At 33.9% G+C, this 86568-nt stretch carries 78 protein-coding genes, 1 tRNA gene and 1 pseudogene; 29 read left to right on the forward strand and 51 right to left on the reverse strand.

The window, feature by feature from the left end:
• Window positions 1-90: 90 nt before the first annotated feature.
• A complete protein-coding gene (locus FNW38_RS09065; RefSeq protein WP_143388836.1) occupies window positions 91-738 on the reverse strand; it encodes an HAD family hydrolase in 648 nt (215 codons plus the stop codon).
• Between the two features lie 715 nt (window positions 739-1453).
• On the opposite strand from FNW38_RS09065, the gene ltrA reads away from it, so the two are divergent.
• Complete coding sequence (ltrA, locus tag FNW38_RS09075; RefSeq protein WP_144064951.1) at window positions 1454-2749, forward strand: group II intron reverse transcriptase/maturase; 1296 nt, start codon at window positions 1454-1456, stop codon at window positions 2747-2749.
• 194 nt (window positions 2750-2943) lie between these two features.
• On the opposite strand, the gene FNW38_RS09080 is transcribed toward ltrA, so the two are convergent.
• The 17 genes from FNW38_RS09080 to truA all read right to left on the reverse strand — a co-directional run bounded on the left by FNW38_RS09080 (window position 2944) and on the right by truA (window position 20653).
• Window positions 2944-3507, reverse strand: a complete 564-nt coding sequence (locus tag FNW38_RS09080) for a GNAT family N-acetyltransferase (RefSeq protein WP_143388839.1) — start codon at window positions 3505-3507, stop codon at window positions 2944-2946.
• 152 nt (window positions 3508-3659) lie between these two features.
• Window positions 3660-4040, reverse strand: a complete 381-nt coding sequence (locus FNW38_RS09085) for a tyrosine-type recombinase/integrase (RefSeq protein WP_317129735.1) — start codon at window positions 4038-4040, stop codon at window positions 3660-3662.
• A gap of 391 nt (window positions 4041-4431) precedes the next feature.
• A complete protein-coding gene (locus tag FNW38_RS09090; RefSeq protein ID WP_143388841.1) occupies window positions 4432-5238 on the reverse strand; it encodes an SDR family NAD(P)-dependent oxidoreductase in 807 nt (268 codons plus the stop codon).
• The gene (locus tag FNW38_RS09095; protein ID WP_143388842.1) at window positions 5231-6220 is read right to left on the reverse strand and encodes an NAD-dependent epimerase/dehydratase family protein; all 990 of its coding nucleotides are present in this window, start codon (window positions 6218-6220) and stop codon (window positions 5231-5233) included. Before FNW38_RS09095 ends, FNW38_RS09090 begins: the two co-directional genes overlap by 8 nt.
• Window positions 6217-6906 (reverse strand): CPBP family intramembrane glutamic endopeptidase, encoded by a 690-nt coding sequence (locus tag FNW38_RS09100; RefSeq protein ID WP_185963119.1) that lies wholly within the window; start codon window positions 6904-6906, stop codon window positions 6217-6219. The genes FNW38_RS09095 and FNW38_RS09100 overlap by 4 nt, the downstream gene beginning before the upstream one ends.
• Window positions 6907-6916: 10 nt before the next feature.
• On the reverse strand, window positions 6917-7438 hold the full coding sequence (locus FNW38_RS09105) for a DUF6134 family protein (RefSeq protein ID WP_144064953.1): 522 nt from the start codon (window positions 7436-7438) through the stop codon (window positions 6917-6919).
• Between the two features lie 1381 nt (window positions 7439-8819).
• The gene (locus FNW38_RS09110) at window positions 8820-9308 is read right to left on the reverse strand and encodes a hypothetical protein (protein WP_143388845.1); all 489 of its coding nucleotides are present in this window, start codon (window positions 9306-9308) and stop codon (window positions 8820-8822) included.
• A 370-nt stretch (window positions 9309-9678) separates the two neighbouring features.
• The gene (locus tag FNW38_RS09115; protein ID WP_143388846.1) at window positions 9679-10512 is read right to left on the reverse strand and encodes an SDR family NAD(P)-dependent oxidoreductase; all 834 of its coding nucleotides are present in this window, start codon (window positions 10510-10512) and stop codon (window positions 9679-9681) included.
• Window positions 10502-11494 (reverse strand): NAD-dependent epimerase/dehydratase family protein, encoded by a 993-nt coding sequence (locus tag FNW38_RS09120; protein WP_143388847.1) that lies wholly within the window; start codon window positions 11492-11494, stop codon window positions 10502-10504. The genes FNW38_RS09115 and FNW38_RS09120 overlap by 11 nt, the downstream gene beginning before the upstream one ends.
• Complete coding sequence (locus FNW38_RS09125) at window positions 11491-12180, reverse strand: CPBP family intramembrane glutamic endopeptidase (protein WP_144064954.1); 690 nt, start codon at window positions 12178-12180, stop codon at window positions 11491-11493. Before FNW38_RS09125 ends, FNW38_RS09120 begins: the two co-directional genes overlap by 4 nt.
• 10 nt (window positions 12181-12190) lie before the next feature.
• On the reverse strand, window positions 12191-12886 hold the full coding sequence (locus FNW38_RS09130) for a DUF6134 family protein (RefSeq protein WP_143388850.1): 696 nt from the start codon (window positions 12884-12886) through the stop codon (window positions 12191-12193).
• A gap of 111 nt (window positions 12887-12997) precedes the next feature.
• Window positions 12998-13357, reverse strand: a complete 360-nt coding sequence (locus FNW38_RS09135) for a hypothetical protein (protein ID WP_144064955.1) — start codon at window positions 13355-13357, stop codon at window positions 12998-13000.
• Between the two features lie 110 nt (window positions 13358-13467).
• Window positions 13468-14571: a helix-turn-helix domain-containing protein gene (locus FNW38_RS09140; protein WP_144064956.1), complete on the reverse strand. Its 1104-nt coding sequence runs from the start codon at window positions 14569-14571 to the stop codon at window positions 13468-13470.
• Window positions 14572-14852: 281 nt separating this feature from the next.
• Complete coding sequence (locus tag FNW38_RS09145; RefSeq protein WP_144064957.1) at window positions 14853-15692, reverse strand: hypothetical protein; 840 nt, start codon at window positions 15690-15692, stop codon at window positions 14853-14855.
• Between the two features lie 303 nt (window positions 15693-15995).
• Window positions 15996-17384, reverse strand: coding sequence for a dihydrolipoyl dehydrogenase (lpdA, locus tag FNW38_RS09150; RefSeq protein ID WP_143388854.1), 1389 nt, complete (start codon window positions 17382-17384; stop codon window positions 15996-15998).
• A gap of 715 nt (window positions 17385-18099) precedes the next feature.
• A complete protein-coding gene (locus tag FNW38_RS09155; RefSeq protein WP_143388041.1) occupies window positions 18100-19854 on the reverse strand; it encodes an ABC transporter ATP-binding protein in 1755 nt (584 codons plus the stop codon).
• A 64-nt stretch (window positions 19855-19918) separates the two neighbouring features.
• A complete protein-coding gene (gene truA, locus FNW38_RS09160; protein ID WP_143388042.1) occupies window positions 19919-20653 on the reverse strand; it encodes a tRNA pseudouridine(38-40) synthase TruA in 735 nt (244 codons plus the stop codon).
• Between the two features lie 530 nt (window positions 20654-21183).
• On the opposite strand from truA, the gene FNW38_RS09165 reads away from it, so the two are divergent.
• Window positions 21184-21681 (forward strand): metallophosphoesterase family protein, encoded by a 498-nt coding sequence (locus FNW38_RS09165; protein WP_143388043.1) that lies wholly within the window; start codon window positions 21184-21186, stop codon window positions 21679-21681.
• Between the two features lie 3 nt (window positions 21682-21684).
• On the opposite strand, the gene FNW38_RS09170 is transcribed toward FNW38_RS09165, so the two are convergent.
• The 3 genes from FNW38_RS09170 to FNW38_RS09180 all read right to left on the reverse strand — a co-directional run bounded on the left by FNW38_RS09170 (window position 21685) and on the right by FNW38_RS09180 (window position 24622).
• Window positions 21685-23379 (reverse strand): tetratricopeptide repeat-containing sensor histidine kinase, encoded by a 1695-nt coding sequence (locus tag FNW38_RS09170; RefSeq protein ID WP_144064958.1) that lies wholly within the window; start codon window positions 23377-23379, stop codon window positions 21685-21687.
• Between the two features lie 24 nt (window positions 23380-23403).
• The gene (locus tag FNW38_RS09175) at window positions 23404-24066 is read right to left on the reverse strand and encodes a response regulator (protein ID WP_144064959.1); all 663 of its coding nucleotides are present in this window, start codon (window positions 24064-24066) and stop codon (window positions 23404-23406) included.
• Between the two features lie 142 nt (window positions 24067-24208).
• A complete protein-coding gene (locus tag FNW38_RS09180; RefSeq protein ID WP_143388046.1) occupies window positions 24209-24622 on the reverse strand; it encodes a DUF4293 domain-containing protein in 414 nt (137 codons plus the stop codon).
• A 181-nt stretch (window positions 24623-24803) separates the two neighbouring features.
• Between FNW38_RS09180 and rho the strand changes: the two genes are divergently transcribed.
• The gene (gene rho, locus FNW38_RS09185; protein WP_143388047.1) at window positions 24804-26576 is read left to right on the forward strand and encodes a transcription termination factor Rho; all 1773 of its coding nucleotides are present in this window, start codon (window positions 24804-24806) and stop codon (window positions 26574-26576) included.
• A 137-nt stretch (window positions 26577-26713) separates the two neighbouring features.
• On the opposite strand, the gene FNW38_RS09190 is transcribed toward rho, so the two are convergent.
• The 3 genes from FNW38_RS09190 to FNW38_RS09200 form a co-directional block, all read right to left on the reverse strand.
• Window positions 26714-27943 (reverse strand): RsmB/NOP family class I SAM-dependent RNA methyltransferase, encoded by a 1230-nt coding sequence (locus FNW38_RS09190; protein WP_143388048.1) that lies wholly within the window; start codon window positions 27941-27943, stop codon window positions 26714-26716.
• A gap of 141 nt (window positions 27944-28084) precedes the next feature.
• Window positions 28085-30046: a KUP/HAK/KT family potassium transporter gene (locus tag FNW38_RS09195; RefSeq protein ID WP_143388049.1), complete on the reverse strand. Its 1962-nt coding sequence runs from the start codon at window positions 30044-30046 to the stop codon at window positions 28085-28087.
• Window positions 30047-30170: 124 nt separating this feature from the next.
• Complete coding sequence (locus FNW38_RS09200; protein WP_143388050.1) at window positions 30171-31496, reverse strand: hypothetical protein; 1326 nt, start codon at window positions 31494-31496, stop codon at window positions 30171-30173.
• Between the two features lie 114 nt (window positions 31497-31610).
• On the opposite strand from FNW38_RS09200, the gene FNW38_RS09205 reads away from it, so the two are divergent.
• Entirely contained in the window at window positions 31611-32675 is a 1065-nt protein-coding gene (locus FNW38_RS09205) for a WD40/YVTN/BNR-like repeat-containing protein (protein WP_144064960.1), read from the forward strand.
• Window positions 32676-32740: 65 nt separating this feature from the next.
• Here the strand turns inward: FNW38_RS09205 and FNW38_RS09210 are convergent, their stop codons facing one another.
• The 4 genes from FNW38_RS09210 to FNW38_RS09225 form a co-directional block, all read right to left on the reverse strand.
• Window positions 32741-33199: a sensor of ECF-type sigma factor gene (locus FNW38_RS09210; protein WP_143388052.1), complete on the reverse strand. Its 459-nt coding sequence runs from the start codon at window positions 33197-33199 to the stop codon at window positions 32741-32743.
• Between the two features lie 44 nt (window positions 33200-33243).
• Window positions 33244-33657 (reverse strand): hypothetical protein, encoded by a 414-nt coding sequence (locus FNW38_RS09215; RefSeq protein WP_143388053.1) that lies wholly within the window; start codon window positions 33655-33657, stop codon window positions 33244-33246.
• A gap of 33 nt (window positions 33658-33690) precedes the next feature.
• Window positions 33691-34233 carry an RNA polymerase sigma factor gene (locus FNW38_RS09220; RefSeq protein ID WP_143388054.1) on the reverse strand — a complete coding sequence of 181 codons (543 nt, stop codon included), beginning with the start codon at window positions 34231-34233 and terminating at the stop codon, window positions 33691-33693.
• Between the two features lie 64 nt (window positions 34234-34297).
• Window positions 34298-35488 (reverse strand): SRPBCC family protein, encoded by a 1191-nt coding sequence (locus FNW38_RS09225; RefSeq protein WP_143388055.1) that lies wholly within the window; start codon window positions 35486-35488, stop codon window positions 34298-34300.
• A 292-nt stretch (window positions 35489-35780) separates the two neighbouring features.
• On the opposite strand from FNW38_RS09225, the gene FNW38_RS09230 reads away from it, so the two are divergent.
• Complete coding sequence (locus FNW38_RS09230) at window positions 35781-37817, forward strand: dipeptidyl-peptidase 3 family protein (RefSeq protein WP_143388056.1); 2037 nt, start codon at window positions 35781-35783, stop codon at window positions 37815-37817.
• 91 nt (window positions 37818-37908) lie between these two features.
• Here FNW38_RS09230 and FNW38_RS09235 read toward each other — a convergent pair whose 3' ends face one another.
• Window positions 37909-38097: a hypothetical protein gene (locus tag FNW38_RS09235; RefSeq protein WP_143388057.1), complete on the reverse strand. Its 189-nt coding sequence runs from the start codon at window positions 38095-38097 to the stop codon at window positions 37909-37911.
• A gap of 81 nt (window positions 38098-38178) precedes the next feature.
• Here FNW38_RS09235 and FNW38_RS09240 point away from each other — a divergent pair, with 81 nt between their 5' ends.
• Complete coding sequence (locus FNW38_RS09240) at window positions 38179-38568, forward strand: pyrophosphohydrolase domain-containing protein (protein ID WP_143388058.1); 390 nt, start codon at window positions 38179-38181, stop codon at window positions 38566-38568.
• Between the two features lie 663 nt (window positions 38569-39231).
• Here the strand turns inward: FNW38_RS09240 and FNW38_RS09245 are convergent.
• Complete coding sequence (locus FNW38_RS09245) at window positions 39232-40299, reverse strand: branched-chain amino acid aminotransferase (protein ID WP_143388059.1); 1068 nt, start codon at window positions 40297-40299, stop codon at window positions 39232-39234.
• A 307-nt stretch (window positions 40300-40606) separates the two neighbouring features.
• Here FNW38_RS09245 and mnmD point away from each other — a divergent pair, with 307 nt between their 5' ends.
• Together mnmD and FNW38_RS09255 are read left to right on the forward strand one after the other, a co-directional pair.
• Complete coding sequence (gene mnmD / locus FNW38_RS09250; RefSeq protein ID WP_143388060.1) at window positions 40607-41269, forward strand: tRNA (5-methylaminomethyl-2-thiouridine)(34)-methyltransferase MnmD; 663 nt, start codon at window positions 40607-40609, stop codon at window positions 41267-41269.
• Window positions 41270-41416: 147 nt separating this feature from the next.
• Window positions 41417-41614 carry a hypothetical protein gene (locus FNW38_RS09255; RefSeq protein ID WP_143388061.1) on the forward strand — a complete coding sequence of 66 codons (198 nt, stop codon included), beginning with the start codon at window positions 41417-41419 and terminating at the stop codon, window positions 41612-41614.
• Window positions 41615-41651: 37 nt separating this feature from the next.
• Here FNW38_RS09255 and FNW38_RS09260 read toward each other — a convergent pair whose 3' ends face one another.
• Complete coding sequence (locus tag FNW38_RS09260) at window positions 41652-42593, reverse strand: LysR substrate-binding domain-containing protein (protein WP_143388062.1); 942 nt, start codon at window positions 42591-42593, stop codon at window positions 41652-41654.
• A gap of 280 nt (window positions 42594-42873) precedes the next feature.
• Here FNW38_RS09260 and can point away from each other — a divergent pair, with 280 nt between their 5' ends.
• Window positions 42874-43509 carry a carbonate dehydratase gene (gene can, locus FNW38_RS09265; protein WP_143388063.1) on the forward strand — a complete coding sequence of 212 codons (636 nt, stop codon included), beginning with the start codon at window positions 42874-42876 and terminating at the stop codon, window positions 43507-43509.
• Window positions 43510-43535: 26 nt separating this feature from the next.
• Here the strand turns inward: can and FNW38_RS09270 are convergent, their stop codons facing one another.
• On the reverse strand, window positions 43536-44738 hold the full coding sequence (locus tag FNW38_RS09270) for an LETM1-related biofilm-associated protein (RefSeq protein WP_144064961.1): 1203 nt from the start codon (window positions 44736-44738) through the stop codon (window positions 43536-43538).
• A gap of 113 nt (window positions 44739-44851) precedes the next feature.
• On the reverse strand, window positions 44852-45379 hold the full coding sequence (locus tag FNW38_RS09275) for a superoxide dismutase family protein (protein ID WP_143388065.1): 528 nt from the start codon (window positions 45377-45379) through the stop codon (window positions 44852-44854).
• 241 nt (window positions 45380-45620) lie between these two features.
• Between FNW38_RS09275 and FNW38_RS09280 the strand changes: the two genes are divergently transcribed.
• The 3 genes from FNW38_RS09280 to FNW38_RS09290 all read left to right on the forward strand — a co-directional run bounded on the left by FNW38_RS09280 (window position 45621) and on the right by FNW38_RS09290 (window position 47089).
• Window positions 45621-45938 carry a YihY/virulence factor BrkB family protein gene (locus FNW38_RS09280; RefSeq protein WP_235890184.1) on the forward strand — a complete coding sequence of 106 codons (318 nt, stop codon included), beginning with the start codon at window positions 45621-45623 and terminating at the stop codon, window positions 45936-45938.
• A 125-nt stretch (window positions 45939-46063) separates the two neighbouring features.
• Entirely contained in the window at window positions 46064-46492 is a 429-nt protein-coding gene (locus FNW38_RS09285; protein WP_143388066.1) for an META domain-containing protein, read from the forward strand.
• Between the two features lie 72 nt (window positions 46493-46564).
• A complete protein-coding gene (locus FNW38_RS09290) occupies window positions 46565-47089 on the forward strand; it encodes a DUF4251 domain-containing protein (RefSeq protein WP_185963120.1) in 525 nt (174 codons plus the stop codon).
• Window positions 47090-47175: 86 nt separating this feature from the next.
• Here the strand turns inward: FNW38_RS09290 and FNW38_RS09295 are convergent, their stop codons facing one another.
• From FNW38_RS09295 to FNW38_RS09320, 6 genes are all read right to left on the reverse strand, one after another.
• Window positions 47176-48966 carry an acyl-CoA dehydrogenase family protein gene (locus FNW38_RS09295; RefSeq protein WP_144064962.1) on the reverse strand — a complete coding sequence of 597 codons (1791 nt, stop codon included), beginning with the start codon at window positions 48964-48966 and terminating at the stop codon, window positions 47176-47178.
• Between the two features lie 182 nt (window positions 48967-49148).
• Entirely contained in the window at window positions 49149-50330 is a 1182-nt protein-coding gene (locus FNW38_RS09300; RefSeq protein WP_144064963.1) for an acetyl-CoA C-acyltransferase, read from the reverse strand.
• 52 nt (window positions 50331-50382) lie between these two features.
• Complete coding sequence (locus FNW38_RS09305; protein ID WP_143388070.1) at window positions 50383-50739, reverse strand: four helix bundle protein; 357 nt, start codon at window positions 50737-50739, stop codon at window positions 50383-50385.
• Between the two features lie 93 nt (window positions 50740-50832).
• Complete coding sequence (locus FNW38_RS09310) at window positions 50833-53223, reverse strand: 3-hydroxyacyl-CoA dehydrogenase/enoyl-CoA hydratase family protein (RefSeq protein ID WP_143388071.1); 2391 nt, start codon at window positions 53221-53223, stop codon at window positions 50833-50835.
• Between the two features lie 368 nt (window positions 53224-53591).
• Window positions 53592-54104: a MarR family winged helix-turn-helix transcriptional regulator gene (locus tag FNW38_RS09315; RefSeq protein WP_235890183.1), complete on the reverse strand. Its 513-nt coding sequence runs from the start codon at window positions 54102-54104 to the stop codon at window positions 53592-53594.
• Window positions 54105-54238: 134 nt separating this feature from the next.
• Window positions 54239-54625: a hypothetical protein gene (locus FNW38_RS09320; RefSeq protein ID WP_143388072.1), complete on the reverse strand. Its 387-nt coding sequence runs from the start codon at window positions 54623-54625 to the stop codon at window positions 54239-54241.
• A 356-nt stretch (window positions 54626-54981) separates the two neighbouring features.
• Here FNW38_RS09320 and FNW38_RS09325 point away from each other — a divergent pair, with 356 nt between their 5' ends.
• A complete protein-coding gene (locus FNW38_RS09325; protein WP_143388073.1) occupies window positions 54982-56316 on the forward strand; it encodes an ATP-binding protein in 1335 nt (444 codons plus the stop codon).
• Between the two features lie 99 nt (window positions 56317-56415).
• Here the strand turns inward: FNW38_RS09325 and FNW38_RS09330 are convergent, their stop codons facing one another.
• From FNW38_RS09330 to FNW38_RS09365, 8 genes and pseudogenes are all read right to left on the reverse strand, one after another.
• Window positions 56416-57468, reverse strand: a complete 1053-nt coding sequence (locus FNW38_RS09330; RefSeq protein WP_143388074.1) for a proline iminopeptidase-family hydrolase — start codon at window positions 57466-57468, stop codon at window positions 56416-56418.
• 24 nt (window positions 57469-57492) lie between these two features.
• Window positions 57493-59268 (reverse strand): AMP-dependent synthetase/ligase, encoded by a 1776-nt coding sequence (locus FNW38_RS09335; RefSeq protein ID WP_143388075.1) that lies wholly within the window; start codon window positions 59266-59268, stop codon window positions 57493-57495.
• A gap of 110 nt (window positions 59269-59378) precedes the next feature.
• Window positions 59379-59831: a hypothetical protein gene (locus tag FNW38_RS09340; RefSeq protein ID WP_143388076.1), complete on the reverse strand. Its 453-nt coding sequence runs from the start codon at window positions 59829-59831 to the stop codon at window positions 59379-59381.
• Between the two features lie 130 nt (window positions 59832-59961).
• Complete coding sequence (locus FNW38_RS09345; RefSeq protein WP_143388077.1) at window positions 59962-60723, reverse strand: LuxR C-terminal-related transcriptional regulator; 762 nt, start codon at window positions 60721-60723, stop codon at window positions 59962-59964.
• Window positions 60724-61081: 358 nt separating this feature from the next.
• Window positions 61082-61222: pseudogene (locus tag FNW38_RS09350) on the reverse strand (phosphoribosylformylglycinamidine synthase subunit PurQ); the annotation flags it as partial.
• An 8-nt stretch (window positions 61223-61230) separates the two neighbouring features.
• The gene (locus tag FNW38_RS09355; protein ID WP_143388079.1) at window positions 61231-62232 is read right to left on the reverse strand and encodes a virulence RhuM family protein; all 1002 of its coding nucleotides are present in this window, start codon (window positions 62230-62232) and stop codon (window positions 61231-61233) included.
• Window positions 62233-62447: 215 nt separating this feature from the next.
• On the reverse strand, window positions 62448-66101 hold the full coding sequence (gene purL, locus FNW38_RS09360) for a phosphoribosylformylglycinamidine synthase (protein ID WP_143388080.1): 3654 nt from the start codon (window positions 66099-66101) through the stop codon (window positions 62448-62450).
• A gap of 343 nt (window positions 66102-66444) precedes the next feature.
• The gene (locus tag FNW38_RS09365) at window positions 66445-67971 is read right to left on the reverse strand and encodes a hypothetical protein (protein WP_143388081.1); all 1527 of its coding nucleotides are present in this window, start codon (window positions 67969-67971) and stop codon (window positions 66445-66447) included.
• A 307-nt stretch (window positions 67972-68278) separates the two neighbouring features.
• Here FNW38_RS09365 and FNW38_RS09370 point away from each other — a divergent pair, with 307 nt between their 5' ends.
• The 6 genes from FNW38_RS09370 to FNW38_RS09395 all read left to right on the forward strand — a co-directional run bounded on the left by FNW38_RS09370 (window position 68279) and on the right by FNW38_RS09395 (window position 73464).
• The gene (locus FNW38_RS09370) at window positions 68279-68716 is read left to right on the forward strand and encodes a PaaI family thioesterase (RefSeq protein WP_143388082.1); all 438 of its coding nucleotides are present in this window, start codon (window positions 68279-68281) and stop codon (window positions 68714-68716) included.
• Window positions 68716-69783, forward strand: coding sequence for a chorismate-binding protein (locus FNW38_RS09375; RefSeq protein ID WP_143388083.1), 1068 nt, complete (start codon window positions 68716-68718; stop codon window positions 69781-69783). The genes FNW38_RS09370 and FNW38_RS09375 overlap by 1 nt, the downstream gene beginning before the upstream one ends.
• A gap of 68 nt (window positions 69784-69851) precedes the next feature.
• A complete protein-coding gene (bshB1, locus tag FNW38_RS09380; protein WP_143388084.1) occupies window positions 69852-70568 on the forward strand; it encodes a bacillithiol biosynthesis deacetylase BshB1 in 717 nt (238 codons plus the stop codon).
• A 75-nt stretch (window positions 70569-70643) separates the two neighbouring features.
• Window positions 70644-70717 (forward strand) — tRNA-His (locus FNW38_RS09385).
• Window positions 70718-71132: 415 nt separating this feature from the next.
• The gene (locus FNW38_RS09390; RefSeq protein ID WP_143388085.1) at window positions 71133-72329 is read left to right on the forward strand and encodes a PAS domain-containing sensor histidine kinase; all 1197 of its coding nucleotides are present in this window, start codon (window positions 71133-71135) and stop codon (window positions 72327-72329) included.
• A 277-nt stretch (window positions 72330-72606) separates the two neighbouring features.
• A complete protein-coding gene (locus tag FNW38_RS09395; protein WP_144065022.1) occupies window positions 72607-73464 on the forward strand; it encodes a sulfurtransferase in 858 nt (285 codons plus the stop codon).
• 235 nt (window positions 73465-73699) lie between these two features.
• Here the strand turns inward: FNW38_RS09395 and FNW38_RS09400 are convergent, their stop codons facing one another.
• The 4 genes from FNW38_RS09400 to FNW38_RS09415 form a co-directional block, all read right to left on the reverse strand.
• Window positions 73700-74713, reverse strand: coding sequence for a M28 family peptidase (locus FNW38_RS09400; RefSeq protein ID WP_143388087.1), 1014 nt, complete (start codon window positions 74711-74713; stop codon window positions 73700-73702).
• A gap of 5 nt (window positions 74714-74718) precedes the next feature.
• On the reverse strand, window positions 74719-75768 hold the full coding sequence (locus tag FNW38_RS09405; protein WP_144065023.1) for a DUF3667 domain-containing protein: 1050 nt from the start codon (window positions 75766-75768) through the stop codon (window positions 74719-74721).
• Between the two features lie 33 nt (window positions 75769-75801).
• Window positions 75802-76575, reverse strand: coding sequence for a dienelactone hydrolase family protein (locus FNW38_RS09410; RefSeq protein WP_144065024.1), 774 nt, complete (start codon window positions 76573-76575; stop codon window positions 75802-75804).
• Between the two features lie 108 nt (window positions 76576-76683).
• The gene (locus FNW38_RS09415; RefSeq protein WP_143388090.1) at window positions 76684-77136 is read right to left on the reverse strand and encodes an Lrp/AsnC family transcriptional regulator; all 453 of its coding nucleotides are present in this window, start codon (window positions 77134-77136) and stop codon (window positions 76684-76686) included.
• Between the two features lie 233 nt (window positions 77137-77369).
• On the opposite strand from FNW38_RS09415, the gene rocD reads away from it, so the two are divergent.
• From rocD to moaA, 10 genes are all read left to right on the forward strand, one after another.
• Entirely contained in the window at window positions 77370-78620 is a 1251-nt protein-coding gene (gene rocD, locus FNW38_RS09420) for an ornithine--oxo-acid transaminase (protein WP_143388091.1), read from the forward strand.
• Window positions 78607-79593: an arginase gene (locus FNW38_RS09425; RefSeq protein ID WP_235890182.1), complete on the forward strand. Its 987-nt coding sequence runs from the start codon at window positions 78607-78609 to the stop codon at window positions 79591-79593. Before rocD ends, FNW38_RS09425 begins: the two co-directional genes overlap by 14 nt.
• 230 nt (window positions 79594-79823) lie before the next feature.
• A complete protein-coding gene (locus FNW38_RS09430; RefSeq protein WP_143388092.1) occupies window positions 79824-80996 on the forward strand; it encodes a molybdopterin molybdotransferase MoeA in 1173 nt (390 codons plus the stop codon).
• Between the two features lie 161 nt (window positions 80997-81157).
• Window positions 81158-81721 carry a molybdenum cofactor guanylyltransferase gene (locus FNW38_RS09435; RefSeq protein WP_143388093.1) on the forward strand — a complete coding sequence of 188 codons (564 nt, stop codon included), beginning with the start codon at window positions 81158-81160 and terminating at the stop codon, window positions 81719-81721.
• 5 nt (window positions 81722-81726) lie between these two features.
• Window positions 81727-82524 (forward strand): uroporphyrinogen-III C-methyltransferase, encoded by a 798-nt coding sequence (gene cobA / locus FNW38_RS09440; protein WP_143388094.1) that lies wholly within the window; start codon window positions 81727-81729, stop codon window positions 82522-82524.
• Window positions 82521-82757 (forward strand): MoaD/ThiS family protein, encoded by a 237-nt coding sequence (locus FNW38_RS09445; RefSeq protein WP_143388095.1) that lies wholly within the window; start codon window positions 82521-82523, stop codon window positions 82755-82757. Before cobA ends, FNW38_RS09445 begins: the two co-directional genes overlap by 4 nt.
• A 22-nt stretch (window positions 82758-82779) precedes the next feature.
• On the forward strand, window positions 82780-83859 hold the full coding sequence (gene moeB, locus FNW38_RS09450; protein ID WP_143388096.1) for a HesA/MoeB/ThiF family protein: 1080 nt from the start codon (window positions 82780-82782) through the stop codon (window positions 83857-83859).
• A 187-nt stretch (window positions 83860-84046) separates the two neighbouring features.
• Entirely contained in the window at window positions 84047-84484 is a 438-nt protein-coding gene (locus FNW38_RS09455; protein WP_143388097.1) for a molybdenum cofactor biosynthesis protein MoaE, read from the forward strand.
• On the forward strand, window positions 84485-85399 hold the full coding sequence (gene moaCB, locus FNW38_RS09460) for a bifunctional molybdenum cofactor biosynthesis protein MoaC/MoaB (protein WP_143388098.1): 915 nt from the start codon (window positions 84485-84487) through the stop codon (window positions 85397-85399).
• On the forward strand, window positions 85386-86393 hold the full coding sequence (gene moaA / locus FNW38_RS09465) for a GTP 3',8-cyclase MoaA (RefSeq protein ID WP_143388099.1): 1008 nt from the start codon (window positions 85386-85388) through the stop codon (window positions 86391-86393). The genes moaCB and moaA overlap by 14 nt, the downstream gene beginning before the upstream one ends.
• The last annotated feature ends 175 nt before the right edge of the window (window positions 86394-86568 follow it).

Raw genomic sequence — 86568 nt, forward strand, 5'->3', positions numbered from 1 at the left:
CCGTATACGAGACCCGTACGTACGGTGGTGTGAGAGGCGCACTCCGTTAGTTTCTGGCGGAGCCGTCTACTCGATTAGCTGTTGTTCTTGTTATTTATTTTGATTTAATAAACTTGTCAATTCTTCGAAACTATAAAAAATTATTGCGCCTTCATCTTTCAATTCTTTCTCATTGTTTTCGTTTGCAAATCCATAAACTTTAAATCCTCCTTTTTTTGCTGAAATTACACCAGCTTTACTGTCTTCAATCACAACACATTCGTTTGTTGTAAATCCCATTTCTCTTGAAGCAAATAGAAATATTTCTGGTTCAGGCTTCCAACTATTAATTTGGTATGAACTGAATATTTTATTTTCAAATTTTTCAATCAAACCTGTTGTTGTTAAATTAAAATTGATTTTTTCTACTGGTCCACTTGAAGCAACACAATAAGAAACGGATAAACTATCAATAAATTCTTTTACACCTTTAATTGGTTTTAAGTTAGTTTTAAACGCTTCGAAAGTTAGTTTTCTATATTCGCTCTCAAAATTGTCAGGCAATTTTTTATTGGTCAAATTCTCAATGTATTGAAAACTATCTTTTAGACTTCTACCATTAAAATTTTTAATTGCATCTTCAATAGTCATTTCCAGACCGAATTCTTTTGCCATTGAAAGTAATATTTGATTTCCAATTATTTCACTATCAACCAAAACTCCGTCACAATCAAAAATTATGCATTTAATGTCTTTCATAGTCTTCTTTAATTCACTGCGTTTTTTTAGAATAACAGCTAACGTTCCCGCGCTATTGCGATGGTGGGAGATTAATAATTATTTATTTTTCCGTTTTGCCGATTTTCAGCAAATACAAACTGTAATTTAAATTCAAGACTATTGCCCCACTATTGCAAAGCGTGTGTGTGTGCCCTGCATGAGCAGGACACACTCTGTAAGCTCGATTAAAAAATTGAAAAATACAAATTTCGGATTATAAATCAAACTTACGGAGTGTTATTTTTCCAGAGGGTGTAAGTCCCTTATGAGCGGATTGAAACCCCGAATCATTAGTACGTCGCAAGGTGGTTTACCGTGAGGTATGCACTGAAGGAAGCGAACCGACAAAGTCCGGTACTGACGAACAGAAACGGCATAAGAGGCTGTTATGCGAGGATAAGCAAGCACACCATTGCAACGTCCGAAGATTACCAAAATCGTATTTCAGTAGATGCCGCAGGGATTGGACAAAGGAAAAAGCTCTTACCAGGGGAGGTCTCTTAGATTACGTGTTAATCACAAAGAGAAGTCAGCAGAAGTCATAGTACTTGGGGCAACGAGCCACGCTAAAAGGCATGGAGGTCTCACAATCAAGGAAGGACAGAACGCAAAATGGTTCTTAATTTTCAACGGAATCCGCCACGGCAGATAGCCTTGAAAAACGAGAACAGGTTTAAACGATTAAAAGAACAAAATGATTGAGAGAGTAGTACATCCTTATAATCTACAAAAAGCTTTAGAACAAGTGATTTCCAACAAGGGAAGCGCAGGAGTTGATGGTATAAAAACCACCCAACTCAAGATGCTATTTCCAGATATGAAACCACAATTGCTCGAAGCCGTAAGGCAAGGAAACTATTTGCCTCAACCCATTTTAGGTGTGGAGATTACTAAAGGAAACGGTAAAACCCGACTTTTGGGAATTCCCACCACCACTGACCGAGTCCTGCAACAAGCCGTATCGCAAGTAATTGCGCCACTATTTGAACCCATTTTTAGGGCCAATAGTTACGGATTTAGACCTAGCAAAAACGCTCGACAAGCTGTGGGGCAAGCCAAGGAATACATTCATCAAGGGTTGAATCACATTGTAGATATCGACCTAAAGAACTTCTTTGACGAAGTTGACCATTGTTTATTGCTGAATTTGGTGTACCAAAAAGTGAAATGTAAAACTACTCTTCGCTTGATACGAAAATGGTTGCGAGTCCCGATGCAAACTAACGGTAAGTTACAAAAGAGACGTAAAGGTGTTCCACAAGGTTCTCCTTTAAGTCCGTTGCTGTCTAATATCTTACTCCATGAATTGGATAAAGAAATGACCAGACGTAAACTGAAATTTGTACGCTATGCCGATGATTTTAGTATCTATTGCAAATCACAGAACCAAGCCAAGGCTACGGCAGTAGTGATTGCCAAATTCTTGAAAACGAAGCTCAAACTCACTATCAACACAGAGAAAAGCGGGATTAGACGTCCTGTTCACTTCACTTTGTTAGGATTTGGATTTGTACCCACGTATCAAAAAGGGAGCAAAAACCAATACCAGTTGGTTGTGGCAGAAAAGGCATGGAAAAAGCTAAAAGAAAGACTTAAGAGTATTAGCCGCAAAACCGCACCAGTCAAGCTAGAAGAGCGTCTTGCCAAGATAAAAGAAGTGCAACGAGGATGGTTAAACTATTTTCGGGGAACGAGTATTGCGGGCAAATTGCGAGCTATAGACGGCTGGCTAAGAAATCGACTTCGTTATTGTATTTGGCATGACTGGAAAAAGCCCGAAAGGAAGAGGAAGAATCTCATACGATTGGGAGTTGACCAAGATCACGCCTATGCATTTAGTCGAACTCGCAAAGGCGGTTGGGCAATTGCACAAAGTCCTATTTTGAATACAACCATTACTTTGAAACGCCTAAAACAAAGAGGTTATCAGTCCTTAACTGATGTTTATATCGAATTGAACCCATCTTTTTGCGAACCGCCGTATACGTGACCCGTACGTACGGTGGTGCGAGAGGCGCAGTCCGTCAGTTTCTGGCGGACCCGTCTACTCGATTGTAGGGCGTAACAATATGCGCAAACAATTTCCGTTTCTATTTGAATTCTGCTTTTCGCTTCCGTTTAGACAAAGATTGGCTTGAGTATTTTTTGCTTTACGATTTCTGTCTTATGTACGTTTTGTGACAATCAATTTTTCCATTCTTCTTTTAGAATACTATAAACGTAAGTTCCTTCACTTTCTCCATAAGATTGAATGTTGTAATTTCTCAAAAATCCCTCTTTAATGGCTCCAATTTTTTCTATTGCCTTTTGTGATTTTAGGTTTTTTATATCGATCTTAAATTCTACTCTTCTTAAATTTAGAGTGTTAAAACAATAATCTAAGAGAAGTTCTTTACAAATTGCATTTATACCTGTTCCTTGAAACTTTTCACCAATCCAAGTCCATCCTATTTCTAATCTCTTATTCTGAAAACTAAGATTTCCAAACATTGTCAATCCTATTGGACTATTATCTTCCTTTCTAATAATTATTAGAGGGTAAAGTTCTTTTTCTTTTTTTGAATTTAGACAGAACTTAAAATAATCCATTAAATCATTTCTGTTTTTTACTCTTGCTCCAAATTCGCCTAATTCTTTATTATAGCTTATAGATTCTATTTTGTCGATATCATTAATGGATAAAGGGCGTAATAAAATTGACTCGTTTTCAAGAATCAATTCAGTTGAAAAAAAAAATTCTAAGTTCATTTTTGTAATTGTATATATCGGTCTTGATTTTGCGAAGTTATGCCCTACAACTTGTTTATACCAGCCACAAAGTGGCTACAATCCACCCAAATTAGGTTGGCTTTGTGCCATAAAATGGCTTTTTGTTGTTTTGTAAATTTATAAAAAAAACATTACAAATCATCAAATGGACTTTTAATTTGTTGAATGTTTTTTGTGCTTACGTGAGTGTAAATTTCGGTGGTTTTACTACTGTTATGCCCTAGGAGTTCTTGTATATATCTTAAATCGGTTCCGTTTTCTAGTAGATGGGTGGCATAACTGTGCCGCAACCAGTGTAAACTTACTGGCTTGCTTATTTTTGATTTTGTTAATGCTTGTTTAAGTACATTAGATAAGCTTCGTTCGTCATATTTTGTATTCTCTATTTGACCTTCAAATAACCATGTTTTGGGTTTAAGCATAGTATAATAATCACGAAGCATTTCTAATATTTTAGGCACCAAAGGATAAAATAGGACACACAGATAACACGGATTGAACGGATTTTGCACAGATTTAAATAACAGTTTGATTCACCAAGTAAAAAAATCCGTGTAAATCGGTATAATCTGTACAATCTGTGGGCTAATATTTATGCTTTATAAATGTACAAACGACGAAAATTGTATTCGAAATGATTTTAGTCCGCATTACGGATAGTCATATATTATTATTGCGTGAAGGATGGCAGTGAAAATCCTCCCGATTTTTCTTCGGGAGATTACTTCACCTAGTCGTTATTTTTAATAGGTGTTCAGTGAACTTCGTTTGCAACGTACAGCCTGACCTTGTTGCTGAAAAAACAGTGTGTTTTATACAATAGTACTGCAACGAGGGCACGCCCGTAAAAAAAATCGTATTGTAAAATAACGAGACAAATTTTGCTTGAATGTTGTTCGGTTGCTATTCTATTGCTGAAACAGATTTGAACTTTTTCATATGATGATTGGAGATCATTTCATTGATGATTGGAGGCAACAACTTGTCTGCCAGCAAAAATAATTTGTTGATTCGTCCGGGTATAATAATTTCTTTTCGGTTTAATAAACCTTTAATGGCTATTGGCGCGACGTCTTCCGGGTCCATTATTGACATGCGCATCAGCCAGTTATTTGATTTATTGGTCGCCATAACAGATGCATTTGTGTTCATACCGCCAGGGCAAATTACACTTACATTTATACCATCAGATCTCAATTCCCTACGCAGGCTTTTTGAAAAGAAATAGATATACGATTTGGTGGCTCCATACACTTGTTTTTTTGCCAGAAAAAAGAAACTGCACAGGCTGCCTACATTTAAAATATGGGAAGGTTTATTACTCTTTAACATGTCAAGAAACAGGCTGGTGAGCAGGGTAGTGGCGATCACATTTAATTTTAGCTGCTTTTGATAAAAAGAGACACTTCCTTCGCTGAATAACATGGTGCTTCCTATTCCTACATTATTGATGAGCATATTTACGGAGAGCCGAAGTTGCTCTACTTCTTTAAATACCCAAATGCAATTCTCTTCAATTGTAAGGTCTTTTTCAAGAGCTATTACATCAACTTTGTATTTTTGTTTTATGAATTCGGCCAGCGCATAAAGTTTAGAGTCGGGTAGTGCCACAAGGATTAGATTCATTTTTCTATTGGCACACTCTATTGCCAATGCTTTTCCAAATCCTTCACTGGCTCCCGTTATCAAAGTATAAAAATGGTTATGCATGGGATTGATTTTTTAAAAATTGGATTGTTTCTTGAAGCCCTTCTCTTAAAGGAGTAATTTGATATCCCAATTGACGGATTGCTTTCTCACTGCTAAAAATTTTGTTGCAGAAAATTTGTCGGATGCCTTTTTCTGTCACATAAGGTTCTTTATTGGTTGTTTTGTACTGTATCCATTGTAGCGCAGCCCATGTTTTTATAAAAAATTCATGTGTCTCTATAAGTCTGGCTTTTGTTCCCGAAAGAGAACGAACGGTTTGAAAAAAATCCAAAAAAGATATATTTTCTCCCCCCAGTATATATTTTTCTCCTCCTGTCCCATTAGCCATCGCAAGAATATGACCATTGACTACATCGTCAATATAACAGTAATTGGCTGTCAGGCTGCCTGGTTTGGGAATGAAAGTGAGATTCCCTTTGATGAATTTTTTTATTACCGTGTTTACACTGATAGGATGGGTTTCAATACCGGGACCAAATACTTTTGAAGGGGACACAATGACCGTAAACAATCCTTTATGGGCATAATCAGCAACGAGGTTTTCGGCCAGGAATTTTGTGATATCATAGTCATTATCAAACGAAGTAATACGTGAATTATCTTCGCACATAGGCTCTTTCAAGGATGGTCCTATTACACTGCAACTACTGGTGAATACAAATTTTTTAACGCCCGTTTCAAGGGATTTTTCCAGCATATTACGAGTTCCTTCTACGTTTATTTCATGAAAAAGGCTGGGGTCTTTATCAAATATTTTTACCAGAGCAGCCGTATGATATACTTGTTCGCATTCCTTAATAGCAGCTGTAATGGATTGTTTGTCAGTAATGTCACCAGTAAAGGCTCGAATGTTTTTATGCATAGGAACATGGACTGAATCAGGGTTTCTGACCAATACATTTATGTCGTTTCCACGTTCGGCCAGGGTAAGTGCAAGTTGATGTCCAACAAATCCTGTTGCGCCTGTTATTAAAATTTTCATAGTCTTGCTATTTTAGAGGGATATAAATAAGACCGATAAATAGTAAGTTCGTAAACCAATGAAACACCAATATGAAGAATGATAGCTGGCCATGCGGCATTAAATAGGATACTTAAAAAACAAACCAATATTCCAAAAGGGATGCAAGCTAACATCTCTTTTTTGCTGTTAAAAATGTGTAGTAATACATAAAGAAAAACATTTCCCGTAACAGCTGCATTTATTCCTACCCAACCGATACTATCAAAAAGTAAAAAACCTCTAAACCATAATTCATAAACAAACAGGAATAAAACCCGGACGATGAAATAACTGATAAAAAAAGGGGAAGATAAATGAACAGTGCTTTTAAAGGGCTCTTGTGTTTTTTGGGAAGCATATTTACTTTGTTTGAATACAATGGTTAGGATTAGTATAAAAATTAAAATGTATAAGAAAACAAAAGAGCGATCCAAGATTTCATTACCGATTAAAACTTTCCAAATGGAATGTTTCAACAGTACGATAGGAATAATCCCGATCCAAATTATTCCCATGATGTGAAAGCCGATAAGATTCCTTGGATTTGACGTGAAGATCTCTTCATCATTAATTAATCTTTGGCTATTGTTAATTTTACTTATCCAACTGAATAAAAAAAACGTAACATAACAAAAGAGATATACCATAATGGTTGTTGTTTGCATGGGAATTTTTTTAAGGTTCATGAATTATTTCAATTGAATAAAACGAATTGTTGATCTTTATTTTGGTGCAAATTCCACCTTCGTAATAAAAGCTATTACTGTTACCATCCGGAAGCTTGATTTTATATCCGCCATCATGCGTTTTCGTTACTTTGGTAAAGCATTGTTGTTTGTCACAATACACTAATTGTGTATCTATTGGTTCTAAAAAATACATGCTTAACAGGTTTGTACCAATAAAGGGGAAGCTTAGTTTTTCCTTTTCACCATTTTCCATTACTTCGTATTTATCCGTTACAAAGCTTGTTTGTTTATCCAGTTTTATTATGCCGTTGGTTTTTCGGAATTGGGAAGAATGAATAAGTTTTCCATTTTCAAAAGTTGATGATTCTTTTACCGATACAGTAATCAAAAAAAAGAGATGGGTTTTTATTTCAGAAATCAATAGTAGGTTTGATTTATTGCCAACAATTTTTTTTTCAAGTTGCAACCTGCCAATATCATTTCCACCCCGTATTATTTTATAATTCAATTGTAGATTTTGAGCTTTTGATACTATTGAAACAAGGAACAAAAGACTTAACATAAAAATCGAAAAATTCCTACGGATATGGGTTTTTAAAAATTCGTTTATTTGTAAAATTTTCTTTACCCAAGTTTGGTTGTGGTATTTTTTTAATAAAATATAAATCAGAAACGGTATCATGACTGCTATTTTAAGTTGATGAATGATGTCTAACCTTTCAGCAAGACTAAAGAAGGTAACAATCGTTACAAATTTCATTCACTACAGGTACTTATGGTCCTACAGCAATACATATTCCCAAAGCATTCACTATATGATTGGGATGATGATAACATTTAACTTGGGACAAATTCAAACTTTATAATTCATTTTATCTTGTTATTATCAAGGACAACTATTGATGCACTTTTGAAGCTATCTTTATAGAGTCCTGTGCATGCATATTTGTACGGAATATCAAGATAAATTCAAAGAGCAGCAATAGTTAAATTATTTTATTGTTTTAATCGGATTTAATTTAATTCTAAAATTTCACTACTCATATGGCATTTGGTTATGCTTCCTTTTTTTTAGTAGCCGATGGTCGTCTACTATTTTGTCAGTTGGAATTGTCAAAAGCGGTTTGTCTGAATTAGTATTACTTTTGCTTGTCCATCTCCGCTATGTGTTTTTAAACGAGTATTTGCCCTGTTATAAGGACCATTAGTTTTGCTAATCAATCCGTTTTTTGAATAAGAAAGGACAAAAAATACACGTCTTAAACTATACTGCTAATTTACAAAAAAATAAATTTAAAAAACTCAAATAAAAATATTTTTAATTGTTAAAGCATTGTTTATTAATGTCTTATGATTTGTTTTCGAGTGAATGTTAATACTGATAAAATCATTATTGTCCGATATAAATTTGGTATAGTCCCTACGGACAATTTATGGGTTTATAATTATTTTACTACCAATATATAACCCCTACGGGGTATGCTCCGTTAGGAGCTAAATGTTGGTAGAAAAATAATTGGGCCCCACCGTATGAAAATGTCCCGTAGAGACTATACTTGTTGAGATGTAACATCATTTACAGTTTATTACCGGACAACAATGTAACAAAACGCCAAAAATCAGTACTCATCAAAAATCCGTTTTGCCTCATTTTTTGGAATAAGACAAAAACGGATTTAGTATTTCAATTCATAATCAGCGCCCATCCTCAATAACTATCGGGTTGATCCCATTATTATTATTATTATTATTATTATTATTATTTAGGATTGAAGTTTAAAGGCTGAAAACGGGTCTATTGAATTTTAAATATTGATTCAATAGTAAAGTCTTCATTTTGTAATTATTTTATTGTACGTAGCAGTTCGTTTTGTTAGCTAACCAAGTTTTTAATTTTTACTAAATGTTAATAAGTCTGTTCTGCCATTGACACCGATAACATCTCTTAATTTAATATAACTTTGAGATTTATCAATGACTTCCCATTCATTTATTGTTTCTACAAAATTTATTGGGGACGTTAAAGTAATATCGAATTTTAAATCTGATAAATTCTCGATATAACCATTAGTGTCTGTAATTGACCAGGTTCCGTTATAAGTATTTGTTCCGTCAGTGGCAGTTAACATGTTATTTGCTTCAAAACTAAAATTTAATCCGTTGAAATTAATTGTTTCATTGAAATCAGTGTCCCAATAAAAAGTTATTTTCAGAGTTCCATCAGTAACAACAATAGTAACATTATTTTTGTTGTCTATTGGAGTTATACCATTTAAATGATTACCGGTCTCTAAATCATCTAAACTGGGAGCGCAAGCAGGAGTAATTAAAATAATGATCAATACCGGCTTTAAGCTGAATTGTCTTAGTGTTTTCATAGTAAATAAATTAAATGATTAAATTTTAACATATTTCCATATAAATAGCGCACAATACAATCAAATTTACGAATTAATATTAATTTATTTGTTAAAATATTAATATTTTTTTAATAGGATTGATGTTTTTTTATTTGATTAAAAAGCATAAAAAAATCCGACTTGCTTTCACAAATCGGATTTTATAATAATGTAAAGACGCACTGCAGTGCGTCTCTACGTCCTATGTTTTCAATGTTAGTTTTAATCCCAACAGCCGAAAGCAAGATCTCCGCTTCCAGAACTATGTTAAGTAATGTTAAGAGTTAAAGTGGTACTTCTTTGCTTAAATTATTTTCAATATAACCCCTTGTGTTGTTAGAGCATTTCTTTATGTGTAAAGTGAGTCGTTTGTTGTTTGATTTACAGTGTTGTATGACTTAAATTTATTGATATGATTATTGGCGATCATTTTAATGATGAAGGAAGGCAACAGCTTATCGAGTATCAAAAATAGTTTGTTCATACGTCCGGGAATAATAATTTCTTTTCGGTTTAATAACCCTTTAATGGCTATTGGTGCAACCTCTTCCGGATTCATTATTGATTGACGTGCCAGCCAGTTATTAGACTTATTGGTCATTATTATTGTTGCATTTGTGTTCATGCCACCAGGGCAAATTACACTTACATTTATACCATCGGAACTCAATTCCTCACGCAGGCTTTTTGAAAAGGAATAGATATAGGATTTAGTGGCGCCATACACTTGTTTTTTTGCCAGATAAAAGAAACTGCTAAGACTACCTACATTTAAAATATGGGAAGGTTTATTCGTTTTCAACATATCAAGAAACAGGCTGGTGAGTAGCGTAGTTACTATCACATTTAATTTTACTTGTTTTTGATAAAAACTGATACAGCCTTCGCTAAAAAACATGGTACTGCTTATCCCTACATTATTGATGAGCATATTAACAGAGAGCCGAAGGTTCTCTACTTCTTTAAATACCAAAAAACAATTCTCTTCAATAGCAAGATCTTTTTCTATTGCCACTACATCAACATTGTATTTTTGTTTTAATGAGTCTGCAAAAGAATGAAGTTTAGATTCAGGTAGTGCCACAAGAATTAAGTTCATTTTTCTTGATGCACATTCAATTGCCAATGCCTTTCCGAATCCTTCGCTGGCACCGGTTATTAGGGTATATAAATTAGTATACATGACTTTGATTTTTTAAAAAATGAATAGTTTGGTTTAATGCTTCTCCAAGTGGGGTTATTTTGTATCCTAATTCTTGGATTGCTTTATCACTGGAGAAGACATAGTTATTGAAAATATAGTCTATTGACTTTGCTGTAAAAAGGGGAGGGTTTCCTATGATTTTATAATTCAATAATTGTAAAAGAGCTAATGCTTTAAATATATTTTTTGAAAGATGGATTATATGTCCATTACAGGAAGATATAGCTCTAATTTGATTAAAAAATTCTTGGTATGAAATATTTACTCCACCTAGAATATATTTCTCCCCACTTTTCCCTTTCTCCATAGCCAGCAAGTGACCATTTATTATATCATCTATAAAGGCAAAACTGACTTGGTATGTGCCTGGTGAAGGAATGAGCGTAATTTTCTTTTTTAAGAACATATTTATCACAGCATTGGCGGTAAGCGAATGCGAAATATTTCCAGGACCATAAATTTTTGAGGGACTCACAATAACTGCATTCATCCCTTCTGCAACGTGCTGAAATATGATATCTTCACTCAATTTTTTTGTTACATCATACGCATTAGTAAGCGTAGTAGTTTGAGAGTTTTCTTCGTTCAGAGGATTGTTAAGTGATGGTCCAATCACACCACAGGTGCTGGTAAAAACTGTTTTTTCTATACCTGTTTGTAAGATTGCATGAATGACATTACGAGTTCCTTCAACATTTGTATTATGGAAATCAGGATAGTTTTTTATAGACAGACCTACTTTTGCTGCCGTATGATATACCTGTTGACATCCTTTCATGGCAACCACTAAGCTGTCTTTATCTAAAATGTCACCTTTAAAAAGGGTAATATTTGGATGTTGTAATACTCTTTTTGCTGAATCTGAACGGACAATTGCATGAACTTTATTTCCCCTGTTTGCAAGTGTGTGCGCAAGATTATTACCTACATACCCCGTTGCGCCTGTTATTAAAATTTTCATGATTTTGCTATTTTAAAGTTGTTTAAATTAAATCGGTACATACTAAGTTCATAAACTGATGAAAAACCGATATGAAGAATAATGGCTGGCCACGCCGCATCAAATAAGATGCTTAAAAAACAAACCAATATTCCAAAAGGAAAGCAAGCCCACATTTCTTTTTTGCTGTTAAAAATGTGTACTGAAACATAAAGGAAGATATTTACCAAAACGGCTAATGGGGTTCCAACCCAACTTATACAATCAAAAAGTAAAAATCCCCTGAACCATAATTCATAAACAAACAGAAATAAAGCCCTGATTATGAAATAAGAAATAAAAAAGTCAGGAGATAAATGAGTACGATTTTCAGATGATCCCTGTTTTTTTTCATAGGCGGATTTACTTTGTTTGAATGCAATGGTTACCATTACCATAAAAATCAGAAGGTACAGAAAGACTAAAAGAAGATCAGGTGTTTTATTGCCTGTCAATACCTCCAAAATGGAATGTTTTAACAAAATTACAGGAACAAGCCCAAGCACAATTATCCCTATAATATGGAAACCAATAAGGTTGCCGGGTCTTGACGTGAATGCACCATTATCATTGATTAATCGGTTGCTGTTGTAGGTTTTACCTATCCAACTAAGGACAAAAAACAGAACATAACTAAAAAGATAGATCGTATTGTTTGTTGTTTGCATGACGACTGTTTTAAGGGTTAATAATTATTTCTGCTGAATAGAATGTATGGTCAATCTTAACGTTAGTGCAGATGCCCTCTTTGTAATAAAAGCAGTTGCTATTGCCATTAGGGAACTTCATCTTGTATCCTCCATCGGCTGTTTTTGTTATTTTGACAAAGCACTGTTGCTTGTCACAATACACAGAATTTGAAGTTATGGGCTCCTGAAAATACAGACTCAGTAAATTTGTATTGATAGTAGGAAATGCAAGTTTTACCTTTTCTCCATTTTCCAATACTTCATATCTATCAATAACAAGCTTTGTTTGTTTGTCCAGTTTTGTAGTACCGTTGGTTTTTCTGAACTGTGAGGAATAAATCAGTTTTCCATTTTCAAAAGTGGAAGACTCTCTTGCGAACATTGTGATTGGTAAAATGGCTTTGGTTTTTATTTCAGAAACCAATAACAGCTCTGATTTATTCCCGGCACAGTTTTTTTCAAGTCGCAACCAGCCAATATCAGTTCCATTACGTATTATTTTGTAATTTAGTTGCGAGTTTTGGGCTATTGCCAATATTGGAATAAATGCTATAAATCTTATGAGAAGATATATTAAAAGTCTATAAATAAAGGCATTTAAGAACTTACCTACTTTTAAATATACCTTTTTTCCACTTTGACTGAAGTACTTTTTTAATAAAGTATAAATAATAAAAAGTATCATGATTACTATTTTTAAGTTTTGAATGATTAATTACAGGAATTGAACATAACAAAACGATTTTAAAAAAAGAAAAGGGAGAATTAAAATTGCTGCCCTTAGGTAGTTATAAGTTTAATTTGGAATCGTAAATTCTCCAAAGCCAAAATCACTCATTACTATAGCTCCAACTGCAATAACAGCAACTAAACCAATGGATAATATAAGGCCTACGGTTTTCAATGTCGAAAATTCCTTTGCTTGGATTTCTTTGATTTTAGAGATAGGAACGTTTACTTCATGATTGTTAATCATAAAAGTGACTGTGCTGTCATTTGTAGTCATTAGTTGTGCCTTGGTAAATTTCATGTCTTGTCTTATTTTGTAATTTTTGCCTACAATTAATGGCGTTTCTTTCAAATCTATTGCTTTATAGGTATAGCAACTTTGGAATAAGAAAGAAATAATGACGAAGTAAACAATGGAATTTTTCATGATTTCTAGACTTTTAAATTCAGTCTCAAAATTATGACAACAGAATAAAGGAACTATCCAAGATTATCCAACGTATAGGAATTAGGACAAGTTGGATAATCTTGGACAGTTTATTGCTCTCTAAATTCAGAAGGAGTAACGTGGGTAAATTTCTTGAAAGCGGTATAAAACGTGGACTTAGAGTTAAATCCACATTCTAGTCCAATAGCGACTATGGTATAAGCGGAGTAGTTTGGTTTTGTGAGGTATTTTTTTGCTTTTTCGACTCTCAAATAATTGATGTAATCCGAAAAATTATATCCGCTTTCTTGATTGATTAAGTGAGATAATTTGCTCGTACTTATTTTCATTTCGGAAGCCAATTTTTCTAAACTAAATGTGGGATCACGAAATCTTTTGTTTTTTTCGATATAGGTTCTAATCTGTTGAAATTTATTTTCTTCTAAATGGTGGCTGTTTGGAATGTTAATTTTATATTTCTCTTCGAAGGCAATTGCTTTTCTTAATTCAATTCGTTCAATCATTAAAGAATAATTGTAAAATCCTTGATAACTGATCCAATATAATAAAGAAGTGCTGCTCAAACGCAAAGGATAATAAATAAAAACTTGTGGATTTAAAGTTTTGTCTAAATTTAATAAAATGGCACAAACCCACATGAGTATAACTATACTTCCAAAAAACATAAAATTTTTAAGCCATTTTAAATTATCAAAAGCTAGAATAGGTTGGTATAATTCAGAATAGTTAAAAAGTATTAAAATGGCTTTGATAAAAAGAAATATGGAGTACAGCGCATTTACAATTTCTTCTATTTGCACATATCCTGCAATAAATAAATTATTTTTTTCAGTATAGAAATACGGGATAAATGCAATTCGTATTACTACTTCCAAAATAAATAAGGTAAAGGAAATATAAACAAAGGAAACCAACTTTTTTTCAATCTTAAGGTAATGGATTAAAAAAAAATAAAAAGAGGGGAAGATAAGAACGTACCATGGGATTTGTAATCTTTGAATAAAAAATGGGGCATCCATAAAAACAGTTTCCAACAAACAAGCTTGGAGGTTATTCAGCATTAAAAAGGCAACCACAAAATTGAGGTAAATAATAGTTTTATCTTTTCTGTTTTTTGAGCACTGTGTGGCAATTATAAAAGTAATTCCAAGCAATACCCCTGAGATCATTAAAAAATCGAATAGGTGTTTCATCTTTACCCTTTTTGATATTAATAGACTCTATACGTTGTTTTGGGGGTGTTGTTCTTTTCTGAAATTTTCTTTACATTATAAATTTCCTAAATTAGGATTTCATCTTTCGGTTTGTTAAATTGAAACCTAACGTAAATTTAATTTATTTTTCTAAGAAAAACACTTTTTATTATGAGTTATACTCTTTTGCAACAGGTTAAATATGTTTTTATATAGAATAAAATCAGGGAATTAATTAAACAAAGATTGAAGTTTGCATTACTAATAGCTATAACTAACTATTACAACCTGATGCGATAAGCGGCACTTAATTTAATAAAAGGACCATCACCCCAATCGATTTCTGAAGTGTATCCACTATAGTTAGCGATACCTGTGCGGATTTTTCTGAATGCACCGAAACCAGGCTCAAGTGTAATGCATAAATGTTTAGCCGGATAATAATCCAAGTACACCGATATTTGGTTGTCGTCTAATCGGATGTATTTATCGTTAGAAAGACGGTAACTGTTCATAGGGGCACGGAATGTAGCTCCGCTATATAATTTAGTGTTCCATTTATGTTCATATGTGAGGCGTCCTGGTAGCAATCCAAAGATATAATTCGTGTCATCGATTCGCCAGTCAGTACCAAGTAAGGGGATAATAAACCAACCAAAAAATTCCTTATTGGCATAAATACCGAGGCGAAATTTTTGATTTTGCTTTTTTGCAAAAGTTGTAAAGGCCACACCTCCATATTGAAATGTGTTTTTCGAAAATAACTTTTCACCATTCCAACGAACTATTGGTATAAAGGAAAGTGACCATTTTGATTGCTCCAATGGTAGTATTAAACCAATTGGTAAAGATAAGCTCTGTACAGTTGGGTAGTTTGTCTGATTGTTAGCTGATTCAATGTGCCATTGTTCGTAAGATGGACTAAGGAGTAGGTAAGTGTTATTCTTGAGTTTAATAGGAAAATCACTGCCGGCCCATAAATGGGTGAAAGGTGTGGTTTCAGAATTGTTACTTCTGAAAGCATTCATATAGCGCACTTGAATGGGGTCAACAAATGGCTGAGAACAAAGGTGTGTTTTAAATAATATAGTAAGCGTGAGAATTATTAAAATCCGTAACATAGTCTTTCAGGGTTTTATTAGTTTAATTCGGTGACTTAAACGGATAAGTGCTTTGAAAAATATATAAGATTACTTTCTTTCGTCTTGCTAAATTAGTTTTTTGTTTTTTCTATTGGCAAAAAAATCATGACTTTTTTTAGGGATATTGCAAATAATAGTCTGACTCTAAATATGTTGGTTTGAAATAGTGGCTGTTTTATTCGAGAATTACGTAACAAGGATACCCCAAAAAAAATCCGATTTGCTTTCACAAATCGGATTTTATATATAATGTAAAGCAATGCGTCTCTACAAGTTGTTTATTTACAAGTGTATTACTTCACCATACGCATCAGCCACAGCTTCCATAACGGCTTCGCTCATCGTTGGGTGTGGGTGAATTGATTTTAGGATTTCGTGTCCTGTAGTTTCCAGTTTTCGTGCCACAACTGCCTCAGCAATCATATCGGTAACACCAGCCCCAATCATGTGACAACCCAACCATTCACCATATTTAGCATCAAAAATTACTTTTACAAAACCATCGGGTGTTCCGGCAGCTTTCGCTTTTCCTGAAGCTGAGAATGGGAATTTACCAATTTTCAATTCGTATCCTTTTTCTTTAGCTTGTTTTTCAGTCAAACCTACTGAAGCAATTTCAGGAGTCGCATAGGTACATCCCGGTACATTTCCGTAATCGATAGGTTCTACGTGAAGTCCCGCGATTTTTTCTACACAATTGATTCCTTCAGCCGAAGCCACGTGAGCCAATGCTTGTCCTGGTGTAACATCACCAATGGCATAATAACCCGGAATATTGGTTTGATTGTATGCGTTTACTAATATTTTATCTCTGTCAGTAGCAATTCCTACTTCTTCCAGTCCTATGTTTTCAATATTGGTTTTAATCCCAACAGCCGAAAGTAAAATCTCTGCTTCCAAAACTTCTTCTCCTTTGGCCGTTTTCACAGATGCTTTTACACCTGCTCCGGTAGTGTCAATTTTCTCTACGTTAGCGTTTGTCATGATTTTGATACCTGCTTTTTTCAATGAACGTTCCATTTGTTTTGAAATGTCTTCGTCTTCTACAGGAACTACGTTTGGCATGAATTCTACAATGGTAACCTCAGTTCCCATCGAGTTATAGAAATGTGCAAATTCTACTCCAATCGCTCCGGAACCTACAATAATCATAGATTTAGGTTGTGTAGGTAAAGTCATTGCTTGACGATATCCTATTACTTTTATACCATCCTGTGGTAAGTTTGGCAACTCACGAGAACGGGCTCCAGTTGCAATGATTATATGATCTGCACTGTATTCGGTAACTTTATTGTCTTTGTCTGTAACATCAACTTTTTTTCCTGGTTTTAGTTTTCCAAAACCATCAATCACGTCGATTTTATTTTTTTTCATCAAGAATTGAACCCCTTTGCTCATTCCGTCAGCTACACTTCGACTGCGTTGTACAACAGCTGGGAAGTCTTTATCAAATGATGAAACAGTCAATCCGTAATCAGAAGCGTGTTTTAGATAATCAAAAACCTGAGCTGATTTTAGTAACGCTTTGGTTGGGATACAACCCCAGTTCAAGCATACTCCGCCTAAGTTTTCTTTTTCAATCACGGCTACTTTAAAGCCTAATTGTGATGCTCTAATGGCTGTAACATAACCGCCTGGGCCACTTCCTAAAACTATAATATCGTATTTCATTTTTTAAGTATTTATTTTTTAGTTGTAAAAATGGAATTAGCAAAAGCCTATTTCATTTTTGTGTGTTTCTCTTATTTAATTGATTGGGCGAATTTAAGGATTTATTCTGTTTTGAGAAAGTTTCAATGAAATAAAGTAGTAAACTAACAAATTTTCAAAAAAACACCGTTATTTTAAATCGAATTATAGGATTGTTAATATTAGTATCTAACTTATTTTTTGCCACGAATTACACTAATTTGTCACTGTATTTTGGTTTAGGTCGTTAAAGGATAAGCATAAAAAACTTAATTAGCCACGAATTTAAAGAAAGTTGGGTACTTTGACAAATAGTTGCTAACTCAGAAAAACGTTGTCAACCGTAAGCAGATGAAATAGGTTCGCTAAAGCGAAATACTGATAAAAAACAGATTTTCCACAACACTAATCTGCTGAATCTGCAAAATCTGCGTGAAAAATTTTTAGCACGCAGATTTAGCAGATTTTATAGTGCCGTAATACTATTTCGAATTCTTAATACCAACCATTTGAAAAGAGTTAGATAGAATTCACGAATTTTTAATTGAATTTATAAAATTAGCGCCTTATCAACAAAAAAAACTTAGCGGTAAAAAAAATTTACGCTCCTTACGTCAAAAACTTAGCGCCTTTGTGTCTTAGCGGCAAAAAACCTTTATAATCTTAGCAGTAAAAAAAACTTAGCGGTAAAAAAAACTTAATTAGCCACTGAGAACTGGGAATCATACAAGTTCTTGTAATACCCACTTTCACGGTTGATTAACTCTTGATGCGTGCCTTGCTCCACAATCAATCCTTTGTCCATCACCACAATTTTATCTGCATTGACAATGGTTGCCAGACGGTGTGCTATTACAATGGATGTCCTGCCTTTGGTAATGGTTTCGGTGGCACGTTGAATCAATTCTTCGGAATACGTGTCTATTGATGAAGTGGCTTCGTCCAGAATCAAAATACTTGGATTACTTACATACGCTCTCAAAAAGGCAATTAACTGGCGCTGTCCTGACGATAGCATTACACCGCGTTCTTTTACATCAAAATCATAATTATCAGGTAAACTCATGATAAAATCATGGACGCCAATTTTTTTGGCTGCGACCAAAACCTGTTCCCGACTTATAGCTGGATTATTTAATGTGATATTATTGAAAATAGTATCGGCAAAAAGGAAAACATCCTGTAAAACCACCGCAATTTGTGTGCGTAGGGAGCTTAAAGTGTAATGTTCGATGTTGTGATTGTCTATATAAATGGAACCGCTGTTGATTTCATAAAAACGGTTTAACAAGTTGATAATCGTTGATTTACCTGCGCCCGTAGAACCCACAATGGCGATAGTTTGTCCGGCATTTACCTGAAGGTCAATTCCTTTGATAACATCTTCTTCAGGAATATAACCAAAACGAACGTTTTCAAATTTTATATTTCCCTTAAAAATTGGCGCTTCAATAGTTCCTGTATCCTGAATTTGATCTTGGGTATCCAAAATATCAAAAACACGATTAGCAGCAATCATTCCCAGTTGCATCTCGTTGAATTTATCTGCAATTTGACGTAACGGATTAAAAAGCATTCCTATAAACATGGTGTAAGAAAATAAATCTCCAAAAGTGGTAAAATTATCTCCGTTTAATATCTTGATTCCGCCATATAAGACAATAAATCCTAATGTCAGAGATGAAATAATATCAGCAATAGGGAAGAAGATGGAGTTGTAAAGAATGGTTTTTATCCAGGCTTTTTTGTGTTTGTCGTTGATGCTTTTAAATTTTTCATACTCAATATCTTCTCTGTTAAAGAGTTGTACAATTTTCATTCCTGTAACACGCTCTTGTACAAAGGAGTTCATGTTGGCAATTTGTGTACGCACTTCCTCAAAAGCCACTTGCATTTTCTTTTGGAATATTCGGGTGAAGAAAACCAGAATAGGCATAGCCACAATTACAATCCAAGTCAGCGTCCAGTTCATGTAAAACATAAAAATAAGCACAACAAACATTTTCATCAAGTCACTGATAATCATAAACAATCCCTGACTGAAAATTCGGGCGATAGATTCAATATCCGAAACGGAACGGGTTACCAGTTGGCCCACGGGAACATGATCAAAATATTTCATTCGGAAACTCAACAAGTGTTTGAATAATTTTGTTCGAATGTCTTTCACAATATCCTGACCCAGCCAGTTCGCCCAATACACAAAGTAAAATTGGGAGAATACTTCGAGTAAAAGTACTATTCCCATCAAGATTACATACATTAATAATCCCTGTTGGTCTTGGGTTGCAATGTAGCCATCGACCGTTTGTTTCAATAAATACGGACGCAATGCCGCAAAGATAGACAACGAGATGGCGAAAATTATTACACCGTTAAAACGCCATTGGTACGGTTTTGTGTATTGTAATATTCGTTTGAATAATCGGGTATCAAATGCTTTTGCTTTCATTTTTTTTTCTTTAAGCCTTATGCTTTAGGCTTTAGGCATAATGCTTAAAGCTTGTAGCCTAAAGCTATAAATAATCGTACTCTATTTTGGTTAAATATAAGCCATGTGCCGGAACCGAAAAACCAGCTTTGTCTCTGTTTTTGCCTTCTATAATGGCAGTAAAATCCGCCAATGTAATCTTATATAAACCTATGTTAACCAATGTTCCTACAATGGCACGAACCATATTGCGTAAGAAACGATTTGCCGAAATCGTGAAAATCAGATTGCCGTTTTCTTGTTTCCAATAGGCTTCAAAAATCGTGCAGTCAAAAGTATTCACATCCGTATTTACTTTAGAGAAACATTGAAAATCAGTATGATTAAATAATAATTTTGCGGCTTCGTTCATTAAATCTACATCTAATTTTTGATGGAAATACCAACTTTGTTCTTGCAAAAACACATCTTTAAACGTGTTGATCTGGTATTCGTACGTTCTTTTTACAGCGTCAAAACGAGTATGTGCTTCATCAGATACGGGAATTATGTCATAAACAACAATGTCTTTGGGTAAGTAGGAGTTGAGTTTGTGAACTAAATTTGGAATATCAAATGGCGTTTCAAAATCAAAATGAGCATACATTTCCTTAGCATGAACACCGGTATCTGTGCGTCCGGCTCCCATGAGATTGATCTCCGTATTCAATAACACCGAAAACGCTTTGTTCATCGTTTCCTGCACTGACGCAGCATTGGGTTGGTATTGCCAGCCGTGATAATGGGTTCCGTTGTATGCTAATTTTATGAAATATCTCAAGGTTAGATTTCAGATTTCAGATTTCAGATTTCAGATTTCAGATTGTTCTGAAAGAAATCGAGTTTTACACATTTAAAAAAGCAAAGATACTTATTAATTTTTGTGCCACGAAGTCGCTATGGCGCAAATAGGGCAAACGCTTTGAAAAAAACAATTTATTTAAATATATCAGATTTTACAAAATCTGCTGAATCTGCTGAATCTGCGTGTTAATATTTGCACGCGGATCTAACAGATTTATGCAGATTCTAAATAAAAGTATGATTTTTATTAAAATAAAATGGGCACTTATTTTAAAAGCGTTTGCCCTGTGGCGCAAAAGTTTGTTAAGTTTTAAATGGATTTTTTATTTGGAATTTGAATGTCTAATTTTACCAAAAAATCCTAGCCCAGATAGCAGTGGAAATCCTGTCATTGCGAGGAAGAAGCATTCAAATCATAAGATTGCTTCGTTCCTCGCAATGACAGATTGAAACGAATAGCTGGAAATAGCTCCAGATTGCTTCGTACCTCGCAATGACAATATAAATATGAAAAAAATACTACTCCTTTCGGATACGCACAGTCACATTGATGATACCATTTTAAAATATGTCTCTCTGGCTGATGAAGTTTGGCATGCGGGTGATATTGGTGATTTAGCTGTAACTGATGCGATAAAAAAATTAAAACCGTTGCGTTGTGTTTATGGCAATATTGATGACGCAAAAGCCAGATTGGAATTTCCTTTGCACAACCGGTTTATGTGTGAGGGTGTTGATGTTTGGATTACGCATATTGGCGGTTATCCGGGGAAATACAATCCCAATATTAAAGCGGAGATGGATGCGAATCCTCCAAAACTATTTATTTGCGGGCATTCTCATATCCTGAAAGTGATATTTGATAAAAAGCATAATTTATTACACATGAATCCCGGTGCGGCAGGAAAAAGCGGTTTTCATCAGGTGCGCACGATGTTGCGTTTTATGATTGATGGGGACAAAATAAAGGATTTGGAAATTATAGAAATTGAAAAAAAGGGGTAATTTTTATTTATGTGCTATAGGCACAACGATATAAATCGAGGTTCCGGATTTTTGCTTGGAATCGATAGAAATGCCTCCTTTTAAGTTGTTTATCCTCGCCTGAATCTGATTGAGTCCAAAACCCTCAAGGATATGAAAATGAGCGGGATCAAAACCTTTTCCGTTGTCATAGACATGAATTTGCAATGTACTATTGTTTTCCTGAATGGTAATCTTTGCAGTGTTTGCCTGACTGTGTTTGGTTATATTATTCAATAGTTCGCTGATGATAAAATAAATTTTCATTTCAAATTCTTCATTATAACGCTTTTTTGTCGGTACCGGACTTGAATATTTAAATTGAATTACAGAGTTTGAATTTTTTTCGCATAAAGCTTCCAGGGCATAAAACAAACCAAACCGTGCCAAAAGTGTAGGCATAAGTTCATGTGATAGATCACGAACTTTATCATGTGCTTCTACTAATATCGCTTTAGTTTTTAATATTTCTTGTGGCGGGGATTGATTTTGGGAAGTAAAAACATTTAAATGTAATCCGGCAGAAGACAGCAAAGCACTAATATTATCATGTAAAAAAGAAGCAATTTTTTTTCTTTCCAATTCCTGTCCATTTATAGACGCGTTGATTATGTTTTCCTGAATTTTGCTTTGCAGGTCTTTGAGTTTATTGTTTTGTTTTAGTTTGGTATTCTGAAATAAAAAGTAAAAGAGAATGATGATTAAAAGCAATAACGAAATGACTACAATGCTAATTTTTTTATTTTTAGACTGCTTTTCTAATAATAAATATTGTTTGGTTTTGTATTTGGTTTCTATGTTGTCAATCTCTCTTTTGTACCCATCGATTTCGAGATTAATTCCTGCAACATTGGCTTTTTTTAGTTTCTCTTCATAATTAAGTTCGGCTGTAATGGAGTTGTAAAGCGCCAGATTTTCATATGCTTTTTGAAATTTACCATTTTTTAATAAAAATTTGGAATATTCTTGGTGCGAAAAGGATAAATCTGATTTCTCATCCCCTTCATTTCCTAATCGTATAGCATTCTGGAAAAAGAAGTTGGCTTTTTCGATATCATTTTTATAACCATGATACATGCCGTTAAGCATGTTTAGTGCCACTAGAGTAGATGCATCACCATATTTTTTGTGGTATTGATTAATGTAATTTAAATAAGGTATTCCCTTGTCAAAATCACCAATGTCAAAATAGGCCCAAGCTATATTGAGTTTTGTAAAAACAGTTTGGCTAAAATCACTTGTTTTGTTACTGTATTCCAGTGATTTTTTATAACAAACAATTCCTTTTTCATATTGTTTTTTATCAAAGCAATAAATGTTCCCTAAATTATTATAAAGCCAGTTTTTTAATTGATTATTATTGGTTTTATTAGCATAAATTAAGCCTTTGTTGTAGTAAAAAAAGGCTTTGTCAAATTCAGTTAATTCATCAAAATTGGCGCCAATTGTGTTGTAAATTGAGGCTATAAGATTATCATCCTTAATAGCAATGGCATAATGTAAAGCGATTCTGGCTTTTACCAGAGATTTTTCAAAATGGCCCTTCTTCATGTATTGATTTGCCTCTTTTGCCAATTGCGTGATTTCTTTTTTAGAAGGCGTTTTTTCTTGAGCAAAAAAAACAGTACTAAAAAAAAGTAGCAGTAAAATGGACACTATATTAATTCGAAATTGAGACATAAAAAAGGACTTTTACTGCTTAATTTATGATTTAATCAAATTGTTTTTAATGGCATATTTGACTATGCTAATAGTATTCTTTGCTTTTAGTTTTTTCATTATGTTTTTGCGGTGCGTTTCAACGGTATTTGTACTGATAAACAGTTGCTCGCTAATTTCCTTACCGCTGTATTCTAATGAAATCAAAGTGATGATTTCCAATTCGCGTCCTGTCAAAATCGAATTTGAAACCGGCTCGTATTTGTTTAGTTTTGGATTGTTCTTTATGAAAGAATTAAAGATTTTTTCTCGAACTGGTTTGCAAAAATATTCTTCTCCTCTCGAAATTGCCTCAATGGCTTCGACGATATTTTCACCGGCACATTGTTTTGTTAAATAACCACTAGCACCAAGTTTCATGATTTCTTTTATCAATTTCAAGTCGTCATAACTGGAAAGAATAATAACCTTACAAGGAAATCCTTTTTCTGCGAATTCTTTAATGACCTCAATTCCATCTTTTTCAGGCATATTAATGTCCAATATGAGAATGTCAGATTTATTATTCGTAACATCATCATAAATGGTGCTTCCATTTAGCGAGAAACCCACCACTTCATAATTAGGAATGGTTTGCAGTAAAGTAGAGATTCCATCAATAAGTATTTGATGGTCGTCTGCTAGATGGATTCTGATTTTTGTTTTCATAATGGAATTACTAGGTCCAAATTTATAAAAATTAACGAGTCATTTAACAAGGTTTTTATTATTTTTAGAATATTATACGCATAAAAAAACCCGAACTGTTACATTCGGGCTTTCTCCGCACTAATAAATTAAGTTTATAGGTTTACCTCAATCTGTCCACAGATTTTACAAGATCTTCATCCTTTTTGATGGCCTTATTAGCCAAGACTAATAATACGATAGCAACTATAGGTAGAAACATCCCAATACCTTTCTCCGAAACAGCTAGTGTTTCTCCAGATAAATTTAGTGAACGATATACAAACAATCCTAATAAAATTAAATTTAATATGATGTTCAATCTGCCAATAACAAATTGATTTTGTCTTTTCTTATAAGATACAATACTCAATAAAGTCAGCGTAGTGCTTAACCCGAATAATACAACATACACTTGGTCTTGCATAAAAAAATAATCCGAACCGTTATTCATTGTCCATAAAGGAATGAAAAATGGTAAAATTCCTGTAACTACAAAAGCAAGAAATAAATAAATGGTTTGAATTCTTTGTATCATGGTTTGAATTTGTTCTGCAAAAATATATTTTCTTTTTTATAAATGCTATTGTATGATTAAATTTTATTCGTATTATTGCATAACAATTCCGTAAGCACTTCATACTGCGGTTGATTCAAAATAAAAAAGTTTACTACCTATCTTTACAATTTTCCAAATTAATTAAACTCAAAGAACATTCATGTTTGATATTTCTGCATTAAAAGAAATGAAGCTATCTGAGCTTCAAGAAATAGCTAAATCAGCTAAAACCATAAAGTTTAACGGTGTAAAAAAAGAGACATTAATTAGTCATATTTTAGAGCATCAAGCGGCTAACGTTGATTCGATATTAGAAACAAAAAAGGAAAGTAACGTTGAAGACGATAAGCCTAAAAGAGCTCGAATCGTTCCTGTTAAAAAAGCAGCTATTCAAAAAACGGTAACAAATTCTCTTTTCGAAAAAGAAGAAACTGTAGTAGAAATAAGTACTCCAGTTGAAGCAAACCATCCGGTTGAAGTAATTACACCAGTTGAGGAAGTAAGTGAAATTACTGAAGCAGTAGATGCAGGAAAAAAAGTAGGTAAGATTATTAAATTTAATAAATCGGCCTACGAAAAGAAAATTGCTTTAAAAAAGGATAAGGAAGAAGTAAAAGAAGCAACCAAAGAAAATGTAGAGGTTATAGATGTAGCAACTGAAGAAAAAACAGAAATTTCTGCTGCACCAGTAAAAAAAATAAACCCAAATCAATTGCATAAGCAGAATCCTAACCAGAACCAAAACGGGAGCGGAAATGGGAATCAAAATCCGAATTTTAAAAATAAGAAAAGTAATTTTGCTGCTTCTGATTTTGAATTTGACGGAATTATAGAAAGTGAAGGCGTTCTTGAAATGATGCCTGATGGATATGGTTTCTTACGTTCTTCAGATTATAATTATTTGGCTTCGCCAGATGATATTTATTTATCAACTTCTCAAATTAGATTGTTCGGTCTTAAAACCGGAGATACCGTAAAAGGAGTGGTTCGTCCACCAAAAGAAGGAGAAAAATTTTTCCCATTAGTAAGAGTTTTAAAAATAAACGGACACGATCCTCAAGTGGTTCGTGATAGGGTTTCATTCGAACATTTAACGCCTGTTTTTCCTTCAGAAAAATTCAAATTGGCTGAAAAGCAAAGCACTATTTCAACGCGAATTATCGATTTGTTTTCACCAATAGGAAAAGGACAACGTGGAATGATTGTGGCACAACCTAAAACAGGTAAAACCATGTTGCTTAAGGAAATTGCCAATGCAATTGCAGCGAATCATCCTGAAGTTTATTTGATTGTTTTATTGATAGATGAACGCCCGGAAGAGGTTACAGACATGCAACGTAGTGTGCGTGGTGAAGTAATTGCTTCCACATTTGACAGAGAACCACAAGAGCACGTTAAAATTGCTAATATCGTTCTTGAAAAAGCAAAACGCTTGGTAGAATGTGGTCATGATGTAGTGATTCTATTGGATTCGATTACGCGTTTGGCGAGAGCATATAATACGGTTCAACCAGCATCTGGTAAAGTATTAAGTGGTGGTGTTGATGCAAATGCATTGCAAAAACCAAAACGTTTCTTTGGAGCTGCCCGTAATGTAGAAAATGGAGGTTCGTTAAGTATAATCGCTACTGCTCTGACAGAAACTGGTTCGAAAATGGACGAAGTTATTTTTGAAGAATTTAAAGGTACTGGTAATATGGAGTTGCAATTGGATAGAAAAATTGCTAACAAACGTATTTTTCCAGCTATCGATTTAACTTCTTCAAGTACAAGACGTGATGATATGTTATTGGATCAAAAAACATTACAGCGCATGTGGATTATGCGAAAATACCTTTCGGATATGAACCCGGTGGAAGCGATGGATTTTATCAATGACCGTTTCAAGAAAACCAAGAATAATGAAGAGTTTTTAATCTCAATGAATGATTAATAATTTAGTTTAACGTTTTTTTAGTTTAAGGTTTGAAGTTGAAAAAAGATTGAACCAAGAAAATAATCCCATAAAAAAGTCCTCGATTTCGAGGACTTTTTTATGGGATTATTTTCTTAAACCTTAAACCTTAAACCTTAAACCTTTTTAACTTCTTCTTTTCGTTCTAACAATGCCATATAGAATCCATCAAAACCAGATTCTGAAGCCAAGATTTTTTGGTCTTTAACAAAGTTGAATTGTTTACCGATATCAGTAGTCAAAAAACGGGCAATTTGTTCTTGATTTTCTGATGGTAATATGGAACAAGTGGCATACACTAATTTACCACCGGGTTTTACAATTTTAGAATAACTTTCTAAAACTTCCGATTGTACTTTACGAATGTTATCGATAAACTCTGGTTTTAATTTCCATTTGGCATCTGGATTTCTTTTCAAAACTCCTAATCCGCTGCAAGGGGCATCAATTAAAACACGGTCTGCTTTTTCGTGTAATTTTTTGATAATTTTAGTTGAGTCAATAATACGGTATTCAATATTGAAAGCACCGTCTCTTTTGGCTCTGATTTTTAATTGCTTCAATTTGCTTTCATACAAATCCATAGCGATTAATTGTCCTTTGTTTTCCATCAAAGAGGCAATATGCAATGTTTTTCCACCTGCACCGGCGCATGTATCAACGACACGCATTCCTGGTTTTACATCAAGGAAAGCAGCCACTAATTGGGAATTGGCATCTTGAACTTCAAAAAAACCTTGTTTAAAAGCGTCAGTTAGGAAAACGTTAGCTCTTTCTTTTAAAACTAAAGCATCTGGCTGATTTTTAAGCGTTTCTGTTTCAATGTTTAAATCCATTAAAATGGCGCGCAGCGCTTCTCTTGTTGTTTTAAGTGTGTTGACTCTTAGGATAACTTTGGCTGGTTGATTTTGAGCTGTTATTTCAGTTGCCCAAACTTTCTCACCTAATTCTTTAACTCCCAATTCATCTATCCAATCCGGAATAGATTCTTTTAAGGCTCTCACTTTTGAAAGCTCGTCAAAACGTCCTTTTATTTTTCTTTCCGGAGTTCCTTCCAGTTGACGCCAATCAGGAATAGGGTAGCCTCTTAAAACTGCCCATACAGAAAACATTCTCCAAAGATTGTCTCTGTCAAAAGGTTCTTTTACTTCGGCTATTTCTGCGTATAATCTTTTCCAACGTACAATTTCGTAGATGGTTTCGGCAACAAATTTTCTGTCAGAGCTTCCCCAACGTTTGTCTTTTTTTAAGGATCTTGCTACCACTTTATCAGCATATTCACCTTCGTTAAAAATGGCATTTAAAGCGTCGATGGTAGTATAAACTAAATTTCTGTGTAATCTCATTTTAAATAATTGAGGTGCAAAGGTACTATTAATTGATTGAATGTTATGTTTTTAATAATGAATGTTGTTTTTAAATCTTTTGGCATAAAAAAACACTGTAATCAAAACAGTGTTTTTTAAAATTTTTTAAATGTAAAAAGGTTATTTAACTCTTGTTAATCCTATATTTTCCGGAGCATGAAGCACCATTGGAAATTTTTCTATTTTAACAGAGCTGCTGTCCAAACCAAAGGCTCTTTCTTCAGATAAACTTAGTTTTTTAATAAAGAAATAGGAGTTCATGATTATTTTTTCATGCCAAAGTAAATCACTATCATTAGAAAGGAACTTTTCAGACAATACAAATTTGAAATCGCCTATAATATTATTTTTATTCAAAGATTCATATCTGCTGGTTATATCTACTTCTCCTTTTTGTACCATGTCTTTAATTACTTCTTTAAACATCAAGTTTATTTTTGTAGGTTCTCTAAACCCTAAATTAAAGTCAACTCGATACAAATCATCTTTGACCATTTCGGTTACTTTATATTCCGTTTTATAAGGTTCCGTTAATATGTTTACGTGTACAAACCAATAAATATCGGCTCTTTTGGGTCTTTTTTGTAAAATGGAATACATTACTTTTTCTTCTATCTCATCCGTTCTGCCGGCATTGGTCATGTAAACTAAATGTGTAGCATATTTGGGTATAGATAAATCAGCACTTAATTCGACAAGTACTTTTTTGTAATCTTCAATTTTGACAATTTTTGTGTAACTCTTGTTGATTTTCTTCGCTAAATACCAAATTGTCATAATCGATATTAGTATTATGGCTATAAAAAGGGTTACATAACCACCATCTATAAATTTTGGTAGAATAGCAAAAAGAAAACTAAATTCAATAATCAGATAAACGGTAATTGTGGGAATCATAAAATATAGTTTTACTCTTTTCATAATTAAATAAAAATTAAGTAAAATGGTGGTCATAATCATACATAAAACGATTGCTAAACCATAAGCATGTTCCATATTACTGGATTCTTCAAAGTGCAATACAATACCAACACACCCCAAAAACAACAACCAGTTTATGGACGGAATATACAATTGTCCCTTTAGTTCAGTAGGATATTTAATTTTAACTTTCGGCCAAAAATTTAATCGCATGGCTTCATTTATTAAAGTAAACGAACCACTAATCAATGCTTGTGATGCAATTACGGCAGCCGAAGTTGCAATTACAATTCCAATAGGCTGAAACCAATCAGCCATTATTAAATAGAATGGGTTTCCATTTTTTCCGCCTAAACTTAACAATGTTTCCCCTTCATGATGAATCAAATAGGCTGCTTGACCAAAATAGTTTAGAACCAAAGTACTTTTTACAAATATCCAGCTAATTCTAATATTTTTTCGTCCGCAATGTCCCATATCTGAGTACAATGCTTCGGCACCTGTGGTACATAAAAATACGGCACCTAACACAAAAAAACCTTCAGGATGAATACTCAATAGATGATAGGCATAATACGGATTTAGGGCTTTAAAAACTTCGGGATGTTTTGTAATCTGTATTAGTCCAAGAATTCCAAGCATACTAAACCAGATTAGCATCATTGGAGCAAAAAATCGACCAACAAGTTTGGTTCCAAACTGCTGTATAGTAAAAAGTATGAATAAAATTCCAATAACTATAGGAATAGTATTTATTTCTGGGTAAAAAATTCTCATACCTTCAACGGCAGAGGATACTGATATAGGGGGGGTTATAATTCCATCGGCCAATAAGGCACTTCCTCCAATAATGGCGGGAACAATCAGCCATTGAATTTTTGTTTTTTTGACTAAGGCATATAATGCAAAAATTCCACCTTCACCGTGATTATCAGCACTCAAGGTAATGATTACGTATTTAATAGTGGTTTGTAGCGTAAGTGTCCAAAATACAGCTGAAATGCCTCCTAAAACAACTTCGGCATTAATAATGTGATCACCCAGTATGGCTCTCATTACATATAATGGTGAAGTTCCTATATCACCGTAAATTATTCCTAATGAAACTAATAACCCGCCTAATGTCAATTTAGTATGCAAGTCTTTGTGCGATGCGCTCATGTATATTTTTTAAAAAACTTGTCAAATTTACACTTTTAAAATAAATTAGGGCTGTTTATTTAATAAAATGACAAAAAAAAGCACAGTTGTTACAACCGTGCTTTTTAATTTATTATAGTGTGTTTTAAGACCTTCTGTTGTCATTTCTTGATGAAGAATTTCCTCTTTGTTGTTCTGCTCTTTGCGGAGCTGATTCTCTTGAAGAGTTACCTCTGTTTTGAGATTCTGCTCTTTGTGGGGCAGCTTCTCTGGAAGGATTCGCTCTGTTTTGAGAATAGTCTCTTTGTGATTCTGCTCTTTGTGGGGCAGCTTCTCTGGAAGGATTCGCTCTGTTTTGAGAATAGTCTCTTTGAGATTCTGCTCTTTGTGGGGCAGCTTCTCTGGAAGGATTTGTTCTGTTTTGAGAATAATCTCTTTGTGAATTAGTTTTTTGTGGCGCTGCTTCTCTGGAAGGATTTGTTCTGTTTTGAGAATAATCTCTTTGTGAATTAGTTCTTTGTGGCGCTGCTTCTCTGGAAGGATTTGTTCTGTTTTGAGAATAGTCTCTTTGTGAATTAGCTCTTTGTGGGGTTGCTTCTCTAGAAGGATTTGTTCTGTTTTGAGAATAATCTCTTTGTGAATTAGTTCTTTGTGGCGCTGCTTCTCTGGAAGGATTCGTTCTGCTTTGAGAATACCCTTTTTCGTTTCTTGTACCAACATTTCTAACACCTCTTCTTTGGTCTAATTCATAACGATTTGTTACTTGAGAATTTCTTCTTGAAAAAGCATAATTCGGATGTTGTCTTTCATAGTCATTTGAACGTCTCGTGCTATATAATTCTACCGCTCGATTACTTCTTCTGTAGTTAACATAATTGTAATTGTTATTTATGTTTAAACTAATGTTGATGTTATTTCTATATCTGAAAACCGGGAATGGATTCCATGCATAATAATAAGAAGGATAATATCCCCAATTCCAAGTTGAATAATAAGGGCGGTAATTAGAACTCCAGAAAGAAGCATAAATAAGCGGTGTGCTGTAATACACAGGCTCGTAAATGTAATTTTGGCCATACATGTACACATCGCCTACAACTTGTACGTGAATATTGTTGTATCTGTCTTTCTCAACGTCAATTGTAGCAACGTCTTGATATACCTCGCGATCAAGAACAGATTGAATGATGATTACGTGAGTTCGATTTTCTACGGTTTCAATTACGCGTAAATAATCAACTTCATTGTCATTATTTAAATCCAAATTTGATATTTGAAGCTTTGGGTCATTTAACCGTCTTTCGAAATCCTGAAGATCTCTCGAATCCCCAAAAATTGATGCAACCGCACGTAAATCTAAGTTATCACTAATCTCAGAATTCATGGCATTTATTGTTGTTCTATCTTGCGCTTGTATTTGTGTTGCGAAAACAGAAGTCAATAGACTTAAAAGGAGTAGTTTCGTTTTCATAATTAATGTTATTAAGTTTAATGTTTTCTGAATATTCAATTACTGTGCCAATAAATTAGGCATCCATTGGTATTAACATTTTTAATTGTAAATTCGTCATAAAAATCATATAAAATGAGAAATATTTTTTTAATTGTGTTGTTTTTAATTGTTTTTATGTCTTGTAAAACAGGGGGTTATGTTGCTGAGAAATTAAATAACACAAGTTTTCAGTCCATTCAAATTGACACACTGTTTCAAGATAAAATGAGCATTAGAGCGATTCTTATTGATGCAAATAAAGTTTGGTATGCTGCTGATGAATCAAGATTTGGTTTTTATGATTTGGAGAAAGATAAAAAAAATGAAAACAGGATTGAGAATGATAGTTTGAAGTTTGAATTTAGAAGTATTGCACAAACGTCTTCAGCTGTTTTTATCCTTAATGTTTCCAATCCGGCTTTGCTATATAGAATTTCTAAAGATGGTTCAGAAATAAAATTGGTCTATCAGGAAAATCACGAAAAAGTATTTTATGATAGTATGCAATTTTGGAATGATAAAGAAGGAATAGCTATAGGAGATCCAATATCCGATTGTCTTTCAATACTAATCACTCGTGACGGTGGAAATTCATGGAATAAAATTCCGTCGAGCAAATTGCCAAAAGTGACTGACGGGGAAGCAGCTTTTGCGGCAAGCAATACAAATATTGTTACAAAAGGAGATAAAGCATGGGTTGTTTCTGGAGGAAAAAAAGCCAGAGTTTTTTACTCACCTGATAAAGGAAAGACTTGGGAAGTTTATGATACACCAATTGTTCAAGGAAAAACCATGACTGGAATTTTCACCGCCGATTTTTATGATTTCAAAAAAGGATTTGTCGCTGGTGGAAATTATGAAGTTCCGGAACAAAATTCTGGAAATAAAGCATCCACAACGAATGGAGGAAAAACTTGGAAATTAATTACTGAAAATCAAGGCTTTGGATATGCTTCCTGTGTGCAATATGTTCCAAATAGTAATGGGACGGGATTAGTTTCAGTAGGTGCATCCGGATTATATTATTCTTCGGATAGTGGTAATTCATGGAAACAGTTATCTGCGGATTCCAGTCTTTTTACGATTCGGTTTATGGATGAAAATACTGCTATTGCAGCAGGAAAAAATAAAATGATTCGCTTAAATTTCAAAAAATAAAAACACCCGAAATGCTTTTTGTTTAGTACTTAGGGTGTTTTTTTGAACTAATAAATAAAAAGATATCATCTTTTTGGGCCTTTGTTGCGATATTGTTGTAACAATTTTCTATTGAAATCCTCTTCAGCTTTTCTAAGTTTTATGATTTTCACAGCAGGAAATATTCCTTTCAAATTTTGCATGAATTTTTTTCTTAGCAGAAATAACTCTTCCTCAGTACTTTCCATTTGAGTCAAAAAAGTATTTGCTTCTTTTTCAGTCATTTTATCCAAAGAACCATCATTCATTTTTCTCATAAAAGTCTTCATTTTTTGATGTCTCAATTCAAATTGTTTATCATCAAATGTATTGTAGATTGGCCAGAATTTCTCTGCTTCATTAGCTGTTAAATCTAATTCGGTGGTCAGAAAAGCTACTTTCAAAGCTTTAATTTGTTCTTTTTTTTCTTTCATTTTTTCGCCTTGTGCGTAAAAATTAAAAGAAACGAATAGTAGCAGTATTGGGAATAGTTTTTTAAAGTTCATTTTTTTATTTTTTGTTTAATTTTAACTTGGAAAAAAGCATTTTTTTATTCTAAAATAAGATGTTCTAAGTTGGAATTTGTAGTTAAAAGATCTTCTAAGGCTTCATCTTCTAAAACAACAGTTGAGTTAATGTTATTAATATCTTCGGGCTCTAATACACTAATCAAATCATATTGATTCATATTAGATTGATACGCTATGTAATTTTCTAAAGTAGTTGAATCCAGCTCTTTTGTGTTTGTTGAAGAGGGGGTCAAAATTGGAATCATCAATGCAAGTACTAATACTGCTGCAACCATCATAATTAGAGTTTTTCTTTTTTGAAAAATAGAAATTACTTTCGGCTCGCTTACAGGCAATTGCTCCATCATTTTGGTTGAAAAATTTTCAAAATAATGATCTGGAGTTTTAAATCCTGACTCAATTTTAGGTTCGTTTTCTAATTTAAATGCTTTCATAATACTCATTAGACTTAATTAAATATAAAAGGTTTAATTTGCCGTTACAAAGGCTTCAATTTTTTTTACGGCATGATGATAAGATGCTTTCAAAGCACCTACTGATGTTCCTAGAATTTCTGATATTTCTTCATATTTTAATTCTTCAAAATATTTCATTTTGAAAACTAATTGTTGTTTTTCGGGTAAAACGGCAATGGCTTTTTGTAATTTTATTTGAATTTCATTTCCGTCAAAAAATACATCGGCTTTTAGATTGTCAATGGCTTTGTTTTGTAATGTTTCAGACGATATTCCATTAATTTTTGCTTTTTGATTCAAAAAAGTTAGCGCTTCATTAGTGGCAATGCGATACATCCATGAAAAAAGTTTGCTGTCGCCTTTGAAGTTTTTTAAATGTTGAAATACTTTTATAAAAGTATTTTGCAAAATATCATCGGCATCATCATGACTCAAGACGATATTACGAATGTGGTTGTACAGCGGTCTTTGATAGTCCTGCAAGAGTTGTTGAAACGCATCATTTTGCGTTTTAGGGTTCAATAGTTTTTGAATAAATTCCTTTTCCTCTTGCAAAGCTATTATTTATCTGATTAGAATAGAATTTATCAAATAGGTTTAATCTGTTATCAAAAAAATATTAAAATTCAGATTGTTCCTCTTCTTTTTTTATTGGAGTTGGTTTTTTTATAACCTGTTTAGGTTTTACAACTGGTTCTGTTTTTATAGCTTCATCGGTTTTTACAACCGGTTCCGTTTTTATCACTTCTTCGGCTTTTATTACGGCTGGTTTGTAAATTTTAACTGCTTCGACTTTTGGTTTTATTGGATGATAAATTTCAGTAACCCATTTTGATGGATTTTTTATTTCAGTTTTGCTTGTGGAGTACATTTCGAGATGTGAAAATGTTGCATCAGGCACTAGTCGGTTGGCGTTAAGATACTGGGATGTTTTATCCAAAGCTTTTTGCCTGTGGGAATAATCGCCAGTTAAAACGGTTTTTACCGCTTCGAATGCTTCTAGTTTTCCGGAATAAAGATCACTTCCTTCGCTTGTGAAAATTTGATCTTTAATTGGTACACAAATAGATATTTTGGCAAGTCCGTTTACCACATCATAAGTGTGGTATAGTATAAAGGGTTTTCCTGTGATTGTAAGATTATTTTTTTCACAGAAGAGTATTATTTTTGGAGAAACGATTTTGTAATTTTTAATAACACTAGAAATTTTGCTGGTAAAAGTTTGATGCAAATAAAAAGTCTCGGGTTTTTTTACTAAACCTTCCACTTTTACTGAATAAGTATTTATTTCATAATCAAGAGTTTTGTCTAAGTTGGCTAAGCTTTTTTCATATAGGCCACCGATAATTTTTTCAACACCACCATTGAAAGCAGAATATATTTTAAAAAGAAAGCTCATTTTTCCTTTTGTTCTCCAAGTTACTTTAGTTCCTCCGACAGTGTCTTTAAAACTCCAAAAAACATCAGACATCGTACCATCAGAATTCATTTTTTGAGAAATGCTGTCATTTTCTTTTACAAAAATTGTTTTGATTTCACCACTGCCACTTTTTCCTTCCCATGAATAAGAGGCGCCTTTTCCAATAGTATTTTGAGGATACGTTATTTTTATCTCAGGATCTTCTACGGCCCATGAACCAAAGTCTTCCCAATTTTTAAAATCATTGACAAAATTAAACACTGCTGATTTTGGGGAATTAATGACTTTGCTTCTTTCTACAGTAAAATCTCCTTTTTGTGTTGCAATAAAAATGGATAGTGCAACTAAGCTAAGTAATAGTAAAAGAAATAGATATTTTAAAATCCTCATGGTAATAGGCTGTTTTAACTTGTAAAGTTAAAAATTTTATTAATATAGTTGAATAAGTATCAAAAAATTATAAAAGAGGTTCTTTTAGTTCGTTGTAATTTGAATAATTTTTTTGAAACTTAATTTCCATTTTATAAACTCTGAATTCAAAAAAATATTGGATTGAAAGTATAATGGCTATTTTAGTTGCATCGTAATAACGAAAATTTGGGAGATGGTTTTTTATTATTTATTTAAAGAATCTATATATTTGTTGAATAATAGTTCATTTAACCCCTAAATATAATTAATAATGAAATTACTTAAAATTTCAAGTGTTTTAATTACTCTTGCTATTTCTGCTATTTGTAGTGCACAAATAACAAAAAAAGTTGAAGTAAAAATGACAGAAAAGGACTCTTTTGATTATGTTGTAGAGCAATTTGCAGACATTAAAGTGTTACGTTATCAAATTCCAGGTTGGGAAAATCTTACCCTAAAAGAACAAAGATTAGTTTATTATTTGACACAAGCCGGAACTTCGGGTCGCGATATAATGTGGGACCAAAATTATAAATACAATCTAAAAATCAGAAAAGCGTTAGAGAATATTTACAAAAATTATAAAGGGGATAAAACCTCCGAAGACTGGAAAAATTTTGAAATTTACCTTAAAAGGGTTTGGTTCTCAAATGGAATACACCATCATTATTCCAGTGATAAAATTAAGCCAGGTTTTTCTGCAGCCTATTTCGATGGTTTAATGAAAGTGACTAAAACAGCTTTGTCACCAGCTATTGCAGTTATTATCTTTAATGATATTGATGCAAAGAAAGTTAATCTTGATGAATCGAAAGGTTTATTGGAAGGCTCCGCAATTAACTTCTACGGAAAAGGAATTTCATTAAAAGAAACGGAAGATTTCTATGCTAAGAAAAAAAGTCCAGATCCTAAAAAGCCATATTCTTATGGTTTGAATTCTAAATTAGTTCGCAATGCAAAAGGACAATTAGTAGAAAAAGTTTGGAAAAGTGGCGGTATGTATGGAGCGGCTATCGATAAAGTTATTTATTGGTTAGAAAAAGCCAAAATTGTTGCCGAGAATAAAAAACAAGCGGATGCTTTAGGATTACTGATAAGTTATTACAAAACGGGTAGTTTGAAAACTTGGGATGACTATAACATTGCTTGGTTGCATGCAACTGAAGGAAATATTGACTATATCAATGGCTTTATCGAAGTGTACAATGATCCATTAGGATATAGAGGTTCTTATGAAGGAATCGTTCAGATAAAAGATTTTGACATGTCGGCAAAAATGGAAGTAGTGTCCAAAAACGCTCAATGGTTTGAAGATAATTCTCCATTGATGCCAGAACATAAAAAGAAAAATGTAGTAGGGGTTTCTTATAAAACGGTTATTGTAGCAGGAGAATCAGGTGATGCATCACCAAGTACACCTATTGGAGTAAATCTTCCTAACGCAGATTGGATTCGTGCTGAACATGGTTCGAAATCCGTTTCTTTAAGTAATATTATTGATTCGTACGCTAAAGCTGCCGGAAAAGGAAAATTAGAGGAATTTGCAAATGACGAAGAAGAAATTGTCTTGGCAAAAAAATATGGAGAAATAGGAGGTAAGATGCATACTGCTTTACACGAAGTAGTTGGTCATGCCTCAGGACAAATTAATCCGGGAGTGGGAACTCCAAAAGAATCGTTGAAAAGCTATGCCTCAACACTTGAAGAAGGAAGAGCGGATCTAGTGGGATTATATTATTTGTATAACCCAAAATTACAAGAATTAGGATTAGTTGATGATTGGAAAAAACTGGGGATGGAGTCTTATAATAATTATATCAGAAATGGATTAATGATGCAATTGGTACGTTTAGAATTAGGTGCTAATATTGAAGAATCACATATGAGAAATCGCCAGTGGGTTAGTGCCTGGGTTTTTGAAAAAGGAAAAAATGACAATGTTATTGAGAAAATTACTCGCGATGGAAAAACGTATTTCAATATTACGGATTATGAAAAACTACATGATTTATTTGGGCAATTGCTAAGAGAAGTGCAACGAATCAAATCAGAAGGTGATTTTAACGCAGGAAAAGCATTAGTGGAAAATTATGGTGTAAAAGTAGATCAGAAATTGCATGCCGAAGTTTTAGCGCGTAATAAACAATTTGCTTCTGCTGCTTATAGTGGTTTTGTAAATCCAGTATTGGTTCCAAAGTTAGATAAAAAAGGTAGAATTATTTCGATAGAAGTACAGCAACCGAAAACATTTGCGGAACAAATGTTGAAATATTCTAAAACCTTTGGGTTTTTGCCTTCGGAAAACTAGAAGTATAGTGTAAATAAAAAATGCTCATTTTGAATTGACCCCAAAAAGTTAGACGCTATTTGAGGTTATTTTTTATTCCAAAATAAAGATTTTAACGTTTAAAAAATATTTTTATCATAAACAGAATTCCAATAAAAATTAAGAAACCTACTAATATCTTGTAATTACCTTTATAAAACTCTTTATGTATTCTTAAATCTTTTCGGTAGGCATAAATTGCTGCAATAACAAAAGCAACAAAAAAACAGCCTGCAAACACTAATTGTCCTTGACTAAACATATTTTAAATTATTTCAGGCAAATTTAGTTAATTGTTTAGAAATAGTTACTAATTTGCCTTTTCATTTAATAAAATAAAAATATGCAAAAACAAATAAACTCAGTTAAGGAATTTCATACTGCATTTAAAATAGGGCATAGTGAAATTCCTACGGCCGATTTAGGAGAAAGTAAGCACACTCTTCGTTACAACTTGATGAAAGAGGAAAACGAAGAATATCTGGAAGCAGTTCAAAATAATGATTTAGTAGAAATTGCAGACGCACTTGGCGATATGATGTATATTCTGTGTGGAACTATTATTGAACATGGCTTGCAACATAAAATAGAAGAAGTTTTTGACGAAATTCAACGCAGTAATATGAGTAAGTTGGACGAAGATGGAAAACCTATTTACCGAGAAGATGGAAAAGTAATGAAGGGGCCTAATTATTTCAAACCAGATTTTTCTAAAATACTGGATAATATATAGCAGTTTACAGATTGCAGTTATGAAACATTCATATAAATAACCAAGTTATGAGCAAGCTTACCAAAAATGCACAGAAAAACATTATCAAGAAATGAAGCTGATGAAATTTATAAAGTATTTATTGAACTTTGCCGGAGTTTGTTTAATGAGTTGGTTTGTGTTTTTATCTTATGCACTTATTGTCAGATTTCCAGATTGCGATAACATTATGAATTTAATTTGGAATATAATCGTAGAACTCATTCCAATAATGATTTTCTATCTAATTGTAATAACGGGTGTTAATTATGTTGCCGAAAGAAAAATCGAAAAGAAGCAATTCTCAAAAGAATTTTTACTCCTTTTTTTAATTAATTTACTTTTGATAATATTGGCTATGATTTATTTTTCCTATGAATTTTACACACATTGTGGAGAAATCAGCTAAAAGAAATGAATAATGCCAACTCATAAAAGCGGTTTTGCCGGATTTGGGTATTAGTTTTTAATTTGAAGTTGGTCTTGTACTTGAATGAAAAGTGATAAACCGAAATATAAATCTGAATTTAATCCAAAACTCGAGTAAAGACACGAAGACATTAACTTTGATAGTTATGCAAAGCATAAAAAAAGCGATTTTCAGTATGAAAATCGCTTTTTTTATAAATCTAGAAATTAGGAAATTTACACTTTAACAGTCCAACCAAAAGTATCTTCCTCCAATTTATTTTGGATATTGGTCAATTTATCTTTTAATTGTAATGCTATAGCGTTTTCAATTTTTGGTAATTCATGATAAACATCTTTATAAGAGAATCCAGAAATTGGACTTACCACCGCAGCGGTTCCGGCTCCAAATATTTCTTTCAAAGTTCCATTTTCAGAAGCTTCAACAAGTTCTGAAACTAAAACGGGACGAATTTCTACATTTATGCCTTCACTTTTTGCTAAATCAATTAGCGTTTTTCGGGTTACACCATCAAGAATTCTTTCGCTTACAGGAGCAGTTAGTAAAGTGTCGTTTATTCTAAAAAATACATTCATTGTACCTGCTTCTTCAAGTTTGGTATGCGTTGCATCATCAGTCCAAATTACTTGTTGAAATCCTTCTTTATTAGCTAAGTCGGTAGGGTAAAACTGCGCAGCATAATTTCCGGCAGCTTTTGCAGCTCCTATTCCTCCATTTGCAGCTCTACTAAAATGTTCCGCAATAAGTACTTTAACATCACCAGAATAATAAGCTGATACAGGAGACAAAATAATCATGAATTTATAATCATCTGATGGATTTGCAATTACTCCAGTGCCTGTAGCAATCATAAACGGTCTAATATACATGGAATTTCCTTTTCCTTTTTTTATCCAAGCTTCATCTAATTGTAACAATTGATTTAGACCATTCATAAATACATCTTCCGGAACTTCTGGCATAGCCATTCTTACAGCAGATTTATTGAAACGGTTGTAATTTTCATCAGGTCTAAAAAGCCAAATGTCATTATTGTCATCTTTGTATGCTTTCATACCTTCAAAAATAGCTTGGCCATAATGAAAAACTCTTGTAGACGGATCTAACAAAAAAGGAGCGTAAGGCTTAATGACCGGTTTTTGCCATTCCCCATTTTTAAAATCACATTCGAATAAATGATCTGTAAAAACAGAACCAAAGCTTAAGTTTTCAAAATCTACTTCATTTATTTTTGAAGTAGGAGCTTTAATTATTTCAATTTTGCTAGTTTGAGTTGTACTCATAATAAGGTATTGTTTATTTTTATTTTTTATAAGTGATATGCTTGAGTATTAAAATCTTTGGTTTTTTACAAAGCGAACTTTAATGTTTGCAAAATTAAATAAAAATCACTGAAATACTTATGATTATTCCATTAATTATAGCATTTAACTGTGATTTGTTTATATTTTAAAAAATGGAAATAAATAGAGTCAATTTATATGAAATTTATAAAAAATATAGATTTTTTGAGACTATTACGTTTTAGTTTTGATTAAATTTGACCGTCTGATAAAGCTATTAAACTAAGAACAACCTCAAATTATAATTTTGAAAAGAGAAATAATCCAAACACTTGACGGTTCCACAACTATTCATTTACAGGAATGGGATGAATGTTATCATTCTAAACACGGGGCAATACAGGAAGCGCAACACGTTTTTATCAAAAATGGATTGTCTTTATTTCAAAACAGACAAATTTCTATTTTAGAAATTGGTTTTGGAACAGGTTTGAATGCGTTTATCACTTTTCTGGAAGCACGAAAAATGAATCAATCGATCGATTATGTAGGAGTGGAGGCCTATCCGATATCAGCAGAGGAAGTTGTATCTATGAATTATGTTGATGAGCTGAATGCGGGCAGTGAAAGTGCTGTGTTTAAAAAAATGCATGAAAGTAATTGGGGAGAACAGATTGTTTTGAGCAATGATTTTTTATTGACAAAAAGAAAACAATTTTTTGAAGAAATTGATGATTTAGAAAAATTTGATTTAATCTATTTTGACGCTTTTGGATATAGAGTTCAGCCGGAATTATGGAGTACCGAAATTTTTAAAAAAATGTATAATAGCCTTAAACCAAAAGGAGTTTTGGTTACTTATGCAGCTCGAGGTGTTGTAAAAAGGAGTATGATAGAAGTAGGCTTTACTGTCGAGAAACTAGAAGGCCCTCCTGGGAAAAGAGAAATGTTTCGTGCCAAAAAAAAATAATAAAACACGGAGATTTATAGTTTATAAATTGCTTTTTTATAGTTGAAAAAAAAAATAAAAAAGAATGTTAATTAGTCATGTTGTGTATTAAAAAAATGTATTTTTACAATAGTTAATAAAAATTGATAACCCAAATCTTAATTTATTATGTCGAAAATTATGTTCGATTACACAAAATCAGTACTTGAAAGAGTAAGTTTTGACCCGATGCTTTTTTGCAAAGAATTAGAAAAAGCGATTAAAACGTTATTACCATACGAAATGGAACAATTACGAGAATGGTTGTTAAATTTCACGATTGGAAAACCAGAATTAAAACAATGTTTACTAATCGTAAATTCATAAATAAAAAAGGAACCTTAAATCGGTTCCTTTTTTTATTTTATTTTTTTTGAAGTGGACTAATAATTTGGACATTTTGAAAAACAATTGCTCCTTTTATAACACCTGCAATTGTACTTCTAAGTGCATTAATTATCTGAATTTTCAATTCGCTTTTTGGGAAAATCAAGCTGACTTCTCGTGCAGGTTTTGGTTCCTTAAAATGGCGTAGCTTTATTTTGTCAGATTCTTTCAAATCTAAAGTATGCAAATAGGGTAGTAATGTAGTTCCTAAACCTTCATCGGCCAATTTTATTAAAGTTTCAAAACTTCCGCTTTCTATTTGAAAATGATTGATTTCATTTTTACCGGTATTTTTGCATAAGTTCAAAATTCCATCGCGAAAACAATGTCCGTCCTGCAATAGTAGAATCTCATCTAAGTTTAAATCGGAGACTTCTATTTCTTCTTTTTGGAAATTATGATGACTCTCCGGAATGTAAGCTACAAAAGGTTCAAAGTACAAAACAATTTCTTTAATTTTTTCTTCCAACAAAGGAGTTGCCGCAATGGCAGCATCAAGATGTCCGTTATTGAGTTTTGTAATAATCTCTTCCGTGTTTAACTCTTCGATGATGAGCTTTACTTTGGGATATTTTTTTATAAAATTACTCAAAAACATGGGTAATAAGGTAGGCATAATAGTAGGAATTATTCCTAATCTAAATTCGCCGCCAATAAACCCTTTTTGTTGTTCAACGATGTCTTGAATTCTATCCGCTTCATTAACAATGTTTTTAGCTTGATTGACAATTTTTTGTCCAATATCCGTGAGCTGAATTGGTTTTTTTGTACGATCGAATATTTGAATGCTTAATTCTTCCTCTATTTTCTGAATTTGCATGCTCAAAGTAGGCTGAGTTACAAAACATTTTTCGGCAGCAAGAGTGAAATTTTTATGTTCGGCTACAGCCAAAACATATTTTAATTGAGTGATTGTCATGTTTATAATAATTTCTGATGTAAATTTAGTAAAACTATAACTTTTTACTATAGTGTTTTCTATTAAAACTTATGCTAAATTTACATTTGAAAGAAATTATATAAAAAACTCAATATTAATGAAAATAAATATTTTAGGATTACCCGTTAAAGGATCTGAATTAATTGTAACAATACTAAAGTATCTGTGAAATAATCAATAAAATTGAGAATGATTTTTTTTAAGTAAATAAAACGATTAATTTTATTTTACATTTGATTCAACAAAGACAGTATTCTTTATGAGCGATTTTTATAAAAAAATATTAGAAAATAATAAAAAATGGGTCGAAACTTCTTTAGCTAGTGATCCAAATTATTTTGAAGATTTAGCCAAAGGACAAACACCACCATTATTATGGATTGGTTGTTCGGATAGTAGGGTTCCGGCAAATGAAATCGTTGGTGCAAAACCAGGAGAGGTTTTTGTTCATCGAAACATTGCCAATATGGTAATCCATTCCGACATGAATATGTTAAGTGTTTTGGATTATGCCGTGAATGTTTTGAAAGTAAAACATGTACTTGTTTGTGGTCATTATGGCTGTGGTGGTATAAAAGCTGCTATGGGTAATGAATCTATTGGGATTATTGATAATTGGATTCGACATATAAAAGATGTATATCGTTTGCATAACGAATATTTGGATTCGATTACTGATGAAAATGAGCGATTTAATGCTTTTGTAGAAATTAATGTGAAGGAGCAAGTATTTGATTTGGCTAAAACTTCTATTGTGCAATCAGCTTGGAAAAACGGACAAGAATTAACATTACACGGTTGGGCATACGGATTGAATTCTGGATTTGTAACTGATTTGGATGTCAATGTCAGTTCCGATAAAGATTTGGATAATGTATACCAATTAAAATTTTAAAAAAAAATCGCTTTCGGGCGATTTTTTTATTCATTTTCGTCTAGATTTTCATTAAAAGCTGACGGCAAAAGTGTAGGGATAAATTTTATCAAAATCGGCAATAATAAACTACCACCCGGAAGTAAAAATATAGTCAAGGAAGGAATCGTTTTGCAAATCTCCAACAACTGTTTTTTTACTTTTTTCTTTTCTTTCTCATCCAAATCCCTTCGGGTAGAATAGGCTAAAAGAAGCATTAATTCTTTGCTTTGAACAATTTCCTTTATCAATCGGCTTTTATTACGGCTTACTAAAGTAACAACACTTTGAGTGGTTTGGTCATAAAAGTGTTTGACAGGATTCGAGTAATTGAAGTAAGGAATTTCTTTTTTATGTTTGGTAATAAATTCATTAGTACTGTTTATACTCTGATCTACAAAATCATCTGAAATCGATAACGTTTCAGCTAATGAATGTAAAAAATAGGCTTCATTATTTTCAATTATTCCATCACTCCACAAAGCCATTCCGGCAATATCTATCAAATAATATTTTTCTAATTCATTTGTAAAATAATCCAGTTGAAGTGTTTCCAGACTTTGAACGGAAACTCTGGAAAATTTACTGTAACGTATGGAAGCTTCAAAAAGTTTAATCAACAGATCATCATACTGCGATTTGTTGGACTTAATTTTCAGGGCAAGTGTTACAATATTTACAATTGTTTCTTCAATTTTCTTTAGGTATTTTTCAGGAATTGTCCCATGTATTAAGTATTGACGAAAAGCTAGTATATCTATAAACAATAAAGCATTCGTTACAAGATGGGAGAAACTTTTACTAATGACAGTATCATTGGTTTGGACACGTTCATCAATTATTTTTTCCAGTGTTAAGGAAAGAGAATGTTTAGGCATCATTTTTTTAAATAAATTAAATCCTTGGGGATTCATTTGATTATAAAAAGTAACGGCCTGCTTAATGAAATTTTCAGCACTAATTTCTTCGTTGGTTAGACAAAAAACGTCGTATAAAGTATTTAATAAGGCAACTTTAGAAATCTCTTCCTTAAACCAACCTTTGGTATTAATTGTATTTACGGTTTCAAATGTAATTATATGGCCATAGATAAAACCGGTATTTCTGACCTTATGATAAAATGAATCAGTAGTTTTAGAAACAGTTTCCTTAGAAAATTTTTGTTCTATAAAAAATTTATCTATCCAACCTGATGCCGAAGGGTTAATCATTGTTTTAATTTGAAGCTACAAAGCTATGTTTTTTTATGGTTTTGTCATTAAATTAAAATTAAAAAACCGTCTCGTATTTGTAACGAAACGGTTTTTTGCCTATAATTTAAATCTTATTTAATTATAGCTGAACAGGCTACTCTTGCACCCGCATTGCCAGCTGGTTGAGAAATAAAATCGTCAGTTCCTTGATGAACGATTAATCCTTTTCCCAGTATATCCTTAGTTGTATCTCCACAACCAATGCACCATTCATCAGTTGTTAAAGTAATTGTACCATTTCCTTTTTCATCAGCAGTGAAATTTCCGATATCGCCTTTGTGATATTCACCAATTCCCCATTTCCCATGTTTTTTAAATGTTGGGTTCCAATGTCCTCCTGCGGAACTTCCATCAGCGGCTGTGCAATCTGACTTCTCATGGATGTGTATAGCATGAATGCCAGGTTTTAGTCCGGATAATTTTGCAACGAAAGTTACTTTTTCATTTTTTTCTACAAAAGTTGCAGTTCCAGAAACGTTGCTTTCACTTTTTGGTTCGAAAGCAAGGACTAATATTTTATCAGGATTAAAAGCCGTATTGGTTTTGCAACCAATAAAAACAGCTAACACAATGCTAAATAGCAACACTAATTTTTTCATGATACGTTTTATTTCAAAGGTAAGAAAATTTTGTATTAGAGATAATATGATTATGTTTTAATAATTCAATTGTATAGGAATTTTACAATATTCATTTCAAATTGGTAAACAATATCTTTGTAATTTTGAAAGCAGTAGCAATTGATATAAACAAAACTCTTGATTGTGTTTTGTAGCAAATAAAAGAGAGCCAAGATATCTGATTTTTTTCTTTCGGAAAAACATAAAAAATAGTTTTAAAATGAAGCACAAAGAATTAGCCAAAACAAGTTGGGGTTTGTTGAAGCGAACCTACCAGGAATTTGAGGATGATAACGGCATAAAGTTAAGCGCCTCATTGTCCTATTATACTATATTTTCATTGCCTCCATTATTAATTATTATTTTGTCTATTTTTAGTTTTTTCTTTGGAAGAGAAGCGGTTACCGGAAGATTTTTTGGACAAATTAATGGAATGGTTGGTAATGAAGCTGCGATTCAAATTCAGGAAACTATTAAGAATATTGAATTGTCGATAGCGTTACATTTGCAACAATATTTGGAGGGATTATGTTGCTAATAGGGGCCTCGGGTGATGGGCTTGAGATACGATTTTTAAAACTCTCTTTTTTGTAATATTTTTGTTTAAAAATTGAATATTGGCAATATTTTTGTTTTACTTCCGAAAGAATAAAATTTGATCATATGAAAAAAATAATTTTGTCGCTAACCATTTTATGTTTAGTATTTATCTCTTGCAATTCATTTAAAACAACAATGGGTAAAACAGCTTCACTTGAAGGAACTTGGGAGTTAAATTATGTATCAGGACCGAGAATCGCTTTTGAGGGATTGTATCCAAATAAAAGGCCTACCATCACTTTCGATTTGAAAGGGAACAGCATTTCAGGAAGCAACAGTTGCAACCGTTATTCCGGGAAATTAAATGCAGATGGAAATAAAATCAGTTTCAAAGAACCAATGGCAGTGACCAAAATGTTTTGTCCCGGAGAAGGGGAGAGTATTTACATGTCAACGCTTCAAAAAATAGATTCCTATTCCATTTCAGAAGATGGAAAGACATTAAATTTCATCATGGGCGATATCGCGATGATGCGTTTTGAGAAAAAATAAATTCAAAATTTTTGAAGGTTTATTTAATATTTTGCAAAATTATAAAATTAGATATTTTAAAAAATGGATACCATGAAAACAAAAACAGTAATTTTAGTACTGTTTCTTTCGCTGATTGTAACGGCAAGTTATGCTCAGGAAAAAAGTAAGAAACAATTAAGAGCGGAACGTAAAATCGAAAAAGAGAAACAAATAGCATCTTTGGTTGATGCTAAAGAGTTTGTTTTTATTGGAAGAACAGCCTTAGGTCAAGGGTTTAGAAGTATTGATTTAACCACTAATTCAAATTATGTGGAATTTAAGCCAGATAAAATTAAGAGTGAAATGCCTTTTTTTGGTAGGGCTTATAGTGGTGTTGCCTATGGCAGCAGGGACGGTGGCTTGAATTTTGAAGGAAGTCCAAAAGAATTTACTGTTGAAAAAGGGAGAAAAACCTATCAAATAAAAACGACTGTCAAGGGAGATACGGATGTATACCAACTATTTCTTTCCGTTTCTTCTGGAGGCAATGCAACACTTACAATTAATTCTAATAATCGAAGTTCGATTTCCTATAATGGAGAAATTAGACCAATAGAAAAAAAAGAAGTCAAGTAATTTTTCAATTAAAATAAAAAAACCGTCTTGTTCCTGAAAACAAGGCGGTTTTTTAAAAATAAATAAACTAAAAAATAGTTTTGTATCTAGAAACAATATTCGTTTTTAGCTACTAATTTTGTAGTGATTGTTTCTCTTAATCCTACAATATTGGGCATGTTTGTATATTTTGTAAAACGGCGTAAACCCATTAACATCATACGTTGTTCATCCCCTTCCGCAAAAGAGATTACACTTTCTTTTCCTTTTTGAGTAACGGTGTCTACTGCTTTATATAAGTATAATTTTGCCATGGCAATTTGCTCCTGTACTTTGGCTTCTCCTTCTTTTTTGGCTAATTTTTCGGTTCTGAGAATAGTACTTTCTGCCATGTAAATTTCAATCAGAATATCGGAAGCTGCCATCAGTAACTGTTGGTGTGCATCTAAATCCGGACCATATTTTTGAACAGCTCCACCTGCAACCATTAAGAATGCTTTTTTCAATTTACCAATCATTTCTTTTTCTTCGGCAAATAATTCAGAATAATCAGGAGTGTCAAAAGATGGTATTCCCATTAATTCTTCTTGTACTTTTGATGCTGGTCCAAGTAAATCAACGTGCCCTTTCATCGCTTTTTTGATTAACATTCCTACAGATAACATTCTGTTGATTTCGTTGGTTCCTTCGTAAATACGTGCAATTCTGGCATCTCTCCAAGCACTTTCCATTGGCGTGTCTTCTGAAAATCCCATTCCTCCGAAGATTTGGATTCCTTCATCTGCACAATTTTGAATATCTTCAGAAACGGCCACTTTTAGAATAGAACATTCAATGGCATACTCTTCAATCCCTTTTAATTCAGCTTCTTGATGTGATGCTCCTTCGGTTTCACGTGACGCAATTCGATCTTCAATATCTTTTGCAGCACGATAAGTAGCGCTTTCTCCGGCATAACAGGAAGTTGCCATTTCGGCTAATTTTGCCCGGATGGCCCCAAACTGTGAAATAGCGGTATTGAATTGTATTCTTTCATTAGCGTATTTTGTTGAGTTTGAAATAACTCTGCGTTGTGCGTCCAAACAGGCAGCGGCCAATTTAATTCGGCCTACATTCAAGGCATTCATGGCTATTTTGAAACCATTTCCTCTTTCGGATAACATGTTTTCAACAGGAACTTTTGTATCTGTAAAGAAAACCTGACGCGTAGAAGAGGAGCGAATTCCTAATTTATGTTCTTCTTCGTTCATAGAAATACCATTATTTGGATCATTTTCCACAATAAAGCCGGTTATGTTTTTATCGTCTCCTATACGGGCAAAAACAATAAAGACATTACAAAATCCTGCATTTGTAATCCACATTTTTTGCCCTGTGATTTTATAATATGTTCCATCCTCAGATAATACCGCTTTTGTTTTTCCGGAATTGGCATCACTACCAGCGCCTGGTTCAGTCAAACAATACGATCCAAACCATTCGCCAGAGGCTAATTTGGGAACGTATTTTTGCTTTTGCTCTTCTGTGCCGTATAAAGTTATTGGTAGGGTACCAATTCCGGTATGAGCCCCAAATGCGGATGAAAAAGAACCTGTAGCTCCTGAAATATAATCGCAAACGAGTACGGTATCTACAAATCCCATTCCCAATCCTCCATAAGCTTCTGGAACGGATATGCCTAAAAGCCCTAATTCAGCTGCTTTGCGCATACATTCTACTGTAAAGGCAAAATCTCGTTTTTCGAATCGGTCTTTGTTGGGCCAAATTTCTTTGTCCACAAACTCTCTTACAGAGTCACGCATCATTAATTGTTCTTCATTGAAATCTTCTGGAGTGAAGATATCTTCGCACTTTGTTTCTTTTACCAGGAATTGACCTCCTCTTGTTTTGTCGCTCATGACTTATTATTTTAAATGATGAATTTTTAAATTATTTTGTATTTCCTTCCTGCGAAGTTCTTATTATTTATATTTTTTCCTCAATCTTGTCATTCCGACGAAGGAGGAATCTCAATAAACTATTCTGTAAAACTATATGAGATTCCTCCTTCGTCGGAATGACAAAAAGAAGAATGTTTTATTTACATCAACTCGTAAATCCCCGCACTTCCTTGCCCAGTTCCTACGCACATACTGACAATTCCGTATTTGCTTCCTCTGCGTTTCATTTCGTCAAATAATTGAACCGATAATTTTGCACCGGTACAACCAAGAGGATGGCCTAAAGCAATCGCTCCACCATTTACATTTACGATATCCGGATTGATTTCTAATTCACGAACAACAGCCAATGCTTGTGAGGCAAATGCTTCGTTCAATTCAATTAAATCTATATCTTTCAATTGTAATCCAGCTTGTTTCAACGCTTTTGGAATCGCTTTTACAGGTCCAATTCCCATGATTCTTGGTTCCACTCCAGCCGAAGCAAAGTTTACCAAACGAGCAATAGGAGTAAGGTTTAATTCTTTTACCATTTCTTCGCTCATGATTAGAACAAAGGCGGCTCCATCACTCATTTGGGATGAATTTCCTGCTGTTACACTTCCGTCAGCAGCAAAAACAGGCTTTAAAGCGGCTAGTGCTTCTAAAGAAGTTCCTGCTCTTGGACCTTCGTCTTTATTTACGATATAGGATTTGGTTTCTTTTTTACCGTTTTCGTTGATGAACGTTTGTTCAATAGTAATAGGGACAATTTGTTTATCGAATCTGCCTTCGGCCTGTGCTTTCAAGGCTTTCATATGCGATTGGTACGCAAATTCATCTTGGTCGGCTCTGGAAACATTATATTGTTTGGCAACTGCTTCAGCAGTTAGTCCCATTCCCCAATAATAGTCTTCGTTTCCTGCTTTTGCAACAGCATAATCCGGAGTAGGTTTGTACCCTCCCATTGGAATAAAACTCATGCTTTCGGCACCACCGGCAATAATACAATCGGCCATTCCAGATTGGATTTTGGCTGTTGCCATTCCGATTGTTTCTAATCCGGAAGCGCAATATCTGTTTATGGTTACGCCAGGAACGTCTTCGATTTTTAATCCCATCAAAGAGATTAATCGGCCCACGTTCAATCCTTGTTCTGCTTCCGGCATGGCATTTCCTACCATAACGTCGTCAATGCGCTTTTTGTCAAAATCAGGCAATTCATTCATCATAAACTGGATGGTTTCGGCCGCCAGTTCATCTGGACGTTTGAAACGGAATACACCTTTTGGTGCTTTTCCTACCGCTGTTCTGTATGCTTTAACTATATAGGCTGTTTTCATTGGATATTGTATTTAGTAAATTGTATACTGTATATTGTACTTGTAAAATGAACTATTTGTTCTCTAATGTGCTTTGTAACTTAATAATCATATTTTGTATATGTTGTATTTCTGCTTCTAGAAAATTAAAATCTTCTTGTTTTATAAAGTCTAGATTTTTGCAAATTATCAATTGAGTTTCAAATTCAAATGCAGAACCAAGTGAAATACCTAAAAAGTTACTAAAATCTTTGTTTGTTTTTCTTCCACAACCTTCTGCTATATTTGATGGAATTGAAACGGCACATCTTCTTATTTGGGAAGTCAATCCATAAATTTCTTCTTTTGGAAAACTCGTTGTTTTTAAATAGGTCTCGGTTACAAGTTCAATTGCTTTTTGCCAAACTTTTAATTCCTTAAAATAATTCATCTTTTATAATTGTATAATGTATTACTGTAAAATTGTATATTGTAATGTTATAAATGAAGTCTGTAAATACAATATACATTTTACAGTATTCAACTAGTTACGAAGCGGTTTCCCTTTGGTTAGCATAAACTGAATACGCTCTAGAGTCTTACGTTCTGTACAAAGTGACAAGAAGGCTTCCCGTTCTAAATCCAATAAATATTGTTCGGATACTAATGTTGGTTCTGATAAATCACCACCAGCCATAACATAAGCCAATTTATTAGCAATTTTTTTGTCGTGTTCCGAAATGTATTTTCCGGCTTGCATTTGGTCAGTTCCCACCAAGAACATTCCAAGAGCTTGCTTTCCTAATACTTTCACATCAGTTCTGCGAATCGGTTGTGTATAACCCGCTTCGGCCATTAATAAAGCATGTTTTTTAGCTTCAGCAATCTGGCGGTCTTTGTTCACTACAATGATATCTTTTCCTTGTTGTAAAAGACCGGTGTCAAAAGCTTCGTAACCAGAAGTGGATACTTTTGCCATAGCAATGGTTAAGAAATACTCTTGCAATACATTCAATTCCACATCGTTTTTATGGAATAGATCAGCTGCACGCAATGTCATTTCTTTCGATCCGCCACCACCAGGAATTACTCCAACACCAAATTCCACTAATCCCATATATGTTTCAGCTGCAGCAACTACTTTATCCGCATGCAAACTCATTTCGCAACCACCTCCAAAAGTCATTCCGTGCGGTGCAACCACCACTGGAATCCCAGAATAACGTACGCGCATCATCGTGTCTTGAAACATTTTGATTGCCATATTTAACTCATCGTATTCTTGTTCGACTGCCATCATAAATATCATTCCGATATTGGCTCCAACAGAGAAATTCGCTGCCTGATTTCCAATAACCAATCCTTGATATTCCTTTTCAGATAAGTCGATTGCTTTATTGATGGCTGCCAAAACATCGCCGCCGATTGTATTCATTTTTGATTGGAATTCTAAATTCAAAATCCCGTCTCCTAAATCTTGTATAATTGCTCCACTATTGCTCCATACTTTTTTACTTTCGCGAATGTTGTTCAAGATGATAAACGCATCCTGACCCGGAACTTTATTTTGTGATTTTGTAGGGATATTGTAGAAAAAAGTAGCGCCTTCTTTAATAGTATAAAAACTAGAAACACCAGAAGCCAACATCTCGTTTACCCAAGCTGCCGGTGCTAAACCTTCGGCTTTCATGATTTCGATTCCTTTTTCGACACCAATGGCATCCCAAATTTCGAACGGACCATTTTCCCATCCAAAACCGGCTTTCATCGCATCGTCAATTTTGTATAATTCATCTGATATTTCAGGTATTCTGTTCGAAACGTAAGCAAACATTCCTGCAAAACTTTTTCGGTAGAATTCTCCTGCTTTGTCAGTTCCTTTTACCAAAACTTTGAAACGGTCAATAGGTTTGTCGATTGTTTTTGTCAGTTCTAATGTCGAAAATGAAGCTCTTTTGGCCGGACGGTATTCTAAAGTATCCAAATCTAAAGACAAAATATCCTTGTCTATTTTTTTGTAAAAACCTTGACCTGTTTTGCTTCCAAACCATTTGTTTTTCATCATTTTGTTGACGAAATCTGGTAACTTGAACAAATCGTGCTGTTCATCATTCGGGCAGTTTTCGTAGATTCCATTGGCAACATGCACCAAAGTGTCTAATCCAACGACGTCAACCGTTCTGAAAGTGGCTGATTTTGGTCTTCCAATAACCGGACCTGTCAATTTATCGACTTCTTCAATCGTTAATCCCATTGCTGCCACCAAATGAAATAAACTCTGAATACCGTAAATTCCGATTCTATTTCCGATGAATGCCGGAGTATCTTTGGCAACGACCGAAGTTTTGCCTAAAAATTTCTCTCCATATATAGTTAGAAAATCCAAAACTTCCGTTGCAGTTTGCGGACCAGGTATGATTTCGAATAATTTTAAATAACGCGCAGGGTTAAAAAAGTGGGTGCCACAGAAATGTTTTTGAAAATCGTCACTTCTTCCTTCACTCATAAAGTGAATTGGAATTCCAGACGTATTTGAAGTAACTAAAGTTCCCGGTTTTCTGAATTTTTCAATTTGCTCAAAAACTAATTTTTTGATATCCAAACGTTCCACCACTACTTCAATAATCCAATCTACTGCAGCGATTTTCGCCATGTCATCCGTTGTGTTTCCCGTAGTAATTCTGCTGGCAAATTTGGGATTGTAAATAGGGGAGGGGTTCGATTTCAGGGAATTAGCCAAATGCTCATTCACCAATCGGTTTCTGACAATTTTGCTTTCTAAAGTAAGACCTTTTTTAGCTTCAGCTTCGGTGAGTTCTGCTGGAACAATGTCCAAAAGTAAAACTTCAACTCCAATGTTGGCAAAATGACAAGCAATTCCTGAACCCATAATTCCGGATCCAATTACTGCAACTTTTTTAATTGTGCGTTTCATACGTAGTTTATATTTGTTTTTTATAGGAATATGATATCGCCATTTTTAATTATTGATTATTTTTTTGAATCGTGGCGATTTCATACGTAGTTAATATTTGTTTTTTATTGGAATGTGGTATCGCCATTCTTCATTATTTTTTATGACTATCCGTAATGCGGACTAAAATCATTTCGAATACAATTTTCGTCGTTTGTACATTTATAAAGCATAAATATTAGTCCACAGATAACACAGATTATACCGATTTACACGGATTTTTTTACTTGGTGAATCAAGACAGTTATTTAAATCTGTGCAAAATCCGTTCAATCCGTGTTATCTGTGTGCCATATTTTATCCTTTGGAACATATTGCGGACTGTCATATTATTTTTTATGGTTTTGAATCGTGGCGATGTCATTTTCTGTTTTTTCAGTTTGCTCCGCCAGTTCGCTGACGCTCGTGTGATTAAATATATTTTTATCTTGGATTAATTCATTGATGGTTTCTGCCACTTCAATAAAATGTTGCAATTTTTCCTCAGAGATATGCTTTCTTACTGTTTCATTGAATTTTAAAACAGTGTTTTTTGATAATTCTCTTTTCTCTTTACCAAATTCTGTCAGGTAAATCAAAACACCGCGACCATCATAAGGATTTTTCTTTCTGATAATCAATCCTTTATCTTCCATTGATTTCAAGGTTCTGGTAAGACTCGTCGCTTCCATTCCCATTTTTGGACCTAAAGCGGTAGAGGGCGTTCCTTTTTCTTTATCCATACTCAGCAGGGCAAAACCTGTAGCCATAGTTGCACCATATTTAGCCGCTTCTTCATTGTACATTCTGGAAACTGCCTGCCAAGTCGCTCTTAAAATATAATCTATTGTTTTATCTTTCATATCTCTAACTATATCTATTTCAAATATAATAAAAAAATACTATGCATGCATAATAATTTTAATTATTTTTTTAATTTTTGTCAAAACTAAAAAACTCCCCATGAAATGAAGAGTTTTTTAGTAAGAATTTTCATTTATTTTAGTTTTCCATTAACAAGTGCGATAACGGCGCCGGTTAATGCTGACATTACAACAGTGATTGCAATATCTAATGCCATAATCTGAAAGTTGATATCTGGTGTTAATTTCATTGAATTGGCAAAAAAATCAAGATAAAAAGCCATAAATAATCCAAGTATAGCACCGGCACCAAAACCAGTTATCCAATTTGAAATCCCTGCCCATTTTGTAAAAATATAGGCTGTAAATAATCCAAACGTAAGGCACCCTAAAAAAATCATTAAATAATTTTCATTTCCATTGGAAGGAAATGCGTCTTTAAATAGAATTCCGTAAAACAACCATCCTAAAAGGAAGTAGATTATACCGCCTACAATACCTGAAACTAAAAAATTTTTCACCTTCATAATTTTTTGATTTTATGGGTTAATTCAATAAAGATATTAAAAAAAAAATATTTAAAGTATTAACAAACAATTGAATATGAATTGTTTGTTAATCTAAACTAACCTCTTTTTAACGAGAAGAGCTAGTATTAACTGAAATTAAAAGTAAGATTTAAAATTATAAATAGCGATCCAAGATCTCAAATCCAAAAAATCTAATCCTCTTCAAAGTCATTTAAGTAAATTCTAACCACTATCGGTTTGTATTTTTCTGGAATTATCCACTTTATTGCCTTGTATTTTTATAAAAAATGATATATTATTGCCTTGTATTTTTATAAAAAGCTTATTTTTGTAAAAAATGTGGAGTTATGTATATTTCAAGAAATGTTGATATTGAGTTGCTTAACTGGAAAAAAACGGATAAAAGAAAGCCTTTACTGATACGAGGTGCACGACAAATAGGTAAAACTTCAGCGATTAGACAATTAGGAGAGCAATTCACTCATTTTGTCGAAATCAATTTTGATGAAAATCCAGAGTTTTCCCAGTTGTTCGAAAAAAGTTTATCACCTGATGAAATTTGTCAGCAAGTTGCCGTTATTAAAAACATTCCTATTATTGAAAATAAAACCTTATTGTTTTTGGATGAAATTCAAGCTTCGCCAAAAGCAATAGGAGTTTTGCGTTATTTTTATGAAAAAAAGCCAAACTTGCATATTATTGCAGCTGGTTCGCTTTTGGAATTTACGTTATCAGAGATTCCTTCTTTTGGTGTAGGCAGAATTCGTTCTGTTTTTATGTACCCATTTAGCTTCGAAGAATTTTTAGTTGCATTAGGCGAAAATAGTTTGTTAGAAAGTATTACTAATGCGTCGCCTTCTCATTCGTTACCACAGCTTATACATCAAAAAGCTATTGGATTATTAAAGAAGTTTCTGGTGATAGGCGGTATGCCGGAAGCCGTAACGACTTATATTGAAAATAATGATTTTCTGGCAGTTCAAAAAGTACTTGATGACCTTATTGTTTCTTATCAAACTGATTTTTCAAAATACAAACAAAAAGTGCCTAGCTTAAGAATTCAAGAAGTTTTTAGGACTGTGGTGCAACAAGTGGGTAATAAATTTTCCTATTCTTATTCGAATGCGACTTTAACTAACAATCAAATAAAAGAGGCACTAGAATTATTGCAAATGTCAGGACTAGTATATTCAATTACGCATTCCTCTTGCAACGGCATTCCCATTGGTGCTGAAATTAATCCTAAAAAAAGAAAATTTATTCTTTTAGATACTGGGATTTATCAAAGAATGTTAGGATTAGATTTAGCTGCTATTTTTATTGAAGATGATACTGAATTAATCAATAAAGGAGCTATTGCAGAATTATTTGTTGGATTGGAATTGATGAAAAATAGTTCAGAAAGCACTATCGCTGCCTTGTATTATTGGCATCGGGAATCAAAAAGTAGTCATGCAGAAGTCGATTATACCGTGCAACATGGAACAGCTATTATACCTATTGAAGTAAAATCGGGGACAAAAGGGGCTATGCAAAGTTTGTACAAATTTTTGGAGGAGAAAAAAACAAATTTTGGAATCAGAACATCACTAGAAAACTTTGGAATATTTGAAACAATTAGGATAATACCAATATATGCAATAGGAATTGTTATGAAAAATAAATTAAAACAAATTCAATAGCCATTCAAAATATGTAACTTTCATCTGCTTAGAAGTTGTTTCTTGATACAGTTGATTTGTTTTTTATAATCTGATTTGATTTTAAGTGCTTTTTATTATTTACTCTCTCTTAAACTCCCCATTATCCACATCTTTCAAAAACTTGATTACGCCCGTGAAATAGCTTTTAGGATCATCGTATTGCGAAAGGTGGCTTCCGTTAGGACAAAACAAGAATCGTCCGTTTTGTACTTCGTGGGCAATCCATTTCATGTGTTCGGGATCCATAGTGTCGTATTTTGAACCAATACTAAGTGTAGGAACTGTAATGGTTTTCAATCTTGCTTTGACATCCCAATTTTTTAAAGAAGCGTTTCCTGTGATGCCAAATTCGCTATGACCTTGCATAAACACATATACATCAGGATTGATGTGTTTGAAACATCTGTTGATGGATTCCGGCCATTGGTCTAATGGTTTTCTTAAAATGTGTTCCGTGTAGTAATATTTGAAAAGTAATTCGCTGTATTTTGGATTGTCAAAATCATTATTTTTCTCGATATCCTGCAATTGCTTTAGGATTTTCGGATTCATTTGAGGCGCCAGAACTTCTTTTGCGTAGGCATTATATTCCGGAATGCTCGCCATCATATTGGATATGATAAGTCCTTTCAAATTCTTTTGGTATTTCAAAGCATATTCCATCGCGAGAATTCCGCCCCAAGATTGTCCCATCAGGTAAAAATTAGAATTGTCCAAGCCCAATGCGATGCGTACCTGCTCGACTTCCTCCACAAAGCGTTCATTAGTCCATAAACTATTGTCTTTGGGTTGGTCGCTGTAATACGAACCCAATTGGTCGTAATAAATATATTCGATACTTTCGTTAGGAAAATAACCGTCAAAACATTCATACAATTCGTGTGTAAGACCAGGTCCACCATGAAGCAATAAGACTTTTATGGTTGGATTGTTTCCAACCCTTTTTGTCCATACTTTGAAAGTCCCTTTTGGCGTTTTTATCGGAATCATTTTGATACCGCCAGTCAGCTGATCATCCCGTTTTGAAAAATCTAAATAATTTGCTTTTATAGAATCGTCTTTGGTTTTTTCTTGACAATTAGAAAATAATACGATGTTTAGTATTGTACAAATTAAGATTTTTAGTTTCATTTTTTATATGGATTTTATGAAATACTAACCGTAGATTTTATGAAATAAATCGATGTATTTATCCATCACTATTTTTCGTTTCAGTTTTAGTGTAGGAGTCAATTGTCCGCCTTCAATAGACCAAACATCCGGAGTAAGTTCAAAACGTTTGATTTTTTCCCAACTGCCAAATTTTTCATTTAAGCAATCAATTTCTTCCTGAATTCGTGCAATAACTTTTTCGTTAGAGATGATTTCTTCATTGCTTTTTCCAACATCTATTCCACGTTTAGTAGCCCATTCCTTGATGAAATCAAAACTTGGCTGTATGATTGCTGCCGGCATTTTTTGTCCATCACCAATCACCATTATTTGTTCAATGAAACGGGATTGTTTCATCGAATTTTCAATTAACTGTGGCGCAATATATTTTCCTCCGGATGTTTTGAACATTTCTTTCTTGCGATCCGTAATTTTCAAGAATCCATCTTCGTCAAATATTCCAATATCTCCCGTGTGGAAATAACCGTTTGTAATTACTTCACTGGTCAATTTTTCATCTTTATAATAACCGATCATTACATTAGGTCCTTTGCAAAGAATTTCCCCGTCTTCGGCAATTTTTACTTCGACGTTATCGATTACTTTCCCTACGGTTCCTATTTTAAAACCGTGATTTCTCATGTCGTTAACTGAAATTACGGGAGAAGTTTCGGTCAGACCATATCCTTCCATTACCGGGATTTCTGCAGCTGCAAAAATTCGGGCTAATCTGGGTTGTAAAGCGGCACTACCGGAAACCATTAAATCCAAATTACCGCCTAAACCTTCTTTCCATTTGCTGAAAATCAGTTTACGTGCTATTTTAAGTTGGAATTCATACCAAAAACCATTTGCTCCATAAGGTTCGTAGATTAGTCCTAAATCAATGGCCCAGAAGAATAGTTTCTTTTTAATGCCGGTTAATTCAGTTCCTTTGGCGTAAATTTTATCATATACTTTTTCAAGAAGTCTGGGAACAGCTGTGATTACATGTGGTTTTACTTCTCTGATATTGTCGCCAACTTTATCTATGGATTCGCCAAAATATACCGAAACACCGTAATATTGGTATAAATACAAAATCATTCTTTCGAAAATATGGCAGATAGGAAGGAAGCTCAATGCGCGAGTTTTTCCCGCTTCAAAAGGAATTCTGGAAGCACTGTCCAAAACATTTGAGACAATATTTTTATGTGAAAGCATGACTCCTTTTGGTCTTCCTGTTGTTCCCGAGGTATAAATAATGGTCGCTAAATCTTCTGTTTTTATATTGCTTTTTCGGTCTTCAACAACATCTTGATTGCTTAGGTCTTCGCCAAGGGTAAGCAATTCAGTCCAATTTTTGCAGCCTTCAATTTCGTTGAACGAATAGACTTCTTTAAGCGTAGGTACTTTATCTTTAATCAAATTTATTTTCCGAAGCACTTCTGCATCAGATACAAAACAATATATGGCACCAGAATGATTAAGAATATATTCATAATCATCTTCAGAAATGGTTGGGTAAATGGGAACCGTTTGTGCGCCTGTTTGCAACACACCAATATCCATAATATTCCATTCGGTTCTATTATTAGTAGAAATGACGGCAATTTTATCGTCTATTTGAACTCCTAATTTTAGTAATGCTCTTGATACAGCATTGGCTTTAGCAATGTATTCTTGTGTAGAAGTCTTTACCCAAACCCCATTTTGCTTTGTAGTTAAAGCATCCGGAATTGTGTTAAATTTTTCTTGCTGATAATAGGGAAAATCGAAAAGTCTGGTTATTGAAGTCATTATTCGAAGATTAAATTTTAACGCAAATTAAATAAAAATTAATGATAATTATTATTATTCAAAAATTAAATGGAAAATTAAGTTTAAGAAGTTGGGTTAATCTAAAAATCTCATTTAATGATAGATTCCTCTACATAGTCTTTGCTTCTTTCTCCTAAGATGAACATTTTCTTTTTTTCAAAATGGATTGAAAAATGAGCATAAGTCCATTCTTCTTTAGTATTCGTTTCTGAATGTGCCTCTCTGTTTTTATACCAAAGCGAGTAAACTGCATAATTAAACCCTTTTTGGTATTTTGGAATACCGTCTTCAAAACATTCCATTCCCCAAACGATAGTTGTTTTTGATAAATCATCCAACTGAAAAACACCAGTTCCATCTGGATTTAATTGTACAATGGGTTCCGTTCCACCTTCAGAAAGATAGGTTCCGGTTATAGGATAATCAATGGTTGTGGTAATGTAATAGCTTCCGTCTTTGGCAGTGATTTTTTCAACTTTCTGGGCATAAGAGTAAGTTACAGACAGCAATAGGGTGAAAAATAGTAAAGTTAGAGATTTCATTAGTTAGGTTATTTTATGTTTGTTGAATAGCTAAAAGTAAGAGTATGCTTTTTAGAATAGTTTTGTTTTTTTGCCTAATGGCTTGATTTTTAATAAAAAATGTAAATCTAATAAAATTAGTTATAAGAATTTATAATAAGCCTTGTAAGGTACTTTTTCTAATTAATTGAGCCGTATTTTTAGAGTTGGATTTCTTTAAAATATTTTTGCGATGCTGTTTCACGGTATTAACACTGATAAAAAGTGCATTGGCAATTTCATTGTTGTCAAAACCTTCTGCAATTAGCTTAATGATGTCAATTTCTCTTTTTGAAAATTCTGAAAAACATTGGGTATCTTCAAAAACACCAATATTCATATAGGAAGGTTCGTCCTTTAGCCCTATCATGGAATATTGATAGGTATTGTTTTTGGTCAAATGATCGATTCTGGTATGAATATTCAGTGATTTTCCAAATCCGCCTTTTGGATCTAAAGTAAGTATTATGGCTTGATGATTGAGCATGCAATACTCCCCATTTTTCATTCGACTTCTAAAACTGTAATTCATTTTATAGTTAGTCAATTTTTCCGCACCTATATTGGTATAAAAAAAATTAAGTATTGAAGCTTCGGTTTTTACTATGAAGTCAATATCGTCAGGATGTATTGTTCCAAGAATATCATTAAAACATACGGTTTCCGGGTCAAATCCATGAATATCAGTTATAGCTGGACTAATGTTAGATAAAGACATGTCATAAAAATCAATGATGTAAAAATAAAACGGACCAGTGCTTATTATAGAACTGGCAATTTCATCAAACTTTATTTGTGGTAATAAAGTGTTCTCGTTGGCTCTTTTCTGGGTGTCAATCCAAACCGAATGAAGTTTTTGTAATTCTTGGGTCATGTCTTAGGTTTTTAACATAAAATTTTGTTAAAAATACAATTATTTTTGCAATTTAATGAAATATGACTGTCCGTAACTAATACCAATCAATTATTCCAGCCACGAATTACACGAATTACCCCGAATTTCTATTTTAATTTTTAAAAAGTTGGTGAAAATTAGTGTAATTCGTGGCTAACTTTTTTAGAAATATTTCTCTTTTGTAAATTTAGTCCGCTTAGCGGACAGTCATATAATGAAAAATAAACGAGGTTTTGAAAAAGAAGGGAATAATTCTGAAATTTTTAAATTTCAGTATTGTTAATTTTTATTTAGTAACAAAAAAAGCGTTCACCATTAGCGAACGCTTTTATAAATTTCAAATAAATTTTTTATCCATCCATTTTCTGGCATTGACAAACGCTTCATGCCAAGGCGAAACTTCTTCGTCCCGGTCTTTTGGATAATGTGCCCAGTTCCATTGGAACGTGGAACGCTCGGTATTTGGTATCATCACAAGTGATAAAATCACTTTTTAGTATCCAGTTTTTTTATAAGGTTATCTAAATCTGAAATATAATTCTTGTCTTGTTCGATTCTGAAAAAATCATATTCTTGGTGTGCTTTTTCGACTGCTTTGTCATGGGAAATTTTTCCTGCATTTGGTAAAATATCCAGGCTATTACTGTCGAGGAATTTATTGGTACGTTCCAGCCAATCTTTCATGTGTAATAGTTTACTACGACGGGCTTGAAACTCTGCTAAATCTAAAAACGCACTTACCAAAAGATTCAGGTCTCCAATTTCAGGTTCTGATAAATAATTCTTTGCGATAGTGACATCACTTTTCAAAATTTTTCCCTGTGGTGCATTTTTCCAAGTAGAAAGTCCCATGAAATCTTTGTTTCTGTCTACTCTGTCATAAATAATTTCGGCTGCCGTTTTTCCAGTAATGGCAAAATGCAATTTGTTTTGCACCATTTTGTAAAACAGTTTGGTTTCTTCAGCATTTATGGAATAATCGGCACTACATTGTTCAAATATATCCCCCAATTTTTGATACATTCGACGCTCACTGGTGCGAATTTCACGAATTCGCTCCAATAATTCATCAAAATAATCTTTGCCAAAAGGTTTACCATTTTTGAGCATATCATCATTCAAGACAAAACCTTTGATGATATATTCTTTTAAAGTTTGTGTAGCCCAAATTCTGAATTGTGTAGCTTGCTTTGAGTTTACACGGTAACCGACGGCAATAATTGCATCGAGGTTGTAGAATTTTGTTTGATAGGTTTTGCCGTCTTCGGCAGTATGTGCAATTTTTGCACTAACTGAATTTTCAGTTAATTCACTTGTTTGAAAAATATTTTTCAAATGTTTTGTAACAACCGTTCTGTCCACTCCAAAAAGCTCCGCTAATTTTAGTTGGTTTAACCAAAAGGTTTCTTTATTAAAAAGAACTTCTATCCTAACATTTGCTGTAGGGGTATTGTAAAATATTATGTTATTGGATTGGTTGTCTTCCATTTGATTTTAATATTGGCTTGAGTTTATAAAATTAGAAATTTATTTCATAGATCTTGAGTTGTTTCCATTTTGGAAATAGCTGAATTTTATATTGAACTGTTTCCAAAATGGAAATAATTGTATCTATAAAATATTTTAGGACTTAAAAATACAATTTTTGCGCAAAATAAAAGCGCTCCTTTTCGGGAACGCTTTCAATATAGTAAAACAAAAAATTACTTTTTATCCATCCATTTTCTGGCATTGACAAAAGCTTCATGCCAAGGCGAAACTTCATCGTCTCTGTCTTTTGGATAATGTGCCCAGTTCCATTGGAACGTGGAACGCTCAATATGTGGCATCATTACCAAGTGACGTCCTGTTTTGTCGCAAAGCATCGCAACGTCAAAATGAGAACCGTTTGGATTAGCAGGATAGCCTTCATAGGCATATTTAGAAACAATATTATAATTTTCTTCACCCATTGGTAAGTCAAATTTTCCTTCGCCATGCGAAACCCAAACTCCTAGTGTACTTCCAGCTAATGAAGAAAGCATCACCGAATTGTTTTCTTGTACCGTTACCGATGTAAAAATACTTTCGTGTTTGTTACTTTCGTTGTGCAACATTTTTCCGTGTACTTCATGCTCCGGATTAATCACTTCCAATTCCATAAACAATTGGCAACCATTACAGATTCCAACAGACAACGTATCTTCTCTTTTGAAGAAATTGTCTAAAGCTGTTTTTGCTTTTTCATTGTATAAAAATGCTCCAGCCCAACCTTTGGCAGAACCTAAAACATCTGAATTTGAGAATCCGCCAACAGCCCCGATAAACTGAATGTCTTCCAAAGTTTCACGTCCCGAAATCAAGTCGGTCATGTGAACATCTTTTACATCAAACCCGGCTAAGTACATGGCATTCGCCATTTCACGTTCGGAATTACTTCCTTTTTCACGAATAATTGCTGCTTTTGGACGCGGTTTTGAGTTGTCGATAACTGGTTTTTTTCCTGTAAAATGCGTTGGAAAAGTATAGTGTAAAGCTTGATTTTTATAATTGTCGAAACGCTGTTGTGCTGTTCCGTTCTTCGATTGTTTTTGGTCTAATAAAAATGAAGTTTTGTACCAAACATCTCTGTATTTGGCAATGTCTAATTTACAAGGTCCAAAGTCTAATGTTGCTTCGTTCGTAGCAGTTCCTAATTTGTAAAAAGCAACATTATTTGCTTTTAATTTAGATTTAACTTCAGCATCCGATTTTGCTTGAAACACGATTCCAATATTTTCTGCAAAAAGATATTTGATAATGTCTTTTTCTTCGAAAACAGAGAAATCTATTTTAGCTCCCAAATTCACATCGGCAAAACACATTTCCAATAAAGTAGTAATTAAACCACCACTTCCAATATCGTGTCCAGCAAGGATATTATTATCTAGAATTAATTCTTGTATTGTATTGAAAGCTCTTTTGAAAAATGCAGCGTCTTTAATAGTTGGGACTTCATTTCCAATAGTATTCAACGTTTGTGCAAACGAAGAACCGCCTAATTTGAAATCATCTTGTGACAAATTGATGTAATAAATAGAACCGCCGTCTTTTTGTAGAACGGGTTCCACTACTTTTCTAATGTCGGTACAATTTCCACCTGCTGAAATAATTACCGTTCCCGGTGCGATTACTTCTTCATTTGGATATTTTTGTTTCATTGAAAGGGAATCTTTTCCGGTTGGAATATTGATTCCCAATTCGATTGCGAAATCCGAACAACCTTGCACAGCTGCGTACAAACGCGCATCTTCCCCTTCGTTTTTGCAAGCCCACATCCAGTTAGCAGAAAGAGAAATTCCATCCAAACCATCTTTAATAGGCGCCCAAACAATATTCGATAATGCTTCTGCAATGGCCGTTCTGCTTCCCGCAACAGGGTCAATTAATGCTGCAACAGGAGAGTGACCAATCGAAGTTGCAATTCCTTCTATTCCTTGGTAATCCAAAGCCATTACACCACAGTTGTTCAATGGCAATTGCAATGGACCGGCACATTGTTGTTTGGCAACTTTACCACCAACACAACGGTCCACTTTGTTTGTTAACCAGTCTTTACAAGCTACAGCTTCTAATTGAAGTACTTGCTCTAAGTAAGTTGAGATATTTTTTACAGTATAGTCTAAATTAGCATAGTTTCTTTCAATAGTTTTGTCCGTCATGACCACTTTTGGAGAACTTCCAAAAAAGTCTTCCAAGGCAAAATCCATTGGTTTGGCACCTGTTGATTTTGATTCGAAAGTAAAACGGTGATCTCCGGTTACATCTCCCACTTGATACATCGGTGAACGCTCCCGGTTGGCAATTTTTTGCAATAAATCGATGTTTTCCTTACCAATAACCAATCCCATTCTTTCTTGGGATTCGTTACCGATTATTTCTTTTGCCGAAAGGGTAGGATCTCCCACAGGCAATTTGTCTAAATCAATTAATCCACCGGTATCTTCCACCAATTCCGAAAGACAGTTTAAATGCCCCCCAGCTCCGTGATCGTGAATAGAGACAATTGGATTGATATCGCTTTCTACCAAACCACGAATGGCATTGGCGGCACGTTTTTGCATTTCCGGGTTTGAACGTTGGATTGCGTTCAATTCAATTCCAGAACTGAAAGCGCCTGTGTCTGCTGAAGAAACTGCAGCTCCACCCATTCCGATTCTGTAATTTTCACCACCAAGGATAACAATTTTATCTCCAGTTTGTGGTTTTTTCTTAATCGCCTGATCCAATTTTCCGTAACCAATTCCACCCGCTTGCATAATCACTTTGTCGAAACCTAATTTGCGTGCGTTTTCTTCGTGTTCGAAAGTCAGGATAGAACCTGTAATTAACGGTTGCCCAAATTTATTTCCAAAATCAGAAGCTCCGTTTGACGCTTTGATCAAAATATCCATTGGGGTTTGATACAACCATTTTCTTTCGGTCATGCCGTTTTCCCATGGTCTGTTTGCTGATAGACGAGAGTATGACGTCATGTAAACAGCTGTTCCTGCCATTGGCAACGAACCTTGTCCACCTGCTAAACGGTCCCTGATTTCTCCACCAGAACCTGTTGCAGCTCCGTTGAAAGGCTCTACCGTTGTTGGGAAATTATGTGTTTCTGCTTTTAATGAAATAACCGAATCAAATTCTTTTACTTCATAAAAATCAGGTTTATCAGCACTTTTTGGAGCAAATTGTTGTACACGCGGCCCTTTTACAAAAGCAACGTTATCTTTGTAAGCCGAAACAATACCGTTCGGGTTTTCCTGAGATGTTTTTTTGATTAATTTGAATAAAGAAGATTCTTTTTCTTCTCCGTCAATTATAAAAGTTCCGTTGAAAATCTTGTGACGACAGTGTTCTGAATTGGCCTGTGAGAAACCAAAAATTTCAGAATCCGTTAGTTTTCGTCCTAATTTAATCGCTAAATTATCCAAATATTCTACTTCTTCCGGACTTAAAGACAATCCTTCTTTTTTATTGTAGGCAGCAATGTCATCGATATCTAAAATAGCTTCCGGAAGTACGTTGATAGTGAAAATATCTTGATTTAATTCAGCATATTTTTGCGAAAGCATGGGGTCAAAATCAGAAAAATCAGCTGTTGCTTTGTGAAATTCCTCGATTCTAATGATTCCGGAAATTCCCATATTTTGGGTGATTTCCACTGCATTGGTACTCCAAGGCGTTATCATAGTGGCGCGAGGACCAACAAAAAAATCCGTCAATACGGATTTTTCTATTTTATAGGAGTTGGCAAAAAGCCAGTTGAGTTTTGAAATGTCTTGAGCCGAAATTTCGTTTTTCGTTTGTACTGCAAAAACAGTTTTGCTTTGGTTTTCAAAGAAATGGATCATTGTTTTTTAGTTTGTTGTATTGTGATGCAAATTTAGTTTAAATAAATAGTACGAGCAAATGTGAAAAGCAAAGACTTTGAAAAATTAAACGAGTAAAAAGTATAACATGAATTTCACGAATTAACACAAATTATTTTTTGACACTTTCTAATGCTTTGAAATCATGATTTTTTTACAAACTTATATTTTCTTCAATATCTTATATGGTGAAAAAGTATATTAAATGAGTTGACCATATAAGAAATATAAGAGCATATCAGAGAAAAAAGGAAACTAATTTGTTTTATGACAAAAGTGTTTCAAAAGCCTCTGGACGTGGTAAAAAAATCTTGTTAGAATGAAATTATTTATGGAATGGTTTGTTTTGATACGCCCCTAAATCAGGAGGTAAAGTTCTTGTGTTTCCTATAACATCCAACGGAATCAGATATGCCGAATTCCCTTTTGCGAAAGCGGCGGAAGTCTCGTCAATATTGAATTTATTTTGGGAAACATTCAGGAATTTAGGATCTTTATTTAAAAGAATTGCATTGTAATGTGCTGCATCCGTTTCAAATTGATAATCTGGATTTGTGGTAAATTGGTTGGAAAGATTATCAAATTTAAGCAGGCAATTATTGAATTGGAATGCAAATGTAGCGCCTGTTTTTTTGTTTAAAATCATTTCGTTGGAGTACGAGCCGTAGATAATACAATTATTGAATGTTGCTTCGGTCAAATCTTTCACTTCCGGAACGGCTCCCAAAATGTAATTACTCACCAAAACCGCCACTTGTTCTGAGCTGTTCCAGTTGTTGTTGAAAGTACAATGGGTAAATTTATAATTCCCGCCGTACGAACAGGCTAAACTGGCTTGTCCTGCATTATTGATAACCATATTTTCGCCATTGATTTTTGCGGTCTGCGCCAAAATGCCATAATTGGCCGAATTATAGATTTGCGTATTTTTTATAGTTGTAGTCGTTCCGTTATTGTTTTGAATCAGTAATCCTATAGTTCCATTTTTGATGGTAGCATGATTCAATTGATTATTGGTGCTGCCATTCGTAAGCCATATTGTTCCCCATTGTCCCGGAACATTTGAATATTCGGGTTCTAATCTATCGCCTTCAAATATGACTTCTTTTTCCAGTTTATCCGTTGTAGATGTTGCTCCATTTATATGTATCGATGCATTATTAGATACAATAAGACCTGAATTCGCATGAAAATGAACTCTGGCTCCCGCATCAAAAGTTGCCGTTTTTCCTGAAGGAACGGCAGCGTAACCATAAATAACATACGGTTTTTTATTGGAAAACTGCAATTCATTGCCATTTACGGGGTCATTTTCATCGAGATAAAAACCATCAATTTTTTCATCTCCAATAGGAAGTGTTTCGGTAGTTCCATCCGTAAAACGTTTTGGATACAGAAAAACAGCATCTTGAATGAGTGTTACCAATTCTACTTTTTGTAAATTTTTGCCACTATCAAACTGAATTTGGTCGGTGTACAAAAAGGCGGTTGGGTTGGCATCAGCAATATTGACGGTGGTTTCTATGAAAATATACAAACTGTCTTTCGCTAAAAGATCCACGTTACTGAATATTTTTCCGTCGGTTCCCGTCATTCCATCGACCGTCATTCGGTATTTAGAACTCAATCCTTTTCCTAATTTTATGGTTGGAATGGTGATGTCATTTTTACTGTGATTGTAGACTTTTAGTCGGTAGGTGCTGGAACCTATGTTTGTAAAAACGGTGTCTAAGTATATGGTGTCTTTGGAAAAAACCAAATCGCCCGTGCTGGCTACGGTCTCAAAATCAGAACGACAAGCGCAAACAGACAACAATATTCCAATAAAAAATAGTAAAGTTATGGAACGCATTTCGTTAGTTTTTTTGTAAAAATAGGGATTAATTTGAAAAAAAATAACCACAAAAGTCACAAAAGGAAAAGGAAGTCATAAAAGAACGGAAAAGCAATGCCGAAAATTTAAGGTCTTTTATTGTTTTATGAAAATATTTAAGAATTAATCATTACAATCTTTTGTTTTTGAAAAGTAATAAGAAGCTTTTGTGCCTTTTGTGGTGAAAAACCAAATTATTCTATAGTGACGAAAAATATATATAGTAGTCTGTCGTTTTTTGGTTTAAACATAAGCATACTATTTATACTTTTACAAAAAAATAAAAATGACTTTCGACAAAGAAAAAATCCTTCAATATTGCAATGAAATCTCAGAAAATACATTGATGAGAACCCTGAATATTGTATATACTGATGCAGGAGAAGACTATTTAGTGGCAACAATGCCAGTAAATCCATCGGTGCATCAACCTATGGGATTATTACACGGAGGCGCTTCGGTGGCTTTGGCCGAAAGTGTGGGAAGTGCGGCATCGATGTTATATGTAAATTCAGAACACAGTGAAGTGCGCGGAATTGAAATATCGGCAAATCATTTGAAAGCAAAACGGGACGGAATCGTAACGGCAACTGCAAGAATCATACACAAGGGAAGAAGTATTCATCTTTGGGAAATACGAATTACGGATGAAAAGGATAATTTGATTTCGCTTTGTAAATTGACGAATATGGTTTTGCCAAAGAGAAAAAGTGAAGACAAATAATGGAAGCAATTTTAGATAAAGCCAAAAATCAATTGGAGCAAAGTTTACCTTTTGTATTGTATTGCAAACCCAATTCGGATATGGTAATCGGACTTTTTCAGCAAAATGATGAATTGTATAAAGTTGAAGATTTTACCGAAAAAGGCTTTGCTTTTGTGTCTTTTGATGGCAATCAAACCTATTTGATTCCTGAAAACCAATCTGAAATAGTTGGTGTTATTTGGGACAAAAAAAAAGTTGACGTTCTTGAAAGGGAATTTAAGGAACCAAATGGAGCAACCAAAAATAATTTTGAAAGATTGGTTGCCAAAGGAATTCAAGCCATTGAAAATGACGAATTCAAGAAAGTGGTTTTATCCCGAAAAGAAACAGTTGATTTGGTTGATTTCGATTTGGTTACGACCTTCGAAAAGTTGGTTCAGTTGTATCCCGCTACTTTTGTGTATTGTTTTTTTCATCCAAAAGTGGGGATCTGGCTTGGTGCTACACCCGAGCAATTGTTAAAAGCCAATGTGAATGTATTTGAGACAATGGCTTTGGCGGGAACTCAAAAGGATAACGGCTCGGGGGAAATAGTTTGGGATAAAAAAGAGAAGGAAGAACAGCAATATGTTACGGATTATATAGTTTCAGCCTTGCAAGGCGTGGCTTTGGAAGTTTCGGTTACCAAACCCTACAGTGTCAAAGCGGGAAGTATTTGGCATATAAAAACGGATATATGGGGGGTATTGAATTCGAACTCCAGTTTGCAGCAAGTAATCAATTTATTGCATCCCACGCCAGCAGTTTGTGGTTTGCCAAAAGATCAATCCAAAGCTTTTATTTTGGAAAATGAAAATTACGGCAGGAGTTTTTATACCGGTTTTTTGGGGGAATTGAATAGCAGTTTTGCAACAGATTCGGTAAGCTCTAATTTGTTTGTAAATTTGCGCTGTATGCAAATTGTAGATTCTCAAGCGTATTTGTATATGGGTTGCGGCATCACAAAAGACAGTATTCCGGAAAAGGAGTGGAGCGAAAGCATCAATAAATCAATGACGATGAAAAGGGTTTTAGATTTCAGATAAAAGATTTAAAATTTTAGGTCTACAGGAACTTTAAACATTAAACTAAAAAAACATTAAACAAAATTTAGATGAAATTAGACATACTTGCTTTTGGAGCACATCCGGATGATGTGGAATTAGGTTGTGCAGGAACTATTTTAAAAGAAATTTCGTTAGGGAAAACCGTTGGAATCGTTGATTTGACCCGCGGTGAATTAGGAACGCGTGGTTCTGCTGAAATTAGAGATAAGGAAGCAAATGCAGCCGCAAAAATTCTAGGCGTTTCAGTACGTGAAAATCTGGAAATGCGAGATGGTTTTTTTGTCAATGACGAAAAACACCAGTTGGAAATCATAAAAATGATTCGCAAGTATCAACCGGAAATTGTGTTGTGTAATGCGATTGATGACCGTCATATTGATCATGCAAAGGGAAGTAAGTTGGTTTCGGATGCTTGCTTTTTATCGGGATTGAGAAAAATAGAAACTGTAGTTGATGGCGAAAAGCAAACTGCCTGGAGACCAAAATTAGTCTATCATTATATCCAGTGGAAAAATATAGAACCTGATTTTGTGGTCGATATTACGGGCTTTACCGATAAAAAAATCGAATCTATTTTGGCTTACGGCTCCCAGTTTTACGATAAAAACTCAAATGAACCAGTAACGCCTATAACTTCTAAAAACTTCTTGGAAAGCCTAAATTATCGCTCACAGGATTTAGGAAGGCTTACCGGACTAGATTATGCCGAAGGTTTTACGGTAGAAAGATATTTGGCAGTCAATAGCTTAGGAGATTTGATATAATTTTGCTGTAATTTTTTAAAAAAATTATTTGCAAAAGTAAACTTATGTTGTATATTTGCAACCGCTAAGCAAATGGTGGTTGTAGCTCAGCTGGTTAGAGCATCGGTTTGTGGTACCGAGGGTCGCCGGTTCGAACCCGGTCATCCACCCAAAAGGCAAAAGCCTCGAAGAAATTCGGGGCTTTTTTTGTGGAATAAACTTTCGTGGGATTGCTCGATTTTATTTATTGGCTTGAATATTGTAAAAGAGAAAGCGTATAGTATAAATTAGCGTGATTGAAGAAGTCGTTTAGGTTTTTATAATCGAAGAAATGTTTCTGAGAAATTAAATAGCGAATACTTGTGCGAAGGGTTTTTAAGTGGGCACAAGGCAATTAGTGAGAAATATAAATTGAAAATTAATTTTAGGAATTGACTGTTTCGTAGTAAGATATTTACGTTTGGGGGATTATTTTTCATTTTTCATTATTCATATATCCTTTTGTATATCTTTGAACACATTCACGCCTGATTTTCAAATACTATTTTTACATTCAAAATTTTTAAATATCATTTAACTCTCCAAATGGAAAACGAGCAAATTAATTCTAAAATTCTTAAAAGTAATTACATTCCAACTGCTGAGTTTTATAGCCAGATCATAGACAGTTTACAAGATTACTCCATTTTTACTATTGATAATGAATTTGTAATCAACAGCTGGAGTTCAGGGGCAACAAAAATTTTTGGTTATGAACCGGATGAAATTATTGGAAAACATTTTGATATAATTTTTACAGCAGAAGATATAAAAAATGGTATTCCTAAAAATGAAATTGAAACTGCGTTAAAAGAGGGAAGAGCAACGGATAATAGATGGCATATTTGCAAAGACAAAAGTGAATTTTATGCCTATGGTTTAGTTTTTCCACTTACAGGAATTGATGGAGAGCTGTTAGGATATGTTAAAATTCTACGCGACTTAACGGAAAGAAAAAAATCAGAAGATGCGATAAAAAATTATGTAAAAGAACTGGAAGATCTGAACACTCATAAGGAAAGCGTTCTTGCTATACTTTCGCATGATTTGAGAAGCCCATTATCCAGTATTATAGCTACTGCAGGATATTTGAAATCAAATTTTGAAAGGATGGAGCCAAATACAGTTAAAGAAATGCTTGAGCTCCTTTACAAAGCATCAATTGATGAATTGAATATGTTAGACTACCTAGTGGAATGGGCAAGAATAAAATACGCAGCAGAAGTATTTTCTCCAAGAAAAATTGAACTGGTCCAGTATGTCCAAAAAGTTTTCGACACTTTAAATGATACAGCTTCTTTAAATACAATAAATCTTCATCATGAAATTGATGAGAATACTAAAGTCTTTGCTGATGGAAAAATGTTACTTTCCGTTATTCAGAATATAGTTTCGAATGCTATTAAACATTCACGACCTGGAGGGGAAATTATGGTTTCAGCAAAAACTAAAGATGATAAAATAATAGTTCAGATAAAAGATTCCGGTGTTGGTATGTCAAAAGAAATTCAAGACAAACTTTTTACGCCACAAATGAATATTCTTTCAAAAGCTAGAATAGAAAATAAGGGTGCCGGGATTGGATTATTGTTAGTAAAAGGGTTTTTAGAAAAAAATGGTGGTGAAATATGGGTAGAAAGTATAGAAGGCGAAGGTTCTTCTTTTTATTTTACATTGCCAATGGAGAAACCATTATACAAAATAGATAGCGCAGATAAAATTGAGTTTGATGAAACCGCTTAAATAATGATTCTAAAGTTGAAACATAAAGTATGCAACAGCTAGTAAAATTAAAGAAAAGATAACTTTAAAGTCCACATAAGTGGGCTTTTTTTGTGGAGTAAATTCTCGTGAGAACAATTATCTCTTGAGTGTTTTTGGGTTTAATTGCTATTTTGAGGATTGTAAATAATAGCATAAATTAGCAGTACTTAAAAGCTGTTGTTAGTTTGTATCTGATATAAATTCAGTTGTTTATGGGTAAAAAATAAAAGGGACACTAATTATAAAATTAAGAAATATGCCTCAAGACATTTCACCAATTATAGAGCCTGATGAACTAATAGCACTGAATCAGACAAGTGAATTAATTCTTATTGATGCCAGTAACGGTAGTGGTGTTAAAGAAAATTATGGTGCCGAACATTTAGAAGGCGCTTTGTATGTTGATTTAAATACGCAGTTAGCCAATATAAACGCAGATGTATCCATAGGAGGCAGGCATCCTTTGCCCACACTTGAACAATTTTCTGAAACTTTAACGAGTCTTGGTATAACGCCTACGAGTCATGTAGTGGTTTATGATGATAAAAATGGTTCTAACGCAGCTGCACGGTTTTGGTGGATGCTAAAATCTGTTGGACATAACAAAGTTCAAGTGCTAGATGGCGGATTGCAAGCGGCTATTAAAGCTGGATTTCCAACAAGCTCAAAAACAGAAATCCCCTTGAAAAAGGAACCGTATAAAATTGAAAAATGGTTGTTGCCGTTAGCTGATATTTACGAAATTGATAAAGTGTCACAAGATGCTGATTTTCTTGTTGTAGATGTTCGTGATGAGGAACGCTACAATGGAGAAAAAGAACCTATCGATTTAGTTGCCGGTCATATTCCGGGAGCCATAAACATTCCTTTTACCACTAATTTAGATTCTAATGGGCTTTTCTTATCGCCTGAGGAACTTAAGGGTAAGTATTTAAAAGAATTTGAGGATAGAGAAGCTGGAAATGTTATTGTGCATTGTGGTTCCGGTGTAACAGCCTGTCATACTCTTTTGGCAATTGCTTATGCAGGTCTTGAAATCCCAAAATTGTATGTTGGATCTTGGAGCGAGTGGTCCAGAAACAATCGGCCGATAGCAACTTCGAAGAAAAAGTAGCCGTTACTGTCTTGATATATAATTGTCTTGAAGAAATTCGGGACTTTTTTTGGAATACATAAACAAAAGAAGAGCTTTGGATTCCTTCAAAGCTCTTGTTGTATCGGGTTTGCACAAGGGATAGCAGTGGAAATCCTTTTTTGTGTCGTTGCGAGGAATGAGCAATCTCACAAAAAAGATTGCAACGTATAGCCCGACCCGCTTTTTTTCAGCGGGATGTGCCCTAATGTTGAATCTATTTTTTATCTACTACTGGACGATTTTCTCTGTTTGACAATTCCCAAGCAATTACAAAAGCAAGTTGGGTTCTTTTTGTCAAAGCATCAAATTCTATTTTCTCGACTTCATCCGTTTTTTGATGGTAATCAGCGTGAACGCCATTGAAAAGGAATACTGCCGGAATACCATGTTTGGCAAAATTATAATGATCAGAACGCTCATAAAAATGATTTGGGTCTTTAGGGTCGTTGTATTTATAATCTAAATCCATTTTGGTATACTTAGCGTTTGCTATCTTACAAATGTTATCTAAATCAGTTGATAAACGATCCGAGCCAATTAAATACAGATAATTGTTGGTATTCGCATGAGCCTCGTCACGACGGCCAATCATATCAATGTTGATGTCAGTAATGGTGTTAGCCAAAGGGAACAAAGGGTTTTCTGAGTAGAATCGGGAACCGTGTAAGCCATGCTCTTCACCAGTTGCGTGAAAAAACATAATAGAACGTTTTGGTCCATGGCCCTCTCTTTTTGCAATTTCGAAAGCTTGTGCAATTTCTAATAAAGCAACTGTTCCGGAACCGTCATCGTCGGCACCGTTGTACACTTCACCATCTTTTATACCTACGTGGTCGTAATGCGCCGAAATAACCAGGATTTCGTTTGGCTTTTCGGAACCTTCGATGTAGGCCCAGACATTCTCGGAATCAGATAAGTTTTCGTTGCGTAAGGCATTCAAGAAAGCTGCGGGGATTTTTTGATAATAATCCGAAGCTCCTTTAGGAAACGGAATGTTGTTTTTCTTGTATTGATTGATAAGATAAACACCTGCTTTTTTCTGGCCTGCAGATCCTGTTTCGCGCCCTTCCATTGAATCAGCAGCAACGATGTAAAGATGTGTTTTTAAATCACTGGCCGTGATAGTATTCATGTATTTTGTAGGTTCAACATCAGCAACACTCATCTTTTGGGTAGTGCAGCTTATGTTTAAAATGAATAAGGAACTTAATAAGGTTATTTTTTTCATGTTTTTTAATGTAAATTAATAAAGGTATAAATGGCAAATAAAGTAAGAATTATAATAAGCATAATGAAATTGATGAAAAACAGGAGGATGCTTTTTATAAAGGAAACAGTTCGTGTTTCACCATAAAATCGATGATGAGCGGGGAAAAAGTAATATAGCATCCAGGAGATTCCTACGAAATTTAAGACTCCGATAATGAAATCAATACCATTCGAATCTCCAAATAAAGGAAGTATTTTAGTGAATAGAAACAGTATTAAAAATACTAACAATAAGAACGAAAAATAATGCAGTGTAAAGATGCCATGATCAAAGTAATACCAACGTTTTTTGTTATGAAAAACCCATAAGAAAAAGGCGAAAAGCGGCATGTAAATGAACAACACTTTTGAGAAATTATTGATGAACGATTCTGTGAATTTTTCAAATAGTTCCTCTTTGTTTTTGTCTTTTACCTCTTGAAATTTTCTATTGATCAAATAACTGAAATCAGATAACTTTTCAGATTCTGGCGCATGCTGTTGTATCGAATCTAATTCCTGAACGGATTTGTAGCCAAAATTTAAAAACTCCTCTTTTTTGCCAGTCTTCGCAATATTGTTTTTAATAGAATCTTTTTTTTTTGTTGAAACTTCGGCATTCAAAATGTTGTCTGAAGTTTTATTCTGGTTTTTTAAACTATCATTTATAGGGTTTGTTATTGGTTCCTTTTCATTAATGTTTACCAGACTGGATTTTTCATTTGGGAAAACGGTTATAAGAAAAAATGTTACAAAACTGATAAAAATATAAAGCCGAACGGGAGCCAAATAGGACAATCGTTTTCCGGAAAGGTATTCCTTTGTTAAAGTCGCAGGTTTGAATAAAAGATTTTTTATGGTTTTCCAAAAAGCATTTTCATAATGCGTTAAGTCTTCAAAAAAATGAATGAACAAATGATGAAATGTTTTTCGGATATCGGTATTTTCTTGCCCACAATTAGGACAGAATCTGTTTTCTACAACATATCTGCAATTTAGACAGGTCTTGTCTTTTCTTAAAACGGTTTTCCCCATAAAAACGTTTTTTAAATTATAATCGAATCTGAATTATTTTTTCAAGACTTCATTTAAGAAAATTTTTAAATGTTCGAAAGAGCGTTTAGCGGCTTTTTCATTGTAGGCGGCTCCTTTAGAATTATCATTTCCAGATTCGGGATCTGTGAAAGAGTGTACCGCATTGGCATAATAAACCATTTGCCAATCGGCTTTTGAATCTCTCATTTCCTGTTGGAAAGCAGTTACTTCTTCTTTTGGTACAAAAGGATCATCTGCACCGTGACAAGCTAAAACTTTAGCAGTAATAGGCTGGGCTGTTCTGGAAACTTCTTTGCCTAAACCCCCATGGAAGGAAACTACTCCTTTTATATTTAGGTTTCCGCGGGCTGCTTCAAGTGCTCCCGTTCCACCAAAACAAAAACCAATCACCACAATATTATCCTTATTTGCTCCAGATTTAATTAATTGTTCTAATGCCAAGGCAATTCGTTTTTGATATGCTGCGAAGTTTGTTTTGTAAAATCCTGCTTTTTGGCCGGCTTCCGCATTGTCTTTCGGGTAATTTCCTGCACCATAAATATCAGCTACAAAAACATAATACCCGAGCTTTGCTAAATTTTCTGCGGTATTTTTAGAATGGTTATCAATACCTTTCCAAGCGGGAAGTATAAGGATTCCTGGTTTTTGTAGACTTTTTTTAATAGGTTGGATTTGAAAACCATTCAAAACCTGAGTCCCATCACTATATTTTACTGGTTTCAGCTGTGCAAAAGTGCCATTTGAAAACAATACGATTCCTAAAATAAATAAGGCTATATTTTTCATAAAGTTTTATTTTTTACACAAATATCTAAATAAATTGTGATTTTTCTGTATAAATAAGCTCTTTTTGACTTTTTTACAACATTAATAGGGGTTAGTTAATTATTTGAATTATAAAGTAATGTTTCGTTTAAAGGCGCAACCCAATTCTATGATAGAATCCGTTTTTGAAATACCCGGAATATTATCAATTTTTTCATAAAGAATTTTTCTCATGTGCTCGTGGTTCTGGGCTACTATTTTGATATAAAGCGTAAAAGAACCGGTAACATAATAGCATTCCGTGATTTCAGGAATGTTTTTTAATTCCTCAATAATTCTGTTTGAATCCTGATCTTTGTTTAAGGTAATGCCCGTAAAAGAAGCCCAGTCGTACCCAATTTTTTTTTCGTTTATAATGGGTTTTATTCCTACCAGAATACCTTGTTCCGTCAATCGATTTACCCGCTGGTGAACCATGGTGTTGGATATTTTTAGAGTAGTAGCAATAGCTGAAAATGCCATACGACCATCTTTTTCTAATTCTTTAATAATATTGATATCGAATTCATCTAATACATCCATGAAATTTATTTTAAATTAAAAAGGTGTTTTTAATAGCTATAAAAGTAATTATTATTTCCCATCTGGTTGAAAGAAAAAATAAAGTGTTTTGTATTGTAAAATGACTTAATTTAGTATAAATAAAAGTGATTATTTATTTTTTAAATAAAAAATTAAGTCAAAAATATCATTTTTTATTGTAAAATAAAAAATATTCGTTATTTTTGTTTCAAAGTTTAAAAAAATAATAAGTTATGGAACAATCACATCAAGCACTTTCTTCAAAATCTGAAGCATTTATAGAAAAAGAAAATAAGTATGGCGCTCATAATTATCATCCTTTACCGGTAGTTTTAGAAAAAGGGGAAGGCGTGTATGTTTGGGACGTAAACGGAAAAAAATATTTTGATTTCTTGTCGGCTTATTCGGCAGTAAATCAAGGGCATTGTCATCCAAAAATTGTAGATGCTATGGTAAAACAAGCACAAACATTGACGTTGACTTCCCGTGCTTTTTATAACGATCAATTAGGACCTTATGAAGAATTTGTAACCAAATATTTTGGTTTCGATAAAGTTTTACCAATGAATACCGGTGCCGAAGCAGTAGAAACAGCTTTGAAACTGTGTAGAAAATGGGCGTATGAAGTAAAAGGAATTCCAGAAAACCAAGCGCAAATCATTGTTTGTGAAAATAATTTTCACGGAAGAACGACTACGATTATTTCGTTTTCGAATGATGAAAATGCACGTAAAAGTTTTGGTCCTTTCACAGCAGGATTCATCAAAATACCTTATGATGATATTGAAGCATTGGAAAACGCTTTAAAATCATCTAAAAACATCGCTGGTTTCTTAGTAGAACCTATTCAGGGAGAAGCCGGAGTTTATGTTCCAGCCGATGGCTATTTGGCGAAAGCCAAATCACTTTGCGAACAATACAATGCCTTATTCATTGCTGATGAAGTACAAACAGGAATTGCACGTACCGGAAAATTATTAGCCGTACATCATGAAAATGTTCAGCCAGACATTTTAATTTTAGGAAAAGCTATTTCGGGTGGCGTTTATCCGGTTTCGGCAGTTTTGGCCAATGATGCGATTATGAATGTCATCAAACCAGGTCAGCACGGTTCTACTTTTGGGGGAAATCCAGTTGCAGGGGCAGTTGCCATTGCAGCACTTGAAGTGGTTCGTGATGAAAATTTAGCAGAAAATGCGGCTCATTTAGGAGTTGTTTTAAGAACTGGACTTAACGAAATTGCGTCCAGAAATTCTCTAATTAAATTGGTTCGTGGTAAAGGATTGCTGAATGCGATTGTTATCGATTGTGATGAAAATTCCGATTTGGCGTGGGATATTTGTATGAAATTCAGCGAATACGGTTTATTGGCGAAACCTACACATGGCAATAAAATACGTTTGGCTCCACCATTAGTGATTACCCAAACTCAAATTCACGAGTGTCTTGCTATTATCGAAAGAGCGCTAAATGATTTCAGATAATTTAATTGTCATGGAAAAAGCAATAAAATTAATCAAAAATCGCTCTGATATTGGTGCCGGAACCAGAGGGTCAGATTTAGGGATTGATGCTATCGAAATAGCGGCTATTAATAGAGACAGCGACTATTTTAATCAATTTGAGTTTGAAGATGTGAAAACGCATAACGAATCCATTTATGATAAAAACCGAAGCACTTCTGCCAAAAGAATAGAACACGTTGTCGAGCAGTGTACCAGAGTTTGTCATGCTGTAAAGAAAAATCTGGAACGGAATTATTTTCCGATTGTTTTATCAGGAGATCATTCCTCAGCATTAGGAACTATAAGCGGTATAAAAGCAGCTTATCCGGAACAGACATTAGGAGTGATTTGGATTGACGCTCATGCTGATTTGCATTCGCCTTATACGTCTCCTTCGGGAAATATTCACGGCATGCCATTGTCGGCGGCTATTGCTGATGATAATTTAAGTTGTCAGAATAATGAAGTGCCTCCCGAAACGCAACAGCATTGGGAGGGTATGAAAAATATAGGCTGTGAAGGTGCTAAAGTGCTGGCCGAAGATATTATTTATTTTGGCGTTCGCGATACTGAAGAAGCCGAAGACAAGCAGATTGAAAAGTTGCATATCAGGAATTATAAAGTTCACGAAGTGCGTTATAGAGGACTTCAAACCTGTGTAGCTGAAGCTTTGACTAAATTATCACATTGTGATGCGATTTATATTTCTTTTGATGTGGATTCCATGGATTGTGATATGATTTCTTATGGGACGGGAACTCCGGTTCCTAAAGGATTTGATCAATACGAAGTAATTGCGATTATTAACCGGATTATCGAAAGTAAAAAGGTGGTTTGTCTCGAAGTTGTGGAAGTAAATCCGCTTTTAGACACTAAAGGAAACAAGATGGCTGAAACTGCTTTTGAGGTTTTGGAGGCTGTTACTTCAACACTTATTTTGCCTATTGAATAACATTTAAACATAGAATTAGTATAAGAAATCCCAAAATCTAGATAGATTTTGGGATTTCTCTTTTACGGATTTTACAGATTTGGCATTGCTTTGTTCGTTTTTTAATAAATAAAACGGCTTAAATCTTTCTATATTCATTTTGCATGCAATTATAGTTAATTGTTGGTTCAACTTGACATATTTACGTATATTTGCAATAAGTATTTTTACTTAGTTTTATTCAAAATTGTATGATACAAGTGGACCAAGCCTTATCGATTATTGCAGAAAATAGTTGCAAGATGCCTATTAGAAAAATTAAAGTGACCAAATCACTTGGTTTTATTTTGGCGGAAGCGATTTATTCTCCAATGGATATGCCGCCTTTCCGCCAATCAGCAATGGATGGGTATGCTTTTACGCATAGTGAATTACAACAGTTTAACGTGGTAAGCACTTCACAGGCTGGTGATTTTTCGAATAAAAAAATAAAGCAAGATCAAGCGATTCGAATATTCACGGGAGCATATGTCCCTGATAATTTGGATACGGTTGTCATGCAGGAACATACTACGGTTAAAAATAAAACGGTTGAAATTACTAAAATGCCCGCCCGTTTTGCTAATGTGAGAAACAAAGGCGAGCAAATAAAAGAAAACGAACTTGTACTTGAAAATAATACGGTGATTACTCCTGCAGCTATCGGTTTTTTAGCTTGTTTGGGAATAACGGAAATAACAGTTTATGCCAAGCCGAAAGTAGCGATTGTTGTTACCGGGAACGAATTGGTAAAAGTTGGAAAAAAATTACCAGAAGGAAAGATTTACGAAAGTAACTCGATTATGCTCGAATCAGCTTTACAGGGTATTGGGATTAAGAAAACAGAAATATTTAGGGTAAAAGATAATTTAAAAGCCACAAAAAGAGTTTTAAAAAGCTGTCTTTCTACTTTTGATGTAGTGCTTGTTTCCGGCGGAATTTCAGTTGGGGATTATGATTTTGTAAAAGAAGCGCTTTTATCAAATGGCGTGGAGGAGTTGTTTTATAAAATTAATCAAAAACCTGGGAAACCATTATTTTTTGGGAAAAAAGACAAAACGATTGTTTTTGCCTTACCTGGAAATCCAGCTTCTACTTTGACTAGTTTTTATATTTATGTTTATCCGGCACTAAAAATAAATATGGGTTTTGAAGTAATTCATTTACCAAAAATTAAAAGAAAAATCAACACTCAATTTGAAAATACATCAGGAAAAACCTTATTTTTGAAAGGGTTGTATGATGATAAAAAAGTTACCATATTAGAAAGTCAAAGTTCAGCCATGTTGAACACTTTTGCGGTAGCAAATGCCTTAATTTATTTGCCTTATGATGTGGTAAATATTGAAAAAGATCAGGAAGTAATGGTTGTACCACTTAATTAATATATTCAGATGTCAAAAATCTTGATGGTGAGTGTGAATTTGATTTTTTATTAAAAGATTAAAAGATTGAAAGATTGAAAGATTGAAAAGAATATTAAAAATTAGAAGATTTTGATGGTTACAAATAATCTTTAAATCTTAAAATAATTAAATTATTTTTTATGCAAGTATCGATTCTTTGTGGAGGAAAAAGTAGCCGAATGCAATCGGAAAAAGGCTTGGTATTATATCAAAACAAACCTTTTATCGAGCATATCATTGAAGCGGTTTTGCCAATATCGAGTAACATTCAATTGATTACCAATACAAACAATTACGATTATTTAGCATACAAGAAAATAAAAGATATAGTAGTTGATAAAGGACCTTTGGGCGGAATATATACGGCGCTGGTTCATTCAGAAACTGAAATGAATTTGATATTGAGTTGCGACATTCCATTAATTTCTACCGAAATACTATTGGAATTGATAGAAAAACATAACTCAAATTTTGATGTTTCTGTTTTTGAAGACACAGACCGGATTCATCCTTTGATAGGAATTTATTCTACAACTATACTGCCTGTTTTAAAAAAGGCAATTGATGATAATGATTTGAAAATGATGCGTTTGCTGTCAAAAGTGGCACATAAATTGATTCGAATTATTGACGAAAAACGTAATCTGTTTAAAAATATAAATTCTGTTGCCGAGTTAAACGAATTGAATACCAATTTATCCTAGTTAAAATGAAAAATTCAAATACACCAAAATTGACAATCGTAGGGGCAGGTCCCGGAGATGTAGAGTTGATCACTTTAAAAGCAATCAAAGCATTGGAAAGTGCTGATGTTGTTTTGTATGATGCGCTTGTAAATTCAGCCTTGTTGCAGTATGCGACCCATGCAGAAATCATTTTTGTTGGAAAGCGTTTTGGTTGTCACGCTTACAGTCAAGATCAAATTAATGAATTGATTGTATCAATGGCAAAGCGTTTTGGTCATGTCGTTCGATTGAAAGGCGGGGATCCATTTGTTTTTGGAAGAGGAAGCGAAGAGATCGAATATGCTCAAAAATTTGATTTAGAAACCGCTATTGTTCCTGGAATTTCATCTGCTTTAGGTGTGCCGGCGTCTAATGGAATAAGTCTGACACAAAGAAGAGTAGCCGAAAGTTTTTGGGTAATTACCGGAACTACTTCGAATCATAAATTATCTAAAGACGTATCTTTGGCTTCTCAATCATCAGCCACCGTGGTTATTTTGATGGGAATGAATAAATTGGACGAAATTATTTCGATTTATCAAAACAACAGAACCGATGATTTGCCGGTTGCCATCATTCAAAATGGAACAAAAGACACGGAGAAAAAAGTGGTTGGAACCATAAGTTCTATTACGAAATTAGTGGAAGAGCAACAACTCTCCTCTCCAGCAATTATTGTCATTGGTGAGGTGGTGAGAAATGCTTCAAAATTAACGACTTATTTTCAAGAAGAATTTTCAGAAGATGAGTTCATTTTTCAAAACTTAAATTTAACGGCATGATCGCAGTAAAATATTTTGGCGCCATAGCTGAAAAAACTAGAAGTCAAGGAGAAGAAATTTCTTTTTCTGATTTACCTTTACATCAATTATTAGCATCATTAGAACAAAAGTACCAATTGAGTCAACTTTCTTTTAGTGTTGCAATTAATCAAAAGATAGTACAGGATACAGCAAATTATATTCTGAAAAGCAATGATATTGTTGCTTTATTACCACCATTTGCTGGAGGATAAATTATAAATTTTCTACTGAATTATGGAAACAGCACGATACAACCGACAAATTATACTTCCTGAAGTAGGCATTAATGGGCAACAAAAACTGCAACAAGCCAAAGTCTTGATCATTGGTGCCGGCGGATTGGGTGCGGCTGTTTTACCTTATTTAGCCGCAGCCGGTATTGGCGAAATTGGTATTATTGACGATGATAGAATTGAAGTGACCAATTTGCAACGCCAGGTAATTTATAAAAGCAGTTCGGTAGGGAAAAGTAAAGTTCTTGAGGCCAAAGAAATGGCTTTGGGACTCAATCCTTCGATAAAAATCAAGGCTATCACCGAAAAATTAGACTCTAAAAATGCAATTTCTTTATTCGAGCAATATGACATTATGGTTGATGCCACGGATAATCTGAATACCAAATATTTGATTAATGATGCGTGTTGCGTAACCAACAAACCGTTTGTTTACGGTTCCATTTATAAATTTGAAGGGCAGGTTTCTATTTTTAATTATGAAAATGGACCTACGTACCGCTGTTTATTTCCTGAGGAGGCCAATGACGTTAGGAACTGTAATGATGCGGGGGTTATGGGAATATCGGTGGGAATCATCGGTATGTTTCAAGCGAATGAAGTATTGAAAATGGTTTTGGGAATAGGGGAGTTGTTGTCTGGTAAATTATTGGTTTATAATATGTTGAATAACGAACAACAGAAGTTTGATTTTTCAAAAACAGACACAAATACTATCAATACTGTAGCTTTCGAAAATAAATATACCTCAGTTGAAAGTACAACTATTGAAATCGGTGCTGCTCTTGCATTGGAACAAATAAATAATCCGGAAGTTGTTTTTCTGGATGTTCGAAATTCAGATGAATATCCAAAAATAACAATCAAAAATGGGCTTCAAATTCCGTTAGACCGTTTAGAAGCAGCTTTGCATCAACTGGATGCTAATGCATCATTGTTTGTTTTTTGCCAATCCGGAATCAGAAGTGAAAAAGCAGTTGAAATTCTTATAAATAATAATTTTAAGAATGCTAAAAGTATTATCGGTGGCGCTAAAGCATTAGATAAAATACTGCATAAAGGAACGGTTTCTGTTTCCTAAAATATAAAATAATATGACTATCCGTATAAATAATACTAAAGAAAAATTTCGCCACGAATTCCACAAATTTGACACGAATTAGTGTTTGATTTTTTATTTCAATATGAAAATTCGTGACAAATTTGTGGAATTCGTGGCTAAAAAAAAACTATAGTCCGCTTAGCGGACATTCATAAAAATAACTATCATGAGTAAGAAAACTGTTTTCATTCAGGGACCCATTTCTTCGGAATTTATAGGGCAGTCGATTGCGAAACACCAATCAAAAAAGACTATTGGTGCGCACAATATTTTTTTGGGTCAAGTCAGAGCCGATGAAATTGATGGTAAAACCGTAGCTGCAATTGATTACACCGCTTACGAAGAAATGGCAGACGAAGCTATGACGTTGATAAGAGAGAAAGCTTTCGCACAATTCGATTTGATTTGCATGCACATTTATCACAGTTTGGGTGTCGTTAAAGCAGGAGAAATCTGTTTGTTTGTCTTTGTTTCGGCAACCAGAAGAAAGCAAGTGTATGAAGCCACGGAAGCGATTGTGAATTGGATTAAAACAGATGTGCCTATTTTTGGTAAAGAAATATTTGAAAACAGTACTTTTACCTGGAAGAAAAACACGTTATAAATGGTTGATATCACACATAAAATAAGTACGCTCCGAACAGCAACAGCAAAGGCAACAGTAGTTGTGAGTCTTCAGGCCACAATTGATGCCGTTGTAAATAATCTGGTTCCAAAAGGAAACGTACTGGAAATGGCAAAAACGGCAGGTCTATTTGCAGTGAAAAATACCCATTTATCCATTCCTGATTGCCATCCTATTCCAATTGAATTTACATCGGTGGAATATGAAATCAACGAATTAAGTATTGATATTATCTTCAAAGTAAAAACGGTTTATAAAACCGGAGTTGAGGTCGAGGCGATGCACGGTGCTTCGATTGTGGCGCTTACGATGTACGATATGCTTAAACCAATTGACAAAAATATAGAAATTTCCACGATTAAATTAATCAATAAAGAAGGTGGAAAATCGTCTTTCAAAAATAGATTTCCATCCGCAATTAAAGCGGCGGTTTTTGTTTGTTCCGATTCTATTTTTGCAGGAGACAAACAAGACCGTTCCGGTAAAATAATCGTTGAAAAACTGGAAGTTTGCGGAGTCGAAACTACGCATTACGAAATCATACCTGATGAAATTGATGTGATTCAAGAGCGAACTAAAGCTTTCGCAAAAGAAAATCAATTAATCATTTTTACTGGTGGAACAGGGCTTTCGCCAAGAGATGTTACACCACAAGCATTGGAACCGTTATTAGAAACCAGAATTCCAGGAATTGAGGAAGCCGTTCGCAATTATGGGCAACAACGCATGCCGTATTCGATGCTTTCCAGAACAGTCGCGGGAACTTTAGGAAATTCGTTGGTATTGGCTTTACCGGGTTCAACCAATGGCGCAAAAGAATCCATGGATGCCATATTTCCTCATGTGCTGCATGTTTTTCATATTTTAAAAGGTAAAAATCATGACACCAAATAATGCTGTTTTAACGGATGATTTTGGACGTAAACACAACTATTTGCGTATTTCCTTAATTGAGAAGTGCAATTTGCGTTGTACCTATTGCATGCCAGCCGATGGAATTGTATTAAGTCCAAAGGCGAGCCTGATGACGGCTGACGAAATTCACGCCATCGCCCAAACATTCGTCAATAATGGTGTTGATAAAATAAGACTTACCGGCGGAGAACCGTTGTTAAGAAAAGATTTTCCTGAAATAATAGCCAAACTGGCTGCGCTTCAAACCGAGATTTCCATTACTACAAACGGAATTCTGATTAACAAACATATTGCTATTTTAAAGCAATTTAACGTCAAAAAAATCAACTTGAGTTTAGATACTTTGGTGGCTTCAAAATTCCATTCCATTACACTTAGAAACCAGTTTCAGAGTGTAATTGATAATTTACACTTATTACTGAATAATGATTTCAAAATCAAAGTAAATGTGGTTTTGATCAAAGGGTTCAATGACGATGAAATCATTGATTTTATTAAACTCACCGAGTTTTTACCGATTTCGATTCGGTTTATAGAATTCATGCCTTTTGCAGGAAATGAGTGGGACAGAAGCAAAATGGTTTCTCAAAATGAAATTCTGGATCAGGTGCAACATCATTTCTCTGAATCGGATTTAGAGAAATTGGAAGACGATAAAAACTTTACCGCTAGGGAATTCAAAATAAAGAACTATTTGGGAAGCTTTGGTATCATCAGTTCGATAACCAATCCTTTTTGTGATGGCTGTAATAGAATTCGCCTTACGGCCAATGGAAAAATAAAAAACTGTCTGTTCTCCAACTCCGAAACAGATTTACTGACACCTTTCAGAAATGGCGAAGCGATAGAAGACTTGATTGCTTTTGCCATTAAAAACAAAAAGAAAGTAAGAGCAGGAATGACTACTATCGAGGACGTAAACAATCCCGCTTTGAATCAAGATAACCGCAGCATGATTGCTATTGGCGGTTAATATCCCACTTTTTTTTAGGAGCTAATCCCGTCATTCATTACAACCCATTTGGTCTCAAACCCTTTTTCTAGGCGCCGGCAGGAGCTTCTCCCGAAGTGTCCTATCGTGTGGACACATCTTTATGTAAATTCCACCCCTCGGTCAACGATTTAAAGCTTTTTAAACCCAACCATAG

Origin of the sequence: Flavobacterium gawalongense (assembly GCF_007097265.1) — a bacterium.
Lineage (GTDB): Bacteria > Bacteroidota > Bacteroidia > Flavobacteriales > Flavobacteriaceae > Flavobacterium > Flavobacterium gawalongense.

Coding starts and splice junctions, on each gene's coding strand:
- FNW38_RS09065 (WP_143388836.1), bottom strand. CDS start 738: ATGAAAGACATTAAATGCATAATTTTTGATTGTGACGGAGTTTTGGTT.
- ltrA (WP_144064951.1), top strand. CDS start 1,454: ATGATTGAGAGAGTAGTACATCCTTATAATCTACAAAAAGCTTTAGAA.
- FNW38_RS09080 (WP_143388839.1), bottom strand. CDS start 3,507: ATGAACTTAGAATTTTTTTTTTCAACTGAATTGATTCTTGAAAACGAG.
- FNW38_RS09090 (WP_143388841.1), bottom strand. CDS start 5,238: ATGCATAACCATTTTTATACTTTGATAACGGGAGCCAGTGAAGGATTT.
- FNW38_RS09095 (WP_143388842.1), bottom strand. CDS start 6,220: ATGAAAATTTTAATAACAGGCGCAACAGGATTTGTTGGACATCAACTT.
- FNW38_RS09100 (WP_185963119.1), bottom strand. CDS start 6,906: ATGCAAACAACAACCATTATGGTATATCTCTTTTGTTATGTTACGTTT.
- FNW38_RS09110 (WP_143388845.1), bottom strand. CDS start 9,308: ATGAAAACACTAAGACAATTCAGCTTAAAGCCGGTATTGATCATTATT.
- FNW38_RS09115 (WP_143388846.1), bottom strand. CDS start 10,512: ATGTATACTAATTTATATACCCTAATAACCGGTGCCAGCGAAGGATTC.
- FNW38_RS09120 (WP_143388847.1), bottom strand. CDS start 11,494: ATGAAAATTTTAATAACAGGCGCAACGGGGTATGTAGGTAATAATCTT.
- FNW38_RS09125 (WP_144064954.1), bottom strand. CDS start 12,180: ATGCAAACAACAAACAATACGATCTATCTTTTTAGTTATGTTCTGTTT.
- FNW38_RS09130 (WP_143388850.1), bottom strand. CDS start 12,886: ATGATACTTTTTATTATTTATACTTTATTAAAAAAGTACTTCAGTCAA.
- FNW38_RS09135 (WP_144064955.1), bottom strand. CDS start 13,357: ATGAAAAATTCCATTGTTTACTTCGTCATTATTTCTTTCTTATTCCAA.
- FNW38_RS09140 (WP_144064956.1), bottom strand. CDS start 14,571: ATGAAACACCTATTCGATTTTTTAATGATCTCAGGGGTATTGCTTGGA.
- FNW38_RS09145 (WP_144064957.1), bottom strand. CDS start 15,692: ATGTTACGGATTTTAATAATTCTCACGCTTACTATATTATTTAAAACA.
- lpdA (WP_143388854.1), bottom strand. CDS start 17,384: ATGAAATACGATATTATAGTTTTAGGAAGTGGCCCAGGCGGTTATGTT.
- FNW38_RS09155 (WP_143388041.1), bottom strand. CDS start 19,854: ATGAAAGCAAAAGCATTTGATACCCGATTATTCAAACGAATATTACAA.
- FNW38_RS09165 (WP_143388043.1), top strand. CDS start 21,184: ATGAAAAAAATACTACTCCTTTCGGATACGCACAGTCACATTGATGAT.
- FNW38_RS09170 (WP_144064958.1), bottom strand. CDS start 23,379: ATGTCTCAATTTCGAATTAATATAGTGTCCATTTTACTGCTACTTTTT.
- FNW38_RS09175 (WP_144064959.1), bottom strand. CDS start 24,066: ATGAAAACAAAAATCAGAATCCATCTAGCAGACGACCATCAAATACTT.
- FNW38_RS09180 (WP_143388046.1), bottom strand. CDS start 24,622: ATGATACAAAGAATTCAAACCATTTATTTATTTCTTGCTTTTGTAGTT.
- rho (WP_143388047.1), top strand. CDS start 24,804: ATGTTTGATATTTCTGCATTAAAAGAAATGAAGCTATCTGAGCTTCAA.
- FNW38_RS09190 (WP_143388048.1), bottom strand. CDS start 27,943: ATGAGATTACACAGAAATTTAGTTTATACTACCATCGACGCTTTAAAT.
- FNW38_RS09195 (WP_143388049.1), bottom strand. CDS start 30,046: ATGAGCGCATCGCACAAAGACTTGCATACTAAATTGACATTAGGCGGG.
- FNW38_RS09200 (WP_143388050.1), bottom strand. CDS start 31,496: ATGAAAACGAAACTACTCCTTTTAAGTCTATTGACTTCTGTTTTCGCA.
- FNW38_RS09205 (WP_144064960.1), top strand. CDS start 31,611: ATGAGAAATATTTTTTTAATTGTGTTGTTTTTAATTGTTTTTATGTCT.
- FNW38_RS09210 (WP_143388052.1), bottom strand. CDS start 33,199: ATGAACTTTAAAAAACTATTCCCAATACTGCTACTATTCGTTTCTTTT.
- FNW38_RS09215 (WP_143388053.1), bottom strand. CDS start 33,657: ATGAAAGCATTTAAATTAGAAAACGAACCTAAAATTGAGTCAGGATTT.
- FNW38_RS09225 (WP_143388055.1), bottom strand. CDS start 35,488: ATGAGGATTTTAAAATATCTATTTCTTTTACTATTACTTAGCTTAGTT.
- FNW38_RS09230 (WP_143388056.1), top strand. CDS start 35,781: ATGAAATTACTTAAAATTTCAAGTGTTTTAATTACTCTTGCTATTTCT.
- FNW38_RS09235 (WP_143388057.1), bottom strand. CDS start 38,097: ATGTTTAGTCAAGGACAATTAGTGTTTGCAGGCTGTTTTTTTGTTGCT.
- FNW38_RS09240 (WP_143388058.1), top strand. CDS start 38,179: ATGCAAAAACAAATAAACTCAGTTAAGGAATTTCATACTGCATTTAAA.
- FNW38_RS09245 (WP_143388059.1), bottom strand. CDS start 40,299: ATGAGTACAACTCAAACTAGCAAAATTGAAATAATTAAAGCTCCTACT.
- FNW38_RS09255 (WP_143388061.1), top strand. CDS start 41,417: ATGTCGAAAATTATGTTCGATTACACAAAATCAGTACTTGAAAGAGTA.
- FNW38_RS09260 (WP_143388062.1), bottom strand. CDS start 42,593: ATGACAATCACTCAATTAAAATATGTTTTGGCTGTAGCCGAACATAAA.
- can (WP_143388063.1), top strand. CDS start 42,874: ATGAGCGATTTTTATAAAAAAATATTAGAAAATAATAAAAAATGGGTC.
- FNW38_RS09270 (WP_144064961.1), bottom strand. CDS start 44,738: ATGATTAACCCTTCGGCATCAGGTTGGATAGATAAATTTTTTATAGAA.
- FNW38_RS09275 (WP_143388065.1), bottom strand. CDS start 45,379: ATGAAAAAATTAGTGTTGCTATTTAGCATTGTGTTAGCTGTTTTTATT.
- FNW38_RS09280 (WP_235890184.1), top strand. CDS start 45,621: ATGAAGCACAAAGAATTAGCCAAAACAAGTTGGGGTTTGTTGAAGCGA.
- FNW38_RS09285 (WP_143388066.1), top strand. CDS start 46,064: ATGAAAAAAATAATTTTGTCGCTAACCATTTTATGTTTAGTATTTATC.
- FNW38_RS09290 (WP_185963120.1), top strand. CDS start 46,565: ATGAAAACAAAAACAGTAATTTTAGTACTGTTTCTTTCGCTGATTGTA.
- FNW38_RS09295 (WP_144064962.1), bottom strand. CDS start 48,966: ATGAGCGACAAAACAAGAGGAGGTCAATTCCTGGTAAAAGAAACAAAG.
- FNW38_RS09300 (WP_144064963.1), bottom strand. CDS start 50,330: ATGAAAACAGCCTATATAGTTAAAGCATACAGAACAGCGGTAGGAAAA.
- FNW38_RS09305 (WP_143388070.1), bottom strand. CDS start 50,739: ATGAATTATTTTAAGGAATTAAAAGTTTGGCAAAAAGCAATTGAACTT.
- FNW38_RS09310 (WP_143388071.1), bottom strand. CDS start 53,223: ATGAAACGCACAATTAAAAAAGTTGCAGTAATTGGATCCGGAATTATG.
- FNW38_RS09315 (WP_235890183.1), bottom strand. CDS start 54,104: ATGAAAGATAAAACAATAGATTATATTTTAAGAGCGACTTGGCAGGCA.
- FNW38_RS09325 (WP_143388073.1), top strand. CDS start 54,982: ATGTATATTTCAAGAAATGTTGATATTGAGTTGCTTAACTGGAAAAAA.
- FNW38_RS09330 (WP_143388074.1), bottom strand. CDS start 57,468: ATGAAACTAAAAATCTTAATTTGTACAATACTAAACATCGTATTATTT.
- FNW38_RS09335 (WP_143388075.1), bottom strand. CDS start 59,268: ATGACTTCAATAACCAGACTTTTCGATTTTCCCTATTATCAGCAAGAA.
- FNW38_RS09340 (WP_143388076.1), bottom strand. CDS start 59,831: ATGAAATCTCTAACTTTACTATTTTTCACCCTATTGCTGTCTGTAACT.
- FNW38_RS09345 (WP_143388077.1), bottom strand. CDS start 60,723: ATGACCCAAGAATTACAAAAACTTCATTCGGTTTGGATTGACACCCAG.
- FNW38_RS09355 (WP_143388079.1), bottom strand. CDS start 62,232: ATGGAAGACAACCAATCCAATAACATAATATTTTACAATACCCCTACA.
- purL (WP_143388080.1), bottom strand. CDS start 66,101: ATGATCCATTTCTTTGAAAACCAAAGCAAAACTGTTTTTGCAGTACAA.
- FNW38_RS09365 (WP_143388081.1), bottom strand. CDS start 67,971: ATGCGTTCCATAACTTTACTATTTTTTATTGGAATATTGTTGTCTGTT.
- FNW38_RS09370 (WP_143388082.1), top strand. CDS start 68,279: ATGACTTTCGACAAAGAAAAAATCCTTCAATATTGCAATGAAATCTCA.
- FNW38_RS09375 (WP_143388083.1), top strand. CDS start 68,716: ATGGAAGCAATTTTAGATAAAGCCAAAAATCAATTGGAGCAAAGTTTA.
- bshB1 (WP_143388084.1), top strand. CDS start 69,852: ATGAAATTAGACATACTTGCTTTTGGAGCACATCCGGATGATGTGGAA.
- FNW38_RS09390 (WP_143388085.1), top strand. CDS start 71,133: ATGGAAAACGAGCAAATTAATTCTAAAATTCTTAAAAGTAATTACATT.
- FNW38_RS09395 (WP_144065022.1), top strand. CDS start 72,607: ATGCCTCAAGACATTTCACCAATTATAGAGCCTGATGAACTAATAGCA.
- FNW38_RS09400 (WP_143388087.1), bottom strand. CDS start 74,713: ATGAAAAAAATAACCTTATTAAGTTCCTTATTCATTTTAAACATAAGC.
- FNW38_RS09405 (WP_144065023.1), bottom strand. CDS start 75,768: ATGGGGAAAACCGTTTTAAGAAAAGACAAGACCTGTCTAAATTGCAGA.
- FNW38_RS09410 (WP_144065024.1), bottom strand. CDS start 76,575: ATGAAAAATATAGCCTTATTTATTTTAGGAATCGTATTGTTTTCAAAT.
- FNW38_RS09415 (WP_143388090.1), bottom strand. CDS start 77,136: ATGGATGTATTAGATGAATTCGATATCAATATTATTAAAGAATTAGAA.
- rocD (WP_143388091.1), top strand. CDS start 77,370: ATGGAACAATCACATCAAGCACTTTCTTCAAAATCTGAAGCATTTATA.
- FNW38_RS09425 (WP_235890182.1), top strand. CDS start 78,607: ATGATTTCAGATAATTTAATTGTCATGGAAAAAGCAATAAAATTAATC.
- FNW38_RS09430 (WP_143388092.1), top strand. CDS start 79,824: ATGATACAAGTGGACCAAGCCTTATCGATTATTGCAGAAAATAGTTGC.
- FNW38_RS09435 (WP_143388093.1), top strand. CDS start 81,158: ATGCAAGTATCGATTCTTTGTGGAGGAAAAAGTAGCCGAATGCAATCG.
- cobA (WP_143388094.1), top strand. CDS start 81,727: ATGAAAAATTCAAATACACCAAAATTGACAATCGTAGGGGCAGGTCCC.
- FNW38_RS09445 (WP_143388095.1), top strand. CDS start 82,521: ATGATCGCAGTAAAATATTTTGGCGCCATAGCTGAAAAAACTAGAAGT.
- moeB (WP_143388096.1), top strand. CDS start 82,780: ATGGAAACAGCACGATACAACCGACAAATTATACTTCCTGAAGTAGGC.
- FNW38_RS09455 (WP_143388097.1), top strand. CDS start 84,047: ATGAGTAAGAAAACTGTTTTCATTCAGGGACCCATTTCTTCGGAATTT.
- moaCB (WP_143388098.1), top strand. CDS start 84,485: ATGGTTGATATCACACATAAAATAAGTACGCTCCGAACAGCAACAGCA.
- moaA (WP_143388099.1), top strand. CDS start 85,386: ATGACACCAAATAATGCTGTTTTAACGGATGATTTTGGACGTAAACAC.